Raw genomic sequence first — 112,209 nt, forward strand, 5'->3', positions numbered from 1 at the left:
AACCGACCGCGAGATCCGCCGCTGCCTCAAGCGCTACATCGCCCGCCAGCTCCACCGCCAGCTCGAAACCCCACCCACCCGGCCCAACACCCCGCTGACCATTGACAGCCCATAGGAGCGTCGCTTTGGTTCGGCATGGCCGAACCAAAGCGTCATGAGTCGGGATTCGGGAGGGGGGCCGGGTGGGTCAGTGAGGGGCGTGGGCGGTCTCGAGGGCGCGGCAGGTCAGGACCCGCGCGAGGTGGGCGCGGTACTCCGGGGTGCCGTGGGTGTCCGCGGGCGGCTCGGTGCCCTCGGCGGCCAGCGCGGCCGCCTCGGCGATCGGCTTCCCCTCGGCCAGGGCCTGCTCGGCGGCCGTCGCCCGCAGCGAGGTCGACCCCATGTTGACCATGCCGATCCGGTTGCCGGACACCGCGATCGCGACGATCGCCCAGTCGTTGCTGCGCCGGGTGAACTTCTCGTAGGCCCAGCCCTGGTCGCCGCAGCGCGGCACCCGGATCTCGACGATCAGCTCGTCCGGCTCGCGGACGGTCTCGAACACCCCGGTGTAGAACTCCCCGATCGGCACGCTGCGGCGCCCGCGCGGGCCCTGCAGGACGATCGTGGCGTCCAGCGCGAGCAGCGCCGCGGGCAGGTCGGCGGCGGGATCGGCGTGCGCGACGGTGCCGCCGAGGGTGCCGCGGGCCCGGATCTGCGGGTCGCCGACGGTGCGGGCGACCGCCGGGAGCAGCGGGCACTCGGCCGCCAGCTCGTCGGAGTTCACCACGTCGCGGTGCTTGGTCCCGGCGCCGATCGCGACGTCGTCACCGTCGACCCGGACGTAGCTCAGCTCCGGCAGCCGTCCGATGTCGACGACGAACTCCGGGGCACCCAGGCGCACCTTCATCACCGGGATCAGCGAGTGGCCGCCGGCGAGCACGGTGGCGTCCTCGCCCTTCTCGGCGAGCAGCGCGAGCGCATCGTCGAGGGTGTCCGGGCGGGCGTAGTCGAACGCGAGGGGAATCACGCGCCACCACCCTCACCGCGGGAGAAGGCCGGCGCAGTGCGCAGGGCGTCGGACTCGGCCTCGGCCTTCTGCTCGGCGTCCGGGTCCTTGCCCGCCGCGACGAGCACCGCGCGGACGATGTTGTGGTAGCCGGTGCAGCGGCAGAGGTTGCCCTCCAGCCCCTCCCGGACCTTGCGCTCGTCGAGGTCGTCGTCGTGGCTGATCAGCGACACCGCGGACATCACCATGCCCGGGGTGCAGAACCCGCACTGCAGGCCGTGCTCGGCGTGGAACGCCGCGGTGACCGGGTGCTCCGGACGGCCCTCGGCGGCGCCGTCGAGGCCCTCCATCGTGGTGACCGACTGCTGGTCGGCCTGCACGGACAGCACGGTGCAGGACTTGATCGCCTCGCCGTCGAGCAGCACGGTGCACGCGCCGCAGGAGGTGGTGTCGCAGCCGATGTTGGTGGCCTTGAGCCCGACGTTCTCGCGCAGGTAGTGCGCGAGCAGCTGCCGGGGTTCGACGTCCGCGCTCGTCGGCTCACCGTTGACGGTGATCTCAACCTTCACTTGCCGGCCTCCTGAATGGCCTCCCAGACCCGCATGGGGGTCAGGGGCATGTCGATGTGCGTGATGCCCAGGTGCGACAGGGCGTCGATGACGGCGCTCTGGGTGGCGGGCGTGGAACCGATCGTCCCGGCCTCGCCGATGCCCTTGTAGCCCATCGGGTTGATGTGGGTGGGGGTGGTCATCTCGACCAGGTCGAAGCTCGGGAGCTCGGCCGCCGAGGGGATGCCGTAGTCGGCGAAGGTGCCGGTGAGCGGCTGCCCCTCCTCGTCGTAGATCACCTCTTCGAGCAGCGCCTGGGCGATGCCCTGGGCGATGCCGCCGTGCCGCTGCCCCTCGCAGAGCAGCGGGTTGAGGATCGGGCCGGCGTCGTCGACCGCCACGATCTTCTCGACGGTGACCTTGCCGGACTCGGTGTCGACCTCGACCACGCACACGTGCGACCCGAACGGGAACGTCGGCTTCTCGCCGTCCCAGGTGGTCTCGGCCTTCAGCGGCTCGGCCTCGGCCAGCTCCGCGAGGGTCACGCTGCGCGCGCCGGGGACGCCGCGCACGGTGATGGCCGCGTTCGCCGGGTCGAGCTCCAGGTCGTCGACGCCGGCCTCGAGCAGGTCGGCCGCGCGCTGCTTGGCCAGGTCGATCAGCTCGGCCGAGGCCTGGTGCACCGCGACGCCGCCGGTCTGCAGCGAGCGCGACCCCATCGTCCCGCCACCCTTGGGCACGAGGTCGGTGTCGCCGTGCTTGACGGTGATCTTCTCCATCGGGACGCCGAGCTGCTCGGACGCGAGCATCGCCCAGGCCGTCGCGTGCCCCTGACCGTGCGGGGACGTGCCGGTCAGCACGGTCACCGAGCCGTCCGGGTGCACCTCGACCGAGGCGTCCTCGGCGTAGGCGCCACCGCCGGTGATCTCCACATAGGACGAGACGCCGATGCCGAGCTGGCGGACGTCGCCCCGCTCGCGGCGGGCGGCCTGCTCGGCGCGCAGCCCCCGGTAGTCCGATTCGGACAGCGCCAGGTCGATCGCGTCGGCGAACCGGCCGGAGTCGTACTCGACGCCGCCCTTGGTGGTGAACGGGAACTTGTCCGCGGCGACGACGTTGAGCTTGCGCACCTCGGCCGGGTCCATGCCGACCTCGGCGGCGAACAGGTCGACGGCGCGCTCGATCGCGGCCGTGGCCTCCGGCCGGCCGGCGCCGCGGTAGGCGGCGATCGAGGTGGTGTTGGTGACGACGGCGCGGGCGCGGGAGTCCACGTTCTCGATGTCGTAGGTGCCCGGCGCCATCATCCGGGTGAACATCGGCAGGAACGTGCCCAGGCGCGGGTAGGCGCCGAGGTCCTGGACGACGTCGAGCCGGTAGTGGGTGATCCGGCCCGCGCGGGTGCCGCCGATGGTGACCGTCTGGCGCTGGGCACGGCCCTGCACCATCCCGGTCATGTTCTCCGAGCGGGACTCGTTCCAGCGGACCGGGCGTCCCTGCTGCCGGGACAGCCAGGCCACGATCGCGAACTCCGGGTCGGAGCCGATCTTCGCGCCGAACCCGCCGCCGACGTCGGGCAGGATCACCCGCAGGTTCGCCTTGTCCATGCCCAGCCAGCCCGCGACCTCGTCGCGACCGCCCTGGGCGTTCTGGTTGGACATGTAGAGGGTGCAGCGGTCGCCGTCCCAGAACGCGCTCGCCGCGCGGGACTCGAGCGGAGCGGCGGCCAGGCGCTGGTTCACCAGGTCCCGGGTGACGACGACCTCGCAGCCGGCGAAGAAGTCCGGGTCGGCGTCGGAGTCGTGCCCGTACGCGGCGGCGGTGTTGGTGCCGGCGTCGGGGAACAGCAGGGTCCCGTCCGTGGCCGCCTCGAGGGGGTCGATCACCGCGTCGAGCGGCTCGTAGTCGACGTCGACCAGCTCGGCGGCGTCCTCGCCCTGGTAGAACTCCTCGGTCAGGACGGCGGCGACCGGCTCGCCGACGAACCGCACCCGGTCCACGGCCAGGAACGGGCGCGTCATCGCCTTGTTCGCGCCGGGGAACAGCAGGGCGGGGTCGATGTCGAGATCGGCACCGGTCACCACCGCGACGACGCCCGGGGCGTCCAGCGCGGCGGAGGTGTCGATCGAGGTGATCGTCGCGTGGGCCAGCGGGGAACGGACGAGCGTGAGGTGCAGGGCCCCGGTCAGTCGCTCGTCGATCAGGTCGTCGGTGTAGGTCGCGCCGCGCGTGAGGAAGACCGGATCCTCGGTGCGGACGACGCGTGTCCCCAAGATGCTCATCGGTCGCGAGCGTATAGCGGGAACGGGCCGAGTGCGACGCAGCGCACACCGTGGAATCGCAGGTCAGGGCACCCTAAGCGGAACGACACCCCGGCTGCGTTCCGCATCTGCGGAGATGTCGTCGGGCATCGGCCGATGCCTCGGGTATCAGGCCTCGCCGAGGGCCACTCGGGGGTCGTATGCCGATGATCGAACTGCTCCCACGGTCAGCGCGGGTGGCACGCGGCCGGCGGCGGGAGCGGCGGCCGGGTCGTGACCGGCTCGGACAGGTACAGGTAGGCCACGGTGGAGATGTCGTCCTGCCGCTCGACCAGGCCGTGCGGCCCGGCGCCGATCTGTTGCAGCGTGACCGAGAGCCGTGCGGAGAACAGCACCGGGTCCGGCAGGTGCCAGCGGTAGAGCCCGTGCGACGGCGGCATGGCGGTCTCGAACGGCGTGGCGCCGGTGCCGTCCCGGGTCGACCGGAACGGGTACCCGGAGAACGGCGCGCTGAAGGTGACCGCCTCGGGCTCGGGGCTGGTCCGCAGCGCGTCCTGGAAGCACCAGGCACCACCCGCGTAGTCCTCGAGTCCGGTGCTGCACAGGGTGGGGTGCGTGCGGTCGTCGTCGACGAAGAACTTCACCTCGCCCTCGCCCCACCACCAGCGCGACAGCGCGGTCAGCGCGATGTAGGTGCCCACGTACCGGCCGGTGCCGGTGACGCCGTCGAGGATCGGGTGGTCCGTGCCGAGGGGCAGGTCGGCGTTCGACCGGCGCCACTGGGCGTGCAGGTATCCGGTGTCCTCCCCGAGGTCGTCGCCCTCGGTGTAGTCGACCTGGTAGTAGACGTGCGAGAGGTCAGCCCCGTGCCGGCTCTCCAGGGTCAGCAGCGCCCGGGTGCGGAACGGCATCGGGAGGTAGCAGTTCATGCCGCCGGTCGGGGCGACGGTGATCGGCAGCGAGGTGACCGTCGCGCGGGTCGCGAAGCCGTTGCAGAAGAAGTCGCCGAGCGGGACCTCGACCGCGGGGGCGTCGGCGTCGTCCCAGTACGCGCGCAGCACCAGGTCGCGCAGGACGAACGGGCCGCCAGCAGCCGTCCGGTCGGGCAGCGTGATCCAGATGTGCCGGATGGTCCCGGGGCCGGTGAGGTCGGCCAGCGTGCGCGTCCCGCCGGCGGCGATCGGGACGTACGCCCGGCCCTTACGCCCCGGGCCGAGCGGGGACGACGCGTGAGCGGCGCCGCCGTCGGCACCGGTGGGGTTCTCGGCGTTGATCGACCGGCTCCGGACGGCGGGGTCGCGGTTCAGGGTGCTCCACTGCTCGAACATGCGCGCTCCTGGCGTCTCGTCGGCGGGGAACGAGCGTCCCGGAACGACGCCGATGCGGCGAGCGGTCAGTCCTCGTCCCACCAGGGGCGGATCGCCCACAGCGGGGAGACGGGGCCGTGGCCGGCGCCGAGCGGGTAGGAGTTCCGGACGGCCTCGACGATGTAGCGCTTGCCGAACCGGACGGCGGCCTCCAGGTCCATCGCCCTCGCGAGCCCGGCCGCGATCGAGGCTGCCAGCGAGTCGCCGCCGCCGTGGGTGTGGCCGGTGTCGAACCGGGGGCCGGGCAGCTCGAGGAAGGTCTCGCCGTCGTAGAGCAGGTCGAGGCAGCCGTCGGCGGCCCCGTCGCCTGCGGGCAGGTGCCCGCCCTTGACCAGCACGGCCCGCGGGCCGAGCGCGTGCAGCGCCTTCGCCGCGGCGTACTGGCCGTCCCGGTCGCGGACGTCGTGTTCCACCAGCAGCCGGATCTCGTCCAGGTTCGGGGTGACCAGCGTGGCGCGCGGGAACAGCGTGTGCCGGTAGGCGTCGAGCGCCTCGCTGGCCAGCAGCGGGTCGCCGTGCATGGAGGCGGCGACCGGGTCGACGACGAGCGGGGTCGCGCGGCCGGCGCCGATCCCGTTGGCGTCGCAGGCTTCGGCGACCGCGGCGATGATCTCGGCGTTCGCCAGCATGCCGGTCTTGGCCGCCTGCAGGCCGATGTCGGAGGCGACGGTGGCGATCTGGCCGGCGATCGTGTCGACCGGGATCGTGTGCACGCCGGTGACACCGACCGAGTTCTGCACGGTGACCGCGCAGACGGCGAGGCAGCCGTGCACCCCGCAGGCGGTGAAGGCGCGCAGGTCGGCGGCGATGCCGGCACCACCGCCGGAGTCCGTGCCGGCGATCGTCATGGCCCTGGGGGGTGTGGTCCCGACGGCGGGTTCCATCCTCGTGTCCTCCCTGGCCGGCATTACCCGGCCGGTCCCGCGGTCGGCGGCGGTGACCGGGGTCGTCCCCGCGGTCCCAGCCGCCCTCTCAGCCCGGTGTTCCCGCGAGCTCCCGCGACGTGCGTGTCTCCCGCGACGGTATCCCGGGCGTCCGGCGCCTCGACGGCCGGGAATTGTCGGTGCTGCGTGGGACACTCCGCGTCGAGGAGGTCAGCCCATGAGTGCACAGCCCGCCGGTCCGGCCGGGGCGGCGACGGGTCCGTGGTCCCGCCCGGTTCCTCCCCCCCGTCTGCTGACCGTCACCGAGTACCTGGCGATCGGTGAGGTCGAACCGGGCTACACCGAGCTGCTCGAAGGGCAGGTACTCATGTCGCCCGGTCCGGCGCCCGATCACAACCACGCCGCATCGGAGATCAGATATCAACTCCGCGGTCGGCTTCCCGCGGACCTCGAGGCCATCCAGGATGTCGATGTAGATCTTCAACTGGCGCCGCCGGACGCTCCCGGGACCGTGCGTCGTCCCGATCTCGTCGTGGCTCCCCGCACTGCCCGCCGCCGGGTCCGCCGCGAAGGTGGTGTGCTTCGCGCATCCGAGGTCGTGGTCGCCGTCGAGATCCTCTCCCCCGGCTCGCACCGGACCGACCACGTGCACAAGCGCGGGGAGTACGCCGACGCCGGGATCGGCCATTACTGGATCGTCGATCTCGGTGCCGCCGCTGCTCGCTCCGGCGCCACGGGCCCGGTCTCCCTGCTGGCCTGCCACCTCGCCGGCGACTTCGGCTATGCCGACGGCGGCGTGGTCACCGGCCGGTTCATCTCCACCACACCGTTTCCCGCCGAGCTGGATCTCGACGCGCTCCTCTGATCGGCCCGACGGGCGGAACGGCCCCGAGGAACCGTTCCGCCACACCTGGTCCCGGATCAGTCCCCGCTCGACGCCGAGATCGGCAGGTACACCCGCCCGCCCTCGTCGCGGAACTCTCCGGCCTTCTCCTCCATCCCCGCCTCGATCGCCTCGACGCTGGTCAGCCCGTGCGCCTCGGCGTAGTCCCGGACGTCCTGGGTGATCTTCATCGAGCAGAACTTCGGCCCGCACATCGAGCAGAAGTGCGCGCTCTTCGCCGGCTCCGCGGGCAGCGTCTCGTCGTGGTAGCCCTGCGCGGTGTCCGGGTCCAGCGACAGCGCGAACTGGTCACGCCAGCGGAACTCGAACCGGGCCTGGCTCAGCGCGTCGTCCCGGGCCTGGGCGTGCGGGTGGCCCTTGGCCAGGTCCGCGGCGTGCGCGGCGATCTTGTAGGTGATCACGCCGACCTTGACGTCGTCCCGGTTCGGCAGGCCCAGGTGCTCCTTGGGCGTGACGTAGCAGAGCATCGCGGTGCCGGCCTCGGCGATCCGGGCCGCGCCGATCGCCGAGGTGATGTGGTCGTAGCCCGGCGCGATGTCGGTGGCCAGCGGCCCGAGCGTGTAGAACGGCGCCTCGTCGCACCACTGTTCCTCCAGCCGCACGTTCTCGACGATCTTGTCCATCGGGACGTGGCCGGGGCCCTCGATCATCACCTGGACGTCGTGGTCCTTCGCGATCCGGGTGAGCTCGCCGAGGGTGCGCAGCTCGGCGAGCTGGGCGTCGTCGTTGGCGTCGGCGATCGAGCCGGGGCGCAGGCCGTCGCCGAGCGAGAACGTGACGTCGTAGCGGCGCAGGATCTCGCACAGCTCGGCGAAGTGCGTGTAGAGGAACGACTCGCGGTGGTGCGCCAGGCACCACGCGGCCATGATCGAGCCGCCGCGGGAGACGATCCCGGTGACCCGCTTCGCGGTGAGCGGCACGTACCGCAGCAGGACGCCGGCGTGCACCGTCATGTAGTCCACGCCCTGCTCGCACTGCTCGATCACGGTGTCCCGGTAGACCTCCCAGGACAGCTTCTCCGGGTCCCCGTTCACCTTCTCCAGGGCCTGGTAGATCGGCACGGTGCCGATCGGGACCGGGGAGTTGCGCAGGATCCACTCCCGGGTCTCGTGGATGTCCTTTCCGGTCGAGAGGTCCATCACGGTGTCGGCGCCCCACCGGGTCGCCCACACCATCTTCTCCACCTCCTCCTCGATCGAGGAGGTCACCGCGGAGTTGCCGATGTTGGCGTTGACCTTGGTCAGGAACCGCTTCCCGATGATCATCGGCTCGGACTCGGGGTGGTTCACGTTGGCCGGGATCACCGCGCGGCCGCGGGCGACCTCGGAACGGACCATCTCGGCGTCGCAGCGCTCGCGGACCGCGACGAACCGCATCTCCGGCGTGATCACCCCCGCCCGGGCGTGGGACAGCTGGGTCCCCGGCTCCCTGTGCCCATGCTCGTTCCGCATGCGCTTCTCTCGGGACCCGATCCAGGGAGCGCGCAGCGCGGGCAGCCCCGCGCGGACGTCGATCTCCGCGGTCGAGTCGGTGTAGGGGCCGGAGGTGTCGTAGACGTCGTGGTGCTCACCGTTGGACAGCGCGATCCGCCGGACCGGGACGGAGATCCCGTCCGGACCGTCCACGTGGGACTTGGCGGAGCCCGCGATCGGGCCGGTGGTCACCTGCATGTGCGCAGCAGTCATGACGACTTCCTCCCTGGCCGGCATTATCCGGCTGGTTCTGCGGTCGGCGACCGTGAATCGGTGTGTCGCCCTCTCAGCCCCGCGCGACGGAGCTCCCGCGTTGTTCAGATGTGTGGTGGTGCAGGCCGACCGTAGGCACCGTCCGGCGCCGGACGCCAGCCCCCCGACCGTTCTCACCCGGATGCGAGGAATGATCCACAGGTGTGGCGGGTTCGCCCGGAACATGACGCAGAACGCCGAACTGAGCCCGACCGAGTGGGTGCGCGACCAGACCGAGCAGATCCTCGAGAACGGGACGACCGAGGGTGTGACGATCATGGATCGTCCGGTCGTGCTGTTCACGACGACCGGCGCGAAGTCCGGGAAGAAGCGCCTCGTGCCGCTGATGCGGGTCGAGCACGACGGCGCCTACGCGATGATCGCGTCCAAGGGCGGCACGCCCGAGCACCCGGCCTGGTACCACAACGTGCTGGCACACCCGGAGGTCGATGCGCAGGACGGCACCGAGACCCGGACGTTCGTCGCGCGCGAGGTGCAGGGTGCGGAGCGGCAGGAGTGGTGGGACCGGGCCGTCGAGGCCTACCCGCCCTATGCCGAGTACCAGGAGAAGACCTCCCGGATCATCCCGGTGTTCGTGCTCGAGCCCCAGGCCTGAGAGACCTCCCGGGAGGCCACCGGCCGGTGCGCGCCCGCCCCCTCGAACGGGCGCGCACCGGGTGCCCGCTCAGGCCGCGACGAGCCCCCGTGCGGGCTCGACCCGGCCCGCCCGCCGCACCGGCGCCCAGGACGCGAGCACCGCGACCCCGACGACGCCCGCCGCGAGCGCCGCGAGCTGGCCGGCCGGTGGCACGCCACCCGCCATCCCCATCGCCCGCAGGCCGAGCACGCCGTAGGCACCGCCCAGCAGCACGCCGAGCAGCGCACCCACCGCGCCGGCGAGCGCGGCCTCCACGACCACCGCCCGCCGGGCCCCGGCCCGGGTCAGGCCGAGCGCGCGGAGCAGCGCGATCTCCCGGGTCCGTTCGCCGACCGACAGCGCGAGGGTCACCCCGACGCCGACCACCGCGACCAGCAACGTCGTGCCGACGAGCCCGCCGCCGACCGCGCGGGCCGTGGCGAGGAACCCCTCGATACCGTCGCGGGCGTCGGCGGCCCACAGCACGACGTGCCCGTCCGGGCGTTCGCCGGCCATCGCCCCCGCCGCGCCGCCCGGGATCACCTGCTCGATCGCGGCGCGGGCGGCCGCCGGCTCGGTGCCGGGCGCGGCGTCCACCTGCAGCTCGGTCCCGTCGGTGCGCACCACCAGCTCGGGGCGCTCCGCCAGGTCGGCGGCGAGCTGCTCGGCGAGGATCTCGCGCTCGCGGTCCGGCGCGTCCGGCGCGGGCAGCACGATCGCGTCCGCCGGGTAGCTGCGCTCGATCGAGGCCCGGGAGTCGGCGGCCGCCCCGTCCACCCCGACCAGCAACGCCGCCGTCAGACCGGTCCCGAGCGCGAGCACCGTCGTCGTCGCGGCGGTCCGGCGTGAGGTCCGCCGGGCGTTCGCGACCGCCAGCCGGGCCGGCCCGGACCGGGCCACCAGCGGCCGCACGGCCGACGCGGCAGCCGCGACCAGGAACGGTCCGGCCGCCACCAGCGCCCCGAACAGCACGACGCCGCTGAGCGCGGTGAGCCCGATGCCGGCCACGCCGCCGTCGCCGCCCACGGCACCGGCGGCGCCGATCGCGGCGGCCGGCGCCGTCAGCACCCCGGCAACCGCCCAGCGGCGTCCGGTCCGCGGCGGTCGCGCCTCCACGGTCTCGGCCGCGCCGAGGGCCACCACCGGTGGCACCCGGCCGGCCGCGGCGGCCGGGGCCAGCGCGGCGACGACCGTCGCGAGCACGGCCAGCAGCACGCACCCGGCCAGGCCGGCCGGCGACATCACCAGCGACGGCAGCTCGGTGCCGGACGCGCGCAGCGCCAGGATCGCCGCCCAGCCCCCCGCCACCGCGACGAGGACACCCAGCAGACCCGCCACCAGGCCGGTCAGCGCGGCCTCGGCGAGCACCGACCGGGCGACCTGCCCGCGGCTCGCCCCGACGCAGCGCAGCAGGGCGAGCTCCCGGGAGCGCCGGCCGAGCACGATCCGGAAGGTGGACGCCACCACCACGACCGCGGCCAGCACCGCCAGCCCGACGAACACCGACAACCCGGCCAGCACCGCGGCGACCGTGTCCGCGGCGTGCCCGGCCAGCCGCGGGTCCCCGGTCAGCACCACCCGCAGGGTCCCGGTGAACAGCACCGTCCCGGCCGCGAACGCGGTGGCGACGACGACGGCGAGCCCGGTGGTCAGCAGCTGGCGGGGACGGCGGCGGGCGCCGGCGAGCGCGGCACGGGTCGCCGGGTTCACCACGGCGCACCCGTCCCCATCGGCGCCCCCATCGGCATGCCGGCCGGCGGCCCCACCGGCGCCGTCCGCGGGGTCCCGGACAGCTCGCCCAGTGCGGCCAGCACCGCGTCGGGGGTCGGGGCCCCCAGCCGGCCCGCGGCGACGCCGTCGCGCAGCAGCAGCACCTGGTCGGACACCGATGCCGCGAGCGGGTCGTGGGTGACCATCACGACGGTCTGGCCGTAGTCGTCGACACAGCCGCGCAGCAGGCCGAGCAGCTCCCGTCCCGACGCGGTGTCCAGCGAGCCGGTCGGCTCGTCGGCGACCACGATGTCGGGGCGGTTCAGCAGCGCCCGGGCCACCGCGACCCGCTGCCGCTGCCCGCCGGAGAGCTCGGCCGGCAGGTGCCGCAGCCGGTTGCCGATACCCAGCCGGCCCACCAGCTCCGCCCGCCACCCCGGGTCCGGGCGGCGCCCCGCGAGCGACGCGGCCAGGTCGATGTTCTCGCCGGCCGTCAGGTGCGGCAGCAGGTTGCCGTCCTGGAAGATCATCCCGATCCGGTCCCGGCGCACCCGGGTCAGCGCCGCGTCGTCGAGCGGGCCGAGGTCGGTCCCGCCGAGCAGCACCTGCCCCGACGTCGGCCGGTCCAGCCCGGCGAGGCAGTGCAGCAGGGTCGACTTGCCCGATCCGGACGGGCCCATCACGGCGGTGAACCGGCCCGCGGGCAGGGACAGGCTGATCCCGTTCAGCGCCCGCACGGTGCCGCTGCCCCCGCCGTAGGAACGCACCAGGCCGATCGCGGCGGCCGCGACCGCCGGGTCGGGGGCGCTCACCGGGACTCCCCCCGCTCGGCCCACTCCTGCAGCAGCGGCAGGACCGCGACGGACAGCAACATCACCAACGCGACCGCGCCACCCAGCACGGTGGCCCCGTTCGCCAGCACCTCGATCATGACCACGACCCTGCCGCCGGACGGGTCCCGTCCGCATCGGACCACGGGACGGTCCTCCCGACCGGGTGGCTCGTACTTCCGGCCGAGGTCGATCACCGGTTCTCCGACCTAGGGTGGCCGCCATGACCGGCCCGACCGTCGTCCTTCCCCGCGCGCCGGGCACCCCGGCCCGGCCGCTGCTGTTCACCGTCGAGGTGTTCGGCTACCTGGCGTGGCTGACCTTCGACGTGCTGCTCGGAGCGTCGCTGTCCGGGGCGGGGAACTGGGAGTTCGCGAGCCCGCTGTCGGGCGCGGTGGTCGCGGCCGTCGTGCTGACCCGCTACCGCTACCCGCCCGTCCCGGTGGCGTTCGTCGCGTTCGTCGTGTCCGCGGTGCTCTCGGTGCTCTCGGCCTTCTCCGGGCTGTTCGCCACGCTCTCGGTCCCCTACCTCTCCGTCGCGGTGCCGGCACCGTCGCTGACCGAGCTGTTCGCGCTGGCCGTCGTCACGGTGGCGGCGATCCGGCACGGGTCCGGGACGGCCGCGGTGGCGGCCGGAGCGGTGTCCTTCGTGGTGATCGTCGCGGTACCGATCCTGCGGTTCGGGTTCAGGGGCATCCCACCGGAGTTCGTCGTGCTCGCCGGGGTCGGCTGGGCCGGCACCGTCGGCGTCGCCGCCGTGCTCCGGGAGATCCGGCTCCGGCGCGCCGCACGGCTGGAACGGGCCCGGTCCGACGAGCGGATGGAGCTGGCCCGCGAGCTGCACGACGTCGTCGCCCACCACGTCACCGGCATCGTCGTCGCCGCGCAGGCGGCCGTCACCGTGGCGCGGACCCGGCCCGAGGAGGCGGGACCGGCGCTCGAGTCGATCGAGCGGGCCGGCGCCGAGGCGCTGGCCGGGATGCGCCGGATGGTCGGCGTGCTGCGCGGCGGGGACGACGCGGACCACGCCGGCGAGCGCGCCGTCGGGCACGGACCATCCGATGTGGACGAGCTCGTCGCGCGGTTCGACCCGGCCGGGGACCGGACGGTGCTCGACCGCGACCCGGACCTCACCGACGCGGCACTGCCACCGGGTGTGGGCGAGACCGCCTACCGCGTCGTGCAGGAGTCGCTGACCAACGTGCACCGGCACGCCTCCGACGCGACGACCGTCCACGTCGGACTGCGCCTGCGGGACGGGGCGCTGGAGGTCGCCGTCCGGAACGAGGGCGGGTCCGGTGACCGGCGCCCGCTGGCCCGCGACCGCGGCGGCTTCGGCCTGGCCGGGATGGCCGAGCGGGTCGGCGCGCTCGGCGGGACGCTGCGGGTCGGCCCGGACGGCCCGGGCAGCTGGCTGGTGCTGGCCGAGCTGCCGGTCGCGGCGGTGGTCCGATGACCATCACCGTGCTGCTGGCCGACGACCAGGAGATGGTCCGCACCGGCTTCCGGCTGATCCTCTCCGCGGAGGAGGGCATCGAGGTCGTCGGCGAGGCCGGGACCGGCGACGACGCGGTACGCCTGGCGAGGGAGCTCCGCCCGGACGTCGTGCTGATGGACATCCGGATGCCCGGCATCGACGGGCTCGAGGCCACGAAGCGGCTCCGCGCCGATCCCGCGCCGCCCCGGATCGTCGTGGTGACCACGTTCGACCTCGACGAGTACGTCTACGGGGCGCTGCGCTCGGGCTCGTGCGGGTTCCTGCTCAAGGACGCCGGACCGCGACTGCTGGTCGAGGCGGTGCGGGCCGCCGCCGCGGGCGACTCGCTGGTGTCGCCGTCGGTGACGGTGCGGCTGCTGGAGCGGCTGACCGAACCGGCACCGGCACGCCCGGACGTGCGCGGGAGGCTCTCCCCGCGCGAGCTCGACGTCGCCCGGGCGGTCGCTCGTGGGCGGACCAACCACGAGATCGCCGGCGACCTGTTCCTGTCGCTGTCCACGGTCAAGACCCACCTGACCAACATCGGGTCCAAGCTGGACGCCCGGAACCGGGTCGAGATCGCCGCGTGGGCGTGGGAGAACCGGCTGGTCGAGTGAGCGGTGCCCGGCCGGTTCGGACGGCGGCGGGAGCACGCACGGCGGTCCGTGGCGGCGACCCCGGAGGCCGTGGCGATGCCGGCGGTCAGGCCCGCGCCGGGACGACGGCCCGGGGCCGCCGCTGGGCCGGGATCCGGTTCCGCAGATCCGTGACGTCGTCGGCCGGGGTGGCGACCGTGACCGGGGCGGGCCGGACGGGCGTGCACTCGGCGGCGCCGGCCGCGTCGCGGGCAGCGGCCTTCGCAGTGCGCTCGGACGCGACCGCGTCCCACAGCTCGAACAGCGGGTGCGCGGCCATCAGGCCGAGCAGCGCGACACCGGGGATCACCAGCAGCGAGGTCAGCAGCAGCTCCATGCCCACTACGGTGCAGGTCAGGGGCCTCCTCCGGCATCGGCCGGAGGTACCGTTCGCACCCGGCCGGCCTCCACCCACGGGCCTACGGGGAGATCGGCCGTGGGTCCTCGGGGTCGGCCTCGGGGTCGGCTCGGGGTCGATCAGTTTCGGGGTACGTCCTCGGCCTCGGTGGTGGCCGGGTCCCACGAGTCGTCCGGTCCGCCCCAGCCGTTGCGCTTGAGGGTCTTCTTCGCCGCCCGCTGGTTGCGGCCCATCAGCCGGTCCAGGTAGATCGTGCCGTCGAGATGGTCGACCTCGTGCTGCAGACAGCGCGCGAAGAAGCCCTTCCCCTCGATGTCGACGGGCTCGCCGTCGACATCGGTCCCGGTCACCCGGGCCCACTCGGCCCGGCCGGTCGCGAAGCTCTCGCCCGGCACGGACAGGCAGCCCTCCATGTCCTCGTCCGGGTCCGGCATGGACTCCGGCAGCGGACCGGTCTCCAGCACCGGGTTGAGCACGTGCCCGCGCCGCATCGTGCGGGTCTCCTCGTCGGGGCAGTCGAAGACGAACAGCCGCAGGTCGACGCCCACCTGGTTCGCGGCGAGGCCGACGCCCTCGGCCGCGGCCATCGTCGCGAACATGTCGTCGACCAGCGTCCGGATCTCGTCGTCGACCTGCTCGACCTCGCGGGTCGGCCGGTGCAGCACGGGATCGCCGACCATGCGGATGCGCAGAACCGTCACGGTCGCAGGGTACGGTCGGCCCACCCGCTCCCGGCGCACCCCCGTACCGGACGGGTGAACCCGGCCCGACCGGGCGGTTCGCCCCGCCGACGGGGCGCGTCGCGCCCCGGGACCGTTGGTCCCGTGTGGTTCACTGACCCCGCGAATGACAGGCGTGTCATTCGGTGCGGTTCCGGGCTGGAGGACAGGCCGGAACCGTCCGGTCGTCGGCCGCTCGAGGAGCGTGATGGAGTCCGCTGGGTCCCTGTCGGAACGCCGCGGAGCGCAGGGTCGCTCCGCCGCCCCCTCCCGCGAGCTCGACCGCCGGGAGCGCGAGATCCTCGCGTTCGAGGCCCAGTGGTGGAAGTACGCGGGGGCGAAGGAACAGGCGATCCGCGAACTGTTCGACATGTCCGCCACCCGCTACTACCAGGTGCTGAACGCGCTGGTCGACAAGCCCGAGGCGTTGGCGGCCGACCCGCTGCTGGTCAAGCGCCTGCGCCGGCTGCGCTCCAGCAGGCAGCGCACCCGTGCCGCCCGGCGGCTGGGCCTCGAGCCCTGATCCGGCCCCGGCCCTGAGCGCCACGCAGTCCTGACGATCACCTTGCTCGACCATCACGCCGTGAGCCGTATCCACCGGAGGTCACGATGACCGCACCCGCGTCCGGCGGGCAGTCGCCGCTCAAGATCGCCGGCATCGCCCTGATCGGGGTCGGTGTCGTCGCCGGGGTGGTGGGCCTGTTCGGACTCGGCGGCGACGGTGACGGGGGCAACCAGGCCGCGCCGGCCCCGACCGCGAGCGCCGGGCCCGAGCCGGGGCAGGGCGAGCAGCCCGCTCCCGGCGAGGACGGGGCCACGCCGGACGAGAACGGTGCCGGCGGCGCCGGTTCCGGCGACGGCACGTCCGGTGCGGACGGCACCGCGGGCGAGGACGGCACCTCCCCCTTCACCCCCGGCGCCCCGGGGACCCCGGGCTCGCCCGGGTTCGACGGTGCCGGCGACGGTGTCCAGCCGCCTGCGGCCGCACCCGGTCCCGCCGCCCCCGGCGCGGTGCGGGAGTCGGCGCCGGCCGTCCGCCCGGCCGTCCGGATCTACAACAACTCGACGATCCGTGGTCTCGCCGAGCAGGCAGCCTCCGAGTTCCGGTCGAACGGCTGGGATGTCGCACAGGTACAGAACTACTCGCAGGGCGTCATCCCGACGAGCACCGTCTACTACCGCGGCGCCGACGAGAAGGCCGCGGCCGACGAGATCGCGCAGCGGTTCGGCATGCGGGCCGAACCCCGGTTCGACGGCATCCAGGACGCCACACCCGGCCTGATCGTGATCGTCACCCGGGACTTCTCGGCGGCCTGACCACCGACCCCGCTCCCCAGCGCGCGAACGACCCCGGACGCACCGGAGCGTCCGGGGTCATCGCATGTCAGGCGCCCCGGCGCTGCGACATCAAGCGCCCCGGCGCTGCGACATCAAGCGCCCCGGCGCTGCGCGTAGGCCGCGAGGTCCGCGACCTGCACCGGGTCCAGCGACGGGCGCACGGTCTCCCGGGCCGCCGCCACGTGCGCGGCCGTCACCTCGCCGGCCTCGAGCGACTCCCGCATCGCGGTGAGCGCGGCCTCGCGGAGCAGGGCGGCGCAGTCGGCGGCCGAGTAGCCCTCCAGGTCGGCGGCCAGCTCGTCGAGGTCCACGTCGTCGGCCAGCGGGACGTTCCGGCCGGCGGCACGCAGGATGTCGGCACGGGCCTCGGCGTCCGGCGGCGGCACGAACACCAGCCGTTCCAGCCGGCCCGGACGCAGCAGCGCCGGGTCGATCAGCTCGGGCCGGTTCGTCGCCCCCACCACCACGACCTCGCGCAGCGGGCTCGCCCCGTCCATCTCGGTGAGCAGCGCGGCGACCACCCGGTCGGCGACACCGGCGTCGGTGGAGCCGCCCCGCCGCGGGGCGAGCGCGTCCACCTCGTCCAGGAAGATCAGCGCGGGGGCGGCCTCGGCGGCCTTCCGGAACAGCTCGCGGACGGCCCGCTCGGACTCGCCGACGTACTTGTCCAGCAGCTCGGCGCCCTTGACCGCGAACACGTTGAGGTCACCGGACCCGGCCAGCGCACGGAGCAGGAACGTCTTGCCGCCACCGGGCGGGCCGTAGATCAGGACCCCGCGCGGGGCGTCGACGCCGAGCCGGGCGAACGAGTCCGGGTGCCGCAGCGGCCACAGCACGGCCTCGGTCAGCGACCGCTTGACCTCGGCCATGTCACCGACGTCGTCGAGGGTCAGGCCGCCGGCGCTCAGCGTCCCGCCGCCGGACAGCGAGATGGGGCGGACCGAGCCGACGGCGTCGAGCAGGTCCTGCTGCCGGATCTCCACCGGAGCGCGGTCGGCCTCGTCCGGGTCGCCGGCACCGTCCCGCAGGGCTGCGGCGATCGCGGCCTCCCGGCGGACGGCCGCGAGGTCGGCGACGACGAAGCCGGGGGTGCGTCCGGCGATCACCCCGAGATCGACGTCGGCGGCCCGCGGGACCCCGGACAGCAGGCGTTCCAGCAGCGCCCGGCGCGTCGCGGCGTCCGGCAGGGCGACGGTGAGCTCACGGTCGACGAGGTCGGGCGCTCGCAGCCGGGGGTCGAGCGCCTCGGGCTCGGCACTGGTGGCGACGAGCGCGGGCCCGCCCGGCGCGGTGGCGGTGCGCAGCTCGTCGAGCACCAGGGTGGCCAGCGGGGGCGGGTTCGACGCCGGGAGCAGGGCGTGCGCGTCGTGCAGCAGCAGCACGGCGGGACCGCCGTCCGGCGTCGGCCTGGCATCGGCGATCGCGCTCCGGACCTGCTCGGCGGCCGCCGCGGGCTCGAGTGCGGCGACGGCCGGCCCGACCAGTTCGACGCAGCGGGCCCCGGCGGCCGCGGCGGCGCTGCGCACCAGCGTGGCCTTGCCCGCGCCCTCGGGTCCGGAGACGAGCACGCCGAGCCGGGCGTCGCCGCCGAGCCGGGTCAGCAGCTCCGGCCGCTCGAACATCAGCTCCAGCCAGTCCAGCAGGCGGCGGGCGACCGGCTCGTTCGCCGCGAGCTCGTCGAGCGCGAGCGGCGGGGGCTCGCTCCCCGGGGTGGCCGCGGCGCCCTCCGGGTCGTGGTCGGTGTGCCGGCCGGCGGCGTACCCCTCGGCCGCCGGGCCACCGGGCCCGGCGCCGGCACGACCGGCGGGCACGTGCCCCGCCACCGGATCACCGGTCCGGCCGGCGGCGCCCTGGCGTGGGGCCGCGTTCCCGGCGTTCGCCGGCGTGTACGGCCCGACCCCTCCGGCCGGGCCCGCGGCCGCGGCCGGCGACGCGCGCGGCGCAGAGGTGAGCACGGTGCCGGTGTCCGGCCCACCCTCCCAGCCGACGACCGTCGAGGGCGCCACGACGACCGGTCCGGGCCCGGGGTCGGCGACCGCGACGGTCAGCAGCTCCGAGGTCCAGGTCCCGCCGACCGCGGCGGCCAGCGCGCGGCGCACCGAGTGCACGTCCGCCCCCGGGGGTGGGGCGATGTCCTGCGGGAGCAGCGAGACCGCGTCGCCACGGACGAGGATCTTGCCCATCAGCGCCAGCCGGAGGGTCTCCGGGCCGACCGAGGTCGTCGCGAGTCGCGAACCGACCAGGCGCACCGACGCCGCCGGGACCACCTCGGCCGGGGCGACGACGACGGTCGCCCCGTCGGTCAGCCCCGCGTTGGACAGCGTCACGTCGTCCAGGCTCGCCTGGCCGTGCGGTCCGACCGGGTCCCCGGCGACGGCCAGGGCCGCCGTCACCCGCGCCCCGGTGAGCGTCACCGCGTCCCACGAGCGCAGGCCGAGCCCGGCCAGCACCTCGGGATGCAGCCGGATCACCCCACGCCGGGCGTCGGCTGCCGACGGGGCCAGGCGTGCGACCAGGGTCAGCGAGGGCTCTCCCACGCCCTCAACCTATCCGACAGGCGATCATCGGCGGCGCAGGCCGAGCCGGCGCCCGGACCCCCGGGGGGCCGGGGCGACGCCCGGGCCGTGCGCGGCGCGGCCGTTGCCGGACGCGGCGTCCTCCCGGCGGGCGGCGCCCTCCGGGTCGAGCCGGCGACGCACCCCGCGGGCCACCGCTCCCGCCCGGCCGGCGACCCGGCGGCGCAGCGGGGCGCGCAGGCCCAGCCGGCGGGCGGAGCGGGCGGCCCGGGCGACGGCGCGCCGCTGGCGCACCGGGACGTCCCAGGCTTCGGGGTGCTTCGAGAGCCAGTGGTGCCGGTAGACGGTCCAGGGCAGCAGGAGCAGGTAGCCGAGCGCGGCGATCGTGATGCCGAGGAACGGCACGGTGAACATCACCGCGAAGATCACGCAGGCGCCGACGAGCAGCCACGCGGCGGCGCGCGGGGGGACCTTGACCGCCTTCAGCGAGAGCGTGGGCAGCCGGCTCACCATCAGCCCGGCGGTGACCAGCGCCCACACCGCGACGACCGGTCCGGCCGACCACCAGCCGTCGCCGAAGTGCAGCCAGAGGTAGAGCGGGACGCCGGCGGTCATCGCGGCCGCGGGTGCCGGGACGCCGACGAAGAACTCGCGGGCGTAGGGCGGGGCGGACTCGTCGTCGATCAGGGTGTTGAACCGGGCGAGTCGCAGTGCCATGCAGACCGCGAAGATCAGCGAGACGATCCAGCCGGCCCGGGTGCCCTCGAAGGCCCAGATGTAGAGCACGAGCGCGGGGGCCACGCCGAACGAGACCAGGTCGGCCAGCGAGTCGAGCTCGGCGCCGATCCGGCTGGAGGCGTCCAGCAGCCGGGCCAGGCCGCCGTCCAGCGCGTCGCAGAGCGCGGCGGCGAGCACCGCGCCGATGGCCAGGTCGAAGCGGCCCTGCAGAGCGAAGTAGACGGCCGACAGGCCCGCGCAGAGGTTGAGGACGGTGACCGCGTTGGGCAGCAACCGCACGCCCGCGGGGTACCCGTTGGCCGGGCTGCCGACGCCCATGACCTCAGCCCTCCACCCCGTCGCGCACGCCCAGGACGGTCTCGGCGCCCACGGTGCGCTGGCCGGGCCGGACCAGCGGGGTCGTCCCGGGAGGCAGGTAGGTGTCGACCCGGGACCCGAAGCGGATCAGGCCGAACCGCTCGCCGCCCGCGACCTCGTCGCCGGTCGTGAGCGGGCAGACGATCCGGCGGGCCAGCAGCCCGGCGATCTGCACGACACCGACCCGCCAGGCGTCCGGGCCGCCGGACGCGTGCTCGAACGTGATCGCGTTCCGCTCGTTGTCCTCGCTGGCCTTGTCCAGGTCGGCGGACAGGAACGTCCCGGGCAGGTACCGGACGTCGATCACCCGGCCGTCGACCGGGACCCACTGCACGTGCACGTCCAGCACGGTCAGGAAGATCGAGACCCGCGGGTGCGGCACGCGCGGGAGGTCCAGCTCGTCGGGCGGCACGACCTCGGTGACGGTCGCGACCGTCCCGTCGGCGGGGGCGAGCACCGCGCCGGAGCGCCGGGTCGGCGTCCGTACCGGGTCGCGGAAGAACAGCGCGGTGGCGCCGGTGGCGAGCAGCCCCGCCCACGCGCCGCGGCCGGTCACCGCGCGCAGTCCGGCCGCGGCGAGCGCGACGGCGGCCACGATCGGCCGGCCGCCCGGGTGCATCGGCGGGATCGCGTCGCGGACCAGGCGGGCGATGTGGGTCGGCGAGGTCCCGGTTCCTTCGGGCATGGCGGGTCGTCGGCTCCTGTGCTCCGGTGGCGGAGCCGTCACGCTACGCGGATGCCGGGCGCCGACCAGCGGCGGGACGGCCCGGGACACGCCGGACGAGCTCCTGCGGTGGCGAGGCGGCACGGGATGGCACGATGATCGGCTCGACGACGGAGGGCGGAGGGATTCGCCCTCGGCGGAGACATTAAAGGGCCGGGGCCGTCATCCCCCGAGATGACGACCCCGGCCGTGGAACCGCTCGTCCGCTCCCCAGCGACGGGCGGTGGGTCCTGTGCTGTGAAGGGACTACCCCTTCACGAGCAGAAGTATTCCTCGCCGACGACCGGCCGTCCAGATCACGGTGGGTGTAGACCCTGATCTACCTCGTTCGGCCGAATGCACACCACCTGAGACGTCGCACGGCGTGAGATCGTTGCCCCGGATGCCTATGATCCGGCTCACACTTTCGGCCCAGCCGGACCGCCGAGCGAGTGGTGAATCTGTCGCACAGCGAAATCGGACTCCTTGCACAGGGACCGCCGACCGCACGAATCCGGCCGCTCAGGTGCCCAGCAACCACACCGCGACGGGCTCGCCGGCGGCCGCCGAGACGGTCTCGGCGGGAAGATCGACCAGGCAGTCGGCACGGGCCAGCGCGGCGATCAGGTGCGAGCCGGCGGACCCGACCTCGGCGACCGTCCCGTTCGTCGCGTCCAGCACCCCGCGCCGGAACTGCCGCTTCCCCGCCGGCGACGACAGGTCACCGGCCAGCCGGGCGGTGACGACCGGACGGTCCGGGTCCGGGTACCCGGCCGCCGCCCGCAGCGCGGGGCGGACGAAGACCTCGAACGACACCAGCGAGCTGACCGGGTTGCCGGGAAGGGTGACGGTCGCGACGGTCGTCCCGCCCAGCTCGAGGCGCCCGCAGCCCTGCGGACCGCCGGGCTGCATCGCGACCTTGCCGAACTCGACGCCGTGCCCGGTCATGGCGTCCTTGACGACCTCGTAGGCGCCGGCGCTGACCCCGCCGGAGGTCAGGACCAGATCGACCCCGTCCCGGACCCGCACGGCGAGGGCCGCGCGGAACATCTCGACGTCGTCCGGTACGAACGACAGCTGCTCCGCGGTCGCGCCGGCCTCCCGGACCGCGACCGCGAGCATCGTCCCGTTGGACTCGTAGATCTGGCCGGGGGCGAGCGGCTCGCCCGGCGCGACGAGCTCGGAGCCGGTGGACAGCACCAGGACGTGCGGACGCCGGCGCACCACCAGGTCCGGGCGCCCGACGGCGGCGGCCAGCCCGATCTGTGAGGCACCCAGCACCGTGCCCGCCTCGAGCAGGACCGCGCCCCCGGCGGCGTCCTCGCCGGCCCGCCGCACGAACGCGCCCTTCTCCGGCGCGACCGTGATCCGCACCCGCCCGGTGCCACCGCCTGCGCCGAAGCCCGCTCCGCCGTCGCTGCTCTCGGTCCGCTCGACGGGCACGATCGCGTCCGCCCCGTCCGGGACCGGGGCACCGGTCATGATCCGCGCGACGGTCCCGGGCTCCAGCGGCCCGACGTCGGTGCGCCCGGCCGGGATGTCGGCGGACACCGCCAGCTCGACCGGCGACCCCTCGGACGCACCGGTGAGCTCCACGGCGCGGACCGCGTAGCCGTCCATCGCGGAGTTGTCGAACGGCGGCAGCGCGATCGCCGCCGTCAGGTCGGCCGCCAGCACACGGCCGGCAGCGGCGGCCAGCGGCACCGTCTCGACACCGCTCGACGCGAGCAGCGCCGCCACCGCGGCGCGATGCTCGTCGACCGTGCGGGGACCCGACTCCGACCAGGTGGCTGCGGCACTCATGGCGCCATCCTGCCGTGGCGCGCACACTGGTCGCACACCCGTGAGCCTCGCTTGCACTCGATATCGACGAGTGCTAGAAACGGGCTCAGCATCCACTGGCACTCGTGTCCGTGGAGTGCCAGGTCGGGTCGGTGAGTCCGGCGCAGGGTTGCCGGGCGTCCGTCGCGGGCACCGCATCCGACACTCGACTCTGTCTATCGGAGGGCTACACCCCCATGGCGAAGCAGATCGCGTTCGACGAGGAGGCCCGCCGCGGCCTCGAGCGGGGCATGAACACCCTCGCCGACGCCGTCAAGGTGACGCTCGGCCCGCGCGGCCGCAACGTCGTCCTGGAGAAGAAGTGGGGCGCGCCCACCATCACCAACGATGGTGTGTCGATCGCCAAGGAGATCGAGCTCGAGGACTCCTGGGAGAAGATCGGCGCCGAGCTGGTGAAGGAGGTCGCCAAGAAGACCGACGACATCGCCGGTGACGGCACCACCACCGCCACCGTGCTGGCCCAGGCGCTGGTCCGCGAGGGCCTGCGCAACGTGGCCGCCGGCGCGAACCCGATGTCGCTCAAGCGCGGCATCGAGAAGGCCACCGAGGCCGTCTCCCAGGCGCTGCTGAAGAGCGCCAAGGAGGTCGAGACCAAGGAGCAGATCGCGGCCACCGCGTCGATCTCCGCCGCCGACAAGCAGATCGGTGAGCTCATCGCCGAGGCGATGGACAAGGTCGGCAAGGAAGGCGTCATCACGGTCGAGGAGTCGCAGACCTTCGGGCTCGAGCTCGAGCTCACCGAGGGCATGCGCTTCGACAAGGGCTACATCTCGCCCTACTTCGTGACCGACGCCGAGCGCATGGAGGTCGAGCTCGAGGACCCGTACGTCCTGCTCGTCTCCTCCAAGATCTCGACCGTCAAGGACCTTCTCCCGCTGCTGGAGAAGATCATGCAGTCGGGCAAGCCGCTGGCGATCATCTCGGAGGACGTCGAGGGCGAGGCCCTGGCCACCCTGGTCGTCAACAAGATCCGTGGCACCTTCAAGTCCGTCGCCATCAAGGCCCCGGGCTTCGGTGACCGCCGCGAGGCGATGCTGGCCGACATGGCCATCCTGACCGGTGGCGAGGTCATCTCGGAGAAGGTCGGCCTCAAGCTCGACACCGCCGACCTGTCCCTGCTGGGCACCGCCCGCAAGGTCGTCGTGACCAAGGACGAGACCACCATCGTCGACGGCGCCGGTGACGCCGACCAGATCGCCGGCCGGGTCAACCAGATCCGCGCCGAGATCGAGCGCACCGACTCCGACTACGACCGCGAGAAGCTCCAGGAGCGCCTCGCCAAGCTGGCCGGCGGCGTCGCCGTCATCAAGGCCGGCGCGGCCACCGAGGTCGAGCTCAAGGAGCGCAAGCACCGCATCGAGGACGCCGTCCGCAACGCGAAGGCGGCCGTCGAGGAGGGCATCGTCGCCGGCGGCGGCGTCGCCCTGATCCAGGCCGGTGCCGGCCTGTTCGAGGGCCTCGGCCTGGACGGTGACGAGGCCACCGGCGCGAACATCGTCAAGGTCGCGCTGGAGGCCCCGCTCAAGCAGATCGCGGTCAACGCCGGCCTCGAGGGCGGCGTCGTGGCGGAGAAGGTCCGCAACCTGCCGACCGGTGAGGGCCTCGACGCCTCCACCAACGAGTACAAGGACCTGATCGCCGCGGGCATCATCGACCCGGCGAAGGTGACCCGCTCGGCGCTGCAGAACGCGGCCTCGATCGCGGCCCTGTTCCTCACCACCGAGGCGGTCATCGCCGACAAGCCGGAGAAGGGTGGCGGCGCCCCCGCCGACCCGACCGGCGGCATGGGCGGCATGGACTTCTGAGTCCTTCCCACCCAGCACGTCTGGCGCAGGGGCGGTACCGGTTCGCCGGTGCCGCCCCTGCGGCGTTCCCGGGCCCCGATCCCCGTCGAGATACGCCTCAGCGGGAGTTGTCGATCTCTACGGCCCGCTGAGGCGTATCTCGGCGGGTGTGGCCGAGCGCGTTCCGGACCTCGTCCACGATCCGGATCGGCGAGTGCCGCATCTCCTCGGAGGTGTAGCGCAGGACCCGCCATCCCGCGGCGACGAGCCGGGTGTGCCGCTGCGCGTCGGCGCGGGCCGCCTCGGGAGTGGCGAAGTGGCCCCCACCGTCGTACTCGACGCCGAGGCGGTGGTCCGGGTAGGCCAGATCCAGCCAGACCGCGCGGCGACGCCCGTCGTCGAGGACCGGGCACTGCGGGACGGGCCGGGGCAGGCCGCCGCGGACCAGGATCAGGCGCAGCCGGGTCTCCGGCGGGGAGCCCGCGCGGGCGTCCGCCCACTCCAGGGCCTCGACGGCCTTGCGCACGCCGCGCAGACCGGGGTAGCGCACCGCGAAGTGCAGCAGCAGGTCCGGGTGGAACTCGCCGCGGGCCAGGGCGTCCACGGCGACGCCCCCTCGGTCGGTGACAGCCACCTGGCGAGATCGAAGGCGGTACGCAGCCGGCTGGTGACCCGGACCCCGTCGACCTCGGTGATCTCGCCGGGATGGACCCGGTCGCGGCGTACGACGACGACCCGGGGCCGGGAGCGCAGGCCGGTACCGGCGCCGGCCGGGATCACCTCGGCCGGGGCTCCGGGCGGGGCGCACGAGGCGCTGTGGACCTCGGCGGCGGAGTACCCGCAGAGCACCGCGCAGGGACCGGCCCAGTGGTAGGCGGCGAGTGACCGGCGCAGGAAGTCGGGGGGCTCGTCGTCGGCGGGGGCGTAGGTGTCGGGCAGCAGCCGGTCGTAGCCCGGGCCGCGCAGCTGATCCGGCGTGACAAGGCCCGCCGCCACCGCCGCGGTCCCGCGGAACACCTCGGGCCATCCCGGAACCGTCATCGGCCGATCCTGACCGCGCGCCCGGCTCACCGTGTGCACCTGCTGGACGACTCATCGCGATCGTGAAGGCGCTCCCCTCGCGCCGGCACCGCCGAGATACGTCTCAGCGGGAATTGTCGATCTCCACGGCCCGCTCACGCGTATCTCGGCGGTTGTCGTCCGGGCAGATGGCTCGCCGGGCGAATAGGCGAGCGGGGCGGGCGGACGGGTCACGCGGGTGGTTCGGGCGGACGGGTCAGGCGGGTGGTTCGGGCGGGCGCGTCAGGGGGTGCGCCGGGCGGGTGGGTCGGGCGGGCGCGTCAGGCGGGTGGGGCGGAAGGTTCGGGCGGGTGGGTCGGGCCGAGGTCGAGGGCGGCACGCGTCGACTCGGCCCGGGCGACCAGCGCGGCATGCAGCTCGGCCGGGCCGAGCACCTCGACCTCGGGCAGCAGCGGCCACAGCGCCGACTCCGCGTGGTGCAGATCCCCGAACGCCGCGGTCACCTCGATCGTGGCGCGCTCACCCGGCAGGTCGTCGCGATCCTCGCCGGAGCCGGAGCCGGAGCTCGCGGCACCGGAGCCGCTCCCGCCGGAGCCCTCGCCGGCCCGGCTTCCGACCTCGGGGCCCTCGCCTCCCGGGCTCTCGCCGCCCCGACCCTCGACGCGCAGACTCTCGCCCCCCGGCCCATCGCCCCCCGAGCCGTCGCCCTCCGAGCCCTTGCCGCCCGAGCCGTCACCCCCCGAGGCGTCGCCCCTCGAGCCCTTGCCGACCTGATACTCGCCACTCCGGCCCTCGTCTCCGGGCACCCGGCCCCCCGCCCGGTCCTCGAGGGTGATCGCGCTCAGCCGTCCGCGGAGCTCGGCGGGCAGGCGCAGCCGGACCCGGATCCCCGGTCGCCGGGCCCGGAAGTCGGCGCGCCGGCGCAGCCACAGCTCCTCCAGGTCGACGCCCTCGGGCCGCCGGGCGGGATCGGGCAGCGCCTCGGCGTCGTCGATCCGGGAGACCCGGTAGGTGCGGTCCTCGCCGTCGCGCAGCGCGAGCAGGTACCAGCGCCCGGAGGCCTGGACGAGCCCGATCGGATCGACGACGCGGTCGCTCGGCGTGGCGTCGTCCGTCCCGCCCGTTCGGTAGCGCATCCGCAGCCGCGTGCCGCCGAACACGGCCCGCTGGACCGCGTCCAGCACCGCCGTCGGTTCGGCGTCGTCCGGGTCGCGCCACCATCCCCCGCGTCGGACCAGGACCCGTTCGGCGGCCCCGGTGGCCTCGGCCCGGGCCCGGTCCGGGAGGGCCCCGACCACTTTCCGGATAGCCGACGAGAACTCGGCGCCGAGTCCGAGTGCGCCGGGCGTCGCCGCGGATCCCGAGGTCAGCAGGGCCACCGCCTCACCGGGAGTCAGCCCGGTGAGGTCGGTCGAGAAGCCCGGCAACAGGGCGAACCCGCCGTGCCGCCCGCGTTCGGCGTAGACGGGGATGCCGGCCGACGACAGTGCCTCGACGTCGCGCAGCACCGTCCGCTCGGAGACCTCCAGCTCGGCCGCGATCGCGCCGGCCGTCATCCGGCCGTGCCGGCGCAGCAGGAGCACCAGGGAGAGCAGCCGGTCCGCGCGCACGGGTCCAGACTGCCCGAGAAACCTGACAGGAGACGTCGTGATTCGGCCGCAGACTGGTTGCATGACGACATCGACGACTCCGACGACCGATCCCCGTCCCGACTGGTTCGCCGCGCTGGAGTGGGTGAACGGGCTCGCCGCCGCCGTCGGGCCGGACCGGATGGCCGACCCGACCCCGTGCGACGGCTTCGACGTCCGCACCCTGCTCGCCCACCTGGTGACGACCGTGCGGCGGCCGCTGGCCGTCGCACGGGGAACCGACGCGATGGCGTACCCGCTGGTGAGCGAGGACGTGCTGGGCGATCCGGTGACCGCCTACGCCGCGGAGTGCGCGGCGGCGCGGGAGGCATGGTCCGGCGCCGGCGGCGCCGCCGCCCTGGACCGCACGGCGCGCGTCCCGTGGGGGGAGGTCCCCGGGCGGGCGGCGCTCGGGGGCTTCCTCAACGAGACGCTGGTGCACGGCTGGGACCTCGCGGTCGCGACCGGACAGGACCCGGAGACCGACCCGGAGCTCGCGGACCGGGTGCTGACCGTCGCCCGGGCGACCATCCCGGCGACCCCCCGCGGCGGTGCGATGCCGTTCGGCCCCGTGGTGCCGTCCGCGCCGGACGCGGGCCCCACGGAGCGGCTCGCGAACTGGTCCGGGCACGGTCGCTGACGCCGCGCCGGCCTCCCCGAGCGGGCCGTCCCGCGGCGACCGCCGGCGAGAGGGCCCGCACGCGGGACGGGCCGCACGCGAGCTCAGGCGGCCGGGGCGACGAACCACACGGCGAGGTAGACCAGCGCGGCCGCGCCGCCGGTGACCAGGGTCAGGACGAGCGCGAGGATCCGCATCAGGGCCGGGTCGACCCCGAGGTCGGCGGCCAGCCCGCCGCAGACCCCGCCGAGCATCCGGTCGGTGCTGCTGCGGCGCAGCCGGTAGGCGGCGACACGCTCACCGAGCCCCGGCCCGGGAGGGGTCGTCCGCTCCCCGGTCGCGGGCGGCAGCTGCGGCGCGGGGACGTGCCCGGTCGGCGCCCCGGCGGGATCCGCCGTGCCGTGGACGGTTCCGGCGCCGCCGAGGCCGGCGGTCACGGCGGGCCCGGCCTGCGCCGGGTCACTCTGTGCGGCGGCCGGGGTCGGGCCGACCGTCACGGTGTCGGCCGACGCGGAGCCGGCCGGAGCAGCGCCGGTCGGAGCAGCGCCGGTCGGAGCAGTACCGACCGATGCGGTGTCGGCCGACGCGAGGCCGGTCGGAACGGGGCCGGCCGGAGTGGTGCCGGGCTGCGCGGTATCGGTGCGAGGCGTGGTGTCCATGCCTCCACCCTGTGCCCCGGGGACGACCGCGGACTCGGGATCGCCCCGGAGACCGACCCGGAACCGGCCGGAACTCCGGGTCAGGGTGGGGGACGCTCGCGCCCGGAGCGCTGCTCGGGCGGGACCGGGGGCCGGCGCTCCGGGCCGGCGGGCGGATCGGGCACCTGGCGGTCCCGTATCCGCACCACCCGGCCGATCACGAGGGCGACGACGATCCCCAGGATGATCCACACCGCCACCGCGACGAGGATCCACAGGGCCGTCGACATGCGGTCCTCCTGCCCCTCGCGCGGTGTCCTCCGGCACCAGTGTGCCCCGCAAGGGAAGACCACCGGACGGTCACGCCCGGATCGGGTGATCACCCGTGCGGCGGCACCCTCCGGAGTCAGCCGGCGTCGGGCAGGGCCGGCCCGAGCAGGTCGTCGGCGTCGACGATCCGGTAGGCGTAGCCCTGCTCGGCGAGGAAGCGCTGGCGGTGCGCGGCGTAGTCGGTGTCGACGGTGTCCCGGGAGACGACCGAGTAGAAGTGCGCCTGCCGCCCGTCCGCCTTCGGCCGCAGCAGCCGCCCGAGCCGCTGCGCCTCCTCCTGGCGGGACCCGAAGGTGCCGCTGACCTGCACCGCGATCGTCGCCTCCGGAAGGTCGACGGAGAAGTTCGCGACCTTCGAGACGACCAGCCGGTCGATCTCGCCTGTGCGGAACGCCTCGAACAGCCGCTCCCGCTCCTTGTTGCGGGTCGAGCCCTGCACGATCGGCACGTCGAGCTTCTCGCCGAGCGCCTCGAGCTGTTCCAGGTAGGCGCCGATGACCAGCGTCTGCTCGCCCTTGTGCCGGTCCAGGATGGCCTGCACGACGTTCAGCTTGGTGTTCGCCGTGGACGCCGTCCGGTAGCGCTCCTCGGAGTCGGCGGTGGCGTACGACATCCGCTCGGCCTCGGTCAGGGTGACCCGGACCTCGACGCACTCGGCCGGGGCGATCCAGCCCTGGGCCTCGATGTCACGCCACGGGGCGTCGTAGCGCTTCGGCCCGATCAGCGAGAACACGTCGCCCTCGCGGCCGTCCTCGCGCACGAGGGTGGCGGTCAGGCCGAGCCGGCGCCGGGACTGCAGGTCCGCGGTCATCCGGAACACCGGGGCGGGCAGCAGGTGCACCTCGTCGTAGACGACCAGGCCCCAGTCCCGGGAGTCGAACAGCTCCAGGTGCTTGTACTCGCCCTTGGTCCGGCGGGTGACGACCTGGTAGGTCGCGATCGTGACCGGGCGGATCTCCTTGCGCTCGCCGGAGTACTCGCCGATCTCCTCCTCGGTCAGCGAGGTCCGCGCGATCAGCTCCCGCTTCCACTGGTGCGCCGACACGGTGTTGGTGACCAGGATCAGCGTGGTGGCCCCGGCCTTCGCCATCGCGGCCGCACCGACCAGGGTCTTCCCGGCGCCGCACGGCAGCACGACGACGCCGGAGCCGCCCTCCCAGAACCCGTCGACGGCCTGCTGCTGGTAGTCGCGCAGCGTCCAGCCGTCCTGGCGCAGGTCGATCTGGTGCGCCTCGCCGTCGACGTAGCCGGCCAGGTCCTCGGCCGGCCAGCCGACCTTCAGCAGGGCCTGCTTGAGCCGGCCCCGTTCCGACGGATGGACGATCACGGTGTCGTCGTCGATCCGGGTGCCGAGCATCGGTGAGATCTTCTTCTGCCGGAGGATCTCCTCCAGCACCGCGCGGTCCAGCGCGGTGAGCACCAGGCCGTGCGCGGGGTGGTTCGACAGCTGCAGCCGCCCGTAGCGGCCCATCGTGTCGACGACGTCGACCAGCAGCGGCTGCGGGACCGGGTAGCGGGCCCAGCGGACCAGCGCGTCGACGACCTGTTCGGCGTCGTGCCCCGCGGCGCGCGCGTTCCAGAGCGCCAGCGGGGTCACCCGGTAGGTGTGGACGTGCTCGGGTGCGCGCTCGAGCTCGGCGAACGGCGCGATGGCCGCGCGGGCCTGTTCCGCGTCGCGGTGGCCGACCTCCAGCAGCAGGGTCTTGTCGGACTGCACGATCAGGGGACCGTCGGTCACGGAACGAATCCCTTCGACGTAGTGAGCCGGGTAGGCGCGGGTTCGCCGGGCGACCAGCCGAGACGAGCGGTCGCGGTGGGTGACGTCACGTGATCGGGTGATGACGGCCGTTACGCCACTCGGGATCCGGCCGTTCCGGGGGCTAGACTCCGGAGCCGTCCGTCACGCACAGACGAGACCCGGACCGATCATATCCGCTCGGCACCCCCGGGACGTGGCACCCGCCGCCCCGTGTCGCAGCGGACGGTGGTCGGGACGGTCGCGTCGTGACCCCGAAAGGCGCACCGGACCACCTGATGCTCCCCCTCGACCCGAGCACCGCCACTCGGCAGGCACGCCCGGGAGCCACCGTGCCGACCGCCGTGCTGACCGCGCCGACAGCGCCGACGACCCCGCACGCGCTGCCCGCCCCCGGACCGGAGACCGACAGGGAGACCTCGCCGTGACCACCGTGACCAGCACGGAACGCCCGAGAACCATGTCGGAGCGCCTCGACCCACGGAACTGGAGCCTGGTCGCCAAGCTGGCGGTCGTCGGCCTGGTCCCGACGGTGCTGGCACTGTCCATCGGTGCTCTCCGGGTCGTCGACCAGGCCAGCGTGGCGGAGGAGCTGGGGCGCGGTAACAGCCTCGTCGACGTGCACCGCCAGGTCGAGGCCCTCACCGGGGCGCTGCAGGCCGAGCGGAACGCCGCCGTGGTGTTCGTCGCGGACAACCGGCTCGGTGACCGCGCGCGCATCGACGAGACGCAGGCGGCCACGGACCAGGCGATCCAGGCCACCACCGCCCAGCTCGACGTCGCCGAGGAGCAGGCGCCCGCGCTGGCGACCGCCCGCCGCCAGGCCGAGACGACCCTGGGCCAGCTGCCGGTGATCCGCTCGCAGGTCGCCGGGGGACCCACCCCGGTCGTCGACATCACCGACCGCTACACCTCGGTGGTCCAGCGCACGCTCGCGCTCGACCGGGCCGTCGTCGGCCGGCTGCAGACCGCCGACACCGCCAGCACGACGACCGCGCTGGCGGCCGGGCTGAACGCCCGCGAGGCCCTGGAGCTGGAGCGCACCGTCATCAACGGGGCGATCGCGGCCGGCCAGCTCGACGGGGCCCAGCGCACCCAGGTGACCGGCGCCGAGGCCGCCTTCCAGACCGCGGCCGGCGACTTCCAGGCCTCCGCGGCCGCGGACCCGGTCGGGTTCGAGACGGTCATCGCCGGGCCGACGCTCGACCAGCGGAACACACTGCGCGACAACGTCGTCGGCTCGCCCGAGGGCGGACCGGTCCTGGTCGACCCGGCCGCCTGGAACGGGGCCGTCGACCGCTCGGTGGAGACCACCACGCAGGCGATCGGCGAGGCGGAGCAGTCGCTGGTCGCCAGCCGCTCCGCGGCGGCCGAGCAGGCGGGCAACACGGCGGGGCTCAACTCCGTACTGCTGATGCTGACCCTGCTGCTGACGGCCGCGATCATCTGGCTGCTCGGATCGCAGATGGTCCGTTCGCTGCGCCTGCTGCGCAGCTCGGCGCTCGACGTCGCCGAGCACCGGCTCCCGGAGGCGGTGCAGAGCATGCGCTCCGGTCAGACGCCGAACGCGCTCGTCGAGCCGGTCCCGCTGGACAGCCGCGACGAGATCGGCCAGGTGGCGCGGGCCTTCGACGCGGTGCACGGGCAGGCGGTCCGGCTCGCAGCCGACCAGGCCGCGCTGCAGCAGAACGTCAACGCCATGTTCGTCAACCTCTCCCGGCGGTCGCAGGCGCTCGTCGAGCGGCAGCTGCAGCTGATCGAGCAGCTGGAGAGCAACGAGCAGGACCCGGACCAGCTGTCCAGCCTGTTCCAGCTCGACCACCTCGCGACCCGTATGCGACGCAACAGCGAGAACCTGCTGGTCCTCGCGGGCACCGACCTCGCCAAGCGGAACGTGGCCCCGGTCCAGGTGGTCGACGTCCTGCGCGCCGCGGTCTCCGAGGTCGAGCAGTACCAGCGGGTGGTCGTCCAGACGCCACCGAACGCCACGGTCGCCGGCCGGGCCGCGAACGACCTCGTGCACCTGCTCGCCGAGCTGCTCGACAACGCGACGAACTTCTCCCCGCCGGACTCGCAGGTCGTCATGAGCACGACCCGCACGGCCGACGAGTCGCTGCTGATCGAGATCTCCGACCGCGGCGTCGGGATGATGGACTCCGAACTGGTGGACGCCAACCAGCGGCTGTCCGGCCCGTCCGAGGTCGATGTCTCGGCGTCGCGCCGGATGGGGCTGTTCGTGGTCGGCCGGCTGGCCTCGCGGCACCGGGTCGGGGTCCGCCTGGCCTCCGGCGCCGTCGGCGGCGGTTCCGGTGGGCTGAGTGCCTCGGTGACCGTCCCGCCGTCGCTGGTGCCCTCGGCGCAGCAGCACCAGGAGCCGCGTCCCGGCGGCCCGGGCCCCGACCAGTTCCCGGCCCCGGCCGCGCTGCCCGAGCCGCCCGCTCCGGTCCCGGCCCCGTCCGCCGCGGCCCCGGGCCCGGCGTCCGATGCCGGGGCCCCCGCCCGGACCGCGGTGAACGGCTCCGGCCGCTCGCTCCCGTCGCTGGTCGCCGGGTCCGACGGACCGGTGACCCCGACCTTCGAGACCGGCCGTGCCACCCACACCGGCAGCCGCAACGGTGCGTCCGCGGCCCTGCCGACCCGCACCCCGGGCTCGTCGCTGCGCCGGAACCCGGGATCGGGTGAGGGGCAGCAGAGCTCGCCGAACGGGTCCGCCCCGGGCTCGCTGCAGGCGTTCGCGCCGGCGCAGGGCCCCGACGGCGACACCCACGAGGAGCGCAGCCCGGCCGACGTGTTCACCCCGTCCGGCGAGCAGCCGGCCACCGGGGACGGCGACACCGCCCCGGCCGGCGACAGCCTCCCGCCCCGGAACGGGAACGGCATCCCGTCCGGGCGTGGCCCCGGTGACGACGGCGGGCCGGCGGGCTCCGACGAGGAGCCCCCGACCGGTTCCGCCGCCGACGACGACGCGTCCTCCGGTACCGAGACGTCCGGACGGGCGATCGGCGCCGCCGGTGCGGGCCTGCTCGGCGCCACCGGGATCGCCGGCGCCGCGGCCGCGGCGCGCCCGGCGGACCGGGACATGGACGACACCCTGGTCATGGACGCGGCGATCGGTGACGGTCCGCCGGCGGACGCCGGCACCGCACCGGCGGTGCAGACCCCCGAGGACTCCGCGACCGGCTCGGCCACGGCAGACGCCTTCGGGTCCGGCGCGGACCGGACGGAGGCCGAGGCCCTCTCCGGCTCCACGACGGCCGTCGGCACCGGCACCGCGCCGGAGGACTCCGCCGACGGGCCGGCCCCCGACGCGACGGACGCCGCCACCGCGGAGGCCGGGGACGCCGCCGCTCCGGTCGCCACGACCGGTGTGGAGGCCCCGACCGGCGCGGACCCGGGCGAGACGACGGGTTCCGGGACTCCGGAGAACGGCCCGTCCGCCGGCGCGGGGACCGACCCGGATCGGGCCGCCGCCCGGGCCACGGACGGCACGGACCGGCCCGGCGCCGCCGACGCTCCGGGCCACCCGGACAGCGCGACCGACACCGACACCGGTGAGGGCGAGGACGACGGTGCCGGGTACGACCCCGGTGCCGACCCGCGGACGGCGGCCCTGCCGCTCGTCCGGCCGTCCGGCCGCGAGCCGATGGGCGGCCCTCCCGGGGGCCGCAACGGCGCCCGGCCCAGCCCCTCGCCGCGCCCGGTGATGCCGGGCGGCCGAGCGTCCCTCGCGCCCGGCCGGCGTGGTCCCGGGCCCGCGCCCGGACCGCACGGTCCCGCGCGCCAGGGTCCCGGACCGCAGAGCCCGGCCCCGGCCGGCTCGCCGGCCGGGGAGACGAACGGGGCCCCGCCGCCGCTGCCGAAGCGCCGCACGCCGGTGCGCGACGCGGTAGGAGCCGGACCGGCGCCCGCCGGTCCCCAGGAGGAGCTGTTCGCGCCCAAGGTCCCCGTCGAGGGTGACCGCGGGCAGCTCCGCCGCCCCGGTGCGGTCGAGTCGGCCCGGGTGCAGAACAGCTTCGAGATGGGCCAGACCACGCCGATCTTCGACGACATCGCGTCGGCCTGGTTCCGCTCGAACCGTTCCGTCCCGGTCCGCTGGCAGGACGGCTCCCCCGAGGGCGGCGGCGCGGCGCCGGCACCCGAGGCGCCCCCGTCGGACGAGGCCCCGGCCTCCGACGACACCGGTGAGCCGGGCTTCACCTCCCCCGCCGACGAGGCGTGGCGGCAGGCCCGCGAGGTGACCGACGACGGCGTCGAGACCGTCCACCCGGACGAGACGACCTCGGCCGGACTGCCCAAGCGGCGCCCGCGCGCGCGGCTGCTCCCGGGCAGTGCGGCAGGATCCACCGTGCTGAGCTCCCCGCCACCCGAGGCGCGGAACGCCGAGAGCGTCCGCGGTCGTCTGGCCAGCTACCAGCAGGGCGTGCGGCAGGGCCGGGAGAGCGCCTCCGGCCTGGCGCACGGCAACCGCAGTGCGGACGGCACCCCCGAGCCGTCCGGTGACCGATCGAACCCGTCCGACCCCGAGGAGCACCAGTGAGGGCACCGCAGGCACAGCCCAGCCAGAGCCGTTTCGGCTGGCTGGTCACCAACTTCGCCGAGCGCGTCCCGGGCGTCGCGCACGCGATCGTGGTGTCGGCCGACGGGTTGCTGCTGACCGCATCGGACCGCCTCCCCCGGGACCGCGCCGACCAGCTGGCCGCCGTCGCGTCCGGCCTGGTCAGCCTGACCCAGGGCGCGGCCCGCTGCTTCGACGCCGGCGGCGTGGTCCAGACCGTGGTGGAGATGGACCGCGGGATCGTGCTGCTGATGTCGATCAGCGACGGTTCCTGCCTCGCCGTGCTCGCCTCGCCGAGCTGCGACATCGGGCTGGTCGGCTACGAGATGACGCTGCTGGTCGACCGGGTCGGTCAGCTGCTCACCCCCGAGCTCCGTGCCGAGCTGCAGGGCTCGTTCGGGCCCTGAGAGGTTCGTTACCGTCATGTCCCCCATCGCAGGATCGGCCAGGGTAGGTGAGATCCGATGAACCAGGAGCCGGGTGAACAGGGACCCGACCCCACGTTCGCCGACGTCATGAACGGGTTCAGCCTGGACTCCCAGCGCAAACCCCGGAAGCGGCGGTGGGGGTTCGGCCGGTCCTCGGACGACGACACGCGTGGCGCGGACGATCGCCGGACACCCCCGCCGACGCCGGCGGAGATGACCGGACCGATCACCGGATCGGCGGCCTACGGGCTGCCGCCCACCGCGTCCGAGATGGAGGCGACGGCGCGTCCCGACGTGCCGCAGCCGCCTCCCGCGGCAGCGGCGCCGCCCCCTCCGGCCACGGGCGGGGCGTCGTTCGTCCGCCCGTACGCGTGGACGCGCGGCCGGACCAAGTCGGGCTACGAGCTGGCGATCGAGACCCTGGTCTCGATCAGCAGCCGGGCCCGCAGCCAGCTGGAACGGCTGCCGATGGAGCACCGCGCCGTCGCCGACCTGCTGCACGACCAGACCCGGTCGGTGGCGGAGGTCGCGGCGCTGCTCTCGCTCCCCCTGGGCGTGGCCCGGGTGCTGCTCGGGGACATGGCCTCGGGTGGCACGGTGACCGTTCACCAGACCGCGAGCACACCCGGCGACCTGCCGGACCTCGCGCTGATGGAAAGGGTGTTGAGTGGACTCCGTCGGCTCTAGGCCACAGCCGCACCAGGCCCCGGCCGGCCAGGCGCGTGCCGCGACGATGTCGGCCAAGATCGTGGTGGCCGGCGGGTTCGGCGTCGGGAAGACCACGTTCGTCGGGTCGGTCTCGGAGATCATGCCGCTGACCACCGAGGCGGTGATGACCGAGGCGAGCGCGTCGCACGACGACCTGTCCGCGACGCCGAACAAGCGCTCGACGACCGTCGCGATGGACTTCGGCCGGGTCTCCCTGGACTCCGACCTGGTGCTGTACCTGTTCGGCACGCCCGGCCAGCAACGCTTCTGGTTCATGTGGGACGACCTGGTCCGCGGCGCCATCGGCGCCGTCGTGCTGGTCGACACCCGCCGGCTGGCCGACTCGTTCGCCGCGATCGACTTCTTCGAGGACCGCAACCTGCCCTACGTGGTCGGGGTCAACGCCTTCGACGGCGACCTCCAGCACGGCCTGGAGGACATCCGGGAGGCCATGTCGATCGACACGGGAGTGCCGATGGTCGTCTGCGACGCGCGGCAGCGGGTGTCCACCAAGGAGACGCTGATCGCGCTGGTGCAACACGCCATGCACCAGCGGATGGCGGCTGGCGCACCGCGATAGGTCCCGCTACTTCCCGGTGCCGTTCCCGGAGACGGGGGCGATCGAGGTGATCCGGTGCAGCTGGATCCGGCGCAGCTCACCGTCGAGCGCGTCCCGGCCCTCGACGACCCCGCCGCCGACCGAGGTGGGGGCGAGCACCCGGTCGCCGGCCACGCCGTGCGCGTCGACATAGCCGATCCACACCGTCCGCTGCTCGCGGACCGCCTCCTGCAGCGACGCGAGGTTGCCGGTGGACCCGACGGGCCGGCGCCGGTCGGCGACGCTGTTCCGGACCCCGGCCAGCGCGTCCCCGGCCCGCATCCGGTCCACGAGCTCGTCGGCCCGGCGCGCCGGTGAGAGGTCGCGCATCGGCGTCCCGCTCCGGGCGGGACGCCTGCGGGGCTCGGCCCGCCCGCCACGGGCACCCAGGTCCAGTACGGCGCCGCCGGCGTCCTCGGCCGCCGGGCTGAACCCGGCCGTCCGCAGCCCGTCGAGCACCTCGGCCAGCGGCTGCGCGCTCACCACGACGGTCGGCGCGATCCGGCGCAGCCCCAGCTCCCCGGTCCCCGGGTGGGCCAGTACCTCGGAGAGCAGCACCTCGTCGTCGGAGCGCAGGAAGCAGGCCACCGCCCCGCCGCGCAGCCGGCCGTGCCGGCGGGCGACGTCGTCGACCAGGTACTCCAGGGTCTGCGGGACCGGGGTGCGGGAGCGGGCGGCGAGCGTGGCCCGGACGTCGTCGGCGGTGCGCCCGGTGTCCAGCGCGCGGCGCAGGCTGCGCTCGGTGAACCGGTAGACGGTCGCGCCGCCCGCGGACTCGACGTCGGCGAGGACGGCGAGCTCGTGCGCCAGGTCGGCGGACAGCCGGCCGGGCGCCACGGCGGTGAGGTCGGCCTGCAGCAGGATCTCCTCGACCGGGGCCGGCAGGGCCGCGTGCAGCGCCGCGGCGAGTTCGGTGGGATGGCGCGCCTCGCGCAGCGCCGGGTCCAGCAGGACCCGCCCGGCGGAGGTCATCGCGTCCAGTGCGACGACGCCGAGGACCGTCGCCTCGGACACCGTCCAGCCGACGACCTCGTCGCGCAGCCGTCCGCCCCGCCGGGGGGCCCGCCAGGCCAGGACCCGGGCCAGGTCGTCGGAGGACCCGACCGAGGTGCCGGGCGGCAGGTCGGCGAGCGCGTCCAGGACCCGCCGCCGGTCGCCGGCCGCGGGTGGGCGGCGCGGGCCGTCGGACAGCGCGGTGATCGGCTTGTCCGCGTCGTCGCGGCGGCCGACCAGCCCGGGCAGCCGCATCAGCTCCAGCCAGGCCTGCGCCAGCGCCGCCCAGCGCATCTCCTCGGGGCCGGCCGCCCAGGCGTCGGACGTGGTGGTCGGCAGCCAGACCGGGCTGACCGACTCGGTCTCGCCGATCAGGTCGGCGGCGTGGAGCAGTTCGAGGATCAGCGCGGCGGTGGCCTCGTCGGCGTCGGCCTCCTTCGCCACCCGGCGCAGGTCGCGGACGCCGAACCCGCCCGAGCGCAGCACCCCGGGCCCCTCGCGGCCGAGGAACTCCAGCACCAGGTCGGTGCGGCGCAGGAACTCCAGTGCCGCACCGGCGCCGGTCCCGTCCACGGTGGACTGGTCCCGCTCGCGGACCGGCACGTCGGGCCGGGCGACGTCGACGCGGCCCATCGGGCGGTCTCCGCGCAGCGCCAGCGCGACCTGACGGGGCAGCTCGACGGTGTCCGGGTCCCGGCGGTGGAGCAGCCCGCGGGACAGCAGCGCGCCGACCGGGCCGGAGCCGTCGCCGGCGCCGCGCGAGCGCCCGATCGGTGGGCCCTGGGCCAGCACCTCGAGCACCCCGCGCTCCTCGTCGGTGACGGCGGCGAGCAGGTCGGGGAGTTCGCCCGTCGCCGGTGTGGGGGTCTCCCGGCCGAGTCCGCCGGGCCAGGGGCCGAGCGCCTCGACGGCGCCCGGGACGGCGGACAGCGCGTCGTCCGGGCCCCAGACCAGCGCCCGGTCGCGCAGCGGGGCGAGCCCGGTCCGGAAGGTCGGCTCGTCGACGTCGGGCCCGAGCCAGTGCCGGGGACCGCCGGCCGCGCTGGTCGTGCCGTCCACCGGTTGCCTCGTCGCCCCGGCCAGGACGAGCGCCTCCAGCACCGTCAGGGCGACGGTGCCCAACGACTCGCAGGCGCGCTGCACCGATGCGTGGATGGAGGCCCGGGTGGCGAGCACGGTGAGGTCGGCGGGCGGGGGGACGGCCAGGTCCGGGCGCGCGCGCAGCAGCGCGGCGAGGAACTCGTCGTCCTGCCCGCGCAGCCACTCGACCAGGGACGTCTGCACCGCGACCAGGGTAGTCGGCGGTCCGACGCGGTCGCGCGTGGTCCACACCGCACCGGGGCGGACACGACGGCGGGGGGTCGGCGATACTGGGGGCGACACCGGCAGTGTGCGGTCCCCGGACACCGACCACCCCGCAGCCGGTCACCGACACAGGAGGACGCCGATGGCCGCCAAGCCCGCGAACGACGACCGGATCGACCCGACCTGGCCGCAGGGGGTCGACGGCGAGCACCCGGTCACCGAGCTCACCGGCAGCGTCCAGGGGAACATGTCGCCGTTCGGCGACGTCGAGTTCCCCCAGGCCAGCGTGCCCTACGAGCACCCCGTCACCGAGATCAACCGCTGACGTGGTCGCGGGCCTGCTGCTCGCCGGCGGTGCCGGCCGTCGGATGGGCACTCCCAAGGCGCTGGTCCGGCTGCACGGCGAGCCGCTCGCGGTACGGGCGGTCAAGGCGCTGCAGGCGGGCGGGTGCGGACCGGTGACGGTCGTGCTGGGCGCCCGTGCCGACGCCGTCACCGACGTGCTGCGCAGCGCGGGACTGGGCACCGAGGGCAGCGACGTCGGCGTCGTGGTCGCCGAGGACTGGGACGAGGGCATGGGCGCGTCGCTGCGTCGCGGGCTGGGGTCGCTGACCCACCTCGCCGGCACCGGCGCCGCGCTGGTGCACCTGGTGGACCTGCCCGGTGTCGGCCCGGAGGCGATCCGCCGGGTCACCGAGGGGGCGGGCCACGCCTCGCTGCGCCGGGCCGCCTACGACGGCGTACCGGGCCACCCGGTACTGCTCGGCCGCGACCACTGGTCGGGGGTCGCCGGGCTCGCGGCCGGCGACGCCGGTGCCCGTGACTACCTGGCCGGGCGGGCGGACCTGGAGCTCGTCGAGTGCGGCGACGTCGCGGTCCCGGACGACGTGGACACCCCCGCCCAACTGCGGCGGCTGGCCGCCACCTGAGACGCCGTGTGCCCCGGTCCCGCCGTGCGACCGGGGCACACCGGGCTACACGGTGACGACCTGTCCCGGGTAGATCATCTGACCGCCGCCGAGGTGCGGGTTCTTGGCGAGCAGGTCGTTCCAGTTACCGACGCCGTGTGCCGCGGCGATGCTGCCGAGGGTGTCCCCGGCCGCGACCGTGTAGGTCCCGGCCGAGGGTGCGGGGGCGCTTGCGGTGACCCGCTCGGGCGCCTGCGTCCCGGCGTCCACGGTGCGCGGGGTGGCCGTGCCCGACGCGCCGACCTGCTTCGAGCAGGACGGCCAGGCGTTCCAGCCCTGCCCGGCCAGCACGTTCTCGGCGACCGCGATCTGCTGCTCGCGGCTGGCCTGGTATGCCGTCGGCGCGTACTCGCCGCCGCCGAACGCGGTCCAGGTGGTCGGGCTGAACTGCAGCCCGCCGTGGTAGCCGTTGCCGGTGTTGATCGACCAGTCGCCGCCGCTCTCGCACTGGGCCAGCGCGTCCCAGGTGGCGTCGGTGGCGGCCTGGGCGGGGGCGACCGCCAGCAGCGGGGCGCCGAGGACGGCGCCGGCGGCGGCGGTCCGGGCGAGCTTCCGTCCGGCGGTCGAGGGCTTGCGGTGCTTGCCGCGGTATCGGGCCATGGCAGGGTCTCCCGCGTGGCGCCGTGCCGACTCCGGCGCCCGGGGAGTGAGCGCCTCGTCCGGTGGCCGGGGAGTTGGCCGTCGGACGGTGGTGCGGTCGACCCTGTCCCACGTCGTTCCTCGGGGGCCGGTGACCGCCGGACAGGGAGCGCTGCGGTCCCGGGGCCCGTCCGCGTAGGGGGAGTCGGTCGAGCCGTCGCCGAAGCTAGGACACGTCAGGTCGACACGAAAGTTGTGACGCCCCGGCGTGGCGCGGGAGCCGAACCCGGGTCACAGCCGTCGTATCACGATCGAGAACTGGATTCACCCAGGTCGGACACCCGATCACGAAGATGAAACGCATAGCGGAACTCGTGATTCGGTTGCGCAAACGTGATACAGATCACAGTCATTCTCTGTGATCGGGGAGTGACTTGCGGCGACCGGATCGGCCCGCGACCACCGGTCCGGCGCCACGGCCCCGGCGGACCGTAGGCTCGGCCGCGTGACCGAGCTCAGCCACGTCGACGAGGCCGGAGCGGCCCGCATGGTGGACGTGTCGGACAAGCGACCCGGCCGCCGCGCCGCCGTCGCGACCGGCGTCGTGCACACCACCGCCGAGGTGGTGCGGCTGCTGCAGTCCGACGGACTACCCAAGGGCGACGCGCTCGCCACCGCCCGGATCGCCGGGATCATGGGTGCCAAGCGCACCCCGGACCTGGTCCCGCTCTGCCACCCGATCGCGATCAGCGGGGTCACCGTCGACCTCGACCCGCAGGTCGACGGCGACACCGGACGGGTGGCGGTCCGCGCGGAGGTGCGCACCACCGACCGGACGGGCGTGGAGATGGAGGCCCTGACCGCGGTGGCCGTCGCCGGGCTCACCCTGCACGACATGATCAAGGCGGTCGACCCGGCCGCCGTGCTCGACGCGGTCCGGGTCGAACGCAAGGACGGCGGGAAGACCGGGCACTGGACGCGGCCGGAGGACCGGTCGTGACCGGGCCGGGGAGGACCCGGACCGCGCGGGTGGTCACCGCCTCGAACCGGGCGGCCGCCGGCGTCTACGCCGACCGCGGCGGACCGTTGATCGTCGGCTGGCTGCGTGAGCGGGGCTACGAGACCCCCGACCCGGTCGTCGTCGGGGACGGCGAGCCGGTCGGCGAGGCGCTGCGGGCCGCCGTCGCGGACGGGGCCGACGTCGTGATCACCACCGGCGGCACCGGCATCTCCCCCACCGACGCCACCCCCGAGGTGACCCGCGCGGTGCTGGACCACGAGGTGCCCGGTCTCGCCGACGCGATCCGCCGGGCCGGCGAGGAGAAGGTGCCGGCCGCCGTGCTCTCCCGCGGGCTGGCCGGGGTGGCCGGCCGGACCCTGGTGGTCAACCTGCCCGGATCCACCGGGGGCGTGTCCGACGGCCTCGGCGTGCTCGAGGGCGTGCTCGACCACGCCGTGGATCAACTGCACGGAGGCGACCACCGATGACCGGATCCGCCGCGACCGCCCACGTGGTCCGCGCCGCGGTCGGCGAGGACCCGCTCGACGTCGACGAGCACGCCCGGCTCGTCGAGCACGCCGCCGCCGGCGCCGTGGTGACCTTCGCCGGGGTGGTCCGCGACCACGACGGCGGACGCTCGGTGCACGGCCTGGAGTACAGCGCGCACCCGACCGCGGCCCGGATCGTCGGGGAGGTGGCCGCGGAGATCGCGGCGGCCTCGCCCGGGGTGCGCGCGCTGGCGGTCAGCCACCGGGTCGGCCCGCTCGACATCGGCGAGGTCGCGCTGGTCTGCGCCGTGGCCGCCGAACACCGCCGGGAGGCGTTCACCGCCTGCGCCGAGCTGGTCGACGAGGTGAAGCGCCGGCTCCCGGTGTGGAAGCACCAGCGGTTCACCGACGGCACCGACGAGTGGGTCAACTCGACCTGAGGCACCGGGACGCCCGGCAGGACCGGGCCGTCCGCGGTCCGGGGCCGGCACCCGGGCGATGATCGCTCACGGGCGCCGGCAGGCCGGCAGTCCGGCCCCGCACACACGGAACGGCCCGGTCCCCTGTGGAGGGACCGGGCCGTCGTCCGCCGGGGGCGGGTGCTGGGGACACCTCGCGCCCGTCCCACGCCCCGGATGGCGGTCCGGGAGCGAGTGGGGAGCCGGGTCAGCCCAGCTTCAGGGACTGACCCACGGAGATCACGTCGGGGTTCGCGATCCCGTTGAGGGACGCGAGCTGCCCGACCGAGGTGCCGTGCGCCGAGGCGATCTTCGACAGTGTGTCGCCCGACTTCACGGTGTAGCCACCGGCCGCCGGGGCGGCGGCGCGGGGGGCGGCAGCGGGGGCCGGGGCGGAGGCGGTGACCCGCTTGCCCGGCTCGGCCGCGTGGCCGGTCAGCCCCATCTTCTTGGAGCAGCTCGGCCAGGCGTTCCAGCCCTGGCCGGCGAGGACCCGCTCGGCGACGGCGATCTGCTCGGCGCGGCTGGCGTTGTGCGCCGAGCCGCTGCCGCCGAAGGCCTGCCAGGTGGACGGCGAGAACTGCAGGCCGCCGTGGTACCCGTTGCCGGTGTTGATCGACCAGTTGCCGCCGCTCTCGCACTGGGCGAGGCGGTCCCAGACCTCGTCGGGGGCGGCGTTGGCGGTGCCGACCATCGCGGCGGACGCGCCGACCGTGAGAAGGCCCGCCACGGCGACGCGCAGCAGACTTCGGCCCTTGGATCCCTGAGACATTGCTGTGCTCCCCACCGCGCCGGCCCGAGCGATCACGTCCGCGCAGGGGCCACCCGGGGCACACGTGTGCCCACCGTTCGTCGCGGATGCGTCGATCGGGACGGGGAGCGCGACGTCGGATCGACGCCCGCGGAAGTGATCTCTCGTCCCCGTCCCGTTCTCGTGTTTCGACGGACCGGACAGCCGCGGGACGGGGGTGGTTCGGCGCGGCGGGTCCGGATGGTGGCTCGTTCGGTTCGGTCGCTCCTCGGCGGCGCGACCGAGGGAGAACAGTGAATGCAGGAAACGAATCCGTCAAAGGGCACTTCGGTGAGCGGAATCACTGTAACATGCCCGTAATTATCAAAGTGACCTCAAACGCGCTGGTCAGCGACGTCACATCACGCCCGAATCACGCGGATATGAACCTTTCCTGTCCGGAAGCATCTCGAACCACAGGCCACTGTCGACCGTCTGTACAGGGATGGGCGGACGTCTGCTGTGGGCGCCCGTCCGCTCCGTCCGGCATCCTGGACGGGTGAACGACTCCGTACCGGCTCCCGGTGGTCCGGACGAGCTCGCCGCGGCACTGCGCGCGACCGGCTACCTCCCCGACGAGGGGCTGGCGACCGCGACCTACCTGGCCATGGCGATGCACCGTCCGCTGTTCTGCGAGGGCGAGCCCGGCACCGGCAAGACCGCGCTGGCGCAGGCGCTGGCCGAGGCGCTCGACGCCCCGCTCATCCGGCTGCAGTGCCACGACGGGATCGACGCCGGCCAGGCGCTCTACGACTGGGACTTCCCCCGCCAGCTGCTGCACCTGCGCGCACTCGAGGCCGCCGCCGGGGCCGGCGACGGCACGCTGGACGTCGACGCCGTCGAGGCCTCCCTCTACGACGAGCGCTTCCTGCTCGCCCGGCCGATCCTGCGCGCGCTGCGCACGTCGCCGTCGGTGCTGCTGATCGACGAGATCGACCGGGCGGACGACGAGTTCGAGGCCTTCCTGCTCGAGGTGCTCACCGAGCACGCGGTCACCATCCCCGAGGTCGGTGAGGTGCGGGCGCAGACGCCGCCGATCGTCGTCCTCACCTCCAACCGGACCCGAGAGGTGCACGACGCGCTCAAGCGCCGCTGCCTCTACCTCTGGCTGGAGCACCCGTCGATCGAGCGGGAGATCGAGATCCTGCACTCGAGGCTGCCGGAGGTCCCCGAGCGGCTCGCGGCCGCCGTCGCGCGGGCGGTGCAGAAGCTGCGGCACGCCGACCTGATCAAGCCACCGGGCGTCGCCGAGACCCTGGACTGGGCCCGCGCGCTGCAGCTGGTCGGCGCCCGTCACCTCGACGCCGAGGTCGCGGCCCGCACCCTCGGCGCGGTGCTGAAGTACCGGGAGGACGCCGACCGGGTGCACGCCCAGCTCGACACCCTGCTGGCGTCCTGACCCCGGCTCCGATGACCACGAGCGGAACGACGCCCGACGAGGCCCCGGACACCCTGCTGACCGGGCTCGTGGGGTTCAGCGAGGTGCTGCGCGCGGCCGGCCTGCCGGTGAGCCAGGAGCGCGTCACCGCGTTCCTGCGTGCCCTCGACACGCTCGACGTCACCGACCGGGACCAGGTGTACTGGGCCGGGCGTCTCACCCTCTGTGCCGACCCCGACGACGTCCTGCGTTACGACCTGGCCTTCCCGGCGTGGTTCGAGCCGGGCCGGACACGGCCCGCGACGAACCGCGACGAGCGCCCGCCGGCCCCGCCGCGGCTCGCCGCGCTGCTCCCGGGGCGCGAGGAGAGCGGCGCGTCCGACGAGTCCGACGGCCCGGAGATCAAGGCCGCGGCCACCGGCACCGAGGTGCTGCGCCACCGCGACCTGGCCGAGCTGAGCCCGGCCGAACGCGAGCACCTGCGCCGGGTGATGGCGCTGCTGACCCCGGAGCCGCCGACCCGGCCGTCCCGGCGCCGGCGTCCGGCGCGGCGCGGCGACGCCGACCCCGAACGCACCCTGCGCGGCGTCCTGCGCAACCAGGGCGAGCTGGTCCGGATCCGGCGCCGGGACACCGGGCGGCGGCCGCGCAAGGTGGTACTGCTGATCGACGTGTCCGGGTCGATGGAGCCCTACGCCGACGCCCTGCTGCGTTTCGCGCACGCGTTCGTGCGGCGGTCACCCCGCTCGGTGGAGGCGTTCACGCTCGGGACGCGGCTGACCCGGATCACCCGCGAACTGCGCCAGCGCGATCCGGAGCGCGCGCTGGGCGCCGCCGGGAAGGCGATCCCGGACTGGTCCGGCGGGACGCGGCTCGGTGAGGTCCTGAAGGCCTTCGTCGACCGGTGGGGCCGGCGCGGCGCGGCCCGCCGTGCGGTCGTCGTGGTGTTCTCCGACGGCTGGGAACGCGGTGGGACCGACCTGCTCGGCGAGCAGACCGCGCAGCTGTCCCGGCTCGCGCACCGGCTCATCTGGGTGAACCCGCACGCGGGGAAGGACGGGTACGCGCCCGTCCAGGGGGGAATAGTCGCGGCACTACCGCACTTGGACGAGTTGTTGGCCGGGCACAGCCTGGCCACGCTGGAGAGACTTCTCGAGGGGCTGAGGAATGCGTGACGTGATCGACCAGCTCGAGGGCTGGTGGAAGAACGGCGAGCCGGCGGCACTGGCGACGGTGGTCGGCACCTTCCGCTCCGCGCCCCGCCAGCCCGGGGCCTCGATGCTGGTGGGTCCGGGCGGCGAGGCCGTCGGGTCGGTGTCCGGCGGCTGCGTCGAGGGTGCGGTCTACGAGCTCGGGCAGGAGGTGCTGGCCGACGAGCGGCCGGTGCTGCAGCGCTACGGCGTGTCCGACGACGACGCGTTCGCGGTCGGGCTCACCTGCGGCGGCATCCTCGACGTCTTCGTCGAGAAGGTGACCCCGGAGACCTACGCCCAGCTCGGCCGGATCGCCGAGGCGGTCCGCGACGAGGACCCGGTCGCCGTCGCCACCGTCGTCGCCGGGCCGGTCGAGCGGCTGGGACAGCGGCTGGTCGTGTGGCCGGACCGGACCGAGGGCGGCACCGGGTCGGACCGGATCGACGACGCCGTCCGGGACGACGTCCGGGGCCTGCTCGACTCCGGCCGCAACGCCACCCTGACCTACGGGGTGAACGGCGAGCGCCGTGGCGAGGGCCTGCAGGTCTTCGTCGAGTCGTTCGCCCCGCCGCCCCGCATGATCGTGTTCGGGGCGATCGACTTCGCCGCCGCGGTGGCCCGGATCGGCGGCTTCCTCGGCTTCCGGGTGACGGTGTGCGACGCCCGCCCGGTCTTCGCCACCGCCAGCCGGTTCCCGGGCGCGAACGAGGTCGTCGTCGAGTGGCCGCACCGCTACCTGCAGGCCGAGGCCGACGCGGGTCGGATCGACCAGCGGACCGCGCTGTGCGTGCTCACCCACGACCCCAAGTTCGACGTCCCGCTGCTCGAGGTGGCGCTGCGCCTGCCGGAGGTCGGCTACATCGGCGCGATGGGGTCGCGGCGCACCCACGACGACCGCATCGCGCGGCTGCGCGAGCAGGGCGTCACCGATGCCGAGATCGCGAAGATGTCGTCGCCGATCGGCCTCGATCTGGGCGCCCGCACGCCGGAGGAGACGGCGGTGTCGATCGCCGCCGAGATGATCGCCCAGCACTGGGGCGGCCAGGGCACCCCGCTGGCCGAGCGCGAGGGCCCGATCCACAGCTCCTGACTTTTCGGACAGGCCGTCCGGCGCACCGACCAGCGGTTCCGCCCCGCGTCGCCGGTTCGAGGTGGCCGGGAAGCGGCCCGGTCCCTGTACCGTGGGCCACAGGCTCGTGACCGAGCCGCACGCCGATCCGTGCGGATTACCACCACCTCGGAGCGGGAGGAGGGCAGCGTGGTCCTCACCGGTTCACCCGGCGCGGCACCGCGGGACGGCACGGTCGTGCTCGACGCCGACCCGGGCGGCCCCGCCGCGGCGCAGCGGCCCGCGCACGACGGCAGGCCCCGCCTCTCCAAGTTCCACGCGCCCGAGATCGTGTTCGGTCCGGACTCGCTGCCCGAGACCGCGCACGCCGCGGTGCGCCTCGGCGCGCGTCGCCCGTTCGTCGTCACCGACCCCGGCGTGACCGAGGCCGGCTGGCCGGCCGAGCTCCTGCGGCACCTGCGGGCCGCCGGACTGCGCCCGCAGCTGTGGAACGAGATCACCCCGAACCCGAAGGACCACGAGATCCAGGCCGGGTTCGAGCGGTACGAGAGCTCCGGCTGCGACGTCGTGATCGGGATCGGCGGCGGCTCGGTGATCGACGCCGCGAAGGGTGTCGCGCTGCTGGCGTCGAACGGCGGGGTGATCGGGGACTACGAGGGGATCGACCGGATCGCCCACCCCATCCCGCCGCTGGTGATGGTGCCCTCGACGTCGGGCACCGGGGCCGACGTCTCGCAGTTCTGCATCGTCACCGACACCGCGCGCCTGACCAAGATCACGATCATGGGGCGGGCGCTGGTCCCGGACGTCTCGGTCGTCGACCCGCGGCTGCTGGTCAGCATGCCGGACTGGCTCAACGCCGCCACCGGGCTGGACGCGCTGACCCACGGCATCGAGGCGTACGTGTCGCTCGCGCACGGGCCGCTGACCGACACGCACGCGTTGCACGCCGTCGCGCTGGTGCGCGCGAACCTGCCGACGACGATGATCCGGCGCCACGACGACGGCCCGCGCACCGCGATGGCCCAGGCGGCGCTGGAGGCCGGCCTGGCCTTCACCAACGCGATCCTCGGCGCCACGCACGCGATGAGCCACCAGGTCGGCGGCATGCTGGACCTGCCGCACGGGCTGATCAACGGCATCCTGCTCCCGCACGTCATCCGGTTCAACGGCGCCGGCGACCCCACCCGCTTCGTGCCGATCGCGCAGGCCATGGGACTGCCCGCCCGGCCCGGGATGCCCGGCGACGAGGCCGTCGACATGGTCGCCACCGAGGTGCGCAAGCTCGCCGACGAGGTCGGCGTGCCGACCGGGCTGGGCGCGATCGGCGTCCGGGAGTCCGACGTGCCCCGGCTGTCCCGGCTCACCCTCGGCGACGCCTGCCTCACCACCAACCCGCGCACCGCGACCGTCGCCGAGATCGCGGACCTGTTCCGGGAGGCGCTGTGAGGCGCCTCCCGGGGAGGCCTGCACCATGACGGCTGCGGCCCGCTTCCCCCGCCGCCGTACGCCGAGCCCCGCGGCCGGGCCGCAGGCGGGGTTCCGCGCGCGGCCCGACCTCGACGCGCTCACCGGGCTGCGGTCGGGCAAACCGTCGTTCTACCCGGAGTACCGCGTCGGGCTCGAGCGGCTCACCCGCGTGATCCTCGCGCTGGACCGGATCTCCGCCGCGCTGGTGCGGACCATGGAGGGCTCCGAGGCGCTGGTCCGCGCGGTCGCCGACGCCGCGGCCGACCATCTCTCCGCCGACTGGCTGATCTTCGGCCTGGTCGAGGGCGAGCTGCCCGACGCCGCTCCACGGCACGTCGTCCTCGGCCCGGACGGGGTGGAGTGGTCCGACCTGCACCTGGTCCCGGACCGGGTGCGACGGCACGTGGAGCTGCTCCAGGCCGGGACCGGCGGCGACTCCTCCCACGACCCCGAGACCCACGATCCCGAGACGCAACGCCGGCACCTGCACGTGCCGATCCGGCTCAACGGGCGCACCGTCGGCGGGTTCGTCGCCTGGACCCCACCGGACCGCGAGATCGACGACACCGACCACTCGGTGCTGCGGATCCTGGCCGGGCAGACGGCGTCGGCACTGCAGAACTGCGCCCTGCTGGACCGGGCCGAGCGGTTGCACGCCCGCACCGCGGCCCAGGCCGAGGACCTGCGCAGCCGCAACGACGAGCTGACCCGCGCCCAGCAGGCCCTCGGCGCCGCCCGCCAGCGCGAGGTGCTCGACAACGAGCGGCACCGGATCGCCCGCGAGCTGCACGACAGCGTCACCCAGTACGCGCTGTCCGCGGGGATGCACATCGAGCTCTGCCGCAGCGAGGTGGCCGATCCCCGTCTGCTCGAGCACCTGGACACCGCGAAGGACCTGACCCGGCGCGCGGTGGAGCAGCTCCGGTCGGCGATCTACGCGCTGAACGACGACGACCACGGCGGCAAGGACCTGCCCTCGATGCTGCGCCAGCTCTCCACCGTGCACATGCCCGACGAGCTGCGGGTCGAGGTCACCATCGGCGGCACTCCGGTGCCGCTGGGGCACGAGCACGAGCAGTCGCTGTTCCGCATCGCCGGGGAGGCGCTGTTCAACACCGCGATGCACGCGTCGGCGTCCCGGGCGGTGGTCCGGCTCGCCTACACCGGCGGGCGGGTCCGGCTCTCGGTCTCCGACGACGGCGGCGCCTCCCCCGAGCAGATCCGCCGCACGATGCGCGCGGCCGCGGTCCGCGGCCCCTCCGGCGAGCACCGCGGGCTGGTCAACATGGACGCCCGGGCCCGCGAGATGGGCGGGACCCTGCGGTTCCGGCGGTCCCGGATCGGTGGTCTGCAGGTGCAGGTGGACGTCCCGCTCGGGACGCCCGGGGAGGAGCCTTCGTGATGACCACACGCACCGCTCCGGCCGGCGGCGGCACCACGCCCCGGCCCGAGTGGTCCGACGTCCGCCCGATCCGGATCGTCCTGGTCGACGACCACTCGATCATGCGGCAGGGCCTGCGCGCCGTCCTCGAGCGAGAGGACGACCTGCGGGTCGTCGGCGAGGCGGGCAGTGCGACCGAGGCGATCGCCGCCGTCGACGCCGGGCGCCCGCACGTCGTCCTGCTGGACCTCAAGCTGGCCTCCGGACCGCAGACCGACGGCCTCGAGGTCTGCCGCAAGCTGTGCGCCGACCACCCCGGCATCGGGGTGCTGGTGCTGACGACGTTCGCCGAGGACCGGCTCGTCGTCGAGTCGGTGCAGGCCGGGGCGCGCGGCTACGTCGTCAAGGACGTCGACACCACCGAGCTGGTCCGGGCGATCCGCGCGGTCTCCCGCGGGGAGAGCGCGTTCGACGCCCGCAGCGCCTCGGCCATGGTCCGCTCGCTGTCCGGCGGGATGCCGGACCGGGAACGGCTGACCGACCGCGAGCTCGACGTGCTACGGCTGCTGGCCCGCGGGCTGTCGAACCGGGCGATCGGGGCGGAGCTCTTCATCTCCGAGACGACGGTCAAGTTCCACGTCGGGAACCTGATGCGCAAGCTGATGGTCTCGAGACGGGCCGAAGCCGTCTACGCGGCCACCAAGCTGGGCCTCCTCTAGCCGCCGACGTCCCCGCGGAGGGCGACGCGGTCGGTTCAGGGGGCGACGGCCTGGAGGGTGAAGGTCAGCGGCAGGAGCGGGTGGCCGTCGGTCAGCCGCCATTCGCCGTCGTCGCCCTCGACCATCCGGCCCGGCAGCGCCTGCCACGGCACGGACGTGTGCTCGGTCAGGTCCGTGATCGCCAGGCCCTGGTCGAGCAGCGCCGTGGCGATCTCGCCGAGACCGTGGTTCCACTCGTGGGTCACGGTGGCGGTGAGCGGCCGGGCGATCGTGGCGTAGCTGGACTCGTCGTCGAACTCCAGCGGCTCGGGTGTCTCGAAGTACGGGTACCGCAGGACCAGCGCCCGCTCGTCGGTCTCGTCCAGGGCGTTGAGCAGGGGGTGCCCGTCCCGGACGAACAGGCGCCCGCCCGGGGCCAGCAGCGCGGCGACCACCTCGGCCCAGCGCCGGATGTCCGGCAGCCAGCACAGCGCGCCGATCCCCGTGTAGACCAGGTCGAACGCGTGCCGGGGCAGCACGTCGTGGGCGTGCTGCACGTCCGACTCGACGAAGTCGATCGGGGCCCCCGCCCGCCCCGCGAGCGCTCGCGCCTGGTCGAGCGACGCCGGGGAGAAGTCCAGCCCGGTGACCCGGGCACCCAGCCGGTGCAGCGACAGCGTGTCGGTGCCGATGTGGCACTGCAGGTGCACGGCGCGCAACCCGGTCACGTCGCCGAGCCGGTCCCGGTCGAATCGGACCACATCGGACAGCGCCGCCGGGTCCGCGAGCAGCTCGGCCACCCGGTAGTCGGGGCTCTCGGCGTGCAGCGGCGCCCGGTCGTCCCAGGAGGCCCGGTTGATCTGCAGGGATCGGTCCACGGGGGACACTCCAGCACGCGGGAGCTCCGGCGGGCGAGCGGATTGTCGCGCCGGTAGACAGGGCCGGTGCGCTGGTACGCAGAACTGCCCACCCGGCTGGCCCGCCAGGTCGTCGCCGACGTGATCGCACTGGTCTGGACCGTCCTCGCCGTACTGGCGGGGATCGCGGTGCGCGACGGTCTGCTGGCTCTGCAGGGGCCCGGTGAGTCACTGGTCGCGGCAGGCGGGCGGGTGTCGCAGACCTTCACCGGGGTGTCGGGCACGCTGTCCGGGATCCCGCTGTTCGGCGACGACCTGGCCCGGGCACTCGCCCCGGCGACCGGCGCGGGCGAGGATCTCGCGACGGCGGGCCGGGAGTTCGGTGACACCGTGGGCACGCTCGCGACCGGCGCGCTGATCGTCGTCCCGCTGCTGCTCCTGCTGCCGGTGCTGCTGGGCTGGCTCCCACTGCGGCTGCGCTACGCCCGCCGGGCCGGTGCGGCCGTCGCCGCCCGGCACGGTGCGCCGGAGCTGCTCGCGGTGCGCGCGCTGGCCCGGGTGCCGGTGCACCGGCTCACCCGGGTCGCGCCCGACCCGGCCGCGGCCTGGCGGTCGGGGGACCCCGTCGTCACCGGCCGCCTCGCCGCCCTCGAACTGTCCGACCTGGGTCTGCGACCGACCAGGTGATCGCCGCGCGGGTGCATGCGGCCGCGACAATCTACTCCTCCCGGTCGGGGGAGCTCGCGTGCGCCCAGTACCGGCGCGGGATGCGGCCGGCGTGCCGCGCGTCCCAGCCCGCCTCGACGCCCCGGCGCATCGCCCGGGCCATCCGCTCCGGGTCCGCGGCGCGGGTGACGGCGGTGGCGAGCAGCACGGCGTCGCACCCCAGCTCCATCGCCTGCGCGGCCTCGGACGCGGTGCCGATCCCGGCGTCGAGCACCACCGGCACGCCGGCCCCGTCGACGATCATCTCGATGTTGTGCGGGTTGCGGATGCCCAGCCCGGTGCCGATCGGTGACCCGAGCGGCATGACCGCGGCGCACCCGGCCTGCTCCAGGCGGCGGGCCAGGACCGGGTCGTCGTTGGTGTAGGGCAGGACGGTGAACCCGTCGTCGACGAGCTGCTCGGCGGCGTCGAGCAGCTCCACGGGATCCGGCAGCAGGGTGCGCTCGTCCGCGACGACCTCGAGCTTGACCAGGTCGGTCTCCAACGCCTCACGCGCCATCCGTGCGGTGAGCACCGCCTCGGCCGCCGTCCGGCAGCCCGCGGTGTTCGGCAGCACCCGGATCCCGAGGCGGCGCAGCAGGTCGAGCAGCCCCGTGCCACCCGCGACGTCGACCCGGCGCAGCGCGACGGTCGTCAGCTCGGTACCCGAGGCGGACAGCGCCCGCTCCAGGATCTCGAGGTTCGCCGCACCCCCGGTCCCCATGATCAGGCGGGAGTCGAACTTCTCCTCGCCGATGGTCAGCGGCGCGTCGGCCCGTTCGCTCATGGTCATCCTCCCTGGACGGCGGTCAGGACCTCGACCCGCGCCCCGTCGGCGAGCCGGTGCTGCGGCCAGGTCGCGCGCGGTACGACCTCCCCGTCGACGGCGACGGCGATCCCCCGCTCGGGCAGCCCGGCCTCGGTCAGCACCCGGGCGAGCAGGGGCTCACCGTCGATCTCCCGGCTCTCGCCGTTCAGCTCGATCCGCATCACCGCGCTCCTCTCGGTCACTGCGTTCCTCCCGGCCGCGCCGCGGCGCCGGCCACCGCACCGGCGGTCCCGTGCCGACCGCCGGCCGTCGCGTCCGGGGCCCTTCCGGCCTCGCCCCGAGGGCCGAACCGGGCGGGATCGGCCGCGCGGGCGGCGTCGGGCACGTCCTCCCCGGCCAGCAGCGCGCCCACCGCGGCCACCGTGACCGGCGCGAGCAGCATGCCGTTCCGGCCGTGGCCGGTGGCGACCAGCAGTCCCTCCGGCCCGGCTCGCCCGATCAGCGGCATGTTGTCCCGGCTCCCCGGACGCAACCCGGCCGCCGTCTCGGTCAGCTCGTACTCCGCGATCCCGGGCAGTACCCGCTCGGCATCCCGGAGCAGGTCCCGGACACCGCCGACGGTGACGGCGGTGTCGAACCCGTTCTCGGCCGTCGTCGCACCGATCACCAGGTCCCCGTGGCCGGGTACCACGCGAGGCACCGCGTACACCGGTCGTCCGTCGACCAGTGCGCGCACGGTGACCGACGGCGGCGGCAGCGCCCCGGCCCGCCGGGTCAGCCGCAGGATCTCGCCCTTCACCGGCCGGACCAGGCCGTCGAGCACCGGGTGCAGGGCAGCGGAGTGCGCGCCCGCCGCGACCAGGACGGCGTCGGCGTCGATCTCGGACCCGTCCGCCAGGCGCACGCCGGTGACCCGGTCGTCGGCGGACCGCACGGATCCGACCGCCCGCTCGTCGACGACCACCCCGGCGCGTTCCCCGGCGGTCCGCAGCGCGGTGAGCAGGCGCCGGTTGTCGACGGAGGGATCGCCGGGCACCGACAGGCCCCCGCGGACGTCCGGGCCGAGCGCCGGCTCGAGGCGGCGCATCCCGCGCCCGTTCAGGCGCTCGACGCGGCGGCCGAGCGACTCCAGGTAGCCGGCAAGCGCGTCGAGCTCGTCGCGGTCCCCGGTACCGGTCGCGACGACGACGGTGCCGGCGGCGTGCAGGCCGGCGTCGGTCCCCGCGTCCGCGGAGAGCGCGCGGGCGAACCCGGGCCACCGGGCGACCGAGTCCAGGCCGAGGGCGAGCAGGTCCTCCTCGCCGGGCCAGGCCTCGGTCACCGGGGCGAGCATCCCACCGGCGACCCAGGAGGCGCCGGTCGCGGGCGCCGGGTCGAACACGGTGACGCGCCACCCGGCGCGCGCCGCCTCCCGGGCCGCGGACAGGCCGATCACCCCGGCGCCGGCGACGGCGAGCCGTCCGGTCATGGTGGTTGCACCTCACTCCCTGCGCCGGCATGACCCGGATCAGGTTCGACGGTCGGGACCGCTGCTCAGGTCCCCTCTCAGCCCGCTCGCCGGGCTCCCGTGGTCGATCGTCGTACGTCCCCACGGTACGCCGTAGCCTCCGGGCCGTGTCCGACACCGATCTCCGCGCCCGGCGCCTCGACCGGCTCGCCCGCGCCCGCCTCTACCTGTGCACCGACGCCCGCACCGAACGGGGCGACCTCGCACAGTTCGTGGACGCCGCACTGGCGGGCGGGGTGGACATCGTCCAGCTGCGGGACAAGGGCGGCCCGGACGGCCCGCTGGAGGCGAAGGCCGAGCTCGCCGCGCTGGAGGTGCTGGCCGACGCCTGCGCCCGGCACGGCGCGCTACTGGCCGTGAACGACCGCGCCGACGTCGCGCTGGCCGCGGGTGCCGACGTGCTGCACCTCGGCCAGGACGACCTGCCGGTGTCCTGGGCCCGCCGCGTCGTGGGCGACGACGTGCTCCTCGGACGGTCGTCGCACAGTGCCGACGAGACGCTGACCGCCGCCGTCGAGGACGGCGTGGACTACTTCTGCGTGGGTCCCACCTGGCCGACACCGACCAAGCCGGGACGGCCCGCGCCCGGGCTCGACCTGGTGCGGACGGTCGCCGGGCGGGACCGCGACGCCGCCGGGGCCTCCGGGACGGTGCCGCGGCCGTGGTTCGCGATCGGCGGCATCGACGAGCAGCGCCTCGGCGAGGTGCTCGACGCCGGCGCGGACCGGATCGTCGTCGTCCGCGCGATCACCGAGGCCGGCGACCCGCGCGACGCCGCGGCCCGCCTCCGCTCCCGCCTCCCGGCCTGAGACACCCCGCCGCGCCGCGTGGCGCCCGGTCGGTGGGGCGCCGCGCACCGTCCCGGGGTGCCGCAGCGCCCGCGGGGTGACGGGCGTGTCCGGTCAGCCGCCGGAGCCCTGGCCGCCGCTCTGGCCGCCGGGCAGGACACCGCCCAGACCGCCGAGGCCGCCCGAGCCCTGATTGCCGGAACCCTGGTTGCCCGAGCCCTGGCCGCCCTGGTTGCCGCTGCCGCCCTGGCCACCGGTGCCCTGGTCGGTCTGTCCCGACCCGGGCTCGCGGGTCGGGGTCGCCTCGCCGGTCGAGTCCTGCTGCCCGTCACCGGAGCCGGTCCCGTCCTGCCGGCCGGACTCGCCGGTGGGATCGGTCGACGTCCCGGACTCGTCGGTGGTGGTCTCGGCGGAGGTCTGGTCGCCGGAGTCGGCGCCGGTGCCCTCGTCGCTCTGCTCCTCGGCCGGGGCGCCGCCCCAGACGTTGCCCACGGAGGTACCGCTGCCGGACGAGTTGCCGAACGGCGAGCCCTTGAGGGCCTCGGCCCCGGTGACCAGGAACATCGACACCACGAAGGTCATCACGCCGAGCACCGCGGACACGATCACCGTCCGGCGGGTCACCCGCACCCGCCGCAGCCCGCCCAGCCGCGACCTGGCGGACGGCGACGGCGCACCGGGCAGGTGCGAGGCGTCGAGCAGGACGGTCTCCTCACCGGTCGGACCGGCGATCGGCCGGCCGGTCCCGACCACGCGGGTCGTCCCGGCACCTCCGGCACCGGCCCGGCCGGGACATGCACCGGGACCGTGGTCCTTCAGCGCGACGGCCTTGTCCTTGAGCTCGACGGCCTTGTCCCTGCCGTGCTCGATCGAGCGGGTGAACAGCGTGGTCGCCAGGGTCGAGATGATCGACCCGAGCGCGGCGCCGACCACCGTCCCGACCGCGCCGAGGAACGATCCGAGGATCGCCGTGACGATCGCCGCCCCGGCACCGGCGGCCATCTTCGTCGGGCTCAGCTCGGCCTTCAGCGAGGTCGTCTCACCGCCACCGCGACCACTGTCGTCGCCGCCACCACTGCCACCACCACCGGGGCCGGTCGGGCCACCGCCGACCGGGCCGTTCGGGCCGCCCGGTCCCGGCGCACGAGCCAGGTCCGTCGGAGCTCCGGGCGGCATGGCCCGGGTTCGCGGCGGCACGCCACCCGGGGGCGTCGCGCCCGGTCCTCCCGGGCCGGGGACGACCCGGGTGTTGCGCGGCCCACCGGGCATCGCCGTGGTCGGCGGGGTCCCGGGCCGGGGCGGTGGCGCCGCGGCGCCCGGGGGCCGGTTCGGCACGTCCCGCCGCTGCCGCGGCACGTGCGGCGCATCCGGGGCCGCGACGGGCCGGCCGTGGGTGAGGGGTGGGGCGTGACGCGGGCGGTTCGGGGCGCCGGGAGTGGCGTCACCGGGACCGGGCTCCGGGGGGCGCTGGTGGGACATGGCTCCTTGCACAGAGATCGTGGGTGCGGCGGGTCCACAGATGTGAACGTCCCGGCGCCGCGGAACGCACCAGTCGATCACTCGATGTGGTGACCTTCACAAGCGGCAGGAATGATCACATTAAGATCACGATTCTACCGTCCCCGACGCCGCGATCCCGTCAGCGGGGGTGCCGGATTCCCGGGTGATCGTCGGGCAGGGCCGTACGCAGCAACGGCCACGACACGAGCACGCTCAGGGCCACCAGCGCCGGGCTCAGCACGGTGCGGGCGAGCCCCAGCAGCACCACCTGGTCGGCCGCCCACAACGGCAGGAAGACCGCGAGTCGCACGACGTACTGCGCGACCCACGCCCACGACGCCCGCTGGTACCCGCGCAGCAGGTCCGGGTCGCGCCGCCAGCGGGTCCGCTGCCCCAGCACCCCTCCGACGATCACCCCGAGCAGCGGCCACCGGACCACGATCGAGATCGCCCACACCAGCGCGCTGCCGGCGTTCGACACGATCTGCACCAGGAAGAAGTCCGACGCCCGCCCGGTGGCCAGCGCGACGCCCGCCGCCAGCACCACACCCGCGAGCCCGAACAGCACCGCGCGCGGCTTGCGGCCGGACGCCAGCCGCCAGACGGCGACCCCCGCCCCGGCCACGATCGCGGCCCCCGCGCCCCAGTTGATCGGGTACGCCGAGCCCGCCCAGCCCGCGACGAACCAGCCGGCGACGAAGGCCACCACCGGCACCGACGCGTCGACCGCCCCCGCCCGCCCGCCGAGGAGCTCGGACAGCCCGGGGTCCTCGCGGTGCGTGGCACGTGGAGCGGGATCAGGGGTCACCCGGTAAGGGTGCCCTATCCCGGCCACCCGAGTCGACGACGCCGGTGGCGCACCCCCGTGCGCAGGGAGATCATGGCTGTAACGCCGGCCACAGTTGCGGTGAAAGTGAAAGAGGGACAACGGATCGGGGAGCGCGCGAGCGTCGTCGGAGGGGGGCGGTGCGGATGCACCACAGGAGCTATGTCGCGATCGGCGACAGTTTCACCGAGGGTCTCGACGACTTCCATCCCGACGGCCTGCCGCGCGGCTGGGCCGACCGCGTCGCCGAGTCCCTCGCCGCCCGGTACCCGGGCTTCGCCTACGCCAACCTCGCGGTGCGCGGGAAGGTCCTCGACGAGATCGTCGACGAGCAGCTCCCGGTCGCCGAGTCCCTGCGGCCCGATCTGATCACCTTCTGCGCGGGCGGCAACGACATCATCGGCTGGTCCTGCGACGTCGACGAGCTCGCCGCACGCTTCGACGCCGCGCTCGGCCGGCTGGTCGCGACCGGCGCCGAGGTGCTGATCCTCACCGGCTTCGACCTGCGCCGGATGCACCCCCTCATCCGACGGCTGCGCGGCCGTATCGCCTGCTACAACGAGGACATGCGGGCCTCCGCCGAACGGCACGGCTGCCGGGTGGTCGACCTGTGGGCCATGGACGCGCTGGCCGACCCGCGGGCCTGGGGCCGGGACCGGCTCCACCTGGTCCCGCACGCGCACGAGCGGGTGGCCTGGCGGGTGCTGGAGGCGCTCGGGGAGCCGGCCGAGGCCGACTGGCGGGCGCCGTGGCCCGAGCCCGCGGACGTCCCCGCCCGGCTGCCGACGTGGCGGGACCGGCAGGTCGAGGACCTGCGCTGGGTGCGCGACCACGTGATGCCGTTCGTCCTCAGGCGGCTTCGCGCCCGTGAGTACTTTCCGGGGCTCCGACCCCGAAAAGTACTCACGGGCGCGTCAGCGCCTACCGCACCGGGCTGAAGTCGCGGGCGCCGATGTGCTCGGGCCGTGGGGCCGGGGCGGAGTACGGCGCCAGGCAGGCGTTCTCGACGCTGTTGAACACCAGGAAGATGTTCGACCGCGGGTACGGGGTGATGTTGTTCCCGGACCCGTGCATGCAGTTGGAGTCGAAGAACGTCGCCCCGCCGGCCGCGCCGGTCATCATCGCGATGCCGTGCCGGTCGGACAGCTTCGAGATCGACTCCGGGTCCGGCGTCCCGATCTCCTGCTCCGTGAGCGAGGACAGGTGGTTGTCCGCCGGGGTCTCGCCGACGCAGGACACGAACGTCCGGTGCGAGCCCGGCATGATCATCAGGCAGCCGTTGTACTCGTGGTTGTCGGTCAGCGAGATCGAGCAGCTCACGGCCCGCGGGCCGGGCATGCCGTCCTCGGCGTGCCAGGTCTCGAAGTCGGAGTGCCAGTAGAAGCCACCGCCGCCGAAGCCGGGCTTGTAGTTGATCCGGCTCTGGTGGACGTAGACGTCCGAGCCGAGGATCTGGCGCGCCCGGGACAGCACCCGTTCGTCGTGGACGAGGCGGCCGATGAGCTCGGAGATGAGGTGCACCTCGAAGATCGAGCGGACCTCGTCGGACGACTTCTCGACCACGCAGCGCTCGTCGGCGCGCACGGCCGGGTCGGTCGCCAGACGGTCCAGCTCGCGCCGGTAGCCGGCCACCTCGTCGGCGGTGAGCAGGTCCGGGACCTGCACGAAGCCGTCGCGGGCGTGGGCGTCGAGCTCCTGGGCCCCGAACATCCCGGCGCTCGCACGGTCCGCCCACACGGTGGGCTCGGCGCGATCGATGAACGCGGGCGTGCCCGACACGCGGGTCGGGTAGCGGTCGCCGGTGGGCCTGAGCTGGTCGAGATCGGTGCTCCCGGTCACAGCGGTCACGGGCGCTCCTCCTAGCGGTGTTGCGGTTCCTCTCCACGGGTTCGGCCTGTATCTAGACCACAAGGGGCGTTCCCGCTGTCATACAGCGGAAACGCCCCTCGTGGAGTGAGCTGGAACAACGGCCCTCGCCGGGCTCAGTCCTCCGTGATGAGCGGGTACACGCCGTTCTCGTCGTGCACCTCACGGCCGGTGACCGGCGGGTTGAAGACGCAGACGGTCTTCATCAGCGTCTTCGGCCGCAGCTGGTGGCGCTCGTTCCCGTTCAGCACGTAGATCGAGCCCGGCTTGAGCTGGTACGTGACGTCGTTGTCCTTGTCGTAGATCTCGCCCTCACCCTCGGTGATGAAGACGGCCTCGATGTGGTTCGCGTACCAGAAGTCGTTGATCGTTCCGGGCTGCAGCGTGGTCTCGTGCACCGAGAAGCCGACCTTGTCGTTGCCGAGCACGATGCGCTTGCTGCGCCACTGCTTGTTCTCGGCTTCGACGTCGCGCTCGGTTCCGGTGATCTCCTCGATGGTGCGGACGATCATGTGGTTCTCAGCCTCCGGTGACGGTTCGGACGGACTCGGCGATGATCGCAAGACCTTCGTCGATCTCGTCATCGGTGGTGGTGAGCGGGGCCAGCAGCTTCAGGACCTCGTCCTTCGGACCGGCGGTCTCCAGCAGCAGGCGGTGCTCGAAGGCCTTGGCGGCGGCCTTCTCCGCGAGGCCCTCCTCCGCGAACTGGATGCCCCGGGCCATGCCGCGTCCCTTGACGAACATCCCGGCGTCCGGGTGCTCGCCGACGATCCTCTCGAGCCCCTCGGCGATCTTCTCGCCCTTGCGCAGGGTGTCTTTCTCGAAGGCGTCGTCGCTCCACCAGTGCCGGATCGTCTCGGCGGCGGTCACGAAGGCCGGGTTGTTGCCGCGGAAGGTCCCATTGTGCTCGCCGGGGCCCCACTGGTCGTACTCGGGCTTGATCAGCACGAGCGCCATCGGCAGTCCGTAGCCGGAGATCGACTTGGAGATCGTGACCATGTCCGGCTCGATGCCGGCGATCTCGAAGGAGAAGAACGGACCGGTCCGGCCGCAGCCCATCTGGACGTCGTCGACGATCATCAGGATGCCCTTGCGGGTGCACAGCTCCCGCAGGCCGCGCAGCCACTCGATACGGGCCGGGTTGAGCCCGCCCTCGCCCTGCACGGTCTCGACGATGACCGCGGCCGGCTCGTTGAGGCTGGAGCCGGTGTCGTCCAGGACCTTCTCGAACCACAGGAAGTCGGGCATCGTGCCGTCGAAGTAGTTGTCGAACGGCATCGGCGTCGAGTGCACCAGCGGGATGCCCGCGCCGCCGCGCTTCATCGAGTTGCCGGTCACCGAGAGCGCGCCCAGCGTCATCCCGTGGAACGCGTTGGTGAAGTTGATCAGCGCTTCCTTGCCGCTGATCTTGCGCGCCAGCTTCAGCGCCGACTCGACCGCGTTCGCACCGGTCGGGCCGGGAAACTGGACCTTGTAGTTCAGGCCGCGCGGAGCGAGGATCTTGTCCTGGAACGTGTTGAGGAAGTCACCCTTGGCCGTGGTGTACATGTCCAGGCCGTGGGTGATGCCGTCGCGCGTCAGGTAGTCGATCAGCGGCTTCTTGAGCACGTCGGGGTTGTGCCCGTAGTTGAGCGCACCGGCGCCGCCGAAGAAGTCGAGGTAGGAGTTCCCGTCGACGTCGGTCAGGCGACTGCCCTTCGCCGTGTCGAAGACGACCGGCCAGTTGCGGCAGTAGCTACGGACCTGGGACTCGAGATCCTCGAAAACGGTCATGCGCTCTTCTCACCCTCAATATTCTGTGCTCCGTCCGACGGAGCGATCGGGCCGATGCGGTACAGGTGCTCCGGCTCGTGGTCGTCACCGAGCAGGTCGGGACCGAAGAGGTCCTCGCGCTCGATGGTCGTGTCGTGTCGCTTCGCGAAGGACGTGAACAGCCGGATCGACGACTCGTTGTCCGGCGTGATGGTGGTCTCCATGTCGGCCGCGCCCCAGGTCCGGGCGGCCCGGTCCCACACCGCGTCCAGCATCCGGCCGGCCAGTCCCGCGCCGCGGGCGACCGGGTCGACGCACACCTGCCAGATCAGCAGCGTGTTCCGCGAGTCCGGGCGCAGGTAGCCGGTGACGAAACCGACCGCACGGCCGTCGTCCCGGCGCGCGATCACCGACGTCGACGGGAAGTCACGGGCCCACAGGACGTAGGCGTAGCGGGAGTTCGCGTCGAGCGTTCCCGACTCGACGGCGAGCCGCCACATGTCCACGCCGTCCGCCGGGACGGGTACGGCGATCGCGTAGGTGTGGGCGCCGTCGGCGTCGGCACGCGCGTCGCCGAAGGAGGCTCCGGCCGACGGTGCGGACGCCCGAGGTCCGGCCTGCTCGGGTGCGATCATGTTTCACGAGATTAACGGGCCGCCCGCGCGATCGCAGCCGCGGACGGCTCGCGACAACCCCTCGGATCGGGTCCGGAGTGACGGCCCCCACTACGCCGAATGCGCTCGGCGGGTCCGGTGTCTCCCCAGCACGCGGGGCCATTTCCGGGCCCACGACGGGGTCGTGCGGGGGGTCGCCCGGATGGCGGCAGACCGACGTCACCGTGTCCTCCGCCACGCTGCGCGACATCCCGCGTGCACGGTTCGGCCGTTCGTGCGGATGCACTTGCATCTGCATTGATCTTTGGCGACCATGGACCTTCCGCCGAAACCCCCCGGAGGAGATGTCGTGCCGGTACCGCCCGTCAGTACTCGCCAGGCCCCCCTGTCGACGTCGCACGGGGGTGCTCCGGAGCCCAGCGTGACGGTGACCTGCGCGCGGGACGGGCGCAGCCACGCGGTCGCGCACGCCGTGCTGGCCGACTCGCTGGCCTCGGACACCGGTCAGTGCACCGCGGTCTGCGGACACATCGTGCTCCCTGCGTCGCTGGCGGCCCCGCCAGGCGACACCTGCGTGCTGTGCAGCGACTCCAGCCGGCCCCAGCGGCGGGCCACCCGACGGTGGCTGTGGCCGACCCAGACCCGGTACTCGGTCTGACCCACCCGCGCCCGCCGGCCCGACCCGGACGGCGTCACCGCGGCCGCGCCGGTCAGCGTCCACCGGCCACGTCCAGCACCGCACCGGTCACGTAGCTCGCCTCGTCGGACAGCAGCCAGGCGATGGCCGCCGCCACCTCGTCCGCCCGGCCCGGCCGCCGCATCGGGATCATCGGCGCGATCCGCTCCGCGCGGCCCGGCTCCCCCGCCCGCGCGTGGAACTCGGTGTCGAGCAGCCCGGGCCGGACCCCGGCGACCCGGATCCCGTCGTCGGCGACCTCCTTGGCGAGGCCGACGACCAGCGTGTCGACGCCGGCCTTCGCGGCGGCGTAGTCGTTCCACTCGCCGGGTGAGCCGAGCCGGGCGGCCACCGAGGAGACGTGCACCAGCACCCCGCCGGCGCCGCCGTGCCGGTGCGCGAGCCGGCGCACCGTCTCGCGCGAGCAGAGCAGCGCCGAACGCAGGTTGAGCGCGAGGACGTCGTCGATGCGCTCGTCGGTCATGTCCTCCAGCCGTTGCAGCGACGGCGCGCCACCGGCGTTGCACACCACGCCGGTCAGCGGGCCGGACAGCGACGCGGCCTCGTCGAACAGCCGGCGGACGTCGTCGCCGCGGGTCACGTCGGCGGCGACCGCGCGGGCGCGCACCCCCTCCTTCTCGCAGTCCGCGACCACGATCGCCGCGTCGTCGGCGGAATCGCGGTGGCCGACCACGACGTCGTGCCCGCGGGAGGCGAGCAGGCGGGCGGTGGCGGCGCCGACCCCGCGGCTGGCACCGGTGACGAGGACGCTCATGGGCCCCTTCTCTGGTCCGGATCGTCGCCGGAGCGGTCCGGCGGGTCCTGGTGGTCATTGTCGTGTGCGCGCAGCTCGCTGCGCAGGATCCGGGCGGACCGGCCGACCGAGCGGGCGACGTCCGGCAGCCGGCTCGCGCCGAACAGCAGGATCAGCACGATCAGGACGATGACCCAGTGGGAGAGCGCGAACTCGCCCATCGCCGCCTCCTCGGGACGGGTACCACGGCGGGATACACCGGGGCAACGGTTCTGCCCGGCCGGCCGTTCCCGGCTCACCTTCCGGTCACCAGACATGGACAGCCCGTCACGGCCCGGGGTTGTATCACCGGGATCGATCCGGCGGCGACGACGCCGCCCGGCGCGAAGGAGCCCACCGTGACGCTCGGCCCGTCCGGCACGCCCGTCCCGTCCGGCAGGTCCGCTCCGGCCGCCGCCGGGGACCCACTCGACCCCGTCGATCTCGACCGTTACCCGGTACACGAGCCCGGTTCGACGGCCTGGACCGCGGCCGTCCGCACCGCCCGGAGCGCGCTGGCCGCCGACGGCTGCGCGGTGCTGCCGGGCTTCGTGCGCCCGTCCCGGCGGGACCGGCTCCGTGCCGAGGGCGAGACCGTCGCCGCCGACGCGCACCGGGAGACCTGCACGGTGAACGTCTACAACACCGCCCCCGACCCCGGTCTGCCGGCCGACCACCCGGCCCGGGTCCCGCTGCAGCGGGGGAACGCCTTCGTCGCCCGGGACCGGATCCCGGCCGCGCACCTGGTCCACCGGCTCTATCCCGATCCGGGGTTCCGCGCGTTCCTGGCCGCGTGCACCGGCGCGGCCGAGCTGCACGAGCTGGCCGACCCGCTGGCGGGGCTGTGCCTGAACGTCGTCGACCCCGGCCGGGCCCATCCCTGGCACTTCGACACGAACGAGGTCGCGATCAGCCTGCTCACCCGGGCCCCCGAGGCCGGTGGGGAGTTCGAGTTCTGCCCGGACATCCGCTCCGCCGAGGCGGAGAACACCGCCGACGTCGCGGACGCCCTCGCCGGCCGCGCGCCGCACCGGGTCCGGCGCCTGCGGCTGCGCGCCGGGGACCTGCAGCTGTTCCGCGGCCGCTACTCGCTGCACCGGGTCACGACGGTGCGCGGCAACACGGCCCGGCACACCGCGATCTTCTCCTACAGCGCCCGGGCCGGGGTGATCGGCAGCGCCGAGCGGACCCGGCAGCTGTTCGGACGGGTGCTGCCCGCGCACGGCGGGTCGCGCGCGGTGCGGGTCGACGGGCTGATGGACTGACCCGGTGAGCCAGCACACCCCGGGCACCTTCGCTGCCGACGACGACCTCCCGAAGGTCCCCCTGCCCACGCTCGCCGCCTCGGTGGACCGCTTCCTGGAGTGGTGCAGGCCGCTGCTCACCCCGGAGGAGTACGCCCGGACGGAGCACGCCGCGCGGGACCTGCTGGTCTCCGGCGGCACGGCCGAGCGGCTGCAGGCCGACCTGGATCGGTTCGACGCCGACCCCGCCACCCACAGCTGGCTCGACGAGTTCTGGCCGTCGCGCTACCTCGGCCGCCGGGACCGGATCGCGCTCAACGCCAACTTCTTCTTCCTGTTCGGACCCGGCTCGCCGGACCCGGGCGTGCGCGCCGCCGAGCTGGCGGTCGCGGCACTCCGGCACAAGATCGACCTCGACGACGAGACGTTCCCGGCGCCGGCCCCGCGCGGCGAGCCGCAGTCGATGGACCAGAGCCGGCACGTCTTCTCCACCACCCGGATCCCCGGTGACCCGCAGGACACGGTCCGTTCCCCCTTCACCGACGCCTGGCCCGGACCGTCGCGCGAGCGCCACGTCGTCGTGCTGTGCCGCGGGCGGCTGTACCGGCTCGACGTGCTCGGCCCGGACGGCGTCCCGCACACCGCCGGCGAGATCGCGGACGCGCTGCGCACGATCCGCGACGCCCACCCGGCCCCGGCGCCGGTCGAGGAGGGTGTCGGCGCGCTGACCACGCTCGCCCGCGCCGAGTGGGCGGGCGTGCGGGACCGGCTGATCGGCCTGGACCCGGCGAACGCCGAGGCCGTCGACCTGGTCGAGCGGGCGCTGTTCGCGATCTGCCTCGACGACGCCCTCCCTGCCGACGAGACCGCCGCGGCCCGCACCCTGCTGGCCGGGGACCCCGGCCACCGCTGGTTCGACAAGGCTTTGTCGATCGTCGTGCTCGGCGACGGCACCGCGGGGGTCAACATCGAGCACTGCGAGCTGGACGGGACGACCGTCCTCACCCTGGTCGACGCGATGTTCGCCGACACGACCGAGGGGCACGCCGCCCGGATCGGCGCCCGCGCGACGTCGGCCCCCGAGCCCGTCGCACTCGGCTTCGTGCTGGACGACGAGCTGCGCGCCACCGTCCGGCGCGCGCACGAGGAGTTCACCGCGTTCGACGACGGCACCGCCACCGAGCTCGTCGCGTTCGAGGACTTCGGCTCGGCCGAGGCCAAGGCGCTGAAGTCCTCCCCGGACGCGTTCGTGCAGGCCGCCTACCAGGTCGCGCACCGGCGGGCGAAGGGCGTCACCGGCGCGACCTACGAGTCCATCGCCACCCGGCAGTTCCGCCGCGGCCGCACCGAGGCGATGCGGGTGATCACTCCCGAGATGGTCGCGTTCGTCGACCTCGTGCAGGACCCGCAGGCGTCCGGCGACGACCGGCGGGCCGGGTTCCGGGCCGCCGCCGACGCGCACGTCGCCCGGGCCCGGCAGTGCCGCGACGGCGATGCCCCCGAGCAGCACCTGTGGGAGCTGGAGTGGATCCAGCGCCGCCGCGGGGCGGAGCTCGGTGCGACCGATCCGATGCCGGTGTTCGACTCCCCCGGCTGGACGATCATGCGCGACGACTGGCTGTCCACCAGCTCGGCGCCGTCGGAGAACGTGCGCTGGTTCGGCTTCGGCTCGACGGCCTCGCGCTGCATCGGCGTCGCGTACGTCCTGCTGCCGCACCGGTTCCACGTACACCTGTCGACACCCGCGGACCAGGCCGAGGGCATGCACGCCTTCGCCCGGGAGCTGCGGGTGGCGGTCACCGAGCTGCGCGCACTGCTGGCCGCCGAAACCGGTTGATCGGATGCGGGCCGTGCGGGGAGGCTCCGGACGTGCAGAGATTCCTCGTCACCGGCAGTTCCGGGCACCTCGGCGAGGCGCTGGTGCGCACGCTGCGCGACACCGGTTCCCCGGTCACCGGGCTGGACGTCCGGCCGTCGGGGTGGACCGACGTCGTCGCCCCGCTGACCGACCGCGACGCGCTGGCCGGCGCGCTGGCCGGGGTCACGCACGTCCTGCACACCGCCACGCTGCACAAGCCGCACGTCGGGTCGCACACCCGGCAGGACTTCGTCGACACGAACGTCTCCGGCACCCTCGCCGTGCTGGAGTGCGCGGCCGCGGCCGGCGTGGCGGGGGTGGTGTTCACGTCCTCGACGAGCGCGTTCGGCCGGGCCCTGACGCCGGTCCCCGGCGGGCCGGCCACCTGGATCGACGAGACCGTGGTGCCGCGGGTGCGCAACGTCTACGGCGCGACCAAGACCGCGGCCGAGGACCTGTGCGAGCTGGCGTCGCAGGACCCGGGCCTGCCGGTCGTCGTGCTGCGCACCTCCCGGTTCTTCCCCGAGGCCGACGACCGCGACGCGGTCCGCGACTCCCACGACGACGCCGCGCTCAAGCTGGTCGAGTTCTGCCACCGCCGGGTGGACGTGGCCGACGTCGTCTCCGCGCACCTGGCGGCGGCCCGGCGGGCGCCCGAGCTCGGGTTCGCCCGGTACGTGATCAGCGCGCCGCCGCCGTTGCACCGCGACGACCTGGCGGAGCTCGGACGCGACGCCGCCGCGGTGCTCGCCCGCCGCGCGCCCGGGGTGCACGCGCTGCTGCGCGAGCGCGGCTGGGCGGTGCCGCCGGTGGACCGGGTCTACGACCCGTCGCGGGCGATCGCGGAGCTGGGGTGGACACCGGTGTGGGACGCCGCGGCCGTCGCCGACCGGGTGCGCGGCGGTGGATCCCCGCGCAGCCCGCTGGCCGACACCGTCGGCGCCAAGGGTTATCACGCCACGCCCACGGGCGTGTACACGACGTGATCTTGGCTCACTTGACCAGGTGACAGTAGGTCGCCAGGACTAACGCCGCGGGTACGAACGGCGGTAAGGGTGGCGGGTCACAGGCATCCGCCGCACCCGCCGCACCGAGCCCGGAGGTCCGTATGACCGGCCCGAACGAGTCCCGGCCCCACCCCGCCCCGCGCGACGGAGCAGCGGTCCCGCGGCCGTCCCCCGGTCCCCGGCACGGTTTCCCCGAGGACTCCTACCAGGGCGGCGGGTATCCGGACCTGCGGTCGTCGCGGCCGACGGAACGGGCCGCACCGGCGCCGAACGACGACCTGTACGGCGGGTACGGCGATCCCGGTCGCGCAGGGACGAGGGCCGCCGCGGAGCCGGCCGGGACGGACGGCTCGGGCGACGGTGCCGACGCCGGTGCCGGCCGCTCCTCGGCGGCCTCGGCCGGGGCCTACCGGTACGACGGGTCCGCGAGCGGGCCCTACGGGCAGGACGGGTCCTACGGGCACGACGGCTCCCCGGCCCGCGGCGGGCACTCCGGCGACGGCGCACCCGCCGGGTTCGGCGGGTACGACGGGGCGGGCGGCAGCGCGTCCACCGAGGACGCGTCGCCGATGCGGTACCAGGGTTACGGCGCGCCGGTGGAGTCCGCATCCCCGCACCGCCCCTGGGCCCAGGACCCGCTGGACGCGCGTGCCGCCTACGGCGAGTTCGGCGACCCCACCTCGCGGGGCGGTACGGCCATCGACGGTGGCCCGCCCTACACCGTCCCCCCGGCGCAGGGGTACGGCGCGACCGACGAGGACGACACCCCGCCGCGGAGCCGCACGGCGGTCGTCGACCCCGGACCGGCGGCCGTGCCCGCGCAGCGCGCCCCCGCCGACGACCGGCCCCGTCCGGCGACGGTCGCCGAGGCCGCCGCGGAGCGCTTCGGCCCCCGGGAGCAGCCCACCGGTCCCGGCCCCCGCGCCTCGGAGGGCCCCGCCCGGACCGCGGAACCCGCCGGGCGGGTCGTGCCGGCCGCCAAGGACCCGACCGCGCTCACGGTGCTCCGCGTGCTCACCTACGTCCTGGTGTCGCTGTCCTGCCTCGTCTTCCTGGCCGCGGCGGTCTACTGGTTCGTCGCCTGGCTCGACCTGCGCGCGGCGCTGGGCGGGTCCTCGCTGTTCGAGAGGCCGCCGATGTTCGGCGGCTGAGCGGGCGCTCGCCGTAGGCTCGGGGGCGACGTTCCCCGGAGACCAGAAGGATCCCGCCGACGGTGAAGACCCGTGTCGCCCCGCTGCTGGGCGTGCTGCTCGTGTTCGTACTGCTCGCCGGGGCCGGGATGTGGGTCGCCGAGAGCCGGGGGCTGACCACCGGCGACCTGTGGGAGCTCGTCGACCCGCCCCCGCCGGAGCCGTGCAGCGAGACCGACCCGACCACCGACGACGGCTGCCTCACCCCGACCGCGCTGCGGGTGCACGACGCCGCGGTCGCCCGGTTCGGCGAGCCAGGTCCCGGCGCGCCCGTGCGGTCGATGACCTGCTGGTCCGAGCACGCCTGGAACCCCTCCAGCGACCACCCGGCCGGCCGGGCCTGCGACTTCTTCCCCGCCGGCTACGGCGAGTTCCCGGCCGGCGACGACCTCGCCGCCGGCTGGGAGGTGGCGAACTGGCTGCGGGACAACGCGTCCAAGCTGCGGGTGCGGTACGTGATCTGGCAGGGCCGGATCTGGTACCGCGGATCGACCGACGCCTCGGACGGCTGGGGCCGGCCGTACAACGGCGGCGGGGTCTACGACCCGGACGACGCCACCGGCGGGCACTACGACCACGTGCACGTCAGCGTCCGGCGCTGAGAACCCCCCGGCGCCGCGCCCTACAGGACCGTCTCGCCGTACATCTCCCCCAGCGGGTCGGCGATCAGCTCGATCCGGGCGCCGTCCGGGTCCCGGAAGTACACCGAGACACCGGAGTGCACCTCGTGCTGCACGCCCGCTTCGCGCAGCCGGGCGACGAGGGAGTCCCACCGGCCCTGCTCGACGCTGATCGCGACGTGGTGCAGCCCGCCGAGCACCTCGGCGTACGGGCCGAGGTCCAGGCCGGGGAAGTCGAAGAACGCGAGCAGGTTCCCGTTGCCGATGTCGAAGAAGAAGTGCGACGACCCCGGGTAGTCCCGGTTCTCGATCAGCTCGGTGAGCGGGAACCCGAGGACGCCCTGGTAGAAGCGCACGGTCCGTTCGACGTCGGCGCTCACCAGCGCGGTGTGGTGCAGCCCGCGCGCGGTCGAGGCCGGCCGGTCGCCGGCCGGGACGAGGTGCTCGGTACGGATGCGGTCGCGCTCGGCGTCGAGTGCGGTGGTGTCGGTCATCGTGGACTCCCTCGGGTGTCGTACGGACTCAGGCTGCGACGGTCTCGCGGGCCGCGACCCGGGACGCGTGGGTCGGCGCGTCCGGCACGCCGGCCGGGCGCAGTGCGTCGAACTCGCGGCGCAGCACCGGCACGACCTGCTCGCCGAGGATGTCGAGCTGCTCCAGCACGGTCTTCAGCGGCAGGCCGGCGTGGTCGATCAGGAACAGCTGGCGCTGGTAGTCGCCGACGTAGCCGCGGAACCCCAGCGTCCGGTCGATCACCTGCTGCGGGCTGCCGACGGTCAGCGGCGTCTGCGCGCTGAAGTCCTCCAGCGACGGCCCGCCGCCGTAGACCGGGGCGTGGTCGAAGTACGGCCGGAACTCAGCGATCGCGTCCTGGCTGTTCGGCCGCACGAAGACCTGACCGCCGAGCCCGACGATCGCCTTCTCCGCCGGGCCGTGCCCGTGGTGCGCCCAGCGCCCCCGGTAGAACTCGACCATCCGCCTGGTGTGCTCGGCCGGCCAGAAGATGTGGTTGTGGAAGAAGCCGTCGCCGTAGTACGCGGCCTGCTCGGCGATCTCCGGGCTGCGGATCGACCCGTGCCAGACGAACGGCGCGACGCCGTCCAGCGGGCGCGGGGTCGAGGTGAAGCCCTGCAGCGGGGTGCGGAACCGGCCCTCCCAGTCGACGGCCGTGCCGTCCGGGGAGTCCCACAACCGGCGCAGCAGCGCGTAGTTCTCGATCGCCAGGTTCATCCCCTGCCGGATGTCCTGGCCGAACCACGGGTACACCGGCGCGGTGTTGCCCCGGCCGAGCGTGAGGTCGATCCGCCCACCGGAGAGGTGCTGCAGCATCGCGTAGTCCTCGGCGATCTTCACCGGGTCGTTGGTGGTGATCAGCGTGGTCGCGGTGGACAGCTGCAGGCGGGTGGTGAGTGCCGCGATGTAGCCCAGCGTGGTCGTCGGCGAGGACGAGAAGAACGGCGGGTTGTGGTGCTCGCCGAGCGCGAAGACGTCGAGCCCGACCTCCTCGGCGTGCCGGGCGATCGTGACGACGTCGGCGATGCGCTGCGCCTCGGTGGGCGCGACGCCGGTCGTCGGGTCCGGCGTGAGGTCGCTGACCGAGAAGACCCCGAACTGCACGGTTTCCTCCACGTGGTTGATGAGTCATCTACAGACTGCCGAAACATGGATGACACGTCAACTATTCCGGTAGGCTGGCGCCATGACACGGTGGCTGGACGACCGCGAGCAGCGCGCCTGGCGGGACTACCTCGCGATGCAGTCCCGGCTCGGCGCCGAGCTGCACCGCCGCCTGCAGGCCGACGCCGGGCTCTCGCTCGCCGACTTCGACGTCCTCGTCGCGCTCACCGACCGGCCCGATGAGCGGGCGCGCGTGCTCGAGCTCGCCGGGGCGCTGCAGTGGGAGAAGAGCCGGCTCTCGCACCATCTGGCCCGGATGCGGCGGCGCGGGCTGATCACCCGCGAGGAGTGCGACGACGACGGCCGCGGCGCCTTCGTCGCGCTCACCTCCGAGGGGCGGACGGCGATCGAGCGCGCGGCCCCGGACCACGTCGAGTCGGTGCGCGAGCTGCTCTTCGACGCGCTGTCCGACGAGGACGTAGACGCGCTCGCCCGGATCACCGGCGCCGTGCTGTCCCGGCTGGCGCCCGGGGCCGTCTCACGCTGAGAGCGACGGGCGGGAACCGGCCACCGGCGTTCCTGGCATCGCCTCCCAGACGCCCGCCAGGAGGAGCCCCATGTCCCCGACCACCCGCACCCTGATCAGCCCCGGTCGCCACGTCCGGGGGCGGGGGGCGACCCAGCGGCTCGGCGAGTACCTCGCCCCGCCCGGCTCGACGCCGCTGATCATCGCCGACGACAAGGGCCGGCCCAGCTGAGCTGGGACGTGCTGTGGGAGTACGCGCTGCCGGCGATCGACGCGGTCCGCGACCACCAGGTCACCCCGGCCGTGGAGAAGGTCATCGAGGCGAACACCCTGCTGTCCGGGCTGGGCTTCGAGTCCGGCGGGCTCGCCGCCGTGCACCCGATCCACAACGGGCTGACCGCGGTGCCGACCACGCACGGCCCGGCGCACGGCCCGGGTCCGCGCCGACGCCGGCCTGCCCGAGCCGGTCCCCTACACCGCCGCGCACTGACCGCCCGGGCCCACGAGGGACGACCCCTCGTGGGCCCGCCGGGCATCAGGGCACGAGGATCGCCCGGCCGCGCACCCGGCCGGCGTCGAGGTCGTCGATCGCGCTCTGGAAGTCGTCCAGGGCGTACCGCGTGGTGTGCAGCGTGACCAGACCGCGGGCGGCGAGCGCCATCAGGTCCTGCAGGTCGTTGTAGGACCCGACCAGGTTGCCGATCACGTTCACCTCGGACGAGACCAGGTCGATCGTCGGGACGTCGACGTTCTCGCCGTAGCCGACCACGTGGTAGTCCCCGGCCCGCCGGGTCATCCGCAGGCCCTCGGCCGTCGAGCCGCCCTCGCCGACGAAGTCCAGCACGACCTCGGCGCCGGCACCGCCGGTCAGCGACAGCACCTCGTCGACGTGCGACCCGTCGGCGACCACGCCGTCGTCAGCGCCGATCGACAGCGCCAGCTTCAGCGCGTCCGGGTTCCGGTCGAGCACCACCAGCCGGGCCGGGGTGAGCGCCTGGAGCACCTGGATGCCGATATGGCCGAGCCCGCCGGCCCCGATCACCACGCAGGTGTCGCGGGGCCCGAGACGCCGCGACGCCTTGGCCGCCGCGTGGTAGGCGGTCAGCCCGGCGTCGGCGAGCGCGGCGACGTCGGCCGGCTGCAGCGACGGGTCCAGCTTCACCACCGAGCGGGCCGACGTGCGCAGGTACTCGGCATACCCGCCGGCGGTGTCGATCCCCGGGAACGCCGAGGCCTCGCAGTGCACGTCGTCGCCCGAGCGGCAGGCCCGGCACAGCCCGCAGGTGATCAACGGGTGCACGATCACGGTGTCGCCCTCGGCCACGTTCGTCACCGCCGACCCGACGGCGGCGACCCAGCCCGCGTTCTCGTGGCCGATCGTGTACGGCAGCGCGACCTGCGACTTCTCCGCCCACTGGCCTTCCAGGATGTGCAGGTCGGTACGGCACACCCCGGCGCCGCCGATCTTCACCACGACGTCGTGCGGGCCGGCGACCTCCGGGGCCGGGACCTCGGTCAGCTCCAGCGGACGGTGGTAGCCGACGACCTGAACGGCCTTCATCGGGCGTCTCCCTTCACGGGGTCGGGGTACCGGGTGCGCAGCAGACCCCGGCAGAAGTGGGCGTTGCCCTCGATCGAGATGCGCTGCGAGCGGGCCATCCGCAGTCGCAGCGGGATCTCCTCGGGCGGGTACGGGACGCCGTCGTGCCCGACGAACACCGACTCGCCTTCGCCGGTGGGCAGTCCGATCGCGGCCCGACGGCGCAGCAGGGCCGCGGTGGCCGGGACGGCCGGCAGGTCGGCGATCCGCACCCCGTGCAGTGACTCCAGCTCCCGGTCCGGGTCGGCACGCAGCAGCAGCGTCAGCGCGCGCTCCATCGCGGCCGCGTGTGCCTTGCGCCGGAAGGTGAGCCGAAGTTCGTCCAGATCGGACTCGGCCTCGTGCCGGAACGTGCCGCGGTAGCCCGCGTCCGCGGCCAGCCCGGCGTTGATCAGGTCGGAGTCGTGGTGGTCGTCGAGCTCGACCACGACCTCACCGGTCCAGGGCAGCGCGGTGAGCACGTCCTTGGCGTCCGAGCACATCAGGTAGGCGAAGTTCGGCGCGCAGAACGCGGTGGGCAGGCGCAGGTGCACCGCGACCCGATCACCGTCGACCTCGAGCGAGCGGACGAACTCCAGGTCGGTGATCGGCTCGTCCAGCTCCGGGTCGACCACGGCGTCCAGCGCCCGCCAGGCCTCGTCCCGGTGGGTCCGCGCCCGGTCCAGGGTCGGCGCGCTCATCAGGCCACCGCCACGGCCTGCGGCTCCTCGCGCGGGAGCTGCAGCTCCGCGGGGACCTCGATGTCGTACATCGCGGCCGCGTTCAGCCCGAGGATCTTGCGCTTCTGGTCGGTGGTCAGCGGCGCGTACTCGGTCATGTCCTCGGGGATCTGGAAGTCGACGAACCGCTCGACCAGCCAGCGCGGCGTCCAGATCGCGTAGTCGCTGGAGAACTGGATGCGGTCCTCGTCGAGCCAGTACAGGAGCTCGCCGATGATCTGCGCGAAGTACTTCGGCCGGGTGTGGATGAACGGCATCGCGACGGCCAGCCCGGCGTGCACGTTCGGCTCCTGGGTGGCGATCCAGCAGAAGTCCTCGAGCCGGGGCAGTCCACAGTGCTCGATCACGAAGTTGAGCCCGGTGAAGTCGGTGGCGGCCTTGTCGACGTCGGCGACGTCGAAGGCGTCCCGGTCCAGCGGCCGGATCGTCGGTCCCTTGTGGATGTGGATGTTGCGGATGCCCAGCTCCTGGGCGGCCTCCAGGTACTTGTAGGACCAGTAGTCGTCGAGCTTCCAGCCGCGGGACTCGCCGTGCCACTCCGCGGTGTAGAGCTTCACGCCCTTGAGCCCGAAGCGCTTCGCGTCCTCGCGCAGCTGCACCAGGCCCTGCTCGCCGTTGCGCGGATCCCAGTTGTGGTTGTAGGTCAGCCTGTCCGGGTGGGCCTGCGCCAGCGCGAAGGCCTCCTCGGTCTGCCCGAACCCGTTGACGTAGAACTCGCCCAGGTGGGCGGGCTGGAAGATGGCGTGGTCGACGTAGCCGTCGGTGAACAGGTCGGTCATCAGCCGCTCGCCGCCCTGGTAGAGGTAGTCCTCGTAGGGCCAGACCTCGGACTCCGGGCTGAGGTTGCGGTGGTAGTCGTAGAAGCAGTCGATGAACTGCGTCCCGTGGATGTTGCGCCGGTTCTCCGGGCGCGCGTCCCACAGCGCCACGTGGGCGTCCACGATGAAGTAGGACTCACCGTTCTTCGAGTACATCGTCGTCCTCTCGGGTCGCGGCGAGGTGGTGGGCACCCCGCGACGGCACGGGCCGGTGTGCTTCTCCCGTGTGGCAGCCGAAGGTAGGAACGCCCGCGCACCGGTGGGCGTGATCGACGTCTCAAGCTGAGACGAGACGCCCCCGGCCGGTCGTTGCCGCTGTGACACGATCACCGGACGGGCGGGGCCCAGCCCCGTCCGCGGCGTCGTACAGGGAGGTACGCGATGGGCCAGGCCCTGGCTCCGGCCCGCATCTCGGCGTCCTGGGCGCGCAGCGAGACCTACGGGGCCCCGACCGAGGCGATCAGCCCGGCCTTCACCGGGCAGGTCGACGACAGCTCGCTGTTCGCCCGCTGCGGCAGCGAGGTCCTGGGCGGCCTGCACGAGAGCCTGCCCGGCGAGCCGATCAGCCTGATGTTCACCGACGCCGAGGGCGTCGTGGTCTCCCGGCTGTGCGACGAGCGCTCGCTGACCAGCTCGCTGGACCGCACCTACCTCGCGCCCGGCTTCGCGTTCGGGGAGCGGGAGGCCGGCACCACCGGACTCGGGCTGGCGCTGGCCGACCGGGTCCCGTCCCTGGTGCGCGGCGACGAGCACTACTGCACCGGGCTGTGGGGCTACACCTGCGCGGCCGCCCCGGTCGTCGACCCGGTCGACGGCTCGCTGCTGGGCAGCATCAACCTCACCACCTGGTCCGAGCGCTCGCAGGGGCTGCTGCTCGCCCTGGCCCGCACCGCCGCCGGGCAGACCTCGGCGCTGATGCTGGCCCGCGGACGCGGCAGCGTCGGCCGCCCGGCGCCGCGAGGCGAGGTGTTCCGGGTGACCCCGCAGGCCCCGGCCGGGATCGCCGGGCTGTCCGGCACGTGGCGCCGGGCCCTCGACGAGGTCACCGACGCCCTCGCCGGCGACGCCCGGGTCGGCGTGGTCGGCGAGCCCGGCGCCGGGAAGACGGCACTGCTGGCCACGGCGCTGGCGGGCGCCCGCCCGCGGCACCGGGTGCTGCGCACGCTGCCACCGGCCGCCGAGGACGCGGTCTCCTGGCTGTCGCTGTGGTCACCGGAGCTGGGCAAGCCGGACACCGCCGTGATCGCCGGACGGGTGCACGAGCTCCCCGGTCCGGTCGCGACCCGGCTGGCCTCGCTGGTCCGGTCGGCCGCGGGCCCGGCGCTGAGCGTCACGGCCGGGTCGGTGCACGCGATCCCCGAGCCGCTGGCCCGGCTGCTCGACGTCGTGGTCGAGGTCCCGCCGCTGCGGCACCGGGCCGCCGACGTGCTGCCGCTGGCCCGTCACTTCGCCCGGGACGGCGTCCGGTTCACCGACGCCGCCGCGCGGGCCCTCCGCTCGTTCCACTGGCCGGGCAACGCCGAGCAGCTCCGCCGCACGGTCCGCGACGCCGCCGCCCGCAGCACCCTGATCGACGTCCGGCACCTGCCCCCGGAGCTGCTGGCGACCCGGTCGCCGACGCTCACCCGGATCGAGGCGCTGGAGCGCGACGAGCTGGTGCGCTGCCTGAACGAGCACGGGATGAGCGTGACCCACGCCGCGGAGACGCTCGGGATCAGCCGGGCGACCGCGTACCGCCGCGTCGCCCGCTACGGGATCGCCCTCCCCGGCTGACCTGCGGTACCGGTCGGGTGCCGTGCCCCGGATCGGAGTGCGGGTCGCCACATCCGGTGTCACGCTGCAACGAACGGGTACCCCTGGGCGTCGTGTCTGTCGGGGGACACGTACACGGCGCCGGACCCGACCGGGCGGACGCTCCTCGGGCACCCGAGGGGCGGGTCACACCGGCGCACAAGGCACCATACGGGTGACTTTCGGCGACTCGGGGGAGGCAGTAGTGGTGGTCGTACTGTCGGAGACGCTGGCGGGACTGATCGCCGCGGCGCCGTCGGCCCCCTTCCGCTCACTCGTGGTCGTGGCGGTCGGCGCATTCCTCGAGGGCCCGATCGTCACCGTGGCCGCGGCCGCGCTGGCCGGCGCCGGCCAGCTGCCCTGGTGGGGTGTCTGGATCGCCGCGCTGGTGGCCGACGTCGTCGGCGACACCGTGCTCTACGTGCTGGGCCGGCACGGGGACCGTCCGCGCGTCGCCCGCCTGCTGACCCGCCTCGGCCTGACCGACGCCCGGCGCACCTCCCTGACCCGCGAGGTCCGCTCGCACCTGCCGAGGATCGTGATCGGCGCGAAGCTGGTCGACATCGGCGCGGTCCCGGCCTATCTGGCCGCCGGGCTGGCGAACGTGGGCTACCGGCGGTTCCTGGCCTGGATCGTGCCGACCACCGCGGTCCGGGTCACCGTGCTGGTCGGCCTGGGCTACGCCGTCGGCGACCGGCTCGCCCGGGACCTCGTCGAACGGCCGTGGCTGCTGCTGGTGGGCGGGCTCCTCGTCGGCGCCGTCCTGCTGGCCGGACGCCTCGTCGTCGGCCGGGCGACGGCGGCACGGCGCCGGCCGCGGGTGCGCTGACCGCCCTGCGGACCCGCCCCGGAGCTCAGTGGGCGGGGGCGGTGGTGGAGGCCCGCGGGATCAGGGTCGGCGCCGAGACGAGCAGGCGGGGGCAGTCCTCCCGGTCCGCCTCGAGGACCAGCCGCAGCGCGTCGGCGGCGATCTGGCCGAACGGGACCCGCACGGTGGTCAGCGGCACCGGGAGCCGGCTGACGACCGGGATGTCGTTGTAGCCGACGATCGACACGTCCTCGGGGACCCGCAGGCCGAGGGCGAGCGCCGCGGCCATCACGCCGATCGCGTTGTTGTCGTTGATCGCGAACACCGCCGTCGGCCGGTCCGCCCCGCCCAGCAGGCGCCGCCCGGCCACCTCGCCGGCCTCGATGGAGAAGGAGTCCCCGGTGACCAGGGTGGGGTCCGGCGCGATCCCGGCCTCGGCGAGGGCGTCCTCGTAGCCGGCCCGGCGGGCCACGGTGCTCGACGCGAACCCGGGCCCGTTGACCAGCCCGATGCGCCGGTGGCCCAGGTCCACCAGATGCCGGGTGGCGAGCCGGGCACCCAACCGGTCGTCGCCGAGCGCGGCCGGAGCGATCCCGTCGGTCCGCAGGGCCAGTACCCGCGTCACCTCGGCCGGCGGCACCACCGGCGGCGGCTGCAGGCGGGCGGTCGTGAGCACCAGGGCGTCCACCCGGCGCCGCACCAGGGACTGCACCGCCCGGACCTCGGGCTCGAGCTCGTCCTCGGTGGTCGCGACGACGGCGAACAGCCCGCGCGCCGCCGCGGCGGCCGCGATCTCCTCGTAGAACATCGCCATCACCGGCTCGGTGAGCCGCGGGACGATCACACCGATCGTGTTGGTGCCCGACCGGCGCAGACCGGACGCCAGCGGGTCCCGCACGTAGCCGAGCTCGGTGGCGATCCGGCGCACCCGCTCGGCGGTCGCGCTCGTCGACCGCGGGAGGCGCTCGTCGAGCACCCGGGAGACGGTCGACTTGCTGACCCCGGCGACGCGGGCGACATCGAGGATGGTGACCACAGCCGGACGCTACCGCGGTTGCAATCGTTCCCGGGAACGGTATTGACGGCCCACCGTTCCATGATGCATCGTTGGGAACGTTCCCGCAACCGTTCTGATCTTCGACCCGGACCTCGGCCCGGCCCATGAGTTGTCCGCTCCCTTCTGGTCGCATCCCCGCCGGCGCGGGGAGGTCGCCCAGGCCTTGGCCGTTCGCCGGGCTCGTCCGAGCCCGACGGGTCAGGGCGAAGACCCGCACCTCCGGCGGCCCCGCCGACCCCCCGGGCGGACCTCCGCCGCCGTACTGCTCAGGTGTTCCCGCGGCGCTCCTGCTCGCGCTCGATCGCCTCGAACAGCGCCTTGAAGTTGCCCTTGCCGAAGCCGAGCGAGCCGTGCCGCTCGATGAGCTCGAAGAACACCGTCGGCCGGTCGCCGAGGGGCTTGGTGAAGATCTGCAGCAGGTAGCCGTCCTCGTCCCGGTCGACCAGGATCCCGCGGGACCGCAGCTCCTCGATCGGCCCCCGGACCTCGCCGATGCGGGCGCGCAGCTCCGGGTCGGAGTAGTAGGCGTCCGGGGTGTGCAGGAACTCCACACCGCGCTCGCGCAGCACGTCGACGGTGCCGAGGATGTCGTTCGTGGCCAGCGCCAGGTGCTGGGCCCCCGGACCGCCATAGAACTGCAGGTACTCGTCGATCTGGGACTTCCGCTTCCCGGGCGAGGGCTCGTTGAGCGGGAACTTCACCCGGTGGTTGCCCGAGGCGACGACCTTGCTCATCAGGGCCGAGTACTCGGTGGCGATGTCGTCGCCGACGAACTCGGCCATGTTCGTGAAGCCCATGACCCGGCGGTAGAACTCCACCCACTCGTCCATGCGGCCGAGCTCGACGTTGCCGACGACGTGGTCGAGGGCCTGGAACAGCCGGGGCCCGGTCCGCGGCGAGCGCCGCGCGACGTAGCCGGGCAGGTAGGGACCGTGGTAGCGGCTCCGGTCGACGAGGGTGTGCCGGGTCTCGCCGTAGGTGGCGATCGCGGCCGTCCGCACGGTGCCGTGCTCGTCGCCCACGTCGTGCGGCTCGACGAGCACCACCGCCCCCTCGGCCCGGGCGTGCGCGACGCAGCGGTCGACGTCGGGCACCTCCAGGGCGATGTCGACGACGCCGTCACCGTGCGCGCGGTGGTGGTCGGCGACCGGGCTGGCCGGGTCGACGGCGCCGCGCAGCTCGAAGCGGGCGGCGCCGGAGCGCAGCACGTAGGCGTGGTGGTCGCGGTTGCCGGTCTCCGGCCCGGAGTAGGCGACGAGCTCCATGCCGTAGACGGTCCGGAACAGCAGTGCGGCCTGGGTGGCGTTGCCGACCGCCCACACCACCGTGTCCCATCCGGTCACCGGGAACGGGTCACCGCTCGGGTCGTGCTCGACCAGCCCGACCAGCCGGTGCAGCTGGTCGGCGTCCAGCTCGGCGAGCCGCTCGGAGTCGGTGAGGGTCTTCTCGATGCTCATCGCTGGTCTCCTTCGACGCTCCCGGCCCGGCATGGCCGTACACCGAGGACACCGCGTGGGGGCCGATCCGGGCAACCGTCACGGCATCTGCTGGTCGATCCGCCCACCTCCTCCCCGATCGGGGTGGCGCGAGCAGGCCGGATCGACCAGGGGACCGGGGGTGCCGGACATCCGGACGTAGGCTCGACCCGGCATCCCGGCCACTGGTGGCCCCGCGGCACGCCGGGACGGATAGTGGAGGGCGGACCGCACGCGGTCCGCAGGCACGGACATCGGAGGGAGCACGCGTGGACGCCGCCGTTCGCACGCCCGCGAGCGCCGTCGGCGTGCCCGTCTCCGCCGCGGTGCACACCTTCCCCAAGACCTGCGGCCCCGCGACGACCGTCCGGTCGGCCCGGGAGTTCTTCGCGAACGACCACGTGCACGCCCTGCTCGTCGTGAACGGCACGGTGCTCGTCGCCGTCGTCGAGCGGGACGACCTCGACGGCGCCGCCGACGACGCCCCGGTCGCCCCGCTCGGACGCCTCGGCGACCGGGTGGCCCACCCGGACGACGACCTGCGCGCCACCTGGGACGCGATGGCCGGGGCCGGCCGGCGGCGGGTGGCCGTCGTCGACGCCGGCGGCCTGCTCACCGGCCTGCTGTGCCTCAAGCGCTCCGGGCGCGGCTTCTGCTCCGACGACGGCGTCCGGGCCCGGGCCGAGGAACGCGCCCTGGGCGACGGAACGGCCGAGCCCGGCTGCGCCACGACACCCTGACGCCCCACCGGCGGGCCCACCTGCACTGGACCGCCCGGCCGCCTCCCGGCAGTATTGTTTCCAGTTGAAACGATCGTGAGGGTGGTCGGTGCAGAACGCCCACGTTCTCCAGGTTCTCGTGACCGTGCTGGTCGCGGTGCTCGGGCTGACCCGGCTGGCCCGCGTCCTGCGGCTACCCGCCCCCGTCGTACTGCTGGTCGGCGGGGTCCCGCTGGCGTTCCTGCCGTGGACCGCGGACGTCACGTTGCCGCCCGAGGTCGTGCTGCTGCTCTTCCTGCCCGCGCTGCTGTACTGGGAGTCGTTGACGACCTCGCTGCGCGAGATCCGGTCCAACCTGCGCGTGGTGTTCCTGACCTCGGTCGTGCTGGTCCTGGTGACGGCCGGGACGGTCGCCGTCGTCGGGCACGCGTTGGGCCTGTCCTGGCCGGTGGCATGGGTGCTCGGCGCGGTCGTCGCGCCGACCGACGCCACCGCCGTCTCCGCCGTCGCACGCGGGATGCCCCGCCGGCAGCTGACCACGCTGCGCGCCGAGTCGCTGGTCAACGACGGCACGGCGCTGGTCGTCTTCGCGATCGCGGTCTCGGCCGCCACCGGGGCCGAGCAGTTCACCTGGGTGGGGGCCAGCACCCGGTTCGTGCTGTCCTACCTCGGCGGGGCGCTGGCCGGCCTGGTCGTGGCGTGGCTGGCGGTCCACGCACGCCGGATCGTGCGCGAACCGGTCCTGGAGAACACCGTCAGCGTGCTCACCCCGTTCGCCGCGTTCCTGCTGGCGGAGGAGATCGGCGGGTCCGGGGTGCTCGCCGTCGTGGTCACCGGGATCGCGCTGTCCCAGGTCGGCCCGCGGTCGGTGTCGGCGCGGACCCGGCTGCAGGCCCGCGCGTTCTGGCAGGTCACCACGTTCCTGCTGAACGGCGCGCTGTTCCTGCTCGTCGGCATGCAGCTGCGGCCCGCGCTGGCCGGGCTGCAGAGCCACACGTTCGGCGACGCCGTGCGCGACGCGCTGCTGGTGGCACTGACGGTGGTCGGCACCCGGCTCGTCTGGTCGTACACCACGCCGTACCTGATCCGGGCCGTCGACCGGCGCCCGCAGCAACGGCTGCGCCGGGTCGGCGCCCGGCAGCGGCTGGTGACGGCGTGGTCCGGGTTCCGCGGGGGCGTCTCGCTGGCCGCGGCACTCGCCGTCCCCACCGTGGTCGTCGGCGGCTCGCCGTTCCCCGGCCGGGATCTGATCATCGTCGTGACGTTCGGGGTCATCCTGGTCACGATGCTGTTCCAGGCCACGACGCTACCCGCGGTGCTGCGCTTCGCCCGGCTGCCCGAGGACACCGCCCAGGCCGGCGAGGAGGCGCTCGCGCACCGGGTGGCCGCGGAGGCGGGGCTCGCGGCGTTGCCGGCGACCGCCTCCCGGCTCGGCGTCGCGCCGGAGGCCGCCGCGCACGTCCGGGCCGACTACGAGGAGCGGCTGCACGCGCTCGCCGACCCCGGCTCCCCGGAGGCCCCCGAGGAACCCGAGCGGGTCGCGCAGGCCGACTACAAGCGGCTGCGGCACGCGTTGCTGGCCGAGAAGCGGTCGGCGGTCGTCACGTTGCGCGACGAGGGCCGGATCGACGACATCGTCCTGCGCCGCGTCCAGGCCGGCCTCGACGCGGAAGAGGTCCGGCTCGCCGGCCCGGTGGACGACGACTGAGCGTGCGGCCGCGTCAGCCGGTCTTCCAGGCCCCGGGGCGGTCGTAGATCTCCCGCAGGTCGAGCAGGTGGCCGCGCATCGCCTCCTCGGCCTCGGCCGCCTCGCCCCGGGCGATGTGCTCAGTGATCGTTCCGTGGCACGCGTCGACCTCCGCCCACCGCTCGGCCTCCACCACGGCCCGGTCCAGCCGGGTGCGCAGCACGTCGCCGACCGGCTGGCCCATCATCGTCAGCATCAGGTTCCCGGTGGCCATGAGCACCGTCGTGTGGAAGTCCATGTGCTCGACGAACCCGCTCGGGTCCCGCGGGTCGCGGGCCGGGGCCGCCGCGCGGCGCAGGGCCTCGACGGTCTCCGGCTCCGCCCGTTGCGCGGCGAGCCGCGCGGCGGCGGGCTCGAGCAGCAGCCGTGCCTCGAGCAGGTCGGCCATCGCCAGGCTGGGCGTGGCGACCAGCACCCCCAGCGCCCCGCCGACGTCCTCGACGAGCCGGGCGGGATCGGGCGCGGCGACGAACGACCCACCCTGCACGCCCCGACGCGTCTCGATCAGGTGCTGGCTCGCCAGCACCCGCAGGGCCTCGCGGACCGTCGAGCGGCTGACGCCGAACATCCCGGTCAGCTCGCTCTCGGACGGCAGCCGCGCCCCCGCCGCCAGGGCTCCGCGCATGATCTGCGAGCGCAGCTCGTCCGCGACCTGCCGGTAGGCCGGCCGCACCCGCTGGACCTTCAGGCGCGCGGTCGGCGCCCGCCGTGGCACCGGCGACGCGAGCTCGGTACCGGTCGGCGGCCTGTCGGCGCTCGGGCTCATGGTCACACTCCGCTGCTCTGACTGGGCCCGCCCGCCAGACGACCTCGGGCGCACCGTCGGGGTGACGATACCGGCCGCGACGCCACCGGAGGCGCCGCGAGCCGTAAACATCAGACTCATCCGGGGCCGCGACCGACCGTGCCGACCTCTTGCCTTCCTAAGTGTCAGACATTTACCGTCGAGGAGTCGGTTCACACGGCGGACGAAGGAGTCGGGCACGTGACGATCAAGCCGGGATGGCAGGGACGGTTCTTCGAGGACTTCGAGGTCGGTGACGTCTACCAGCACCCGCTGGGACGCACGATCACCGAGACGGACAACACCTGGTTCACCCTGCTGACGATGAACACCAACCAGGCGCACTTCAACGCGCAGGTGGGTGCGGACTCGGAGTTCGGCCGGATGCTGGTCGTCTCCCCGCTGACGATCTCGATCGCGATGGGCCAGTCGGTCACCGACACCACGCAGAACGCGTTCGCGAACCTCGGGCTGGACGACCTGAAGCTCACCGCCCCGGTGTTCGCCGGGGACACGATCTGGTCGGAGTCGATCGTGCTGTCCACGCGGGAGTCGAAGTCCCGCCCGACGGCCGGGATCGTCACCATCCGGACCCGCACGCTGAACCAGGACGCGGTCGAGGTGCTGAGCTTCCGGCGGACCTTCTACGTGCACAAGCGCGAGGTGGGCGGGGCGTCGTCGCTGTTCCCGCAGGCCGCGGAGCCGCTGACGCTGGAGGACGCGTGACCCGGCGTCCGCTGAAGGACGTCCGGATCGTCTCCCTGGAGCAGTACGGCGCGGGCCCGTTCGGGTCCATGCACCTCGCCGAGCTGGGCGCGGAGATCATCAAGATCGAGGATCCCTCGGTCGGCGGGGACGTGGGCCGGATGATCCCGCCCTACACCGCGCCGGGGGACTCGCTGTTCTTCCAGTCCTTCAACCGGGACAAGGTCTCGATCACCCTGGACGTCCGTTCGGAGAGCGGCCGGGAGGTGTTCCACGACCTGGTCCGGACCGCCGACGCGGTGTTCTCGAACCTGCGCGCCGACGTCCCGGCGAAGCTCGGCATCCGCTACGACGACCTCAAGGAGGTCAACCCGCAGATCGTCTGCTGCTCGCTGACCGGGTTCGGGATGACCGGGCCGCGCTCGGCCGAGCCGGGCTACGACTACGTGCTGCAGGCGCTGGGCGGGTGGATGTCGCTGACCGGTGAGCCGGGCGGCGCGCCGCAGAAGACCGGGCCGAGCCTGGTCGACTACTGCGGCGGCTACGTCGCCGCGATCTCGCTGCTGGGCGCGATCCACGGGGCACGGCGCGACGGGGTGGGCACCGACTGCGACCTCTCGCTCTACGACACCGCGATCAGCCTGCTCGCCTACCCGGGGACCTGGCACATGACGGCCGGGTACACCCCGGCCCGCACCCGGCAGTCCGCGCACCCGTCGCTGGTGCCGTTCCAGGCCTTCGAGGCGTCCGACGGCTGGCTGGTCGTGGGGTGTGCGAAGGAGAAGTTCTGGCAGCGGCTCACCGTCGTGCTGGACCGCCCGGACCTGGCCGAGGACCCGCGGTTCGCGACCTTCGCCGACCGGGACGTCCACCGCGACGAGCTGCTGCCGGAGCTGGAGGCGCTGTTCCGGACCCGCACGGTCGCCGAGTGGCTCGCCCCGCTGTACGCGGCGTCGGTGCCGTGCGCGCCGGTCCGGGACGTCGCGGGGGCGCTGACCGACCCGCACACCGTCGAGCGCGATCTCGTCGCCGAGACCCCGCACGACGACTTCGGCCCGGTCCGCACGCTGCGCAGCGCCGTGCGGGTCGGCCCGCCGGGTGCCGACCGCGCCCCGACCCGGCCGGCCCCGGCGATGGGCGCCGACACCGTCCGAGTCCTGCGCGAGCTGGGCTACGACGACGCCAGGATCACCGCGCTCCGCGACGCCGGAGCGCTCGGAAAGGACTGACATGGACTTCCGGTTCACCGACGAGCAGCGCCTCTTCCGCGAGACGCTGCGGGCCTTCGTCGACAAGGAGATCGTCCCGGTCGCCCGGGACTGGGAGCAGTCCGGCCGCTACCCCACCGAGATCGTCGAGGGGATGAGGCAGCTCGGGCTGTTCGGCCTCGCCGTCCCCGAGGAGTACGGCGGCCTGGCCGCCGACACCGTCTCGTTCGCGCTCACCTTCGAGGAGATCTCGCGGGGCTGGATGGGCATCGCGGGCATCCTGGGCAGCCACTCGGTGTCCTGCTTCCTGCTCGCCCAGCACGGCACCGAGGAGCAGAAGCAGCGCTACCTGCCCGAGCTGGCGACCGGCGCCCGCCGGACCGGGATCGCGCTGACCGAACCCGGCGCGGGCACCGACCTGCAGGGCATCCGCACCACCGCACGCCGCGACGGCGACGACTACGTCATCGACGGCACCAAGATGTGGATCACCAACGCCCGGCACGCGGACCCGCTGCCGGTGCTGGTCAAGACCGACCCCTCGGCGTCGCCCGCACACAAGGGCATGAGCATCCTGCTCGTCGAGGCGGGCACGCCCGGCTTCGAGGTCACCGCCGACATCGGCAAGCTCGGCTACAAGGGCACCGAGTCCTGCGAGGTCGTGCTCGACGGCGTGCGCGTCCCGGCGTCGGCGCTGCTCGGCGGGGTCGAGGGCCGGGGCCTGCAGCAGGCGCTGTCGTCGCTGGAGACCGGGCGGATCAACATCGCCGCCCGCAGCGTCGGGATCGCCCAGCGCGCCTACGACGAGGCGCTGTCCTACGCCCGCAGCCGGGAGGCGTTCGGGCAGCCGATCGGCGAGTTCCAGGCGGTGCAGCAGCGGCTCGCGCAGACCGCGGTGCGACTGCAGGCCGCCCGGCTGATGACCTACTGGGCGGCGTCGCGGATGGACGACGGCGTCCGGATGGACACCGAGTCCGGGATGGCGAAGATCTTCGCCTCGGAACAGGCGATGGAGTGCGCGGCCGACGCGATGCGCATCCACGGCGGCTACGGCTACTCCACCGAGTTCGAGGTCGAGCGGCTCTACCGCGACGCCCCGCTGATGTCGATCGGCGAGGGCACCAACGACGTGCTGCGCGGCGTCGTCGCCAAGGCACTGCTGTCCGGCAAGTCCACCGTCTCCTGACGCCGACCACACCGACCCGGAGGTCACCGATGACCACCATCCCGGCCCCACCGACCACCTCGCTCGCCGCGACGGTCGGCGAGTTCGCCGCCCGCGCCACCCTCGACGACGTCCCGCCCGAGGTCCTCGAGCGGGCCCGCCACCTCGTGCTGGATGCCGTCGGCCTGGCGTTCGCCTCCACCGCCTACGAGTTCCCGGGCGTCGCGCTGAAAGCGCTGTCGGCCTTCGGCGGTGCCGGCGAGCAGCCGGTGCTCGGACTGCCCAACCGGCTGCCCGCCCGGGACGCGGCCGTGCTCAACGGCGTGCTGATCCACGGCATGGACTTCGACGACACGCACATCCCGGCCGTCACGCACGTCACGGCCGCCGCGCTGCCCGCGGCGCTCGCCGCGGCGGTCTCCTCCGGCGCGGACACCCGGACCCTCCTGCTGGCCTACGTCCTCGGCGTCGAGGTGTCGGCCCGGGTCGGCATCGGCGGCGCCGGCGGGTTCCACGACGTCGGCTTCCACCCCACCGCCGTCGCCGGGGCGTTCGGCGCCGCGGTCGCCGCCGGGAAGGTGTCCGGTCTGGACGCGGCCGGGCTGACCACCGCGCAGGGCGTCGTCGGGTCGATGAGCGCCGGGCTGCTGGAGTTCCTCGCCGACGGGGCGTGGACCAAGCGGCTGCACCCGGGCTGGGCCGCGAACTGCGGGCTGACCGCCGCCGGGTTCGCCGCGGCCGGCTGGAGCGGGCCGGGCGCGGTCTACGAGGGACGGTTCGGCCTCTACAACTCCCACCTCGCCGGGCGCGACACCCGGCCGGACGCCGTCGCCGACGGGCTGGGCGAGACCTGGGAGCTGATGCGGACCGCGGTCAAGCCCTACCCGATCTGCCACTTCATCCACGCCTTCGCCGACGCCGCGCTGCTGCTCCGCCCGGAGATCGGCGACTCGGAGATCACCGGGGTCCGCTGCGCGATCCACCCGGTGCCGGGGAAGGTCGTGTGCGAGCCGCCGGAGGCGAAGTGGGCGCCCCGCGACGAGTACGACGCGAAGTTCAGCCTGCCCTACGTCGTCGCCACCACGCTGCTGCGCGGCCGGTTCGGCCTGGCCGAGCTGGCCGACGACGCGCTCGCCGACCGGGCGGCGCTGGACCTCGCCCAGAAGGTGCACGTCACCGAGGACGCCGACAGCGCGTTCCCGGCGGCCTACTCGGGCGCGATCGAGATCGAGCTCGCCGACGGCCGGGTGCTGCGGCACCGCGAGCAGGTCAACCGCGGCCACGACGAACGTCCACTGTCGAACGACGAGATCGCCGCCAAGTTCGCCGGGACGATCGGCACGGTGGCGTCCCCCGCCGTCGCCGACCGGGTGCGGGCCGCGGTGCTCGGGCTCGGCGACGACACCCCCGCCGCCGCGTTCGCCGAGGCGTGCCGTGGCTGACCGGCCGGTGCGCGTCGGGATCTTCCTCGCCCACCAGCAGCCGGCCGGCCGGGATCCGCTGGTCGCGCTGGACGAGCAGCTGCAACTCGTCCGGGCGGCCCGCGACGGCGGGCTGGACTCGGTGTTCGCCGGCCAGCACCACCTGCCCGAGTCGTTCTCGCACATCCAGCCGCTGCCCTGGCTGGCCCGGCTCGCCGCGGACGCCGGGGACATGCGGATCGGCACCGGAATCCACCTCCTCGCCCTGCACAACCCGGTGGACACCGCGGAGAACTACGCCGGCCTCGACGTCGTCGCCGGTGGTCGGTCGGTGTTCGGGGTCGGGCTCGGCTACCGCGAGGTCGAGTACGCCGCGTTCGGGATCCCGCCCGGGGAGAAGGTGCGCCGGTTCACCGAGAACCTACGGATCGTGCGCGAGCTGTGGTCCGGCGAGCCGGTGCACGCCGACCTGCCCTGGTGCCGGCTGGACGGGGCGGTCGCGACCACCCTGCCGGCATCGACGCCGCCGGTGTGGATGGCCGCGAACTCCGACGCGGCGGTCCGCCGGGCGGCCCGGTCGGCCGACACCTGGATGATCAATCCACATGCGACGACGGCGACCGTGCGCCGCCAGCTCGACCTGTTCCACGCCGAGCGCACCGCCGCCGGGCGCGGTCCAATCGGCGAGCTCCCGCTGATGCGCGAGGTCTACTGCGCGCCCACCCGGGAGCGGGCCCTGGAGCTGGCCCGTCCGTACCTGGCCGGCAAGTACGAGGTCTACGCGGACTGGGGCCAGGACAAGGTCCTCCCGGGAGCGGAGTCGTTCCGCACCGGCTACGACGAGCTGGCCCGCGACCGGTTCGTGGTCGGCACTCCCGAGGACTGCCTCGCGGCGCTGCTGCCGTGGCGCGACGAGGTCGGCGTCGACCACTTCGTGCTCCGCACCGAGTGGGCGGGGATGCCGGTCGGCGACGCGCTGGCCTCGCTGGACCTGCTGGCCCGGGAGGTCGCCCCGGTGCTGCGCGCCACCCCGGCCGTCGCCGTCCCGCACGGCTCGGCACCGGCCGGGAGCGCCCCGCGGTGAGGGCCGGCCCGGGTGGACCGCGCCCCGGAGCCGGATCCGGCCCGGCGGCCCGGGGCGTCGCCGGCAGCGCCGGGCCGGTGATCACCGGCCGGCCGCGGACTCCCCCGCGCGGGCGAGCAGCGCGGCTGCCCGGTCGACCACCGGCTTGTCGACGAGCGCGCCGTCGAGCACACCGACGGCTCCGTTCGCGGCGGTCTCCAGCACCGACCGGGCCCAGGCCAGCTGCTCGCCGGTCGGCCGGAACGCGGCCGCGACGACCTCGACCTGGGCCGGGTGGATGCACAGCTTCGCGGTCATTCCCAGCGCGAGCGCGGCGGCGCTGTCCGCCCGGAGCCGCTCGGTGTCGCGCACCGCGGTCGTGACGCCGTCGATCGGGGCGCCGGCTCCGGCGGCCCGGGCGGCGAGGACGAGCTCGGAGCGGGCCAGCCGCAGCGCGTCGTCGTCGGTGTGGTCCACCCCGATGTCGACGGCGAAGTCGACACTGCCGAACGCGGGGCGGACCACCCCGGGCACCGCGCAAAGCTCCTCGGTGCGCCGCAGCCCCCGTGCGGTCTCCAGCAGCGGGACGACGCCGGCGCCGCCGGGCAACGCGCCGACGAGGCCGGCGACCTGGTCCGGACTCTCGGCCTTCGGCAGCATCACCGGGCAGCCGGCCCCGGCGGCCAGCGCGGTGTCGGCGTCGTGCCAGGGGGTGCCGGTGCCGTTGACCCGCACCATCGCGCGGCCGCCGGCGGCCAGCCAGGACCGAACGTGCTCGCGCGCCACCGCCTTGCCCTCGGGGGCCACCGCGTCCTCCAGGTCGAGGACCACCACGTCCGCCCCGCTCGCGACGGCCTTGTCGAACCGGTCCGGCCGGGAGCCGGGGACGAACAGGAACGTGGTCGACGAGTCGATCGGCTGCATCACGTCATCGTTGATGTCTGACATTTAGCGTGTCAAGCGTTTACAGCGCCACCAACTGAGTAGAAAAAACATCAGATGATTACTTGAGTGGCGTCACTCGGTCATGCGACGCTCGATGTGACGAAAGGAACTCGATGAGGAAGCTGGGCAACGGTGCCGGGCTCGTGACCTGCCTCGTCGCCACGGTCGCGCTCGCGGCCGCATGTGGCGCACCTCCGGACGGCACCGCCGGACCGCAGAGCAGGACGCTGGTCGTGGCCGACTCCTACCCGGTGACGCACCCCGCCTCCACCGACGGGATCGTGCACTTCACCGACCGCGTCACCGAGCTGACCGGCGGTGAGGTCGACTTCGACTACTACCCGTCCGAGCAGCTGGGCAAGGCGGGCGACTACGTCACGCTGGTCGGCAACGGGGCGATCGACATCGGCGTCGTCTCCCCGCCGTACCTGTCGGACAAGCTCCCGCTGTCCAACGTCGGCGATCTCCCCGGGCTGAGCTCCGACTCCTGCACCACGGCACACGCCGTCGAGGCGCTCACCGCCGAGGACGGCGTGCTCTACGAGGAGGAGTTCGCGCCCCGCGGGCTGCGTCCGCTGTTCGTCGGTGTCGTGCCGCAGTACGAGTTCATGAGCAACGTCGAGATCACCGAACCGACCCAGATCGCGGGCATGCTGACCCGGTCCCCCGGCGGGGTCGTCGACCAGACGCTGCGGACGCTCGGGGCGGTCCCGGTGTCGATCGCCGGGCCCGAGGTCTACGAGGCCATGTCCCGCGGCACGGTCGACGCGATGACGCTCCCGCCGATGAGCGCGGTGCCGTTCCGGCTCGACGAGGTCGCCTCCTACGCCACCGAGGGCGCCCCGCTCGGCGGCTTCACCCTGACCTTCGCGATCTCCGAGGCGCTCTGGCAGGACCTTCCCGACGCGCACCGTGCGGCGATGACACAGGCCGGTGCCGAGACCGTGCAGAACCTCTGCGAGGAGATGACCACCCAGACCGCGGACGCCCGGGCGACCCTGGAGGCGGGCGGGATGACGTTCACGACGCTGTCCGACGCGCAGCGCGCCGAGTGGGACCGCGCGGTCACCGAGATCCGCGCGGACTGGGTCGCCGACATGGAGGCCGACGGCCGCCCCGGCGCGGCCGTGCTCGACGCGATGGAGTCCGAGCTCGAGCGGGTCCGCAGCGCCGGGGACGCCCGGTGAGCGCGGTGCGGCCCGCCGAGGCCCCCGCGACGACCGGTCCCGGCGACCGGGCGCTTCGCGGCGTCGAGAACGCGTTCGCCGCCGTCGGCCTGGCCGGCCTGGCCGCGACCGTCGTGCTGATCGTCGTCGACGTCGCCCTGCGCTACCTGATCGGTGCCCCGCTGTCCTGGTCGGTCGGCTTCGTCGGCGACTACGTCCTGATCGGACTGTTCTTCCTCGGGCTCGCCTACACCGTGCGCGAGGGGGCGCACGTCCGGATCGACCTCGTGCACCGCCGGCTCGGCCCGGGTGGGCGCCGGGTGCTGGCGATCGGAGGCTCGGTCCTGACCGCGACGTTCCTCGCGCTCGTCGCCTACGGCGGGCTGCAGCTGGCGCTCAAGGCGGCACGCATGGGCGACGTGCCGCTGGCCGCCGCGTCCGACCTGTCCTGGCCGGTGTGGACCTCGATCGCGATGGTGCCGCTCGGCGCCGGCCTGGCCGTCCTCCGGGTGCTGCACACCCTCATGGTCCAGCTGCGCATCCCGGAACCGCGCGACGACGCCACCACGACCGAGGAGGTCTAGGAGATGGTCCTCACCGGAGTCCTGATCCTCATGCTCGTGCTGCTGCTGGCACGGGTCCCGGTCGGTGTCGCGATCGGGCTGAGCGCGGTCGTCGGCCTGCTCGCCGTCGGCGGGCCCGCCGCGGCGCTCGGCTTCCTGGAGACCACGCCGTACTCCGCCGTCTCGGCCTACACCCTCGCCGCGATCCCGCTGTTCATCCTGATGGCGCAGCTGGTGCTCAAGAGCGGTGTCACCACCGAGCTCTTCGCCGCGGCCCGGGTGTGGGTCGGGCGGGTCCCGGCCGGCCTCGGGGTCGCGACGACGACCACCGGCGCCACCTTCGCGGCGGTGTCCGGATCCAGCACGGCGGCCGCGGCCGCGCTCGCCTCGACGACGATCCCGGAGATGGAGCGGGAGCGCTACGACGGCCGGCTGGCGAACGGCCTGGTCGCCGTCGTCGGCACGCTGGCCGCGATGGTGCCGCCCAGCATCATCCTGGTGTTCTACGCGATCCTCGCCGAGGTCAGCGTCGGCCAGATGCTGATCGCCGGGCTCGTCCCGGGGCTGCTCGTCACGCTGACGATCATCATCACGACGCTGGTCCTGGTCCGCCGCAAGCCCGAGCTGGCGCCGGCGGGCCGCCGGTACCCGATGGCCGAGAAGCTGCGCACGATCCCGGTGCTCGGACCGGTCGCGCTCCTCTTCGTCGTCGTCGTCGGCTCGATCTACTTCGGACTCACGACACCGACCGAGTCGGCCGGGCTCGGGGTCGCGGGCGCGCTGGTGATCGGGCTCGTCCGGCGCCGGCTCGACCTGCGCCGGATCGTCGACGCGCTGCGCGAGACGCTCACCGCCACCGCGATGATCCTGCTGATCATCTCCTCGGCGTACCTGTTCGGCTATTTCATGACGCTGACCGGGATCACCGGGACGATGGTCGACGCGATCTCCGGGATCGCCGCGCCACCGTTGCTGATCTTCGCCCTGATCGCGCTGGTGTACCTGGTCCTGGGCGCCTTCCTCGACCAGCTCGCGATCCTCGCGCTGACGGTGCCGGTGGTGCTGCCGCTGATCGAGACGCTCGGCTACGACCCGATCTGGTTCGGCGTCATGGTCATCCTGCTCGCGGAGATCGGCCTGGTGACCCCGCCGATGGGGATGAACGTGTTCGTCGTGTCCAGCTCGACCGGGCGGCCCGCGGAGGAGATCTTCGTCGGGGTGCTGCCGTACGTGGTGGCGCTGCTCGTGCTCGTCGCGGTGCTGGCCGCGGTGCCCGGGGTGGTGATGTGGCTCCCCGAGACGATGGGCGGATGATCTCCCCGCATAGGGTGCCTCCGATCAGGTGACGATCGAGGGGGACGCCATGAGCGAGAGCGCCACCGGCACCGCGGTCCCGCGGACCCGGTCCCGGGCGTGGGTGATCGCGCTGTGCTGGGCGGTGATCGTCGTCGACGGGTACGACCTCATCGTCTACGGCACGGTGCTGCCGACCCTGATCTCCGGCGAGTGGGCGCTCGACCCGGGGCAGGCGGGATTCATCGGCTCGCTCGCCCTGATCGGCATGCTGATCGGCGCCCTGGTCGCCGGCGTGGTGACCGACCGGATCGGGCGACGCCGGCTGATGATGATCTGCGTCGCCTGGTTCTCGATCGCGATGGCGTTCTGTGCCTTGGCGCCCAGCCCCGAGGTGTTCGGGGCCCTGCGGCTGGTCGCCGGGATCGGGCTCGGCGGCGTCGTGCCGACCGCGATCGCGCTGACCGTCGAGTACGCCCCGGCCGGGCGCCGCAACGCCACCAACGCGCTGATGTTCTCCGGCTACTCGGTCGGCGGGGTGCTCTCCGCCCTCGCCGGGATCGCGCTGCTGGAGACCCTCGGCTGGCGCTCGCTGTTCTGGATCGGCGCGGGCGTCGGCGCGGTGCTGCTGGTGGTCGTCGTCGTGGCGCTGCCCGAGTCGGTCGCCTATCTCGCCGCGAAGGGCCGCCGCGACGAGGCCTCCGCGCTGGCCGCCCGGTACGGGATGCCGGTACCCGAGGTCGCGGCGCCCGGCGCCCGGCCCGGCGGGGTGCGGGACCTGCTGGCGGCTCCGTACCTGCGCGGGACGCTGCTGTTCTGGCTGGGCACCGCGTTCGGGCTGCTGCTGGTCTACGGCCTGAACACCTGGCTGGCGCAGATCATGCGGGCGGCCGGGTACCCGCTCGGCCCGGCGCTGGCGTTCCTGCTGGCGCTCAACCTCGGCGCGATCGTCGGGGCCCCGCTGCTCGGATCGCTGGCCGACCGGGTCGGGGCACGGCCGGTGATCACCGGGATGTTCCTGACCGCGGCCGTCTCGATCCTGCTGCTCATGGTGCGGTTCCCGACCCCGGTGCTGCTCGCCCTGATCGCCGTCGCCGGGGCGTGCACGATCGGGACGACGATCATCGTCAACTCCTACACCGCGACCTTCTACCCCGAGCACCTGCGCGCCACCGGTCTCGGCTGGGCGCTGGGGATCGGCCGGATCGGCGCGATCGCCGGACCGATCTACGGCGGCCTGGTGATGGCCACCGGCGCCGGGTTCGCCGCGAACTTCCTCGCGTTCGCGATCCCGGCGGTGCTCGGCGCGATCGTGATCGTGCTGGTCCCGCAGCGGGCCCGCCCCTCAGGCCAGTAGGCCTTCGGTCGTCATCCGGACCCGCTCGATCCGCCCGCCGGACAGGTGGACGAGCCGGTCGACGCACACGGAACGCCGGCGCGGGTCACCGCCCGGCGCGGTCCCGGAGTGGTAGAAGAAGAACCACTCCCCGCCGACCTCGACGATCGCCGGCCGGTTGGTGGCGCAGTTCCCCGGAACCTCGGCGAGCAGCCCGGCGAACTCCCAGGGGCCGTCGAGGCTGCGGCTGCGCGCGTGGGCGACGCGTTGCGGGGCGTCGTAGCCGTAAGCGAGGTGGAACCAGCCGTCGTGCGCGTGCACGTGCGCGCCCTCCTGAAAGCCCGGCAGCTCGATCTCGGTGATCGGGCCGGCGAGCGCGGTCATCGAGTCGTCGAGGCGGGCGGTGAAGCAGCGCCCCTTGCCCCAGAACAGCCGGGCCCGTCCCTCGTGGACGATCACCGCGGGATCGATCGTGTGGTCGTCGCCGGTGTCGTACGGGACATCGTTGGTGATCATCGCCCGGCCGAGCGCGTCGGTGAAGGGTCCGCCCGGCGCGTCCGCGACCGCCACACCGATCGCCCCACCCGGCACCTCCGCGTGGTTCACCGCCACGTACCAGTGGACGCGCCCGTCCCGCTCGACGACCGCGCCGGCCTTCGCGCCGTCGCGCGCCCAGCCGAAGTGGGAGAGCGTGAGCGGGGCCCCGTGCGCGGTCCACCGGACGAGGTCGGTGGAGGAGAAGTGCAGCCAGTCCCGCATCACGAAGCGGTCGGAACCGGGCGGCGCCTCGTCGTGTCCGGTGTAGAGGTGCACGACGCCGTCGTGCACCAGCACCGCCGGATCCGATGTGTACACGTCGGTGATGATCGGGTTGCCGCGCACCACGCCGTCGTCGGAGGTCATGGTTCCGCAGTTACCCGATCGGTTCGACGGCAGAACGTCACCCACCCGGCTTGTCCCGTTCGTCCCGCTCCGAGCATGCTGACGCCGTGGGTGCCGCAGCGACGACCGACGACTCGAACCGCTCCCCCGTGACCGCCCGGGGCGGTGCCGGGCGCCAGGTCGCCGCGACGCTGGTCATGGTGTCCGCGATCGCGCTGTTCGTCGTGCAGGAGCCGTGGTCGGGCTACGGTCTGATCGTCGCCGGACTGGTGCTGGCCGCGGTCGTCGACCGTGCCCTGCTGAAACACCTGGCGCTGATCGCGGCCAGCCTGGTGATCATCAGCACGATGTCGCTGGAGGCCGACCTCAGCGACGCCGGCATGGCCCGGTTCACCGTGGTGCTCTCCGCGGCCGTGCTGCTGCCGTTCGCGATCTCCCGGCTGTGGTGGCGGGAGGACATCATCCGGTTCCCGATGCTCACCGGGAAGCGCTGGAGCGGGTTCGAGTACGGCTACCTGGCACTCGTCGTCGTCGCCGGCTACCTGCTGCTGCCCTGGTACTTCATCGGGACCGGTGCCTACCAGAACTGGCCGGAGATCTCCGGGACGAATGAGATCATCCGGCTGTTCGTCGGGGTGAACGCCGTCGGGCTGTGGGACGAGCTGTTCTTCATCTGCACGGTGTTCGCGCTGCTGCGCCGGCACTTCCCGTTCTGGCAGGCCAACGTGCTGCAGACGATCGTGTTCGTGTCGTTCCTGTGGGAGCTGGGCTACCGCGGGATCGGGCCGCTGCTGACGATCCCGTTCGCGCTGCTGCAGGGCTACATCTTCCAGCGCACGCGGTCGTTCACCTACGTGCTGGTCGTGCACCTGACCTTCGACCTGATCATCTTCGGGATCCTGGTGCACGCCTACAACCCGCACCTGGCCGACGTGTTCCTGACCAGCCCGCGCTGAGGTGTGCCACGCTGCCCGGCGTGGAGATCGGCATCGTGTTCCGCCCGGGGCTACCGCCCGAGCAGCTACCGGCCGTCGCCCGCGACGCGGAAGCCGCCGGCGTCGATCAGCTCTGGTTGTGGGAGGACTGCTTCCTGCACGGCGGTACGGCGACCGCCGCGGTGGCGCTGGCCCGCACCGAGCGGATCCGGGTCGGGGTGGGCCTCTATCCCGTGCCGCTACGCAACCCGGCCGTCATCGCGATGGAGATCGCCACGCTGGCCCGGTTGTTCCCGGAACGCTTCCTGCCGACCCTCGGGCACGGCGTCCTGGAGTGGATGGGCCAGGTCGGGAACCGGGCGGCGTCACCGATGACGATGCTGGCCGAGCACACCACCGCGGTGCGCGACCTTCTCGCCGGCCGTGAGGTCTCCACCTCCGGTCGCTACGTGCATCTGGACCGGGTCGCGCTGGACCACCCGCCCGCGCAGGTGCCCCCGGTCCTGATCGGAGCGCGCGGCCCGAAGACGCTCCGGCTCGCCGGTGAACTCGCCGACGGCGTGCTCCTGGACTCCGGCCGGACACCCGCCGAGGTCCGGTCCTCGCTCGCCGAGACCGAACGGGGCGGTCCTGGCCCAGGCTTCCGGCGGATCGCCTACCTCGACACCCACGACACACCGGAGCGGACCCTCGACGCCGTCCGGGAGCACGCGGCGGCCGGGCTCGACACCGTCGTCCTCGTCCCGCCGGCCGACGATCCGGACCCGCGCCCGTGGCTGCCGGTCGCCGGAGGCTGACTCCCCGCCTCGGCGGCGCCGTCACTCCGACCGCTCGGCCGCGAACCGCGCGTACCACCGCACCGTGTCCGGGTCGTCGACGGAGGCGAGGTTCGCGGCCTTCTCCAGCGGCCGGCCGCTGAGCAGCTTCTTGACCGGGACCTCGAGCCGCTTGCCGTTCAGGGTGTGCGGCACGGCCGGTGCCTCGACGATCTCGTCCGGGACGTGCCGGGGCGAGAGCCGGGACCGCAGGGTGCTCACGATCTTCTGCCGCAGGGCGTCGTCCAGCGGGTGCCCGTCGGCCGGGACGACGAACAGGCCCAGCCAGTACCCGTCGTCGGGCAGGTCGACGCCGACCACCAGGGTCTCGGTGATCTCCTCCATCGGTTCGAGCACGTCGTAGAAGTCGCCGGTACCCAGCCGCACACCGTGCCGGTTGAGCGTCGAGTCCGAGCGGCCGTGGACCGACACGCTGCCGTCGGCGTGCATCGTCACCCAGTCGCCGTGCCGCCAGACGCCCGGCCAGGTGTCGAAGTAGGACTCCGTGTAGCGCGTCGCATCCGGGTCGTTCCACAGGTGGACCGGCATCGACGGCATCGCACTCGTGATCACGAGGTCGCCGACCTCGTCGACGACCGGCTCTCCGTCGTCGTCCCAGGCCGCGCAGTCGACGCCCGCCAGCCGGCCACCGATCCGGCCGGGCCGGACCGGTGTGTACTCGTTCGCGCCGACGAACGAGCCGGAGATGTCGGTGCCGCCGCTGGTCGAGTCGATCCGCATGTCCGGGCTGACGTGCTCGTGGAGCCAGCGGTAGCCGTCCGGGGGAAGCGCCGAGCCGCTCACCATGACGTGCCGTAGCCGGCTGAAGTCCTGCTCGGCGACGGGCGAGACGCCGCTGTTCGCCGTCGCGGTGACGACGGCGGCGCCCATCAGCACGACGTCGGCCCCGGTCCGCGCGGCGACCTCCCAGACCGCGCCCGGCGGGTGGCCGGGACTGCCCTCGTACAGCACGATGCTCGCGCCCTGGGTGAGCGCGCCGAGCTGCATGTTCCACAGCGCCCAGCCGGTCGAGGTGTAGGTGAACATCCGCTCGCCGGCGCGCAGCCCGCAGTACAGCCCGGACCACTTGAGACCTTCCAGGGTGATCCCGCCGTGCGAGTGCACCAGCCCCTTGGGCAGGCCCGTGGTGCCCGAGGTGAACAGCACCCACAGCGGGTGCGAGAACTCGACCTGCGCGAACTCCGGTTCGGCGGGCGTGGCCAGGAGCTCGTCCCACGGCGTCGTGCCCTCGGGGGCCGGCCGGTCGAACGCGTACCCGACGTGCACGACGTGGCGGAGGGTCGGGAGCTCCTCCCGGAGCTGGTCGACGACGTCGGCGCGGTCGAGCGTCCTGCCGTTCCAGTGGTAGCCGTCGGCGGCGATCAGCACGGTCGGTTCGAGCTGCGCGAGCCGCCCGGCCGTCCCGTCGGCGCCGAAGTCCGGTGAGCAGCAGGACCAGACCGCGCCGACCGCCGCGGCGGCGAGCAGCCCGATCACCGCGTGCTCGGTGTCGGGCAGGTAGGCGCAGACCCGGTCGCCGGGGCGCACCCCGGCCCGGCGCAGCCACCCGGCGGCCGCCGCGACGGAACGGCGCAGCTCGCCCCGGGTGATCTCGCGGGCGGGCCCGCCGCCCTCCTGGACGCAGACCAGCGCGACGTCGTCCCCCGAGCCGCGGCGCAGCGCGTGCTCGGCCCAGTTCAGCCGGGCACCGGTGAACCAGCGGGTGTGCGGCATCGGGTCGGCGGTGCGGACCTGCTCCCAGGGCGTGGAGAACGCGACCTCGTAGTAGTCGACGATCGAGCGCCAGAAGCGGTCGATGTCCTCCACCGACCACGCCCAGAAGGTCCCGTGGTCGTCGAACGCCCGGCCCTCGCGCCGCTGCAGCCAGTCGAGGTACTCCCGCAGCGCGGAGCCGGCGATCCGCTCCCTCATCATGCACCTCCGGTGCCTGTGAGTACTTTTCGTGGCTGGAGCCACGAAAAGTACTCACAGGCGGCGCAGCCGCCTACACCAGTGACGCGGACAACCCGCCGTCGAGCACGTACGCGCTTCCGGTGACCCACGACGCCCGGTCGGACGCCAGGAACGCCGCCACCTCGGCGATGTCGGTCGGCGTACCGAGCCGGCCCTGCTTCTGCGCGACGAGGTCGCCGAACGGGACCTGGGTCGCCGCCTCGAAGTCCGGCACCAGCCGCTCGACCATCGCGGTGTCCGCGAAACCCGGGCACACGGCGTTGAACCGCACACCGGTCGGGCGCATCTCCACCGCGGCGACCCGGGTCATCTGGATCAGCGCCGCCTTGCTCGCGCAGTACGACCCGAGCAGCGGGCTGCCGCCCAGCCCCGCGATCGAGGCGATGTTGACGACGTTGCCCCTCGACTCCATCAGGTGCGGAATCGCCGCCTTCATCGCCACGAACGGCCCGCGCACGTTGACCGCATGGATCCGCTCGAAGCTCTCGGTCGACTGCTGCAGCAGCGGCGAGGAGATCTCGATCCCGGCGTTGTTGACCAGCACGTCGAGCCCGCCGAGGATCTCCACCGCCCGGGCCACCGCGGCCTGCACCTGCGCCTCGTCGGTGACGTCGCAGTTCGCGACGCCCGCCGCCCCGATCTCGGCGGCCGCCTTCTCGGCGGTCTCGGCGTCGATGTCGCTCACCACGACCCGGGCGCCGCGCTCGGTGAACAGCGTGGCGATCGCCTTGCCGATCCCGGCACCGGACCCGGTGACGAGGACCCGCTTGCCCTCCAGCTCGGCCATCTCAGGACGCCTCGACCTTCGGCATGATGTCGTTCTTGATCCGCTTGAGATCGTCGAGCGTCTTCGAGACCGGGACGTCGGCGAACGGCGGCCAGATCAGCGGCATCGTCATACCGGCGTCCTTGTAGGCCTTCAACCGGTCGGTGACCTGCTTCTCCGAGCCCACCAGCAGGTTGGACGCGACCCCGTTGACCGTCTGGTCGGTGTCGGAGTCGGTGATGACCGTCCAGATCATCGAGCAGATCTCGAGGTCCTTGGCCCGCTTCGAGCTGCCGATCTCGTCGAACTGCTCGTCGATAGCGGTGATCCATCTCGCCAGACCCTCGGGCGAGTCCTGGATGCCGATCCAGCCGTCCAGGTCGTACTTGGTGATGCGCCGGGCCGAGCGCAGCGGGTCCTTGAGCCCGCTCATGAAGATCGGCGGGCGCGGCTGCTGCAGCGGCTTCGCGCCGAACCCGCAGAGGTCGAAGTCGGCGAACTCGCCGTGGTACTCGAAGTGCTCGTTCGCCCAGACGCCCTGCATGATCTCGATCGACTCGCGCACGTGCTTGTGCCGCTTCGGGAAGATGTGTGCGGCGCTCGCGGCGGCGAACTCCTCGGGCATCCAGCCGGATCCGAGACCGACGTTGAGCCGGCCGTTCGAGAGGTGGTCGATGGTGGCCAGCTCGGTGGCGAGCACGCCGGGCGAGCGGAACGGGGTGTCGATGATGCTCATGCCGATCCGGACCTTCGAGGTCTTCGCGGCGAGCCAGGGGATCAGCGGGTAGCCCTGGAACCACTGGCCGCGCGAGGACACCGGCAGCGCGTTGGGCAGCCCGTCCATCATGCCGAAGGAGTACTGCAGCCCCTCGTGGTCCGACGCCTCCGGGACGACGATCCGGTCGAGCGTCCACACCGAGTCGAAGTCGAGCTCCTCGGCGAGCGCGGTGAGGTCCTCCAGCTCCTTGATGGTCACCTTGTCTCGGAAGTTCGGCAGGTAGAGAGCGAGTTTCATGTGATGCGGCCTCCTTGCGGCATGACAGAGCCTCGGTCGTTGAGTGTGACGCGGATCTCTTTCTTCAGGACTTTACCCACTGTCGAGCGGGGAAGGTCGGGCCAGATCTCGATCTGCTTCGGCGCCTTGACGGATCCGATCCGCTCCTTGACGAAGGCGGCGAGCTCGTCGACGTCGATCTCCGCCCCGGGTTGTGGCTGGACGACCGCGGTGACCCGTTCGCCCCACTTCTCGTCGGGCAGGCCGACCACCGCGCAGTCCCGGACGGCGTCGTGCACCATGAGCGCCTGCTCGACCTCGGCGGAGTAGACGTTGAACCCGCCGGTGATCACCATGTCCTTGGCCCGGTCGACGATGAACAGGTAGCCGTCGTCGTCGAGGTAGCCGATGTCGCCGGTGTGGTGCCAGCCGTGGACCGACACCTCCGCGGTGGCCTCCGGGTTGCGGTAGTAGCCGGCCATCACCAGCGACCCCCGGACGCAGATCTCCCCCCGGTCGCCACGTGGCACGGGGAGACCCTGCTGGTCGAGGATCGCCACCGTGACCAGCGGCGAGGGCCGTCCGGCCGACGACAGCCGCGCGGTGTCGACGGTCCCGTCCGGCCGGAGGTGCTCGGCCGGCGACATCGTCGAGATCATCATCGGCGCCTCGGACTGCCCGAACAGCTGCGCCATCGGCCCGATCCGGGTCAGCGCCTCGGTCAGCCGCGCCACCGACATCGGCGCCGCGCCGTACCAGAAGCACTGCAGCGACGACAGGTCCGTGGCGTCGAGCGCCTCGTGGCCCAGCACCATGTAGATCAGCGTCGGCGGCAGGAACGTGTGCGTGACCCGGTGCCGCGCCACCAGCTCCAGGAACCGGCCGACGTCCGGCTTCGCCATGATCACGACCTCGCCGCCGCGGGCCATGATCGGGAAGCAGAGCACGCCGGCCGCGTGGGTCAGCGGGGCCAGCGCCAGGTACACCGGCCGCCCGTCGAACGGGTAGCTCATCAGCGTGATCGCCGACATCGTCTCGAGGTTGCGGTCGGTGAGCACGACCCCCTTGGGACGCCCGGTGGTGCCGCCGGTGCCGACCAGCGCGACCACGTCGTCGGGCGGCGCGGCCTCGGCGGAGGGGTCGTCGCGGGCGGCCTCGAGCCAGGGCCCGAACGCGTGCGACGACGGCGGTCCGCCGCCCTCCCCGAGCCGGACCAGCGTCGTCAGCTGCGGGAGTCCGGGAGCGATCTCGGCGACCAGCTCGTCGAACGCCGGCTGGAAGATCAGTGCGGCGCAGTCGAAGAGGTCGAGCAGCTCCGCCGTCTCCGCCGCCGCGTTCCGCGGGTTGATGGGGCACCAGACCGCGCCCGCCCGGGCGATCCCGAACACGCAGGAGAACGCGGTGGGCTCGTTGGCCGAGAGGACGCCGACCTTGTCGCCGGGCCGCACACCGGACCGGCGCAACGCCCGGGCGACCGCGTGCGAGAGCCCGACGACCTCGCCGTAGGTCAGCGACGTCCCGTCGAGGGTCAGGCACGGCGCCCCGGGATCCAGCGAGGCGCCTTTGTCCAGGTAGAAGGTCAGCGACATCGTCGTCCCCCGGATCGGGCGTCGGCACCATTGCGGACACCGACGACCGTGGCCGGGTCCTGGACACTTGTCAAGATTTTCCTGGACGAGCGGTCAGAGCAGGTACCGTCTCCCCGTGTCCCCATCCACGTCCACGCGGGCGCGGTCCGGCGTCGACAAGGTCGAGGACCGCCGGAGAGAGCTCGCCGACGCCGCCCTGGTGACCCTGGCGGACCTCGGCTACGCCCGCACCAGCCTGCGCACGATCGCGGAGAACACCGCGTTCTCGCACGGGCTGCTGCACTACTACTTCGCCGACAAGACCGAGCTGATCACCTACTGCGTCCGGCGCTTCAAGACCACCTGCGCGGCGCAGTACGAGGGCCTGGTCGCCGGGGAGTCCACACCGGATGGTCTCGCGACGGCCTGCGGGGACGGTCTGGCCGCCACGCTCGCCGACGCGCCGCTGCTGCACCGGCTCTGGTACGACCTGCGCGCGCAGTCGATGTTCGAGCAGGCCTACCGCGAGGACGTCGCCGAGATCGACGGGAGCCTGCAGGACATGATGTGGCGGGTCGTCCGTGGCTACGCCGAGCTCGCGGGGACCGAGCCGACCTGCACGCCGTCGGCGGCCTACGCGATGTTCGACGGACTGTTCCAGCAGGCGCTGCACCGCCACCTCGCCGGCTCGGCGACAGCCCTCGACGATCTGCGCACCGGCTGTCGGGAGCTACTGCCCCGGCTGGTGTCCTGACCCCCGGCCCGACCGGCGCCGCGTCAGGCAGGCCAGACCGGTCACGCAGAGCGCCAGCCAGGCACCCCCGAGCGTCCAGCTGGTGAGCACGTCGGTGGCCCAGTGCACGCCGAGGTAGAGCCGGCTCAGGCTGATCACCCCGACCGCGGCGACGGCGGCGGCCAGCACCGCGACCCGCCCGGCCGTCGACCGCAGCGACCGCACGACCACCGCCGCCACGATCCCGATGATCACGGTCGCGCCGAGGGCGTGCCCGGACGGCAGCGACAGGTCGGGCTCGACGGCCAGCCGGGTCTCCACCGGCGGCCGGACCCGGCCGTACAGGTCCTTGAACGCGTTGACCAGCACCGGGACGCCGGCGGTCGCGACCACGACGGCGACGGCGTCGGACCAGCGGCGCAGGACGAGCAGCACGGCGGTGGCGGCGGCCGCCAGCGCGAGCGTCGGCACGGTCCCGCCCCAGTTGCTCACCGCGTGCATCACCGCCGTGGCCTCCGGCGTGCGGTGGGCGACCATCCACGCCAGGACCGGCCGGTCGGCGGCAGTGATCCGGCCCGGGGCGTCGGCGATCGCGTCGACGACGCCGGCCTGCGTGGTGAACAGCAGCACGGCGGCCCCGAGACCCCACAACGCCGGCCGGGGGACGTGTTCGACCTCGCCGGTGCGCTGCGGGCCGACCGCCACCAGGCCGATCCGCGGGGCGTACACCGCCGCGAGGGCGAGCATCCACGCGAGCGTCAGGAGCGTTCCGGCGGCCTGCTGGGCGTCCGCGGAGTTCACGACGTCCTCCCGTGCTTCCGAGGTGCAACGTGGAGGGAGTGTCGCGCGGGCCCGCTGTGCTCACGCTGAGAGAATGCGAGGGGTGATCACCCGCACGGGTGGGCGTCAGACCTGCAGGTCGACCAGGTCGAACACCCGCAGCCGTGCGGGCGCGGTCGTCGCGCAGGTCAGGGCCCGGTCGGTCTGCTCGATCCGCTCACGCACCCGGACCCGGCAGGACGGGTCGGCGAACTCGATCCGGTGACCGCCCTCGCCGTCGGTGCCGGTATCGATGTCGGCGGCGACCACCCGCAGGGCGTCGACGCCGGTGGCGCCGGTCGCCGTGCGGGCGTGCTGCTGGGCGGCCTGCACCGGCGGGGGCAGCGAGGACCGGCCGCGCAACCGGCCCGGTTCCAGGACGCCCCGGGCGTAGTCGCGGACGATCCCGGCCGCCTCGTCGGGCCGGACCCCGCCGAAGGTGAACCCGTGCGGCAGCAGCACCATCGCCGGGGCGAACCGGCAGCCGCCGACGTGGCTGCACTCCCAGGTCGCGTCGGGCAGCGCGGCGGCGAGCGCCCCGGCCAGCGGGCGGCCGCGGATCGCGCAGCAGGTGTCGTGCCTGCCGTGCGCGCAGACCAGGGCGATCGGGCCGTCCGCCGGCTCGCCCGGGGACCCGACGGCGGCGATCAGTTCGCCGTCGTCCCGGAACGACCCGGTGCGGACCGCCTCGTGCCCTGGCCGGGAGTCGACCCGGAACCAGCGGCGGGCACGGGGAACCCGGGACGACCGTCCGGGCCTGCGGATGAGCGCGATGCGCCCGCCCACCGCACCGGCCCAGGCCGACAGCGCGGCGACGGCACCGGGCTCGATCCCGGATCCGGTGAGCGCCCGCGCCGCCCAGGGCCCGGGGTGCTCGACGAGGAACCACTGCTGCGCGGGCGGGGCGGTGCCCTCGAGCGGATCCCCCGCCGCTTCGGCGGCGACCGAGCACCGGATCGGCGCGGGTACCGCCGTCACGTCGCTCCCGTCATGCCGCGGCCGCTCGTGTCGCGGCCGTTCATGTCGCGGCCGTTCATGTCGCGACCGGGACGAGCACGCCCTCCCGCAGCAGCCGGCGCAGGAGCACGAGCTGGTCCGGCGCGTCCATGCCGGGAAGGTCGCCGGCCCGCCACGCGTCGGCGTCCAGCACCGCGCGCAGCGCCGTCGCGGTCTCGGCGGGCAGCGACAGCTGCCGGTCGGGGAGTTCGAGCACGACGCGATCATGCGTCGCGACGATCCGGTGGGGCAATCCGATGCGGCGGCGCACCGCGTCACCGATCGCGAGATCGCGCTCGAACGCAGCCCCGGCGACGGGCCGGACCGGCTCCGGACGTCCGCCGGACCAGACGCGACGCCGCACCCGCCGGGCGACGGCGTCGGCCCCGACGTCCCGCACGGCCCCGAGCAGCGCGTCCCGCACGGCGTCGAGGTGCGGGGCGAGCTGCTCGGGGTCGGCGACGTCGATCCCCAGCGGCAGCGACGCCCGCAGCCGCTCGTCGGAGGCGACGAGCGCGGTCAGGGCCTCCACCAGCGCGAACCGGGTGACGACGTGGACGCCGACGGTCAGGTGCGCGGACACGTCGCCGAGCGCGGTCGCGGAGTGCAGCCAGCCGCGGGGCAGGTAGAGGGCATTGCCCGGTTCCAGCACGGTGTCGATGTCGGGGGCGTCGTCGCGGGCCCGGGCGGCGACGGCGGCGGCGTGGTCGTTCCACGGCTGGTCGCGCAGCGGGTCGGTGTGCACGGGCGCGTGGATCCGCCACTGCTTGCGGCCGGCGAGCTGCAGCACGAAGACGTCGTGCACGTCGTAGTGCGCGGAGAACCCCTGCGACGACGGCGGCGTGACGTAGGCGTTCGCCTGGACCGGGTGGCCCAGCTCCTCGGCCAGCGCGGTCGCGAAGTCGATGACGCCGGGCCAATTACGGTGCAGTGCCTGCAGGACGACGGTGCTGCCGTCGGCGAACAGTGCGGCCACCCGGTCGTCGCGGACCTGGTCGCCGATCTCGGCGCCGACCCCGCCCGGCCCGGTGAACGACGACGAGTCGACCACGGCGCCGTTGCGGGCCAGCCGCAGGAACGGGGTGCGCAGTCCGCGCCGGGACAGCAGTTCGTCGACCCCGTCGAGGTCGAGCAGGTCACCGAACGCCATCGGGTCGGCCCCACGGGTCAGCAGCGGTGTGCGGCCCCAGTGCCGGTCGCCGAACGCCGCGACGTCCGGGCCGACGACCCGCTCGAGCGCGCCGCGCCGGACCGGTGCCGGGTCTCCCGCACTGGGGTCGCCGGCACCGGTGACCAGCTCGGTGGAGTCAGCGCGCACCGCTGTCGGCACCGCCGTCCGCACCGCCGTCGTGCTGCCCCGGGGTGCCCTGGCCCGCGCCGGAGTCCGCCGGCCCCTCGGCACCGGAGTCCGCGCCGCCGTCGGCACCGCCGTCGTGCTGGCCGGGGGTGCCCTGGCCCGCGCCCGAGTCGGCCGGGCCCTCGGCACCCGAGTCGGCACCGCCGTCCGCGCCACCGTCGTGCTGCCCCGGCGTGCCCTGGCCCGCGCCGGAGTCCGCAGGGCCCTCGGGACCGCTGGTGGAGGAGGTGGTGATGTCGTCGTCGTTCAGAGCCATGGTGGGTCCTTCCGCAGTCCGGAGTCACCGACGAGGTGACGATGCGCGGCTACCCCGTTCGGCCACAGGACATGCGCCCGCTCCGCCGATCGGCCGCGCGCGGACCGGTCGAACCGGCCAGGCTGACGACCACCTGACGTTTTCCGCCCACTCTGCACCTCTCGCGTGCGTCGGACGCCCTATCAGGTGAACCGCGACCTTCGGTGGCGGACGACAGCACCTGGAGACCCCGTGTCCAAGCTCCTCGCGAAGATGTCCGCGTCGACCGCCCGGCAGCTGGAACGCCGCGCCGAGGTCGAGACAGACCCCGCGAAACGGGAGAAGCTGTTGCGGAAGGCGGCGAAGCAGTGGCGGGAGGTGCACACCTACGGCGGAGAGGTACCGCCCGGGCGCATCGCCGTACAGTCGCCCCAGCAGATCGACGGTCCGACCGTCCGGCTCCGCCCCGGAACACCTGGTCTTCCCGCGCGCTCACCACGGGCCGCCACGGCCGGCGAATCTGCCGGGCAGCCGTCGACGCTGAAGGTCGGTCTCGCCGGGCTGGCCGTGGTGGTGCTGCTGGCCTTCGTCGTCTCCCTGTTCGGGAGCGGGGACGACGACGTCCCCGCCGCTCCGGCGGCGGACGAGGCCGTCGCCGCGGCGGCCACATCGGACGACCGCAACGGCGTGCCGAACCGCTACAGCCCGGACGATCACGCGGCCTGCGAACAGGCGCGGGAGGCACTGAACGAGTTCGGCGAGTACCAGGCCGACCTGCAGAGTGTCGCCGACCTCGGCGACGCCCAGGCCACCCTGCTCGTCGCCGCGGAACGCTTCCAGGGCGCGATGGTCACCGCCGACGATCCCGGAGTCGAGTCGGCGATGCGGGAGGGCATGGACCTGCTGCGCGAGATGTCGTCGGCGATGGGCCGGCTCGACGTCGCCGGGGTGGAGGCCGGGGCGGAGCGCACCGAGGCCGTCTTCGGCCGGATGGTGACAGCGTGCGCGCCGGTCTATCTGGAGCACTGATCGACTGCGCGGCGCGGTCCGCTCGATTGCACCTCCCTGTCGTCGCACGTCCGTGTTCCACTGAGGTGAGCCCTCGTACGGTCCGCATCCGCCCGTCCGACAGGAGTCGTCGTGACCACTGTGTCCGATCCGAGCACCCGCGTCGTGCATCCCCTCTCGCCGACCACGGAGGCCGAGGTCGCCGCCGTCCGGGAGGTCCTCGCCGGGGCGGGCATGCTCGGCGAGCACGTCCGCTACGCCTTCTTCGCCCCCGAGGAGCCGGTGAAGTCCGAGGTCCTGGCGTTCGACGGCGGCGACGTCGAACGCCGGTTCCGGGTGCTCCTGCTCGACCTGGCGACCGGGCAGTCCTGGGACACCGTCGTGTCCGCCACCGCCCGCGAGCTCGTCTCGGCGCGCGAGCTGGACCCGGCCCGCGACGGCCAGCCGCCGATCATCGACGCCGAGTTCGAGTTCATCGAGGACGTCCTCAACGCCGAGCCCGCGTGGCTCGCCGCCCTCTCGGCCCGCGGCATCGAGCCGGCAGGAGTCCGCGCCGTCCCGCTGTCGGCGGGCGTCTACGACTACCCCGAGGAGACCGGACGGCGGATGGCGCGCGCCTTCGGGTTCCGCCAGGACCACGAGGCCGACCACCCCTGGGCCCACCCCGTCGACGGCCTGGTCGCCTACATCGACCTCACGAACCGCACGGTGGACCGGGTGATCGACACCGGCGTCGTGCCGGTCCCGGGGTCGAGCGGCAACTTCGACGACCCGCAGGTCCAGGGCGCGCCGCTGGAGGGACTGAAGCCGATCGAGATCAGCCAGCCCGAGGGCCGGTCGTTCACCGTCGACGACGGCCGCGTCCGCTGGGGGAAGTGGGACCTGCGGGTCGGGTTCAACGAGCGCGAGGGCCTGACCCTGCACCAGATCGCCTTCGACGGCCGGCCGGTCTGCTACCGCGCGTCGGTCGCGGAGATGGTGGTGCCCTACGCCGACCCGGCTCCGGTGCGGTTCTGGCAGAACTACTTCGACTGCGGCGAGTACATGTTCGCCCGCTACGCCGACTCCCTCGAGCTCGGCTGCGACTGTCTCGGCGACATCCACTACCTCGACGCCACGCTCGCCGACGACCTCGGCAACCCGAAGACCGTCCGCAACGCGATCTGCCTGCACGAGGAGGACCAGGGTGTGCTCTGGAAGCACACCGACATCTTCACCGGGGCCCGCGAGGTCCGCCGCCAGCGCCGGCTGGTGGTCTCGTTCTTCTCCCCGATCGGGAACTACGACTACGGCTTCTACTGGTACCTCTACCTCGACGGCACGATCGAGCTGGAGTGCAAGGCGACCGGTGTCGTGTTCACCAACGCCACGCCCGGTGAGTACGCGACCGAGGTCGCCCCGGGCCTCGGCGCGCCGTTCCACCAGCACCTGTTCTCGGCCCGGCTCGACATGACCGTCGACGGCCTCACGAACGCCGTCGAGGAGGTGGAGGCCGCGCGGGTCCCGATGGGCGGGGCCAACCCGTACGGCAACGCGTTCGCCCGCAGCGCCGTCCGGCTCCGGTCCGAGTCCGACGGGCAGCGCGACGCCTCCCCCGGCACCGGCCGGGTCTGGCACGTGGTCAACACCGAGCGGACCAACGCGCTCGGGCAGCCTGTCGGGTACGTGCTGCACCCGCAGGGACAGCCCACGCTGCTGGCGGACCCGGCGTCGTCGATCGCCGCCCGGGCCGGGTTCGCGACCCGGGCGCTCTGGGTGACCCGCTACGACCCGGCGCAGCGCTACTCGGCCGGGGACTTCGTCAACCAGCACCCCGGCGGGGCAGGGCTACCGTCCTATGTGACGGCCGATCGGGACGTCGACGGCCAGGACATCGTCCTCTGGCACACCTTCGGGCTGACGCACTTCCCGCGGCCCGAGGACTGGCCGGTCATGCCGGTCGACCGGACCGGCTTCACGTTGAAGCCGGCCGGGTTCTTCGACCGGAACCCGGCGCTCGACGTGCCGGCGCCCGACTCACGCTGTCACTGATCAGGGTTCAGCCCGCGTGATGCGCATCCACTCACCCTGGCCGTCGGGACCGCACGAATGGTAGTCCGACTCCCGTGAACGAGCCGGCCCGCCTCGTGCTGGACACCCGGACGTCGACCTCGCCGTGGGTCGACTCGGTGTGGACGTGCTCCAGCGACGCGGTCACCGAGATGACGTCTGTGGCCTGCGAGACGTGGGGCCTGGTGTTCTGGGAGCAGGACGGCGTGACCCGGGCCGCGGTATCGGGCCCGGAGACCCGCGCCGGCACCGCCCCGGTGCCGGAGGGCGCCCGGTTCACCGGCATCCAGTTCGCGGTCGGCACGACGCTCCGCGAAATCCCGACGACGAGCCTGCTCGACACCGGGATCGCGCTGCCCTCGTGCGCCGGGCGGCGGTTCGCACTACCCGGTGGCCGGTGGGAGATCCCGGGGCCCGACGACGCCGAGCTGCTCGTGGCCCGGCTCGTCGCCGACGGCGTCGTGGAGCGCGACCCGGTGGTCGCCGACGTCGTGCGGGGCGCCCACCCGGACCTCACCGAGCGCACGGTCGAGCGCCGCTTCCGCCGGGCCACCGGGCTGACCCGCAACGGCGTGCGCCAGATCGGGCGCGCACGCACGGCGGCGGAGGCACTGGCGTCGGGGCGCGGCGCCGACGACGTCGTCGCGGAGTTCGGGTTCTACGACGAACCGCACCTCGCCCGGGTGTTGCGCCGCTACGTCGGCCGGACCGCCGGTGAGCTGCGGCGCGGCGCCGGCGGCGCGATCGCGCTGGACGAGTTCGGGGATACTCAGCGGACGACGTCGTAGACCAGCTTGAGCACGCCGTTCGGGTACGACGCGGAGTCGCGCAGCCGCAGCCCCAGCTTGTCCCGGTCGGTGCTGCTGAACAACGACTTGCCCGCGCCGAGCAGTACGGGGAAGACCAGCAGGTGGTAGCGGTCGACCAGGTCGGCGTCGGACAGGTTGCGGGCGAGCTCGGCGCTGCCGTGCACGAAGATCGCGCCGCCGTCGCCCTGCTTGAGCTCGGCGACCTCGTCGAGCGAGCGCAGGACGCTGATCGGCCCCCAGTCCGGCACGACGGCGTCGGGGTCCAGTGTGGAGGACACGACGTACTTGGGGAGCTCCTTGTACGCGGCGTGGTCCGCCGAGCCGGGCCAGATCCGGGCGAAGGCGTCGTAGCTGCGCCGGCCGAACATCAGCGCCGAGGTCTCGGCCAGCTCCTCGCCCTTGATCGCGAAAGCCTCCGGGAGGAACTCGGTGTCGAGGACCCATCCGCCGCTGCGGTGGCCTTCTTCCGTACCGCCCGGGGAGTCGGCGACGCCGTCGAGCGAGATGAATCCCGTGTAGACCAGTTCGCGGGGCACGCTTCCTCCGAGGGATCGTGGCGGGAGCGTCCGCTCGTCGCCGTCGACGCGAAACCTAGTCCGCACCGAGCCCGGCGGTCTTGGACGGAACCGACACCGACGACTCCGAACCGGCCGCCCTGTTCGTCGCCGGCCTCACCGGCGCGATCCGCACGACATGACTACCGCGACGACCGGTGACGCCCGGCCCCCCGCGTCACGGCACGGCGGGTCCCGTCGAGGTGCTGGGTGAGACCGGCGACGGCGGCCTGCGCGTCCCGCGCCCTCAGGTTCGCCACCAGCGCCCGGTGCTCGGTCAGGATCAGCTCCGGACGCCCGGCCATCCCCACGATCGCGCCGAAGTTCATCCGCATCTGCCGGTCGCGCAGTCCTTCGTAGACATCGATCAGGATCGACCCGCAGCTCGACCGGACGAGCAGGGTGTGGAACCGGCGGTCGGCGTCGGCGAACGCCGGGTGGTCGTGGGCGGCGTGGGCCCGCACCTGTTCGTCGATGCAGGACTCCATCAGCGCCGTGACGTGCTCGAGCTCGACGTCCGGACCACCGGCGGCATGGTCACCGCGTAGGCGGTTCGCCACGCTCCGGGGCATCGACGCCCTGCACCCGATGATCGACGACGTCCTCGTGCCCCTCGTCGAGGAGATCCGGAGCCGGTTCTCCGTGCCGGGGATCGTGCTGTGGGGCAACGTCGCCTCCTCGATCGCGGGGGCGAAGCGCGTGCTCGACATCCAGCGCCCGGACCTCGCCGAGCGGGTCGCGGCCGTCGCCTCGGACCTGCTCGCGCACCCGAAACTGGTCACGGCCGGGGAGTCCGGCGACGCCGTCCCGCCCGACCGGGTCTGGACCTACCGGCGCCGGTCCTGCTGCCTGTACTACCGACTGCCCGGGGGCAGCGTCTGCGCCGACTGCGTCCTCCAGCGGGACTGACCGGGCGCCGTCCGGCTGTCGGGCGCAGGGCCGGTCGACTCCCGCACCGTCAGGTGGGCCGGCAGCACCGTGCTCGCCGGGACCGGCTGCCCCGCCACCGACGCCAGGACCAGATCGACCGCCGTCCGGCCGAGCTCGTGGCTCGGCGCGGCCACAGTGGTCAGGGCCGGCACACAGAAGTCCGCACCGAAGATGTCGTCGAAGCCGACCACGCTCATCTCGCCAGGCACATGGACGCCGCGATCGGCCAGCCGGCGGAGGACACCGATCGCGAGCAGATCGTTGTGGGCGAGCACCGCGGTCACCCCGGCTCCGATCGCCGCATCGGCCGCCGACTGCCCACCGGCGACGATCGGGTTGAACGGGCCGAGGAGCTGGACCGTGACGCCCAACCGGCCGCCGGCCGCGACCACGGCTCTCCTGCGGAGCCGCCCGGCCCAGGAGGTCTCGGGACCGCCCAGCAGCCCGATCCGCCGGTGGCCGAGCGAGTGCAGGTGGCCCACCACCTGCTCGATTCCGTTGACCTGGTCGGTGGTCACGCTCGGGATCCGGCCGGCCTGCCGGTTGCACAGCGCCAGATTCGTCCGGTCCGCGAACCGGGCGATCCGGTCGTCGTCCAGCCTGCTCGACGCGAGCATGACGCCGTCGACCATGGGCTCGAGCCGCTCGATTGCGGCTGCCTCGGACAGGTCGGACTGGCCGGTGTTCGCGAGCACGAGGGTGAAACCCGCCTCGACGGCCCGCTGCTCGGCGCCGGTGATGATGTCGAAGAAGTGCGGGTTGGTGATCGCCGGGACGACGAGGGCCAAGGTCGACGTCCGCCCCGACGGGAGCGCACGCGCGAGCGGGTTGGCCCGGTAGCCCAGCCGCGCGGCGACGTCCAGGACCCGTCGGCGTGTGTCGGGCCGGACCTTCGCGGGAGCACCGAACGTGCGTGAAACCGTCGCGGACGACACCCCCGCCTCGGCGGCGATGTCGTAGATCGTCGCCCGGGCGGACGTCGGTACCGCGCGGCGATCCCCCCGGCCGCTCCTGTCGGGCATGGCCACAGAATGCAACAGGATGTAAGCGGTTGCAAGAGTGTGATCACCGCGTCGACAGTCCTGATACCTGCAGTGACGCCGCAGATCCCGCCCACCGTCGCGCCGAGGGAGTGCACATGGTCGACGACCGCCCGAACGTGGTGATCGTGTTCGCCGATGACATGGGTTGGGGGGACCTGGGCTGCAACGGAGCCACGGCGATCCCCACCCCGCACATGGACCGGCTCGCGGCGGAGGGGGTCCGCCTCACCGACGCCCACGCGTCGTCGGCGATGTGCACCCCGAGCCGGTACAGCCTGCT

The 112,209-nt window shown here is 74.0% G+C and carries 110 protein-coding genes, 1 pseudogene and 1 riboswitch (1 of these 112 only partly in view); of the genes and pseudogenes, 55 read left to right on the forward strand and 56 right to left on the reverse strand.

Annotated features, from left to right (window positions below; translation table 11 throughout):
- Positions 1–187: 187 nt before the first annotated feature.
- The 5 genes from WIS52_RS15290 to thiD form a co-directional block, all read right to left on the reverse strand.
- Positions 188–1,006 carry an FAD binding domain-containing protein gene (locus WIS52_RS15290; protein WP_349298916.1) on the reverse strand — a complete coding sequence of 273 codons (819 nt, stop codon included), beginning with the start codon at positions 1,004–1,006 and terminating at the stop codon, positions 188–190.
- Entirely contained in the window at positions 1,003–1,554 is a 552-nt protein-coding gene (locus WIS52_RS15295; RefSeq protein WP_349298917.1) for a (2Fe-2S)-binding protein, read from the reverse strand. The genes WIS52_RS15290 and WIS52_RS15295 overlap by 4 nt, the downstream gene beginning before the upstream one ends.
- The gene (locus tag WIS52_RS15300; RefSeq protein WP_349298918.1) at positions 1,551–3,812 is read right to left on the reverse strand and encodes a xanthine dehydrogenase family protein molybdopterin-binding subunit; all 2,262 of its coding nucleotides are present in this window, start codon (positions 3,810–3,812) and stop codon (positions 1,551–1,553) included. Before WIS52_RS15300 ends, WIS52_RS15295 begins: the two co-directional genes overlap by 4 nt.
- Before the next feature lie 206 nt (positions 3,813–4,018).
- Positions 4,019–5,119, reverse strand: coding sequence for a glycoside hydrolase family 172 protein (locus WIS52_RS15305; RefSeq protein WP_349298919.1), 1,101 nt, complete (start codon positions 5,117–5,119; stop codon positions 4,019–4,021).
- 65 nt (positions 5,120–5,184) lie between these two features.
- Positions 5,185–6,042 (reverse strand): bifunctional hydroxymethylpyrimidine kinase/phosphomethylpyrimidine kinase, encoded by an 858-nt coding sequence (gene thiD, locus WIS52_RS15310; RefSeq protein ID WP_349298920.1) that lies wholly within the window; start codon positions 6,040–6,042, stop codon positions 5,185–5,187.
- A gap of 217 nt (positions 6,043–6,259) precedes the next feature.
- On the opposite strand from thiD, the gene WIS52_RS15315 reads away from it, so the two are divergent.
- A complete protein-coding gene (locus WIS52_RS15315) occupies positions 6,260–6,907 on the forward strand; it encodes a Uma2 family endonuclease (RefSeq protein WP_349298921.1) in 648 nt (215 codons plus the stop codon).
- Between the two features lie 56 nt (positions 6,908–6,963).
- Here WIS52_RS15315 and thiC read toward each other — a convergent pair whose 3' ends face one another.
- Positions 6,964–8,631, reverse strand: a complete 1,668-nt coding sequence (gene thiC, locus WIS52_RS15320; protein WP_349298922.1) for a phosphomethylpyrimidine synthase ThiC — start codon at positions 8,629–8,631, stop codon at positions 6,964–6,966.
- Between the two features lie 223 nt (positions 8,632–8,854).
- Here thiC and WIS52_RS15325 point away from each other — a divergent pair, with 223 nt between their 5' ends.
- Positions 8,855–9,286 (forward strand): nitroreductase family deazaflavin-dependent oxidoreductase, encoded by a 432-nt coding sequence (locus tag WIS52_RS15325; RefSeq protein ID WP_349298923.1) that lies wholly within the window; start codon positions 8,855–8,857, stop codon positions 9,284–9,286.
- Between the two features lie 69 nt (positions 9,287–9,355).
- Here the strand turns inward: WIS52_RS15325 and WIS52_RS15330 are convergent, their stop codons facing one another.
- From WIS52_RS15330 to WIS52_RS15340, 3 genes are read right to left on the reverse strand one after another with little or no spacing between them, the layout of a single operon-like run.
- The gene (locus tag WIS52_RS15330; protein WP_349298924.1) at positions 9,356–11,017 is read right to left on the reverse strand and encodes an ABC transporter permease; all 1,662 of its coding nucleotides are present in this window, start codon (positions 11,015–11,017) and stop codon (positions 9,356–9,358) included.
- Entirely contained in the window at positions 11,014–11,829 is an 816-nt protein-coding gene (locus tag WIS52_RS15335; RefSeq protein ID WP_349298925.1) for an ABC transporter ATP-binding protein, read from the reverse strand. Before WIS52_RS15335 ends, WIS52_RS15330 begins: the two co-directional genes overlap by 4 nt.
- Entirely contained in the window at positions 11,826–11,948 is a 123-nt protein-coding gene (locus WIS52_RS15340) for a hypothetical protein (RefSeq protein WP_349298926.1), read from the reverse strand. The genes WIS52_RS15335 and WIS52_RS15340 overlap by 4 nt, the downstream gene beginning before the upstream one ends.
- Before the next feature lie 122 nt (positions 11,949–12,070).
- Here WIS52_RS15340 and WIS52_RS15345 point away from each other — a divergent pair, with 122 nt between their 5' ends.
- Together WIS52_RS15345 and WIS52_RS15350 are read left to right on the forward strand one after the other, a co-directional pair.
- The gene (locus tag WIS52_RS15345; protein WP_349298927.1) at positions 12,071–13,303 is read left to right on the forward strand and encodes a sensor histidine kinase; all 1,233 of its coding nucleotides are present in this window, start codon (positions 12,071–12,073) and stop codon (positions 13,301–13,303) included.
- Positions 13,300–13,941: a response regulator transcription factor gene (locus WIS52_RS15350; RefSeq protein ID WP_349298928.1), complete on the forward strand. Its 642-nt coding sequence runs from the start codon at positions 13,300–13,302 to the stop codon at positions 13,939–13,941. The genes WIS52_RS15345 and WIS52_RS15350 overlap by 4 nt, the downstream gene beginning before the upstream one ends.
- An 85-nt stretch (positions 13,942–14,026) precedes the next feature.
- Here WIS52_RS15350 and WIS52_RS15355 read toward each other — a convergent pair whose 3' ends face one another.
- A complete protein-coding gene (locus WIS52_RS15355; protein ID WP_349298929.1) occupies positions 14,027–14,296 on the reverse strand; it encodes a hypothetical protein in 270 nt (89 codons plus the stop codon).
- 140 nt (positions 14,297–14,436) lie between these two features.
- A complete protein-coding gene (locus WIS52_RS15360) occupies positions 14,437–15,018 on the reverse strand; it encodes a peptide deformylase (RefSeq protein ID WP_349298930.1) in 582 nt (193 codons plus the stop codon).
- A 226-nt stretch (positions 15,019–15,244) separates the two neighbouring features.
- On the opposite strand from WIS52_RS15360, the gene WIS52_RS15365 reads away from it, so the two are divergent.
- Together WIS52_RS15365 and WIS52_RS15370 are read left to right on the forward strand one after the other, a co-directional pair.
- The gene (locus WIS52_RS15365) at positions 15,245–15,559 is read left to right on the forward strand and encodes a DUF3263 domain-containing protein (RefSeq protein WP_349298931.1); all 315 of its coding nucleotides are present in this window, start codon (positions 15,245–15,247) and stop codon (positions 15,557–15,559) included.
- 86 nt (positions 15,560–15,645) lie between these two features.
- Positions 15,646–16,353: a LytR C-terminal domain-containing protein gene (locus tag WIS52_RS15370; protein ID WP_349298932.1), complete on the forward strand. Its 708-nt coding sequence runs from the start codon at positions 15,646–15,648 to the stop codon at positions 16,351–16,353.
- A gap of 113 nt (positions 16,354–16,466) precedes the next feature.
- On the opposite strand, the gene WIS52_RS15375 is transcribed toward WIS52_RS15370, so the two are convergent.
- From WIS52_RS15375 to moeA, 4 genes are all read right to left on the reverse strand, one after another.
- Positions 16,467–18,911, reverse strand: coding sequence for an AAA family ATPase (locus WIS52_RS15375; RefSeq protein WP_349298933.1), 2,445 nt, complete (start codon positions 18,909–18,911; stop codon positions 16,467–16,469).
- A 24-nt stretch (positions 18,912–18,935) separates the two neighbouring features.
- Complete coding sequence (gene pssA, locus WIS52_RS15380) at positions 18,936–19,946, reverse strand: CDP-diacylglycerol--serine O-phosphatidyltransferase (protein ID WP_349298934.1); 1,011 nt, start codon at positions 19,944–19,946, stop codon at positions 18,936–18,938.
- 4 nt (positions 19,947–19,950) lie between these two features.
- Positions 19,951–20,670 (reverse strand): phosphatidylserine decarboxylase, encoded by a 720-nt coding sequence (locus WIS52_RS15385; RefSeq protein ID WP_349298935.1) that lies wholly within the window; start codon positions 20,668–20,670, stop codon positions 19,951–19,953.
- A 540-nt stretch (positions 20,671–21,210) separates the two neighbouring features.
- Positions 21,211–22,491 (reverse strand): molybdopterin molybdotransferase MoeA, encoded by a 1,281-nt coding sequence (gene moeA / locus WIS52_RS15390; RefSeq protein WP_349298936.1) that lies wholly within the window; start codon positions 22,489–22,491, stop codon positions 21,211–21,213.
- Positions 22,492–22,706: 215 nt separating this feature from the next.
- Here moeA and groL point away from each other — a divergent pair, with 215 nt between their 5' ends.
- Complete coding sequence (groL, locus tag WIS52_RS15395) at positions 22,707–24,335, forward strand: chaperonin GroEL (RefSeq protein ID WP_349298937.1); 1,629 nt, start codon at positions 22,707–22,709, stop codon at positions 24,333–24,335.
- A gap of 97 nt (positions 24,336–24,432) precedes the next feature.
- Here the strand turns inward: groL and WIS52_RS15400 are convergent, their stop codons facing one another.
- Positions 24,433–24,948: an endonuclease domain-containing protein gene (locus WIS52_RS15400; protein WP_349298938.1), complete on the reverse strand. Its 516-nt coding sequence runs from the start codon at positions 24,946–24,948 to the stop codon at positions 24,433–24,435.
- A 33-nt stretch (positions 24,949–24,981) separates the two neighbouring features.
- On the opposite strand from WIS52_RS15400, the gene WIS52_RS15405 reads away from it, so the two are divergent.
- Complete coding sequence (locus tag WIS52_RS15405; protein ID WP_349298939.1) at positions 24,982–25,188, forward strand: hypothetical protein; 207 nt, start codon at positions 24,982–24,984, stop codon at positions 25,186–25,188.
- Between the two features lie 466 nt (positions 25,189–25,654).
- Here WIS52_RS15405 and WIS52_RS15410 read toward each other — a convergent pair whose 3' ends face one another.
- Positions 25,655–26,944 (reverse strand): helix-turn-helix transcriptional regulator, encoded by a 1,290-nt coding sequence (locus WIS52_RS15410; RefSeq protein ID WP_349298940.1) that lies wholly within the window; start codon positions 26,942–26,944, stop codon positions 25,655–25,657.
- A 61-nt stretch (positions 26,945–27,005) separates the two neighbouring features.
- Between WIS52_RS15410 and WIS52_RS15415 the strand changes: the two genes are divergently transcribed.
- Positions 27,006–27,602, forward strand: a complete 597-nt coding sequence (locus WIS52_RS15415) for a TIGR03086 family metal-binding protein (RefSeq protein WP_349298941.1) — start codon at positions 27,006–27,008, stop codon at positions 27,600–27,602.
- An 83-nt stretch (positions 27,603–27,685) separates the two neighbouring features.
- On the opposite strand, the gene WIS52_RS15420 is transcribed toward WIS52_RS15415, so the two are convergent.
- From WIS52_RS15420 to WIS52_RS15430, 3 genes are all read right to left on the reverse strand, one after another.
- The gene (locus WIS52_RS15420; protein ID WP_349298942.1) at positions 27,686–28,240 is read right to left on the reverse strand and encodes a PspC domain-containing protein; all 555 of its coding nucleotides are present in this window, start codon (positions 28,238–28,240) and stop codon (positions 27,686–27,688) included.
- An 80-nt stretch (positions 28,241–28,320) separates the two neighbouring features.
- Positions 28,321–28,509, reverse strand: coding sequence for a hypothetical protein (locus WIS52_RS15425; protein ID WP_349298943.1), 189 nt, complete (start codon positions 28,507–28,509; stop codon positions 28,321–28,323).
- A 116-nt stretch (positions 28,510–28,625) separates the two neighbouring features.
- Positions 28,626–30,287 carry a DNA repair helicase XPB gene (locus WIS52_RS15430; protein ID WP_349298944.1) on the reverse strand — a complete coding sequence of 554 codons (1,662 nt, stop codon included), beginning with the start codon at positions 30,285–30,287 and terminating at the stop codon, positions 28,626–28,628.
- A gap of 442 nt (positions 30,288–30,729) precedes the next feature.
- Here WIS52_RS15430 and WIS52_RS15435 point away from each other — a divergent pair, with 442 nt between their 5' ends.
- The 4 genes from WIS52_RS15435 to WIS52_RS15450 are packed head-to-tail and all read left to right on the forward strand — an operon-like array spanning position 30,730 to position 36,576.
- On the forward strand, positions 30,730–34,842 hold the full coding sequence (locus tag WIS52_RS15435) for a nitrate- and nitrite sensing domain-containing protein (RefSeq protein ID WP_349298945.1): 4,113 nt from the start codon (positions 30,730–30,732) through the stop codon (positions 34,840–34,842).
- Positions 34,839–35,267 carry a roadblock/LC7 domain-containing protein gene (locus tag WIS52_RS15440; RefSeq protein WP_010235343.1) on the forward strand — a complete coding sequence of 143 codons (429 nt, stop codon included), beginning with the start codon at positions 34,839–34,841 and terminating at the stop codon, positions 35,265–35,267. The genes WIS52_RS15435 and WIS52_RS15440 overlap by 4 nt, the downstream gene beginning before the upstream one ends.
- 57 nt (positions 35,268–35,324) lie before the next feature.
- Positions 35,325–35,975 (forward strand): DUF742 domain-containing protein, encoded by a 651-nt coding sequence (locus WIS52_RS15445; protein ID WP_349298946.1) that lies wholly within the window; start codon positions 35,325–35,327, stop codon positions 35,973–35,975.
- On the forward strand, positions 35,956–36,576 hold the full coding sequence (locus WIS52_RS15450; RefSeq protein ID WP_379612169.1) for a GTP-binding protein: 621 nt from the start codon (positions 35,956–35,958) through the stop codon (positions 36,574–36,576). The genes WIS52_RS15445 and WIS52_RS15450 overlap by 20 nt, the downstream gene beginning before the upstream one ends.
- 6 nt (positions 36,577–36,582) lie before the next feature.
- Here WIS52_RS15450 and WIS52_RS15455 read toward each other — a convergent pair whose 3' ends face one another.
- On the reverse strand, positions 36,583–38,871 hold the full coding sequence (locus WIS52_RS15455; protein WP_349298947.1) for a helicase-associated domain-containing protein: 2,289 nt from the start codon (positions 38,869–38,871) through the stop codon (positions 36,583–36,585).
- A gap of 163 nt (positions 38,872–39,034) precedes the next feature.
- Between WIS52_RS15455 and WIS52_RS15460 the strand changes: the two genes are divergently transcribed.
- Positions 39,035–39,217, forward strand: coding sequence for a hypothetical protein (locus WIS52_RS15460; protein WP_349298948.1), 183 nt, complete (start codon positions 39,035–39,037; stop codon positions 39,215–39,217).
- Between the two features lies 1 nt (position 39,218).
- A complete protein-coding gene (locus tag WIS52_RS15465; protein ID WP_349298949.1) occupies positions 39,219–39,821 on the forward strand; it encodes a nucleotidyltransferase family protein in 603 nt (200 codons plus the stop codon).
- Positions 39,822–39,866: 45 nt separating this feature from the next.
- Here the strand turns inward: WIS52_RS15465 and WIS52_RS15470 are convergent, their stop codons facing one another.
- Entirely contained in the window at positions 39,867–40,460 is a 594-nt protein-coding gene (locus WIS52_RS15470; protein ID WP_349298950.1) for a LysM peptidoglycan-binding domain-containing protein, read from the reverse strand.
- A 484-nt stretch (positions 40,461–40,944) separates the two neighbouring features.
- Here WIS52_RS15470 and moaC point away from each other — a divergent pair, with 484 nt between their 5' ends.
- Together moaC and WIS52_RS15480 are read left to right on the forward strand one after the other, a co-directional pair.
- Positions 40,945–41,439 (forward strand): cyclic pyranopterin monophosphate synthase MoaC, encoded by a 495-nt coding sequence (gene moaC / locus WIS52_RS15475; protein WP_349298951.1) that lies wholly within the window; start codon positions 40,945–40,947, stop codon positions 41,437–41,439.
- A gap of 29 nt (positions 41,440–41,468) precedes the next feature.
- Positions 41,469–42,367: pseudogene (locus WIS52_RS15480) on the forward strand (molybdenum cofactor biosynthesis protein MoaE).
- 226 nt (positions 42,368–42,593) lie between these two features.
- On the opposite strand, the gene WIS52_RS15485 reads toward WIS52_RS15480, so the two are convergent.
- Positions 42,594–43,157, reverse strand: a complete 564-nt coding sequence (locus tag WIS52_RS15485; RefSeq protein WP_349298952.1) for a LysM peptidoglycan-binding domain-containing protein — start codon at positions 43,155–43,157, stop codon at positions 42,594–42,596.
- 517 nt (positions 43,158–43,674) lie between these two features.
- On the opposite strand from WIS52_RS15485, the gene WIS52_RS15490 reads away from it, so the two are divergent.
- The 6 genes from WIS52_RS15490 (at position 43,675) to WIS52_RS15515 (ending at position 50,385) form a co-directional block, all read left to right on the forward strand.
- Positions 43,675–44,574, forward strand: coding sequence for an AAA family ATPase (locus WIS52_RS15490; protein ID WP_349298953.1), 900 nt, complete (start codon positions 43,675–43,677; stop codon positions 44,572–44,574).
- Positions 44,575–44,585: 11 nt separating this feature from the next.
- On the forward strand, positions 44,586–45,728 hold the full coding sequence (locus tag WIS52_RS15495; protein WP_349298954.1) for a vWA domain-containing protein: 1,143 nt from the start codon (positions 44,586–44,588) through the stop codon (positions 45,726–45,728).
- Positions 45,721–46,836, forward strand: a complete 1,116-nt coding sequence (locus WIS52_RS15500; protein ID WP_349298955.1) for an XdhC/CoxI family protein — start codon at positions 45,721–45,723, stop codon at positions 46,834–46,836. The genes WIS52_RS15495 and WIS52_RS15500 overlap by 8 nt, the downstream gene beginning before the upstream one ends.
- A gap of 168 nt (positions 46,837–47,004) precedes the next feature.
- Positions 47,005–48,264, forward strand: a complete 1,260-nt coding sequence (locus WIS52_RS15505; protein WP_349298956.1) for an iron-containing alcohol dehydrogenase — start codon at positions 47,005–47,007, stop codon at positions 48,262–48,264.
- 25 nt (positions 48,265–48,289) lie between these two features.
- Positions 48,290–49,687: a MadS family sensor histidine kinase gene (locus WIS52_RS15510; protein ID WP_349298957.1), complete on the forward strand. Its 1,398-nt coding sequence runs from the start codon at positions 48,290–48,292 to the stop codon at positions 49,685–49,687.
- Positions 49,687–50,385 carry a MadR family response regulator transcription factor gene (locus tag WIS52_RS15515; RefSeq protein ID WP_349298958.1) on the forward strand — a complete coding sequence of 233 codons (699 nt, stop codon included), beginning with the start codon at positions 49,687–49,689 and terminating at the stop codon, positions 50,383–50,385. The genes WIS52_RS15510 and WIS52_RS15515 overlap by 1 nt, the downstream gene beginning before the upstream one ends.
- A gap of 35 nt (positions 50,386–50,420) precedes the next feature.
- Here the strand turns inward: WIS52_RS15515 and WIS52_RS15520 are convergent, their stop codons facing one another.
- Complete coding sequence (locus tag WIS52_RS15520) at positions 50,421–51,242, reverse strand: class I SAM-dependent methyltransferase (RefSeq protein ID WP_349298959.1); 822 nt, start codon at positions 51,240–51,242, stop codon at positions 50,421–50,423.
- Positions 51,243–51,308: 66 nt separating this feature from the next.
- On the opposite strand from WIS52_RS15520, the gene WIS52_RS15525 reads away from it, so the two are divergent.
- Positions 51,309–51,908 (forward strand): hypothetical protein, encoded by a 600-nt coding sequence (locus tag WIS52_RS15525; protein WP_349298960.1) that lies wholly within the window; start codon positions 51,309–51,311, stop codon positions 51,906–51,908.
- A gap of 31 nt (positions 51,909–51,939) precedes the next feature.
- On the opposite strand, the gene thiG is transcribed toward WIS52_RS15525, so the two are convergent.
- From thiG to thiO, 3 genes are all read right to left on the reverse strand, one after another.
- Positions 51,940–52,713: a thiazole synthase gene (gene thiG, locus WIS52_RS15530; protein ID WP_379612175.1), complete on the reverse strand. Its 774-nt coding sequence runs from the start codon at positions 52,711–52,713 to the stop codon at positions 51,940–51,942.
- A 2-nt stretch (positions 52,714–52,715) separates the two neighbouring features.
- Positions 52,716–52,937: a sulfur carrier protein ThiS gene (thiS, locus tag WIS52_RS15535; protein WP_349298962.1), complete on the reverse strand. Its 222-nt coding sequence runs from the start codon at positions 52,935–52,937 to the stop codon at positions 52,716–52,718.
- Entirely contained in the window at positions 52,934–54,163 is a 1,230-nt protein-coding gene (thiO, locus tag WIS52_RS15540) for a glycine oxidase ThiO (protein WP_349298963.1), read from the reverse strand. The genes thiS and thiO overlap by 4 nt, the downstream gene beginning before the upstream one ends.
- Positions 54,162–54,274: riboswitch (TPP riboswitch) on the reverse strand. It overlaps the preceding gene by 2 nt.
- A gap of 35 nt (positions 54,275–54,309) precedes the next feature.
- Between thiO and thiE the strand changes: the two genes are divergently transcribed.
- Positions 54,310–55,011 carry a thiamine phosphate synthase gene (gene thiE / locus WIS52_RS15545; RefSeq protein ID WP_349298964.1) on the forward strand — a complete coding sequence of 234 codons (702 nt, stop codon included), beginning with the start codon at positions 54,310–54,312 and terminating at the stop codon, positions 55,009–55,011.
- 93 nt (positions 55,012–55,104) lie between these two features.
- Here thiE and WIS52_RS15550 read toward each other — a convergent pair whose 3' ends face one another.
- Both WIS52_RS15550 and WIS52_RS15555 read right to left on the reverse strand, forming a co-directional pair.
- Positions 55,105–56,469 (reverse strand): hypothetical protein, encoded by a 1,365-nt coding sequence (locus WIS52_RS15550; protein ID WP_349298965.1) that lies wholly within the window; start codon positions 56,467–56,469, stop codon positions 55,105–55,107.
- Between the two features lie 160 nt (positions 56,470–56,629).
- A complete protein-coding gene (locus tag WIS52_RS15555; protein ID WP_349298966.1) occupies positions 56,630–57,298 on the reverse strand; it encodes a DUF3159 domain-containing protein in 669 nt (222 codons plus the stop codon).
- A 164-nt stretch (positions 57,299–57,462) separates the two neighbouring features.
- Between WIS52_RS15555 and WIS52_RS15560 the strand changes: the two genes are divergently transcribed.
- Positions 57,463–58,254 (forward strand): SGNH/GDSL hydrolase family protein, encoded by a 792-nt coding sequence (locus WIS52_RS15560; RefSeq protein ID WP_349298967.1) that lies wholly within the window; start codon positions 57,463–57,465, stop codon positions 58,252–58,254.
- Here WIS52_RS15560 and thpD read toward each other — a convergent pair.
- The 4 genes from thpD to ectA all read right to left on the reverse strand — a co-directional run bounded on the left by thpD (position 58,238) and on the right by ectA (position 61,569).
- Entirely contained in the window at positions 58,238–59,164 is a 927-nt protein-coding gene (gene thpD, locus WIS52_RS15565; protein ID WP_349298968.1) for an ectoine hydroxylase, read from the reverse strand. The genes WIS52_RS15560 and thpD overlap by 17 nt on opposite strands.
- Before the next feature lie 134 nt (positions 59,165–59,298).
- Complete coding sequence (locus WIS52_RS15570; RefSeq protein WP_349298969.1) at positions 59,299–59,694, reverse strand: ectoine synthase; 396 nt, start codon at positions 59,692–59,694, stop codon at positions 59,299–59,301.
- A gap of 7 nt (positions 59,695–59,701) precedes the next feature.
- Positions 59,702–60,955, reverse strand: a complete 1,254-nt coding sequence (ectB, locus tag WIS52_RS15575) for a diaminobutyrate--2-oxoglutarate transaminase (RefSeq protein WP_349298970.1) — start codon at positions 60,953–60,955, stop codon at positions 59,702–59,704.
- Positions 60,952–61,569: a diaminobutyrate acetyltransferase gene (gene ectA, locus WIS52_RS15580; protein ID WP_349298971.1), complete on the reverse strand. Its 618-nt coding sequence runs from the start codon at positions 61,567–61,569 to the stop codon at positions 60,952–60,954. The genes ectB and ectA overlap by 4 nt, the downstream gene beginning before the upstream one ends.
- A 400-nt stretch (positions 61,570–61,969) precedes the next feature.
- On the opposite strand from ectA, the gene WIS52_RS15585 reads away from it, so the two are divergent.
- Entirely contained in the window at positions 61,970–62,206 is a 237-nt protein-coding gene (locus tag WIS52_RS15585; RefSeq protein WP_349298972.1) for a hypothetical protein, read from the forward strand.
- A 52-nt stretch (positions 62,207–62,258) separates the two neighbouring features.
- On the opposite strand, the gene WIS52_RS15590 is transcribed toward WIS52_RS15585, so the two are convergent.
- Both WIS52_RS15590 and tatA read right to left on the reverse strand, forming a co-directional pair.
- Positions 62,259–62,999 (reverse strand): SDR family oxidoreductase, encoded by a 741-nt coding sequence (locus tag WIS52_RS15590; protein WP_349298973.1) that lies wholly within the window; start codon positions 62,997–62,999, stop codon positions 62,259–62,261.
- Positions 62,996–63,199, reverse strand: coding sequence for a Sec-independent protein translocase subunit TatA (gene tatA, locus WIS52_RS15595; RefSeq protein WP_349298974.1), 204 nt, complete (start codon positions 63,197–63,199; stop codon positions 62,996–62,998). The genes WIS52_RS15590 and tatA overlap by 4 nt, the downstream gene beginning before the upstream one ends.
- A 177-nt stretch (positions 63,200–63,376) precedes the next feature.
- Here tatA and WIS52_RS15600 point away from each other — a divergent pair, with 177 nt between their 5' ends.
- The 5 genes from WIS52_RS15600 to WIS52_RS15620 all read left to right on the forward strand — a co-directional run bounded on the left by WIS52_RS15600 (position 63,377) and on the right by WIS52_RS15620 (position 68,918).
- Positions 63,377–64,282: a HalD/BesD family halogenase gene (locus tag WIS52_RS15600; RefSeq protein WP_349298975.1), complete on the forward strand. Its 906-nt coding sequence runs from the start codon at positions 63,377–63,379 to the stop codon at positions 64,280–64,282.
- Between the two features lie 4 nt (positions 64,283–64,286).
- A complete protein-coding gene (locus WIS52_RS15605) occupies positions 64,287–66,098 on the forward strand; it encodes a choline/carnitine O-acyltransferase (protein WP_349298976.1) in 1,812 nt (603 codons plus the stop codon).
- A 32-nt stretch (positions 66,099–66,130) separates the two neighbouring features.
- Positions 66,131–67,105: an NAD-dependent epimerase/dehydratase family protein gene (locus WIS52_RS15610; RefSeq protein ID WP_349298977.1), complete on the forward strand. Its 975-nt coding sequence runs from the start codon at positions 66,131–66,133 to the stop codon at positions 67,103–67,105.
- A gap of 122 nt (positions 67,106–67,227) precedes the next feature.
- Positions 67,228–68,277, forward strand: a complete 1,050-nt coding sequence (locus tag WIS52_RS15615; RefSeq protein WP_349298978.1) for a hypothetical protein — start codon at positions 67,228–67,230, stop codon at positions 68,275–68,277.
- Positions 68,278–68,339: 62 nt separating this feature from the next.
- Positions 68,340–68,918 (forward strand): hypothetical protein, encoded by a 579-nt coding sequence (locus WIS52_RS15620; protein WP_349298979.1) that lies wholly within the window; start codon positions 68,340–68,342, stop codon positions 68,916–68,918.
- Positions 68,919–68,938: 20 nt separating this feature from the next.
- On the opposite strand, the gene WIS52_RS15625 is transcribed toward WIS52_RS15620, so the two are convergent.
- Both WIS52_RS15625 and WIS52_RS15630 read right to left on the reverse strand, forming a co-directional pair.
- Positions 68,939–69,430, reverse strand: coding sequence for a VOC family protein (locus WIS52_RS15625; protein ID WP_349298980.1), 492 nt, complete (start codon positions 69,428–69,430; stop codon positions 68,939–68,941).
- 28 nt (positions 69,431–69,458) lie between these two features.
- Complete coding sequence (locus WIS52_RS15630; RefSeq protein ID WP_349298981.1) at positions 69,459–70,553, reverse strand: LLM class flavin-dependent oxidoreductase; 1,095 nt, start codon at positions 70,551–70,553, stop codon at positions 69,459–69,461.
- An 82-nt stretch (positions 70,554–70,635) separates the two neighbouring features.
- On the opposite strand from WIS52_RS15630, the gene WIS52_RS15635 reads away from it, so the two are divergent.
- Positions 70,636–71,100, forward strand: a complete 465-nt coding sequence (locus WIS52_RS15635; protein WP_349298982.1) for a MarR family winged helix-turn-helix transcriptional regulator — start codon at positions 70,636–70,638, stop codon at positions 71,098–71,100.
- A gap of 70 nt (positions 71,101–71,170) precedes the next feature.
- On the forward strand, positions 71,171–71,311 hold the full coding sequence (locus tag WIS52_RS15640; protein WP_349298983.1) for a hypothetical protein: 141 nt from the start codon (positions 71,171–71,173) through the stop codon (positions 71,309–71,311).
- A gap of 303 nt (positions 71,312–71,614) precedes the next feature.
- Here the strand turns inward: WIS52_RS15640 and WIS52_RS15650 are convergent, their stop codons facing one another.
- From WIS52_RS15650 to WIS52_RS15660, 3 genes are read right to left on the reverse strand one after another with little or no spacing between them, the layout of a single operon-like run.
- Positions 71,615–72,640 (reverse strand): NAD(P)-dependent alcohol dehydrogenase, encoded by a 1,026-nt coding sequence (locus WIS52_RS15650; protein ID WP_349298985.1) that lies wholly within the window; start codon positions 72,638–72,640, stop codon positions 71,615–71,617.
- Positions 72,637–73,359 (reverse strand): iron-sulfur cluster assembly protein, encoded by a 723-nt coding sequence (locus WIS52_RS15655; protein ID WP_349298986.1) that lies wholly within the window; start codon positions 73,357–73,359, stop codon positions 72,637–72,639. Before WIS52_RS15655 ends, WIS52_RS15650 begins: the two co-directional genes overlap by 4 nt.
- On the reverse strand, positions 73,359–74,372 hold the full coding sequence (locus tag WIS52_RS15660; protein ID WP_349298987.1) for an amidohydrolase family protein: 1,014 nt from the start codon (positions 74,370–74,372) through the stop codon (positions 73,359–73,361). The genes WIS52_RS15655 and WIS52_RS15660 overlap by 1 nt, the downstream gene beginning before the upstream one ends.
- Before the next feature lie 225 nt (positions 74,373–74,597).
- Between WIS52_RS15660 and WIS52_RS15665 the strand changes: the two genes are divergently transcribed.
- Both WIS52_RS15665 and WIS52_RS15670 read left to right on the forward strand, forming a co-directional pair.
- Positions 74,598–75,989, forward strand: coding sequence for an AAA-type ATPase lid domain-containing protein (locus WIS52_RS15665; RefSeq protein WP_349298988.1), 1,392 nt, complete (start codon positions 74,598–74,600; stop codon positions 75,987–75,989).
- A gap of 223 nt (positions 75,990–76,212) precedes the next feature.
- Positions 76,213–76,836, forward strand: a complete 624-nt coding sequence (locus WIS52_RS15670) for a DedA family protein (protein ID WP_349298989.1) — start codon at positions 76,213–76,215, stop codon at positions 76,834–76,836.
- A gap of 25 nt (positions 76,837–76,861) precedes the next feature.
- Here the strand turns inward: WIS52_RS15670 and WIS52_RS15675 are convergent, their stop codons facing one another.
- On the reverse strand, positions 76,862–77,851 hold the full coding sequence (locus WIS52_RS15675; RefSeq protein ID WP_349298990.1) for a LacI family DNA-binding transcriptional regulator: 990 nt from the start codon (positions 77,849–77,851) through the stop codon (positions 76,862–76,864).
- Positions 77,852–78,138: 287 nt separating this feature from the next.
- Positions 78,139–79,329 carry a 4-hydroxyphenylpyruvate dioxygenase gene (gene hppD, locus WIS52_RS15680; protein ID WP_349298991.1) on the reverse strand — a complete coding sequence of 397 codons (1,191 nt, stop codon included), beginning with the start codon at positions 79,327–79,329 and terminating at the stop codon, positions 78,139–78,141.
- Between the two features lie 287 nt (positions 79,330–79,616).
- On the opposite strand from hppD, the gene WIS52_RS15685 reads away from it, so the two are divergent.
- The gene (locus WIS52_RS15685; protein ID WP_349298992.1) at positions 79,617–80,087 is read left to right on the forward strand and encodes a CBS domain-containing protein; all 471 of its coding nucleotides are present in this window, start codon (positions 79,617–79,619) and stop codon (positions 80,085–80,087) included.
- 88 nt (positions 80,088–80,175) lie between these two features.
- The gene (locus WIS52_RS15690) at positions 80,176–81,774 is read left to right on the forward strand and encodes a Na+/H+ antiporter (protein WP_349298993.1); all 1,599 of its coding nucleotides are present in this window, start codon (positions 80,176–80,178) and stop codon (positions 81,772–81,774) included.
- Between the two features lie 13 nt (positions 81,775–81,787).
- Here WIS52_RS15690 and WIS52_RS15695 read toward each other — a convergent pair whose 3' ends face one another.
- On the reverse strand, positions 81,788–82,579 hold the full coding sequence (locus WIS52_RS15695) for a FadR/GntR family transcriptional regulator (RefSeq protein ID WP_349298994.1): 792 nt from the start codon (positions 82,577–82,579) through the stop codon (positions 81,788–81,790).
- Positions 82,580–82,798: 219 nt separating this feature from the next.
- Here WIS52_RS15695 and WIS52_RS15700 point away from each other — a divergent pair, with 219 nt between their 5' ends.
- Genes WIS52_RS15700 through WIS52_RS15720 form a run of 5 tightly spaced genes read left to right on the forward strand, consistent with a single transcriptional unit; the run spans position 82,799 to position 88,180 of the window.
- Positions 82,799–83,323, forward strand: coding sequence for a MaoC family dehydratase (locus WIS52_RS15700; RefSeq protein ID WP_349298995.1), 525 nt, complete (start codon positions 82,799–82,801; stop codon positions 83,321–83,323).
- On the forward strand, positions 83,320–84,531 hold the full coding sequence (locus WIS52_RS15705) for a CaiB/BaiF CoA transferase family protein (RefSeq protein ID WP_349298996.1): 1,212 nt from the start codon (positions 83,320–83,322) through the stop codon (positions 84,529–84,531). The genes WIS52_RS15700 and WIS52_RS15705 overlap by 4 nt, the downstream gene beginning before the upstream one ends.
- Before the next feature lies 1 nt (position 84,532).
- Entirely contained in the window at positions 84,533–85,696 is a 1,164-nt protein-coding gene (locus WIS52_RS15710) for an acyl-CoA dehydrogenase family protein (RefSeq protein ID WP_349298997.1), read from the forward strand.
- Between the two features lie 29 nt (positions 85,697–85,725).
- Positions 85,726–87,117, forward strand: coding sequence for an MmgE/PrpD family protein (locus WIS52_RS15715; RefSeq protein WP_349298998.1), 1,392 nt, complete (start codon positions 85,726–85,728; stop codon positions 87,115–87,117).
- Entirely contained in the window at positions 87,110–88,180 is a 1,071-nt protein-coding gene (locus WIS52_RS15720; RefSeq protein WP_349298999.1) for an LLM class flavin-dependent oxidoreductase, read from the forward strand. Before WIS52_RS15715 ends, WIS52_RS15720 begins: the two co-directional genes overlap by 8 nt.
- Positions 88,181–88,261: 81 nt before the next feature.
- Here the strand turns inward: WIS52_RS15720 and WIS52_RS15725 are convergent, their stop codons facing one another.
- Entirely contained in the window at positions 88,262–89,083 is an 822-nt protein-coding gene (locus tag WIS52_RS15725) for an HpcH/HpaI aldolase/citrate lyase family protein (protein ID WP_349299000.1), read from the reverse strand.
- Between the two features lie 134 nt (positions 89,084–89,217).
- On the opposite strand from WIS52_RS15725, the gene WIS52_RS15730 reads away from it, so the two are divergent.
- From WIS52_RS15730 to WIS52_RS15745, 4 genes are read left to right on the forward strand one after another with little or no spacing between them, the layout of a single operon-like run.
- Positions 89,218–90,291, forward strand: a complete 1,074-nt coding sequence (locus WIS52_RS15730; RefSeq protein WP_349299001.1) for a TRAP transporter substrate-binding protein — start codon at positions 89,218–89,220, stop codon at positions 90,289–90,291.
- Positions 90,288–90,854: a TRAP transporter small permease gene (locus tag WIS52_RS15735; RefSeq protein ID WP_349299002.1), complete on the forward strand. Its 567-nt coding sequence runs from the start codon at positions 90,288–90,290 to the stop codon at positions 90,852–90,854. Before WIS52_RS15730 ends, WIS52_RS15735 begins: the two co-directional genes overlap by 4 nt.
- A 3-nt stretch (positions 90,855–90,857) precedes the next feature.
- Positions 90,858–92,147, forward strand: coding sequence for a TRAP transporter large permease (locus WIS52_RS15740; protein WP_349299003.1), 1,290 nt, complete (start codon positions 90,858–90,860; stop codon positions 92,145–92,147).
- Between the two features lie 49 nt (positions 92,148–92,196).
- Positions 92,197–93,483: an MFS transporter gene (locus tag WIS52_RS15745; protein WP_349299004.1), complete on the forward strand. Its 1,287-nt coding sequence runs from the start codon at positions 92,197–92,199 to the stop codon at positions 93,481–93,483.
- Here WIS52_RS15745 and WIS52_RS15750 read toward each other — a convergent pair.
- Positions 93,472–94,365, reverse strand: coding sequence for a family 43 glycosylhydrolase (locus WIS52_RS15750; protein ID WP_349299005.1), 894 nt, complete (start codon positions 94,363–94,365; stop codon positions 93,472–93,474). The two genes, WIS52_RS15745 and WIS52_RS15750, sit on opposite strands and share 12 nt — an antisense overlap.
- 86 nt (positions 94,366–94,451) lie before the next feature.
- Here WIS52_RS15750 and WIS52_RS15755 point away from each other — a divergent pair, with 86 nt between their 5' ends.
- Positions 94,452–95,300: a CPBP family intramembrane glutamic endopeptidase gene (locus tag WIS52_RS15755; RefSeq protein WP_349299006.1), complete on the forward strand. Its 849-nt coding sequence runs from the start codon at positions 94,452–94,454 to the stop codon at positions 95,298–95,300.
- A 20-nt stretch (positions 95,301–95,320) separates the two neighbouring features.
- Positions 95,321–96,076, forward strand: coding sequence for an LLM class flavin-dependent oxidoreductase (locus tag WIS52_RS15760; RefSeq protein WP_349299007.1), 756 nt, complete (start codon positions 95,321–95,323; stop codon positions 96,074–96,076).
- A gap of 21 nt (positions 96,077–96,097) precedes the next feature.
- On the opposite strand, the gene WIS52_RS15765 is transcribed toward WIS52_RS15760, so the two are convergent.
- From WIS52_RS15765 to WIS52_RS15780, 4 genes are all read right to left on the reverse strand, one after another.
- Positions 96,098–98,026 carry an acetoacetate--CoA ligase gene (locus tag WIS52_RS15765; protein ID WP_349299008.1) on the reverse strand — a complete coding sequence of 643 codons (1,929 nt, stop codon included), beginning with the start codon at positions 98,024–98,026 and terminating at the stop codon, positions 96,098–96,100.
- A gap of 73 nt (positions 98,027–98,099) precedes the next feature.
- A complete protein-coding gene (locus WIS52_RS15770) occupies positions 98,100–98,855 on the reverse strand; it encodes an SDR family NAD(P)-dependent oxidoreductase (RefSeq protein ID WP_349299009.1) in 756 nt (251 codons plus the stop codon).
- A 1-nt stretch (position 98,856) separates the two neighbouring features.
- Complete coding sequence (locus WIS52_RS15775; RefSeq protein WP_349299010.1) at positions 98,857–99,849, reverse strand: LLM class flavin-dependent oxidoreductase; 993 nt, start codon at positions 99,847–99,849, stop codon at positions 98,857–98,859.
- A complete protein-coding gene (locus tag WIS52_RS15780) occupies positions 99,846–101,417 on the reverse strand; it encodes an acyl-CoA synthetase (protein WP_349299011.1) in 1,572 nt (523 codons plus the stop codon). Before WIS52_RS15780 ends, WIS52_RS15775 begins: the two co-directional genes overlap by 4 nt.
- Positions 101,418–101,532: 115 nt before the next feature.
- Between WIS52_RS15780 and WIS52_RS15785 the strand changes: the two genes are divergently transcribed.
- The gene (locus WIS52_RS15785) at positions 101,533–102,150 is read left to right on the forward strand and encodes a TetR/AcrR family transcriptional regulator (protein WP_349299012.1); all 618 of its coding nucleotides are present in this window, start codon (positions 101,533–101,535) and stop codon (positions 102,148–102,150) included.
- Here the strand turns inward: WIS52_RS15785 and WIS52_RS15790 are convergent.
- The 4 genes from WIS52_RS15790 to WIS52_RS15805 all read right to left on the reverse strand — a co-directional run bounded on the left by WIS52_RS15790 (position 102,127) and on the right by WIS52_RS15805 (position 105,557).
- Positions 102,127–102,930 carry a phosphatase PAP2 family protein gene (locus WIS52_RS15790; RefSeq protein ID WP_349299013.1) on the reverse strand — a complete coding sequence of 268 codons (804 nt, stop codon included), beginning with the start codon at positions 102,928–102,930 and terminating at the stop codon, positions 102,127–102,129. The two genes, WIS52_RS15785 and WIS52_RS15790, sit on opposite strands and share 24 nt — an antisense overlap.
- A gap of 105 nt (positions 102,931–103,035) precedes the next feature.
- Positions 103,036–103,926: a sucrase ferredoxin gene (locus WIS52_RS15795; RefSeq protein WP_349299014.1), complete on the reverse strand. Its 891-nt coding sequence runs from the start codon at positions 103,924–103,926 to the stop codon at positions 103,036–103,038.
- A gap of 55 nt (positions 103,927–103,981) precedes the next feature.
- Positions 103,982–105,262: a cupin domain-containing protein gene (locus tag WIS52_RS15800; RefSeq protein ID WP_349299015.1), complete on the reverse strand. Its 1,281-nt coding sequence runs from the start codon at positions 105,260–105,262 to the stop codon at positions 103,982–103,984.
- Positions 105,252–105,557 (reverse strand): hypothetical protein, encoded by a 306-nt coding sequence (locus WIS52_RS15805; protein WP_349299016.1) that lies wholly within the window; start codon positions 105,555–105,557, stop codon positions 105,252–105,254. The genes WIS52_RS15800 and WIS52_RS15805 overlap by 11 nt, the downstream gene beginning before the upstream one ends.
- Positions 105,558–105,788: 231 nt before the next feature.
- Between WIS52_RS15805 and WIS52_RS15810 the strand changes: the two genes are divergently transcribed.
- From WIS52_RS15810 to WIS52_RS15820, 3 genes are all read left to right on the forward strand, one after another.
- Positions 105,789–106,565 (forward strand): hypothetical protein, encoded by a 777-nt coding sequence (locus WIS52_RS15810; RefSeq protein ID WP_349299017.1) that lies wholly within the window; start codon positions 105,789–105,791, stop codon positions 106,563–106,565.
- A 111-nt stretch (positions 106,566–106,676) separates the two neighbouring features.
- Positions 106,677–108,575 (forward strand): primary-amine oxidase, encoded by a 1,899-nt coding sequence (locus WIS52_RS15815; protein WP_349299018.1) that lies wholly within the window; start codon positions 106,677–106,679, stop codon positions 108,573–108,575.
- A 74-nt stretch (positions 108,576–108,649) separates the two neighbouring features.
- On the forward strand, positions 108,650–109,381 hold the full coding sequence (locus WIS52_RS15820; protein WP_349299019.1) for a helix-turn-helix domain-containing protein: 732 nt from the start codon (positions 108,650–108,652) through the stop codon (positions 109,379–109,381).
- Here the strand turns inward: WIS52_RS15820 and WIS52_RS15825 are convergent.
- Complete coding sequence (locus tag WIS52_RS15825; RefSeq protein WP_349299020.1) at positions 109,363–109,938, reverse strand: dihydrofolate reductase family protein; 576 nt, start codon at positions 109,936–109,938, stop codon at positions 109,363–109,365. The two genes, WIS52_RS15820 and WIS52_RS15825, sit on opposite strands and share 19 nt — an antisense overlap.
- A gap of 161 nt (positions 109,939–110,099) precedes the next feature.
- Entirely contained in the window at positions 110,100–110,528 is a 429-nt protein-coding gene (locus tag WIS52_RS15830; RefSeq protein WP_349299021.1) for an FCD domain-containing protein, read from the reverse strand.
- A 16-nt stretch (positions 110,529–110,544) separates the two neighbouring features.
- Between WIS52_RS15830 and WIS52_RS15835 the strand changes: the two genes are divergently transcribed.
- Complete coding sequence (locus WIS52_RS15835; protein WP_349299022.1) at positions 110,545–110,865, forward strand: (2Fe-2S)-binding protein; 321 nt, start codon at positions 110,545–110,547, stop codon at positions 110,863–110,865.
- On the opposite strand, the gene WIS52_RS15840 is transcribed toward WIS52_RS15835, so the two are convergent.
- Entirely contained in the window at positions 110,811–111,908 is a 1,098-nt protein-coding gene (locus tag WIS52_RS15840; protein WP_349299023.1) for a LacI family DNA-binding transcriptional regulator, read from the reverse strand. The two genes, WIS52_RS15835 and WIS52_RS15840, sit on opposite strands and share 55 nt — an antisense overlap.
- A 116-nt stretch (positions 111,909–112,024) precedes the next feature.
- On the opposite strand from WIS52_RS15840, the gene WIS52_RS15845 reads away from it, so the two are divergent.
- On the forward strand, positions 112,025–112,209 hold the 5' end (the start) of the coding sequence (locus WIS52_RS15845) for a sulfatase family protein (protein ID WP_349299024.1). Its footprint extends 1,330 nt past the window's final position; the window shows 185 of its 1,515 coding nt (coding positions 1–185); it begins with the start codon at positions 112,025–112,027; its stop codon lies beyond the right edge, outside the window.

The organism is Pseudonocardia nematodicida, from assembly GCF_040105385.1.
Classification (GTDB): Bacteria; Actinomycetota; Actinomycetes; order Mycobacteriales; family Pseudonocardiaceae; genus Pseudonocardia; species Pseudonocardia nematodicida.

Bases quoted from the DNA above. Each gene is read 5' to 3' on its own strand.
- WIS52_RS15300 (WP_349298918.1), bottom strand. From the start codon at position 3,812: ATGAGCATCTTGGGGACACGCGTCGTCCGCACCGAGGATCCGGTCTTC.
- WIS52_RS15650 (WP_349298985.1), bottom strand. From the start codon at position 72,640: ATGAAGGCCGTTCAGGTCGTCGGCTACCACCGTCCGCTGGAGCTGACC.
- thiD (WP_349298920.1), bottom strand. From the start codon at position 6,042: ATGGAACCCGCCGTCGGGACCACACCCCCCAGGGCCATGACGATCGCC.
- WIS52_RS15485 (WP_349298952.1), bottom strand. From the start codon at position 43,157: ATGTCTCAGGGATCCAAGGGCCGAAGTCTGCTGCGCGTCGCCGTGGCG.
- hppD (WP_349298991.1), bottom strand. From the start codon at position 79,329: ATGAGCATCGAGAAGACCCTCACCGACTCCGAGCGGCTCGCCGAGCTG.
- WIS52_RS15570 (WP_349298969.1), bottom strand. From the start codon at position 59,694: ATGATCGTCCGCACCATCGAGGAGATCACCGGAACCGAGCGCGACGTC.
- WIS52_RS15415 (WP_349298941.1), top strand. From the start codon at position 27,006: ATGACGACATCGACGACTCCGACGACCGATCCCCGTCCCGACTGGTTC.
- WIS52_RS15780 (WP_349299011.1), bottom strand. From the start codon at position 101,417: ATGTCGCTGACCTTCTACCTGGACAAAGGCGCCTCGCTGGATCCCGGG.
- pssA (WP_349298934.1), bottom strand. From the start codon at position 19,946: ATGGGCGTCGGCAGCCCGGCCAACGGGTACCCCGCGGGCGTGCGGTTG.
- WIS52_RS15590 (WP_349298973.1), bottom strand. From the start codon at position 62,999: ATGAGCGTCCTCGTCACCGGTGCCAGCCGCGGGGTCGGCGCCGCCACC.
- WIS52_RS15560 (WP_349298967.1), top strand. From the start codon at position 57,463: ATGCACCACAGGAGCTATGTCGCGATCGGCGACAGTTTCACCGAGGGT.
- WIS52_RS15665 (WP_349298988.1), top strand. From the start codon at position 74,598: ATGGGCCAGGCCCTGGCTCCGGCCCGCATCTCGGCGTCCTGGGCGCGC.
- WIS52_RS15345 (WP_349298927.1), top strand. From the start codon at position 12,071: ATGACCGGCCCGACCGTCGTCCTTCCCCGCGCGCCGGGCACCCCGGCC.
- WIS52_RS15770 (WP_349299009.1), bottom strand. From the start codon at position 98,855: ATGGCCGAGCTGGAGGGCAAGCGGGTCCTCGTCACCGGGTCCGGTGCC.
- thiC (WP_349298922.1), bottom strand. From the start codon at position 8,631: ATGACTGCTGCGCACATGCAGGTGACCACCGGCCCGATCGCGGGCTCC.
- WIS52_RS15615 (WP_349298978.1), top strand. From the start codon at position 67,228: ATGACCGGCCCGAACGAGTCCCGGCCCCACCCCGCCCCGCGCGACGGA.
- WIS52_RS15350 (WP_349298928.1), top strand. From the start codon at position 13,300: ATGACCATCACCGTGCTGCTGGCCGACGACCAGGAGATGGTCCGCACC.
- WIS52_RS15840 (WP_349299023.1), bottom strand. From the start codon at position 111,908: ATGCCCGACAGGAGCGGCCGGGGGGATCGCCGCGCGGTACCGACGTCC.
- WIS52_RS15750 (WP_349299005.1), bottom strand. From the start codon at position 94,365: ATGACCTCCGACGACGGCGTGGTGCGCGGCAACCCGATCATCACCGAC.
- WIS52_RS15370 (WP_349298932.1), top strand. From the start codon at position 15,646: ATGACCGCACCCGCGTCCGGCGGGCAGTCGCCGCTCAAGATCGCCGGC.
- WIS52_RS15635 (WP_349298982.1), top strand. From the start codon at position 70,636: ATGACACGGTGGCTGGACGACCGCGAGCAGCGCGCCTGGCGGGACTAC.
- ectA (WP_349298971.1), bottom strand. From the start codon at position 61,569: ATGATCGCACCCGAGCAGGCCGGACCTCGGGCGTCCGCACCGTCGGCC.
- WIS52_RS15660 (WP_349298987.1), bottom strand. From the start codon at position 74,372: ATGTACTCGAAGAACGGTGAGTCCTACTTCATCGTGGACGCCCACGTG.
- WIS52_RS15835 (WP_349299022.1), top strand. From the start codon at position 110,545: ATGATCGACGACGTCCTCGTGCCCCTCGTCGAGGAGATCCGGAGCCGG.
- WIS52_RS15460 (WP_349298948.1), top strand. From the start codon at position 39,035: ATGGCCGCCAAGCCCGCGAACGACGACCGGATCGACCCGACCTGGCCG.
- WIS52_RS15775 (WP_349299010.1), bottom strand. From the start codon at position 99,849: ATGAAACTCGCTCTCTACCTGCCGAACTTCCGAGACAAGGTGACCATC.
- WIS52_RS15715 (WP_349298998.1), top strand. From the start codon at position 85,726: ATGACCACCATCCCGGCCCCACCGACCACCTCGCTCGCCGCGACGGTC.
- groL (WP_349298937.1), top strand. From the start codon at position 22,707: ATGGCGAAGCAGATCGCGTTCGACGAGGAGGCCCGCCGCGGCCTCGAG.
- WIS52_RS15425 (WP_349298943.1), bottom strand. From the start codon at position 28,509: ATGTCGACGGCCCTGTGGATCCTCGTCGCGGTGGCGGTGTGGATCATC.
- WIS52_RS15625 (WP_349298980.1), bottom strand. From the start codon at position 69,430: ATGACCGACACCACCGCACTCGACGCCGAGCGCGACCGCATCCGTACC.
- WIS52_RS15765 (WP_349299008.1), bottom strand. From the start codon at position 98,026: ATGAGGGAGCGGATCGCCGGCTCCGCGCTGCGGGAGTACCTCGACTGG.
- WIS52_RS15695 (WP_349298994.1), bottom strand. From the start codon at position 82,579: ATGAGCCCGAGCGCCGACAGGCCGCCGACCGGTACCGAGCTCGCGTCG.
- WIS52_RS15355 (WP_349298929.1), bottom strand. From the start codon at position 14,296: ATGGAGCTGCTGCTGACCTCGCTGCTGGTGATCCCCGGTGTCGCGCTG.
- WIS52_RS15640 (WP_349298983.1), top strand. From the start codon at position 71,171: ATGTCCCCGACCACCCGCACCCTGATCAGCCCCGGTCGCCACGTCCGG.
- WIS52_RS15340 (WP_349298926.1), bottom strand. From the start codon at position 11,948: ATGATCGAGGTGCTGGCGAACGGGGCCACCGTGCTGGGTGGCGCGGTC.
- WIS52_RS15470 (WP_349298950.1), bottom strand. From the start codon at position 40,460: ATGGCCCGATACCGCGGCAAGCACCGCAAGCCCTCGACCGCCGGACGG.
- WIS52_RS15710 (WP_349298997.1), top strand. From the start codon at position 84,533: ATGGACTTCCGGTTCACCGACGAGCAGCGCCTCTTCCGCGAGACGCTG.
- WIS52_RS15420 (WP_349298942.1), bottom strand. From the start codon at position 28,240: ATGGACACCACGCCTCGCACCGATACCGCGCAGCCCGGCACCACTCCG.
- WIS52_RS15445 (WP_349298946.1), top strand. From the start codon at position 35,325: ATGAACCAGGAGCCGGGTGAACAGGGACCCGACCCCACGTTCGCCGAC.
- WIS52_RS15805 (WP_349299016.1), bottom strand. From the start codon at position 105,557: ATGGCTCTGAACGACGACGACATCACCACCTCCTCCACCAGCGGTCCC.
- WIS52_RS15305 (WP_349298919.1), bottom strand. From the start codon at position 5,119: ATGTTCGAGCAGTGGAGCACCCTGAACCGCGACCCCGCCGTCCGGAGC.
- WIS52_RS15730 (WP_349299001.1), top strand. From the start codon at position 89,218: ATGAGGAAGCTGGGCAACGGTGCCGGGCTCGTGACCTGCCTCGTCGCC.
- ectB (WP_349298970.1), bottom strand. From the start codon at position 60,955: ATGACCGTTTTCGAGGATCTCGAGTCCCAGGTCCGTAGCTACTGCCGC.
- WIS52_RS15550 (WP_349298965.1), bottom strand. From the start codon at position 56,469: ATGTCCCACCAGCGCCCCCCGGAGCCCGGTCCCGGTGACGCCACTCCC.
- WIS52_RS15515 (WP_349298958.1), top strand. From the start codon at position 49,687: ATGACCACACGCACCGCTCCGGCCGGCGGCGGCACCACGCCCCGGCCC.
- WIS52_RS15315 (WP_349298921.1), top strand. From the start codon at position 6,260: ATGAGTGCACAGCCCGCCGGTCCGGCCGGGGCGGCGACGGGTCCGTGG.
- WIS52_RS15325 (WP_349298923.1), top strand. From the start codon at position 8,855: ATGACGCAGAACGCCGAACTGAGCCCGACCGAGTGGGTGCGCGACCAG.
- WIS52_RS15745 (WP_349299004.1), top strand. From the start codon at position 92,197: ATGAGCGAGAGCGCCACCGGCACCGCGGTCCCGCGGACCCGGTCCCGG.
- thiO (WP_349298963.1), bottom strand. From the start codon at position 54,163: ATGACCGGACGGCTCGCCGTCGCCGGCGCCGGGGTGATCGGCCTGTCC.
- WIS52_RS15830 (WP_349299021.1), bottom strand. From the start codon at position 110,528: ATGCCCCGGAGCGTGGCGAACCGCCTACGCGGTGACCATGCCGCCGGT.
- WIS52_RS15510 (WP_349298957.1), top strand. From the start codon at position 48,290: ATGACGGCTGCGGCCCGCTTCCCCCGCCGCCGTACGCCGAGCCCCGCG.
- WIS52_RS15655 (WP_349298986.1), bottom strand. From the start codon at position 73,359: ATGAGCGCGCCGACCCTGGACCGGGCGCGGACCCACCGGGACGAGGCC.
- WIS52_RS15725 (WP_349299000.1), bottom strand. From the start codon at position 89,083: ATGCAGCCGATCGACTCGTCGACCACGTTCCTGTTCGTCCCCGGCTCC.
- thiG (WP_379612175.1), bottom strand. From the start codon at position 52,713: ATGAGCGAACGGGCCGACGCGCCGCTGACCATCGGCGAGGAGAAGTTC.
- WIS52_RS15500 (WP_349298955.1), top strand. From the start codon at position 45,721: ATGCGTGACGTGATCGACCAGCTCGAGGGCTGGTGGAAGAACGGCGAG.
- moeA (WP_349298936.1), bottom strand. From the start codon at position 22,491: ATGAGTGCCGCAGCCACCTGGTCGGAGTCGGGTCCCCGCACGGTCGAC.
- WIS52_RS15740 (WP_349299003.1), top strand. From the start codon at position 90,858: ATGGTCCTCACCGGAGTCCTGATCCTCATGCTCGTGCTGCTGCTGGCA.
- WIS52_RS15365 (WP_349298931.1), top strand. From the start codon at position 15,245: ATGGAGTCCGCTGGGTCCCTGTCGGAACGCCGCGGAGCGCAGGGTCGC.
- WIS52_RS15495 (WP_349298954.1), top strand. From the start codon at position 44,586: ATGACCACGAGCGGAACGACGCCCGACGAGGCCCCGGACACCCTGCTG.
- WIS52_RS15385 (WP_349298935.1), bottom strand. From the start codon at position 20,670: ATGCCCGAAGGAACCGGGACCTCGCCGACCCACATCGCCCGCCTGGTC.
- tatA (WP_349298974.1), bottom strand. From the start codon at position 63,199: ATGGGCGAGTTCGCGCTCTCCCACTGGGTCATCGTCCTGATCGTGCTG.